Annotated in this window: 100 protein-coding genes and 1 tRNA gene; 37 read left to right on the top strand and 64 right to left on the bottom strand. The window is 67.4% G+C overall.

Annotated features, from left to right (window positions below; all coding sequences use genetic code 11):
- Window positions 1–350 precede the first annotated feature (350 nt).
- From murB to IM760_RS12340, 8 genes are read right to left on the bottom strand one after another with little or no spacing between them, the layout of a single operon-like run.
- Complete coding sequence (gene murB, locus IM760_RS12375; protein ID WP_204429703.1) at window positions 351–1358, bottom strand: UDP-N-acetylmuramate dehydrogenase; 1008 nt, start codon at window positions 1356–1358, stop codon at window positions 351–353.
- A complete protein-coding gene (locus IM760_RS12370) occupies window positions 1355–1837 on the bottom strand; it encodes a low molecular weight protein-tyrosine-phosphatase (protein WP_204429695.1) in 483 nt (160 codons plus the stop codon). The genes murB and IM760_RS12370 overlap by 4 nt, the downstream gene beginning before the upstream one ends.
- On the bottom strand, window positions 1834–2613 hold the full coding sequence (kdsB, locus tag IM760_RS12365; protein ID WP_204429693.1) for a 3-deoxy-manno-octulosonate cytidylyltransferase: 780 nt from the start codon (window positions 2611–2613) through the stop codon (window positions 1834–1836). The genes IM760_RS12370 and kdsB overlap by 4 nt, the downstream gene beginning before the upstream one ends.
- Window positions 2614–2626: 13 nt before the next feature.
- Window positions 2627–3610, bottom strand: a complete 984-nt coding sequence (lpxK, locus tag IM760_RS12360) for a tetraacyldisaccharide 4'-kinase (protein WP_204429691.1) — start codon at window positions 3608–3610, stop codon at window positions 2627–2629.
- Window positions 3603–5354, bottom strand: coding sequence for a lipid A export permease/ATP-binding protein MsbA (msbA, locus tag IM760_RS12355; protein ID WP_204429689.1), 1752 nt, complete (start codon window positions 5352–5354; stop codon window positions 3603–3605). Before msbA ends, lpxK begins: the two co-directional genes overlap by 8 nt.
- A complete protein-coding gene (locus tag IM760_RS12350; RefSeq protein ID WP_204429687.1) occupies window positions 5351–5776 on the bottom strand; it encodes an ExbD/TolR family protein in 426 nt (141 codons plus the stop codon). The genes msbA and IM760_RS12350 overlap by 4 nt, the downstream gene beginning before the upstream one ends.
- The gene (locus IM760_RS12345; protein WP_204429685.1) at window positions 5773–6408 is read right to left on the bottom strand and encodes a MotA/TolQ/ExbB proton channel family protein; all 636 of its coding nucleotides are present in this window, start codon (window positions 6406–6408) and stop codon (window positions 5773–5775) included. The genes IM760_RS12350 and IM760_RS12345 overlap by 4 nt, the downstream gene beginning before the upstream one ends.
- A 23-nt stretch (window positions 6409–6431) precedes the next feature.
- Window positions 6432–8702, bottom strand: coding sequence for a ComEC/Rec2 family competence protein (locus tag IM760_RS12340; RefSeq protein WP_204429683.1), 2271 nt, complete (start codon window positions 8700–8702; stop codon window positions 6432–6434).
- Between the two features lie 151 nt (window positions 8703–8853).
- Here IM760_RS12340 and IM760_RS12335 point away from each other — a divergent pair, with 151 nt between their 5' ends.
- Window positions 8854–9348 carry a DUF2062 domain-containing protein gene (locus IM760_RS12335; protein WP_316252408.1) on the top strand — a complete coding sequence of 165 codons (495 nt, stop codon included), beginning with the start codon at window positions 8854–8856 and terminating at the stop codon, window positions 9346–9348.
- A gap of 98 nt (window positions 9349–9446) precedes the next feature.
- Here the strand turns inward: IM760_RS12335 and IM760_RS12330 are convergent, their stop codons facing one another.
- Window positions 9447–10139 (bottom strand): ABC transporter ATP-binding protein, encoded by a 693-nt coding sequence (locus tag IM760_RS12330; protein ID WP_204429679.1) that lies wholly within the window; start codon window positions 10137–10139, stop codon window positions 9447–9449.
- Window positions 10132–11367 (bottom strand): lipoprotein-releasing ABC transporter permease subunit, encoded by a 1236-nt coding sequence (locus tag IM760_RS12325; protein ID WP_204429677.1) that lies wholly within the window; start codon window positions 11365–11367, stop codon window positions 10132–10134. Before IM760_RS12325 ends, IM760_RS12330 begins: the two co-directional genes overlap by 8 nt.
- Before the next feature lie 195 nt (window positions 11368–11562).
- Between IM760_RS12325 and IM760_RS12320 the strand changes: the two genes are divergently transcribed.
- From IM760_RS12320 to IM760_RS12305, 4 genes are all read left to right on the top strand, one after another.
- Window positions 11563–12246 carry a hypothetical protein gene (locus IM760_RS12320; RefSeq protein WP_204429669.1) on the top strand — a complete coding sequence of 228 codons (684 nt, stop codon included), beginning with the start codon at window positions 11563–11565 and terminating at the stop codon, window positions 12244–12246.
- Window positions 12247–12347: 101 nt separating this feature from the next.
- A complete protein-coding gene (locus IM760_RS12315) occupies window positions 12348–13349 on the top strand; it encodes an agmatine deiminase family protein (RefSeq protein ID WP_204429667.1) in 1002 nt (333 codons plus the stop codon).
- A 32-nt stretch (window positions 13350–13381) separates the two neighbouring features.
- Window positions 13382–14275, top strand: coding sequence for a carbon-nitrogen hydrolase (locus IM760_RS12310; RefSeq protein WP_204429665.1), 894 nt, complete (start codon window positions 13382–13384; stop codon window positions 14273–14275).
- 13 nt (window positions 14276–14288) lie between these two features.
- The gene (locus tag IM760_RS12305; protein WP_338021397.1) at window positions 14289–15827 is read left to right on the top strand and encodes a BCCT family transporter; all 1539 of its coding nucleotides are present in this window, start codon (window positions 14289–14291) and stop codon (window positions 15825–15827) included.
- On the opposite strand, the gene IM760_RS12300 is transcribed toward IM760_RS12305, so the two are convergent.
- The 6 genes from IM760_RS12300 to IM760_RS12275 all read right to left on the bottom strand — a co-directional run bounded on the left by IM760_RS12300 (window position 15815) and on the right by IM760_RS12275 (window position 21350).
- Window positions 15815–16774, bottom strand: a complete 960-nt coding sequence (locus tag IM760_RS12300; protein WP_204429663.1) for a DegV family protein — start codon at window positions 16772–16774, stop codon at window positions 15815–15817. The genes IM760_RS12305 and IM760_RS12300 overlap by 13 nt on opposite strands.
- Before the next feature lie 160 nt (window positions 16775–16934).
- On the bottom strand, window positions 16935–17177 hold the full coding sequence (tusA, locus tag IM760_RS12295) for a sulfurtransferase TusA (protein WP_204429661.1): 243 nt from the start codon (window positions 17175–17177) through the stop codon (window positions 16935–16937).
- Entirely contained in the window at window positions 17170–18405 is a 1236-nt protein-coding gene (locus IM760_RS12290; protein ID WP_262731388.1) for an MFS transporter, read from the bottom strand. The genes tusA and IM760_RS12290 overlap by 8 nt, the downstream gene beginning before the upstream one ends.
- Entirely contained in the window at window positions 18395–19435 is a 1041-nt protein-coding gene (gene rlmM, locus IM760_RS12285) for a 23S rRNA (cytidine(2498)-2'-O)-methyltransferase RlmM (RefSeq protein WP_204429659.1), read from the bottom strand. Before rlmM ends, IM760_RS12290 begins: the two co-directional genes overlap by 11 nt.
- Before the next feature lie 15 nt (window positions 19436–19450).
- Complete coding sequence (gene purU, locus IM760_RS12280; protein ID WP_204429652.1) at window positions 19451–20323, bottom strand: formyltetrahydrofolate deformylase; 873 nt, start codon at window positions 20321–20323, stop codon at window positions 19451–19453.
- Entirely contained in the window at window positions 20310–21350 is a 1041-nt protein-coding gene (locus IM760_RS12275; protein ID WP_204429646.1) for an AraC family transcriptional regulator, read from the bottom strand. Before IM760_RS12275 ends, purU begins: the two co-directional genes overlap by 14 nt.
- Window positions 21351–21499: 149 nt before the next feature.
- On the opposite strand from IM760_RS12275, the gene IM760_RS12270 reads away from it, so the two are divergent.
- Window positions 21500–23035: a cryptochrome/photolyase family protein gene (locus IM760_RS12270; RefSeq protein WP_204429645.1), complete on the top strand. Its 1536-nt coding sequence runs from the start codon at window positions 21500–21502 to the stop codon at window positions 23033–23035.
- A gap of 17 nt (window positions 23036–23052) precedes the next feature.
- On the opposite strand, the gene IM760_RS12265 is transcribed toward IM760_RS12270, so the two are convergent.
- The 3 genes from IM760_RS12265 to IM760_RS12255 form a co-directional block, all read right to left on the bottom strand.
- On the bottom strand, window positions 23053–23670 hold the full coding sequence (locus IM760_RS12265) for a hypothetical protein (protein WP_204429644.1): 618 nt from the start codon (window positions 23668–23670) through the stop codon (window positions 23053–23055).
- 58 nt (window positions 23671–23728) lie between these two features.
- Window positions 23729–25531, bottom strand: a complete 1803-nt coding sequence (locus tag IM760_RS12260) for a lipase family protein (RefSeq protein WP_204429643.1) — start codon at window positions 25529–25531, stop codon at window positions 23729–23731.
- Window positions 25532–25711: 180 nt separating this feature from the next.
- A complete protein-coding gene (locus IM760_RS12255; RefSeq protein WP_204429641.1) occupies window positions 25712–26803 on the bottom strand; it encodes an AraC family transcriptional regulator in 1092 nt (363 codons plus the stop codon).
- Window positions 26804–27006: 203 nt separating this feature from the next.
- On the opposite strand from IM760_RS12255, the gene IM760_RS12250 reads away from it, so the two are divergent.
- Together IM760_RS12250 and IM760_RS12245 are read left to right on the top strand one after the other, a co-directional pair.
- Window positions 27007–27513 carry a hypothetical protein gene (locus tag IM760_RS12250; RefSeq protein WP_204429639.1) on the top strand — a complete coding sequence of 169 codons (507 nt, stop codon included), beginning with the start codon at window positions 27007–27009 and terminating at the stop codon, window positions 27511–27513.
- A gap of 86 nt (window positions 27514–27599) precedes the next feature.
- Entirely contained in the window at window positions 27600–29315 is a 1716-nt protein-coding gene (locus IM760_RS12245; RefSeq protein WP_204429637.1) for an ABC1 kinase family protein, read from the top strand.
- Between the two features lie 12 nt (window positions 29316–29327).
- Here IM760_RS12245 and IM760_RS12240 read toward each other — a convergent pair whose 3' ends face one another.
- The 14 genes from IM760_RS12240 to IM760_RS12175 form a co-directional block, all read right to left on the bottom strand.
- On the bottom strand, window positions 29328–29918 hold the full coding sequence (locus IM760_RS12240; protein ID WP_204429635.1) for a 2-hydroxychromene-2-carboxylate isomerase: 591 nt from the start codon (window positions 29916–29918) through the stop codon (window positions 29328–29330).
- Between the two features lie 108 nt (window positions 29919–30026).
- Window positions 30027–30443: a PaaI family thioesterase gene (locus IM760_RS12235; RefSeq protein WP_204429634.1), complete on the bottom strand. Its 417-nt coding sequence runs from the start codon at window positions 30441–30443 to the stop codon at window positions 30027–30029.
- 74 nt (window positions 30444–30517) lie between these two features.
- Window positions 30518–31342 (bottom strand): heme ABC transporter ATP-binding protein, encoded by an 825-nt coding sequence (locus tag IM760_RS12230; RefSeq protein ID WP_204429632.1) that lies wholly within the window; start codon window positions 31340–31342, stop codon window positions 30518–30520.
- 3 nt (window positions 31343–31345) lie between these two features.
- Window positions 31346–32356, bottom strand: coding sequence for a FecCD family ABC transporter permease (locus IM760_RS12225; protein ID WP_338021396.1), 1011 nt, complete (start codon window positions 32354–32356; stop codon window positions 31346–31348).
- Window positions 32343–33155, bottom strand: coding sequence for a heme/hemin ABC transporter substrate-binding protein (locus IM760_RS12220; protein WP_204429629.1), 813 nt, complete (start codon window positions 33153–33155; stop codon window positions 32343–32345). Before IM760_RS12220 ends, IM760_RS12225 begins: the two co-directional genes overlap by 14 nt.
- Window positions 33143–33775: a biliverdin-producing heme oxygenase gene (locus tag IM760_RS12215; protein WP_204429628.1), complete on the bottom strand. Its 633-nt coding sequence runs from the start codon at window positions 33773–33775 to the stop codon at window positions 33143–33145. Before IM760_RS12215 ends, IM760_RS12220 begins: the two co-directional genes overlap by 13 nt.
- 91 nt (window positions 33776–33866) lie before the next feature.
- On the bottom strand, window positions 33867–40748 hold the full coding sequence (locus IM760_RS12210; RefSeq protein ID WP_204429627.1) for a choice-of-anchor Q domain-containing protein: 6882 nt from the start codon (window positions 40746–40748) through the stop codon (window positions 33867–33869).
- A gap of 103 nt (window positions 40749–40851) precedes the next feature.
- The gene (locus tag IM760_RS12205; protein WP_204429626.1) at window positions 40852–41379 is read right to left on the bottom strand and encodes a phage tail protein; all 528 of its coding nucleotides are present in this window, start codon (window positions 41377–41379) and stop codon (window positions 40852–40854) included.
- A gap of 9 nt (window positions 41380–41388) precedes the next feature.
- Window positions 41389–41901, bottom strand: coding sequence for a phage tail protein (locus IM760_RS12200; protein ID WP_204429625.1), 513 nt, complete (start codon window positions 41899–41901; stop codon window positions 41389–41391).
- 12 nt (window positions 41902–41913) lie between these two features.
- A complete protein-coding gene (locus IM760_RS12195; RefSeq protein WP_204429624.1) occupies window positions 41914–42429 on the bottom strand; it encodes a phage tail protein in 516 nt (171 codons plus the stop codon).
- 3 nt (window positions 42430–42432) lie between these two features.
- Complete coding sequence (locus IM760_RS12190) at window positions 42433–42861, bottom strand: DUF6916 family protein (RefSeq protein WP_204429622.1); 429 nt, start codon at window positions 42859–42861, stop codon at window positions 42433–42435.
- Window positions 42862–42903: 42 nt separating this feature from the next.
- Entirely contained in the window at window positions 42904–43176 is a 273-nt protein-coding gene (locus tag IM760_RS12185; RefSeq protein WP_204429620.1) for a DUF6916 family protein, read from the bottom strand.
- Complete coding sequence (locus tag IM760_RS12180) at window positions 43173–43685, bottom strand: GNAT family N-acetyltransferase (protein WP_204429619.1); 513 nt, start codon at window positions 43683–43685, stop codon at window positions 43173–43175. Before IM760_RS12180 ends, IM760_RS12185 begins: the two co-directional genes overlap by 4 nt.
- A gap of 120 nt (window positions 43686–43805) precedes the next feature.
- The gene (locus IM760_RS12175) at window positions 43806–45197 is read right to left on the bottom strand and encodes an aminotransferase-like domain-containing protein (protein ID WP_239549779.1); all 1392 of its coding nucleotides are present in this window, start codon (window positions 45195–45197) and stop codon (window positions 43806–43808) included.
- 267 nt (window positions 45198–45464) lie between these two features.
- Here IM760_RS12175 and IM760_RS12170 point away from each other — a divergent pair, with 267 nt between their 5' ends.
- Genes IM760_RS12170 through IM760_RS12140 form a run of 7 tightly spaced genes read left to right on the top strand, consistent with a single transcriptional unit; the run spans window position 45465 to window position 51192 of the window.
- Window positions 45465–45947, top strand: coding sequence for an MSMEG_0572/Sll0783 family nitrogen starvation response protein (locus tag IM760_RS12170; RefSeq protein ID WP_204429617.1), 483 nt, complete (start codon window positions 45465–45467; stop codon window positions 45945–45947).
- Between the two features lie 10 nt (window positions 45948–45957).
- The gene (locus IM760_RS12165) at window positions 45958–46992 is read left to right on the top strand and encodes a Nit6803 family nitrilase (RefSeq protein ID WP_204429616.1); all 1035 of its coding nucleotides are present in this window, start codon (window positions 45958–45960) and stop codon (window positions 46990–46992) included.
- A complete protein-coding gene (locus IM760_RS12160; protein ID WP_204429615.1) occupies window positions 46949–48073 on the top strand; it encodes an MSMEG_0568 family radical SAM protein in 1125 nt (374 codons plus the stop codon). Before IM760_RS12165 ends, IM760_RS12160 begins: the two co-directional genes overlap by 44 nt.
- Entirely contained in the window at window positions 48070–48612 is a 543-nt protein-coding gene (locus IM760_RS12155) for an MSMEG_0567/Sll0786 family nitrogen starvation N-acetyltransferase (protein WP_204429614.1), read from the top strand. Before IM760_RS12160 ends, IM760_RS12155 begins: the two co-directional genes overlap by 4 nt.
- A 9-nt stretch (window positions 48613–48621) precedes the next feature.
- Window positions 48622–49617 (top strand): sll0787 family AIR synthase-like protein, encoded by a 996-nt coding sequence (locus tag IM760_RS12150; RefSeq protein ID WP_204429613.1) that lies wholly within the window; start codon window positions 48622–48624, stop codon window positions 49615–49617.
- Window positions 49610–49921 carry an MSMEG_0570 family nitrogen starvation response protein gene (locus IM760_RS12145; protein ID WP_204429611.1) on the top strand — a complete coding sequence of 104 codons (312 nt, stop codon included), beginning with the start codon at window positions 49610–49612 and terminating at the stop codon, window positions 49919–49921. The genes IM760_RS12150 and IM760_RS12145 overlap by 8 nt, the downstream gene beginning before the upstream one ends.
- Entirely contained in the window at window positions 49918–51192 is a 1275-nt protein-coding gene (locus tag IM760_RS12140) for an MSMEG_0569 family flavin-dependent oxidoreductase (protein ID WP_204429609.1), read from the top strand. The genes IM760_RS12145 and IM760_RS12140 overlap by 4 nt, the downstream gene beginning before the upstream one ends.
- A gap of 144 nt (window positions 51193–51336) precedes the next feature.
- Here the strand turns inward: IM760_RS12140 and IM760_RS12135 are convergent, their stop codons facing one another.
- Together IM760_RS12135 and IM760_RS12130 are read right to left on the bottom strand one after the other, a co-directional pair.
- The gene (locus tag IM760_RS12135) at window positions 51337–53496 is read right to left on the bottom strand and encodes a 3-hydroxyacyl-CoA dehydrogenase NAD-binding domain-containing protein (protein ID WP_204429607.1); all 2160 of its coding nucleotides are present in this window, start codon (window positions 53494–53496) and stop codon (window positions 51337–51339) included.
- Window positions 53497–53518: 22 nt separating this feature from the next.
- Window positions 53519–54730: an acetyl-CoA C-acetyltransferase gene (locus tag IM760_RS12130; RefSeq protein ID WP_204429606.1), complete on the bottom strand. Its 1212-nt coding sequence runs from the start codon at window positions 54728–54730 to the stop codon at window positions 53519–53521.
- A gap of 302 nt (window positions 54731–55032) precedes the next feature.
- Here IM760_RS12130 and IM760_RS12125 point away from each other — a divergent pair, with 302 nt between their 5' ends.
- From IM760_RS12125 to IM760_RS12105, 5 genes are all read left to right on the top strand, one after another.
- Complete coding sequence (locus IM760_RS12125) at window positions 55033–55785, top strand: glutathione S-transferase N-terminal domain-containing protein (protein ID WP_204429604.1); 753 nt, start codon at window positions 55033–55035, stop codon at window positions 55783–55785.
- Between the two features lie 97 nt (window positions 55786–55882).
- The gene (locus tag IM760_RS12120; protein ID WP_204429603.1) at window positions 55883–56050 is read left to right on the top strand and encodes a hypothetical protein; all 168 of its coding nucleotides are present in this window, start codon (window positions 55883–55885) and stop codon (window positions 56048–56050) included.
- Between the two features lie 169 nt (window positions 56051–56219).
- Window positions 56220–56813 (top strand): DNA endonuclease SmrA, encoded by a 594-nt coding sequence (smrA, locus tag IM760_RS12115; RefSeq protein WP_204429602.1) that lies wholly within the window; start codon window positions 56220–56222, stop codon window positions 56811–56813.
- Between the two features lie 173 nt (window positions 56814–56986).
- A complete protein-coding gene (locus IM760_RS12110) occupies window positions 56987–57865 on the top strand; it encodes a hypothetical protein (RefSeq protein ID WP_204429601.1) in 879 nt (292 codons plus the stop codon).
- 30 nt (window positions 57866–57895) lie between these two features.
- Window positions 57896–59329, top strand: a complete 1434-nt coding sequence (locus IM760_RS12105; protein ID WP_204429600.1) for an esterase-like activity of phytase family protein — start codon at window positions 57896–57898, stop codon at window positions 59327–59329.
- 190 nt (window positions 59330–59519) lie between these two features.
- Here the strand turns inward: IM760_RS12105 and sthA are convergent, their stop codons facing one another.
- Genes sthA through IM760_RS12090 form a run of 3 tightly spaced genes read right to left on the bottom strand, consistent with a single transcriptional unit; the run spans window position 59520 to window position 62771 of the window.
- A complete protein-coding gene (gene sthA, locus IM760_RS12100; protein ID WP_204429599.1) occupies window positions 59520–60920 on the bottom strand; it encodes a Si-specific NAD(P)(+) transhydrogenase in 1401 nt (466 codons plus the stop codon).
- A gap of 55 nt (window positions 60921–60975) precedes the next feature.
- Complete coding sequence (gene hda / locus IM760_RS12095) at window positions 60976–61662, bottom strand: DnaA regulatory inactivator Hda (protein ID WP_204429598.1); 687 nt, start codon at window positions 61660–61662, stop codon at window positions 60976–60978.
- On the bottom strand, window positions 61659–62771 hold the full coding sequence (locus tag IM760_RS12090; protein WP_204429596.1) for a DUF2066 domain-containing protein: 1113 nt from the start codon (window positions 62769–62771) through the stop codon (window positions 61659–61661). Before IM760_RS12090 ends, hda begins: the two co-directional genes overlap by 4 nt.
- Window positions 62772–62933: 162 nt before the next feature.
- On the opposite strand from IM760_RS12090, the gene purM reads away from it, so the two are divergent.
- The 4 genes from purM to IM760_RS12070 are packed head-to-tail and all read left to right on the top strand — an operon-like array spanning window position 62934 to window position 66025.
- Complete coding sequence (purM, locus tag IM760_RS12085; protein ID WP_204429594.1) at window positions 62934–63977, top strand: phosphoribosylformylglycinamidine cyclo-ligase; 1044 nt, start codon at window positions 62934–62936, stop codon at window positions 63975–63977.
- Window positions 63974–64624 (top strand): phosphoribosylglycinamide formyltransferase, encoded by a 651-nt coding sequence (gene purN, locus IM760_RS12080; protein WP_204429593.1) that lies wholly within the window; start codon window positions 63974–63976, stop codon window positions 64622–64624. The genes purM and purN overlap by 4 nt, the downstream gene beginning before the upstream one ends.
- A complete protein-coding gene (locus IM760_RS12075) occupies window positions 64575–65318 on the top strand; it encodes a DUF3108 domain-containing protein (RefSeq protein ID WP_204429592.1) in 744 nt (247 codons plus the stop codon). Before purN ends, IM760_RS12075 begins: the two co-directional genes overlap by 50 nt.
- Complete coding sequence (locus IM760_RS12070; protein ID WP_204429591.1) at window positions 65315–66025, top strand: DUF3108 domain-containing protein; 711 nt, start codon at window positions 65315–65317, stop codon at window positions 66023–66025. Before IM760_RS12075 ends, IM760_RS12070 begins: the two co-directional genes overlap by 4 nt.
- Before the next feature lie 106 nt (window positions 66026–66131).
- On the opposite strand, the gene dcd is transcribed toward IM760_RS12070, so the two are convergent.
- Window positions 66132–66701, bottom strand: a complete 570-nt coding sequence (gene dcd, locus IM760_RS12065) for a dCTP deaminase (protein ID WP_204429590.1) — start codon at window positions 66699–66701, stop codon at window positions 66132–66134.
- Window positions 66702–66749: 48 nt separating this feature from the next.
- Complete coding sequence (apbC, locus tag IM760_RS12060; RefSeq protein WP_204429589.1) at window positions 66750–67835, bottom strand: iron-sulfur cluster carrier protein ApbC; 1086 nt, start codon at window positions 67833–67835, stop codon at window positions 66750–66752.
- 84 nt (window positions 67836–67919) lie between these two features.
- On the opposite strand from apbC, the gene IM760_RS12055 reads away from it, so the two are divergent.
- The 5 genes from IM760_RS12055 to IM760_RS12035 all read left to right on the top strand — a co-directional run bounded on the left by IM760_RS12055 (window position 67920) and on the right by IM760_RS12035 (window position 72781).
- Window positions 67920–68624 carry an SIMPL domain-containing protein gene (locus IM760_RS12055; RefSeq protein WP_204429588.1) on the top strand — a complete coding sequence of 235 codons (705 nt, stop codon included), beginning with the start codon at window positions 67920–67922 and terminating at the stop codon, window positions 68622–68624.
- A 4-nt stretch (window positions 68625–68628) separates the two neighbouring features.
- The gene (locus IM760_RS12050; protein ID WP_204429586.1) at window positions 68629–69666 is read left to right on the top strand and encodes an AraC family transcriptional regulator; all 1038 of its coding nucleotides are present in this window, start codon (window positions 68629–68631) and stop codon (window positions 69664–69666) included.
- 168 nt (window positions 69667–69834) lie between these two features.
- Window positions 69835–71301, top strand: coding sequence for a DUF3336 domain-containing protein (locus IM760_RS12045; protein WP_204429584.1), 1467 nt, complete (start codon window positions 69835–69837; stop codon window positions 71299–71301).
- 148 nt (window positions 71302–71449) lie between these two features.
- Complete coding sequence (locus tag IM760_RS12040; RefSeq protein ID WP_204429582.1) at window positions 71450–72088, top strand: peroxiredoxin; 639 nt, start codon at window positions 71450–71452, stop codon at window positions 72086–72088.
- Window positions 72089–72211: 123 nt separating this feature from the next.
- Window positions 72212–72781, top strand: coding sequence for a flavodoxin family protein (locus tag IM760_RS12035; protein WP_239549778.1), 570 nt, complete (start codon window positions 72212–72214; stop codon window positions 72779–72781).
- 42 nt (window positions 72782–72823) lie between these two features.
- Here the strand turns inward: IM760_RS12035 and IM760_RS12030 are convergent, their stop codons facing one another.
- Window positions 72824–73825, bottom strand: coding sequence for an isopenicillin N synthase family dioxygenase (locus tag IM760_RS12030; protein ID WP_204429581.1), 1002 nt, complete (start codon window positions 73823–73825; stop codon window positions 72824–72826).
- Between the two features lie 239 nt (window positions 73826–74064).
- Between IM760_RS12030 and IM760_RS12025 the strand changes: the two genes are divergently transcribed.
- The 4 genes from IM760_RS12025 (at window position 74065) to IM760_RS12010 (ending at window position 76231) form a co-directional block, all read left to right on the top strand.
- Window positions 74065–74138 (top strand) — tRNA-Gly (locus tag IM760_RS12025).
- Between the two features lie 453 nt (window positions 74139–74591).
- Entirely contained in the window at window positions 74592–74921 is a 330-nt protein-coding gene (locus tag IM760_RS12020; protein WP_204429579.1) for a type II toxin-antitoxin system RelE/ParE family toxin, read from the top strand.
- Window positions 74918–75220 (top strand): addiction module antidote protein, encoded by a 303-nt coding sequence (locus IM760_RS12015; protein ID WP_204429577.1) that lies wholly within the window; start codon window positions 74918–74920, stop codon window positions 75218–75220. The genes IM760_RS12020 and IM760_RS12015 overlap by 4 nt, the downstream gene beginning before the upstream one ends.
- Before the next feature lie 138 nt (window positions 75221–75358).
- Entirely contained in the window at window positions 75359–76231 is an 873-nt protein-coding gene (locus IM760_RS12010) for a DNA ligase (protein ID WP_228233134.1), read from the top strand.
- Here the strand turns inward: IM760_RS12010 and IM760_RS12005 are convergent.
- Window positions 76228–77196 (bottom strand): methyltransferase, encoded by a 969-nt coding sequence (locus IM760_RS12005; protein WP_204429576.1) that lies wholly within the window; start codon window positions 77194–77196, stop codon window positions 76228–76230. The genes IM760_RS12010 and IM760_RS12005 overlap by 4 nt on opposite strands.
- A gap of 156 nt (window positions 77197–77352) precedes the next feature.
- Between IM760_RS12005 and IM760_RS12000 the strand changes: the two genes are divergently transcribed.
- A complete protein-coding gene (locus IM760_RS12000) occupies window positions 77353–79284 on the top strand; it encodes a transglycosylase SLT domain-containing protein (RefSeq protein WP_204429575.1) in 1932 nt (643 codons plus the stop codon).
- Between the two features lie 52 nt (window positions 79285–79336).
- Here the strand turns inward: IM760_RS12000 and IM760_RS11995 are convergent, their stop codons facing one another.
- The 6 genes from IM760_RS11995 to IM760_RS11970 all read right to left on the bottom strand — a co-directional run bounded on the left by IM760_RS11995 (window position 79337) and on the right by IM760_RS11970 (window position 92676).
- Window positions 79337–79969 (bottom strand): hypothetical protein, encoded by a 633-nt coding sequence (locus tag IM760_RS11995; protein ID WP_204429572.1) that lies wholly within the window; start codon window positions 79967–79969, stop codon window positions 79337–79339.
- 66 nt (window positions 79970–80035) lie between these two features.
- Window positions 80036–80356 (bottom strand): hypothetical protein, encoded by a 321-nt coding sequence (locus tag IM760_RS11990; protein ID WP_204429571.1) that lies wholly within the window; start codon window positions 80354–80356, stop codon window positions 80036–80038.
- A gap of 899 nt (window positions 80357–81255) precedes the next feature.
- Window positions 81256–81633, bottom strand: a complete 378-nt coding sequence (locus tag IM760_RS11985; protein ID WP_204429570.1) for a hypothetical protein — start codon at window positions 81631–81633, stop codon at window positions 81256–81258.
- 754 nt (window positions 81634–82387) lie between these two features.
- Window positions 82388–89653: a two-partner secretion domain-containing protein gene (locus tag IM760_RS11980; protein ID WP_204429569.1), complete on the bottom strand. Its 7266-nt coding sequence runs from the start codon at window positions 89651–89653 to the stop codon at window positions 82388–82390.
- A 25-nt stretch (window positions 89654–89678) separates the two neighbouring features.
- Window positions 89679–91262 carry a ShlB/FhaC/HecB family hemolysin secretion/activation protein gene (locus IM760_RS11975; protein WP_204429568.1) on the bottom strand — a complete coding sequence of 528 codons (1584 nt, stop codon included), beginning with the start codon at window positions 91260–91262 and terminating at the stop codon, window positions 89679–89681.
- Between the two features lie 268 nt (window positions 91263–91530).
- A complete protein-coding gene (locus IM760_RS11970) occupies window positions 91531–92676 on the bottom strand; it encodes an ATP-NAD kinase family protein (RefSeq protein ID WP_204429567.1) in 1146 nt (381 codons plus the stop codon).
- A gap of 60 nt (window positions 92677–92736) precedes the next feature.
- Between IM760_RS11970 and IM760_RS11965 the strand changes: the two genes are divergently transcribed.
- A complete protein-coding gene (locus tag IM760_RS11965; RefSeq protein ID WP_204429565.1) occupies window positions 92737–92907 on the top strand; it encodes a PA1571 family protein in 171 nt (56 codons plus the stop codon).
- 81 nt (window positions 92908–92988) lie between these two features.
- Here the strand turns inward: IM760_RS11965 and IM760_RS11960 are convergent, their stop codons facing one another.
- From IM760_RS11960 to IM760_RS11950, 3 genes are all read right to left on the bottom strand, one after another.
- Window positions 92989–94104, bottom strand: coding sequence for a 4-phosphoerythronate dehydrogenase (locus IM760_RS11960; protein WP_204429563.1), 1116 nt, complete (start codon window positions 94102–94104; stop codon window positions 92989–92991).
- A gap of 14 nt (window positions 94105–94118) precedes the next feature.
- A complete protein-coding gene (locus IM760_RS11955) occupies window positions 94119–95018 on the bottom strand; it encodes a fructosamine kinase family protein (protein ID WP_204429561.1) in 900 nt (299 codons plus the stop codon).
- Between the two features lie 69 nt (window positions 95019–95087).
- Window positions 95088–96017, bottom strand: a complete 930-nt coding sequence (locus IM760_RS11950; protein WP_204429559.1) for an AraC family transcriptional regulator — start codon at window positions 96015–96017, stop codon at window positions 95088–95090.
- A gap of 176 nt (window positions 96018–96193) precedes the next feature.
- Here IM760_RS11950 and IM760_RS11945 point away from each other — a divergent pair, with 176 nt between their 5' ends.
- Together IM760_RS11945 and IM760_RS11940 are read left to right on the top strand one after the other, a co-directional pair.
- Entirely contained in the window at window positions 96194–96625 is a 432-nt protein-coding gene (locus IM760_RS11945; protein WP_204429555.1) for an SRPBCC family protein, read from the top strand.
- Between the two features lie 67 nt (window positions 96626–96692).
- Window positions 96693–99362 carry an efflux RND transporter permease subunit gene (locus IM760_RS11940; protein ID WP_204429553.1) on the top strand — a complete coding sequence of 890 codons (2670 nt, stop codon included), beginning with the start codon at window positions 96693–96695 and terminating at the stop codon, window positions 99360–99362.
- A 77-nt stretch (window positions 99363–99439) separates the two neighbouring features.
- Here IM760_RS11940 and IM760_RS11935 read toward each other — a convergent pair whose 3' ends face one another.
- The 13 genes from IM760_RS11935 to IM760_RS11875 form a co-directional block, all read right to left on the bottom strand.
- A complete protein-coding gene (locus tag IM760_RS11935; protein WP_204429552.1) occupies window positions 99440–100357 on the bottom strand; it encodes a cation diffusion facilitator family transporter in 918 nt (305 codons plus the stop codon).
- 2 nt (window positions 100358–100359) lie between these two features.
- Complete coding sequence (locus IM760_RS11930) at window positions 100360–101112, bottom strand: peptidoglycan DD-metalloendopeptidase family protein (RefSeq protein ID WP_204429551.1); 753 nt, start codon at window positions 101110–101112, stop codon at window positions 100360–100362.
- A 34-nt stretch (window positions 101113–101146) separates the two neighbouring features.
- On the bottom strand, window positions 101147–102064 hold the full coding sequence (locus IM760_RS11925; protein ID WP_204429550.1) for a DUF368 domain-containing protein: 918 nt from the start codon (window positions 102062–102064) through the stop codon (window positions 101147–101149).
- Window positions 102061–102717, bottom strand: coding sequence for a protein-L-isoaspartate(D-aspartate) O-methyltransferase (locus tag IM760_RS11920; RefSeq protein WP_204429549.1), 657 nt, complete (start codon window positions 102715–102717; stop codon window positions 102061–102063). Before IM760_RS11920 ends, IM760_RS11925 begins: the two co-directional genes overlap by 4 nt.
- Before the next feature lie 67 nt (window positions 102718–102784).
- Window positions 102785–103807 carry a tRNA pseudouridine(13) synthase TruD gene (gene truD, locus IM760_RS11915; protein ID WP_204429548.1) on the bottom strand — a complete coding sequence of 341 codons (1023 nt, stop codon included), beginning with the start codon at window positions 103805–103807 and terminating at the stop codon, window positions 102785–102787.
- Window positions 103808–103821: 14 nt separating this feature from the next.
- A complete protein-coding gene (ispF, locus tag IM760_RS11910; RefSeq protein WP_204429547.1) occupies window positions 103822–104322 on the bottom strand; it encodes a 2-C-methyl-D-erythritol 2,4-cyclodiphosphate synthase in 501 nt (166 codons plus the stop codon).
- Window positions 104304–105035, bottom strand: a complete 732-nt coding sequence (gene ispD / locus IM760_RS11905; RefSeq protein WP_204429546.1) for a 2-C-methyl-D-erythritol 4-phosphate cytidylyltransferase — start codon at window positions 105033–105035, stop codon at window positions 104304–104306. The genes ispF and ispD overlap by 19 nt, the downstream gene beginning before the upstream one ends.
- The gene (locus IM760_RS11900; protein WP_204429545.1) at window positions 105013–105336 is read right to left on the bottom strand and encodes an FtsB family cell division protein; all 324 of its coding nucleotides are present in this window, start codon (window positions 105334–105336) and stop codon (window positions 105013–105015) included. The genes ispD and IM760_RS11900 overlap by 23 nt, the downstream gene beginning before the upstream one ends.
- A gap of 39 nt (window positions 105337–105375) precedes the next feature.
- Window positions 105376–106665: a phosphopyruvate hydratase gene (eno, locus tag IM760_RS11895; RefSeq protein ID WP_204429544.1), complete on the bottom strand. Its 1290-nt coding sequence runs from the start codon at window positions 106663–106665 to the stop codon at window positions 105376–105378.
- Between the two features lie 24 nt (window positions 106666–106689).
- Window positions 106690–107538 (bottom strand): 3-deoxy-8-phosphooctulonate synthase, encoded by an 849-nt coding sequence (kdsA, locus tag IM760_RS11890; protein WP_204429543.1) that lies wholly within the window; start codon window positions 107536–107538, stop codon window positions 106690–106692.
- 18 nt (window positions 107539–107556) lie between these two features.
- The gene (locus tag IM760_RS11885) at window positions 107557–109194 is read right to left on the bottom strand and encodes a CTP synthase (protein ID WP_204429542.1); all 1638 of its coding nucleotides are present in this window, start codon (window positions 109192–109194) and stop codon (window positions 107557–107559) included.
- Between the two features lie 342 nt (window positions 109195–109536).
- Window positions 109537–110910, bottom strand: coding sequence for a tRNA lysidine(34) synthetase TilS (tilS, locus tag IM760_RS11880; protein ID WP_204429541.1), 1374 nt, complete (start codon window positions 110908–110910; stop codon window positions 109537–109539).
- 15 nt (window positions 110911–110925) lie between these two features.
- Window positions 110926–111897 (bottom strand): acetyl-CoA carboxylase carboxyltransferase subunit alpha, encoded by a 972-nt coding sequence (locus IM760_RS11875; protein WP_204429536.1) that lies wholly within the window; start codon window positions 111895–111897, stop codon window positions 110926–110928.
- Window positions 111898–112134: the final 237 nt, after the last annotated feature.

Raw genomic sequence — 112134 nt, 5'->3', positions numbered from 1 at the left:
ATTACCAACAGAGTTACCGGCCCGCCTGAGCCGGGCGCTTCAGGCCACACCAGGAGGCTGCGAGTGCTTCCATGAGCAACGGGTTAAACCGGCCTCGGCCAACGCCGACGAGTACACGGGTCCAGAACCCGTAGGGACGATAGGCAACCGAGGCGCGGTTCTCATGAGGGCCAGGGCCGTTTATCAATCGGCCCAACCAACAGGCCGGATAGACGTACGCAGTTTAATCTCCCTTGCTCACTGAGCCATCGCAGACAGACAGCACTTGCAAGAGGTGTACATAGACGTACTAGCGGCGTTCCCGGAAGGGCGTCGCGCCCTGAGTCGCGCCCCCGCTGACGGCAACCCCCTCAAGGCAACGGAATCGGTTCCTGCTCCAGGTCCACATCGAAGCGCTCGCGCACATCGGCGCGCACCGCCCCGGCCAGGGCCCGCACGTCCGCCGCCCGGGCGCCACCATGGTTGACCAGCACCAGCGCCTGATCCCGATGCATGCCCACCGGCCCCAGCCGCCGGCCCTTCCAGCCGGCCCGCTCGATCAGCCAGCCGGCGGCCAGCTTGTGGCCATCCCGATGGGGGAAGGCCACCAGCTCCGGCTCGTTCTCTTTCAGCCGCTGATAATGGGCCACGGACACCACCGGATTCTTGAAGAAGCTGCCCGCGTTGGGCAGCACCGCCGGGTCCGGCAGTTTGCTTTGCCGCAGCTCGATCACCGCCGCGCGCACCGCCGCCGGCTCCAGCGTGGCCGGGTCGGCGTCGCCGAAGCGCGCCGCCAGCCCGCCGTAATCCACCCGGCAAGGTCCGTGACGGTGCAGCCGCAGGGTGATGGCGGTGATGATGAATTCGCCCCGCCGCCGGCTTTTGAACAGGCTGTCGCGATAGTCGAACTCGCACTCGGCGGCGCGGAAGCGCACCGGCCGACCGTCGGCCACGGCCACCGCCTCCACGCTGTCCAGCACGTCCGCCAGTTCCACGCCGTAGGCGCCGATGTTCTGGAACGGCGCGGCGCCGGCGGTGCCGGGGATCAGCGACAGGTTCTCCAGCCCGCGCCAGCCGCGCGCCACCGTGTCCGCCACCAGCCGGTCCCAGACCACGCCGGCGCCGGCGGTGACCCGGGCCTGGTCGCCCTCCACCCGGTAGTCGATCCGATCCAGGGCCGGGATCACCGTCAGGCCGGGCAGATCGCCGTCCAGCACCAGGTTGCTGCCCTGCCCCAGCACGTACAGCGGCTCATCGCCGCGCCGGCCGGCCAGCAGTCCGGCCAGGGCCTCGCCGCTGTCCGGGCGCGCCAGCCGCTCGGCGCGGGCCGGCAGCGCCAGGGTGTTGGCGCCGGACAGATCCGCGTCGCGCTCGATCACAGCCGCTCCCGCAGGCGCTCCAGCCACAGGTCGCTGGCCTTTTCCACCAGGTTCAGCACGTGGTCAAAGCCGTCGTCGCCGCCGTAGTACGGGTCCGGCACCTCATGGGGACCGTCCTCGCCGAGCACGTCCAGAAAGCGCGCCAGCAGGGCGTCGTCGTCCGCCGGACGCAGTGCTTGCAGGTCGGCCAGGTTGTTGTCGTCCATGGCCAGGATCAGGTCGAAGCGGTGGAAGTCCTCCGCGCTCACCTGGCGGGCGCGCAGCCGGTCCAGCTCATAGCCGCGCTGGGCGGCGGCGGCGCTGGCGCGCCGGTCCGGCGCCTTGCCGATGTGCCAGTCGCCGGTGCCGGCGCTGTCGATGTGGATGCGTTCCTCCAGGCCGGCGTCGGTGACCCGCCGGCGGAACACCGCCTCGGCGGTGGGCGACCGGCAGATATTGCCGAGACAGACGAACAGAACGGAAACGGAAGGGGTACTCATGAGCGGTCAGCCTCCGACAGATAGCGGCGCATGCGCGCCAGATCGGCCTCGGTGTCGACGCCGCCGGGCACCGGTTCGCGGGCCGGCGCCACGTGCACCGGCGCGCCGTTGGCCAGGGCGCGCAATTGTTCCAGGGATTCCAATTGCTCCAGGGGCGCCGGCGGCCAGCTCACGAAACGGTGCAAAAAGCCCACCCGGTAGGCGTAGATGCCGATGTGCCGCCACCAGCGGCCGCCGCTCAGATCCAGGTCCCCGCCGCCGTTCACAGCGCCGGCGAAGCCGTCCCGGTGCCAGGGGATCGGCGCCCGGGAGAAGTACAACGCGCGCCCGTTCACATCGAACACCACCTTGCACACATTGGGGTTGAACAGGTCCTCGCCGTTCTCGATGGGCTCGCACAGGGTGGCCATCTGGCAGTCCGGATGCAGCGCCAGGTTCTCCGCCACCTGATCGATCACCGCCGGCGGGATCAGCGGCTCGTCGCCCTGCACGTTGACCACGATGTCGTCGTCGGCCAGGCCCAGTTGCTCCGCCACCTCCTGCAGCCGGTCGGTGCCGGACGGATGATCGGCACGGGTCATCACCACCCGGGCCGCGTCGCCCACCGCGTCGCGCACCCGTTCATCGTCGGTGGCCACCAGCGCCTCGCGGGCGCCGCTTTGCGCGCAGCGCTCCACCACCCGGGTGACCATGGGCTTGCCGGCCAGATCCGCCAGCGGCTTGCCGGGCAACCGCGACGAGGCATAACGGGCCGGTACGATGACAAGAAAACTCATGCTTGCTGCTCCATCAGGGACCGGCCAGGGTCCGGTCGAGAATCGCGTCCAGGGTGCCCGGCGGCAGCGACGCCCGCACCGGCAGGGTCCACAGGCGTGGATCGTCGAAACCCCGGCATTTTACCGCGTCTTTTTCGGTCATGATCACCGGCAGATCGTCGCCGAACGCCAGGTCCTCCGGCCGGAAGGCGTGATGATCGGCGAACGCATGGGGAATCACCGCCAGCCCCAGCGCTTCCAACGTGCGGAAGAAGCGTTGCGGGTGGCCGATGCCGGCCACGCCGTGCACGCGCGGAAAGCGGGTCAGGAAGGCGTCCGCCGGCAGGCTTTCGCCGTCGCTTAGTCGGGTCGGCGGCGCCGGTGCCAGGGTCATGGTGGTGGCGCCGGGCCAGGGGCCGCCATTGGCGATCAGGAAGTCCACCGCGGCCAGCCGCGAGGCCGGTTCGCGCAGCGGTCCGGCGGGCAGGCAGCGGCCATTGCCCAGGCCCCGGTCCGCGTCGATCACCACCACCTCGGCGGAGCGCGGCAGCGCGTAGTGCTGCAGACCGTCGTCGCTGATCACCAGATCGGCGGCGTGCTCACCCACCGCCCGTTGCAGGGCCCGGTCGCGCCTCGGGTCGAGCACCACCGGCACCTCGGCGCGGCGGGCGATCAGCAGGGGTTCGTCGCCGACCCGGGCCGGGTCGTCATCGGCGCTCACGCTGAGAGGATAGTCACCCGCGTCGGCGCCGTAGCCCCGGGAGATCACCACCACCTTCAGGCCGCGCTCGGCGGCGCGACGGGCCAGGGCGATCACCAGCGGCGTCTTGCCGGTGCCGCCCACGGTCACGTTGCCCACCACCAGCACCGGCACCGGCGGCACCGGCGCCTGCTCGCGGAAGCGCGCCAGCCGGCGGCGGGCCACCCGGCCCACCAGCCAGCCCAGCGGGCGCAGCGGGGTAAGCCAGGGACTGCCCCGGTACCAGCCCTGCTCGATGCGGCGCGCCCAATCAGCCATGGTCGGTGTCGGCGAAATCCATCTTGTAGAGTTGGGTATAAAGGCCGTTGCGCGCCAGCAGCTCCTGATGGCTGCCCTGCTCGATCAGGCGGCCCTGATCCAGCACCAGAATGCGGTCGGCCTTTTCGATGGTGGACAGGCGGTGGGCGATCACCAGGGTGGTGCGCCCGGCCATCAGCCGCTCCAGGGCCTGCTGGATATGGTGCTCGGATTCGGTGTCCAGGGCACTGGTGGCCTCGTCGAGAATCAGGATCGGCGCGTCCTTGAGCAGCGCCCGGGCAATCGCCAGACGCTGCCGCTGGCCGCCGGACAGCTGGGCGCCGTCCTGGCCCACCTCGGTGTCCAGGCCATGCTCCAGGCTCTGAATGAAGTCCCACGCATACGCGTTGCGCGCCGCCTCCTCGATGGCGGCGTCGTCGGCGTCGCGCATCTCGCCGTAGGCGATGTTGTTGCGCACCGTGTCGTTGAACAGCACCACCTTCTGGCTGACCATGGCGATCTGCCGGCGCAGGGCCGCCAGCTGGTAGTCCGGCAGCGGCACGCCGTCGAGCAGCACCTGGCCGGAATCCGGATCGAAGAACCGGGGCAGCATCGCCGAAATGGTGCTCTTGCCAGCCCCCGAGCGGCCCACCAGGGCGATGGTCTCGCCGCTTTTCACCGAGAACGTCAGGTTGTTGAGCACCGGATGGGCCGGGTCGTAGCCGAAGGTCACGTCGTGGAACTCGATGTCGCCGTTGACGCGCGGCAGATCACGGTCGCCCAGGTCCGGCTCCGGCGGGCGGTCCATCAGCTCGAACAGGGAGGAGGCCCCGGTGACGCCGCGCTGGATTTTCACGTTCACGTCGGTGAGCTGCTTGAGCGGCTTCTGCACCATGCCGGCGGCGGCGATGTAGGACAGGAACCCGCCCACGGTCAGCGCCTCGCCCATCAGCGTGATGTACAAATAGGTGACCAGGCCGATGGCCACCGCCACGAACAGCTGCACGATCACCGTGGAGGCGATCTTGCTGGCGTTGAGCTTGGTGTTCTGCCGCGAGAAACGCCGGCTCACCGCGTGGAAGCGGTCCGCCTCCAGCTTCTGCCCACCGAAGATCTTCACCGCCTGGTTGCCTTCGATGGCCTCGCCCAGGAACTGGGTGATGTTGCCCATGGACGCCTGGATGCGCCGGCTGATATGGCGAAAGCGTTTGCTGGTCAGTCTCACCACGGTGCCCACCAGCGGCGCCATGACCAGCAGGATCAGGGTCAGCTTCCAGTTCTGGTAAAGCAGGAATGCGATCAGCCCGATCACCGTCAGGCCCTCGCGCAGCAGCACGATAATGGCATCGGTGCCGGCGCTGGTGACCTGCTGGGCGTCGAAAATGATCTTCGACATGATGCGCCCGGAGGCATTGTTGTTGTACTCCGACTGGGGCAGCCGCAGCACATGGCCGAACACGTCGTTGCGCAACCGGTAGACGATTTCCTGGGCCACCCAGGTCATGGAATAACTGCCCATGAACTGACCGATGCCCTGGGCCAGGGCGATAAAGAACGGCGCGATGGAAACGATCAGCACCCGGCGCGGCTCCGGGTTGACCACGGTCTCGCCCAGATAGCCGGCCAGCTGGGCGGCGCCGGCCTGGGTGGCGGCGTAGATCGCGTAACCGATGAAACTGGCGAACAGGATCAGCCAGTGGGGTTTGACGTAGTTCAGCAGTCGTTTGTAGGTCTGCCAGGCATCATCCGGGAGAGATTGGCTCATTGCGCCTCATCGTCGGCTTCGCGAGTGGTGAGCGACAGCTTATCAAAGCCGAGCTGCCCGGCCACGTCCATGACCCGCACCACCGCCTGATAGCTGGCGTTGGCGTCGGCGGTGATGATCATCGGCCGGGTGGTCTTGTCCTGGCCCAGCCGCAGCAGCGCCGAGCGCAGGCCCGCTTCACTGTTGTCGGCGAGCTTCTCGCCGTTGATCAGATACTCACCCAGCGGCGACACCAGCACCTGCACCGCCTCCGGCTGCGCCTCGGGGGGCGTGCCTTGCGCCTCCGGCAGCGTCAGCGCCAGCTGGGTCTCGCGGGTGAAGGTGGTGGATACCATGAAGAAAATCAACAGCAGGAACACCACGTCGATCAGTGGCGTCAGGTTGACCTCCGCTTGCTCCTGACGGGGCCGGGGGAATTTCACGACGCCGCTCCGGTGGCCGGGGTCGCTTCCCGGTCGCCGTGCACCAGATCCACCAGATGCACCGCGCTCTGCTCCATGCTCACGGTAATTTCCTCCACCCGGCGCAGAAAGAAGCGGTGGAAGAAGATCGCCGGAATCGCCACCACCAGACCGGCGGCGGTGGTCAGCAGCGCCTGGGAAATGCCGCCGGCCAGCTGGGCGGCGTCGCCGGTGCCGTGAATCATGATGGCGGCGAACACGTCGATCATGCCGATCACCGTGCCCAGCAGGCCCAGCAGCGGCGCGATGGCGGCGATGGAGCCCAGGGTGGAGAGGTATTTCTCCAGGTCGTGGACCACGCCGGCGGCTTCCTCCTGGATGCTTTCCTTCATGATCTCACGGCCGTGGCGGGCATTGGCCAGGCCGGTGGCGAGAATGCGCCCCAGGGGCGACTGTTCCCGCAGGGTGGCCAGCCGCTGGGCGTTGAGCTGGCCCTTCTGCAGCCAGACCCGCACCTGGGCCAGGGTTTCCGGCGGCGCCAGCTTGCTCGGACGCAGGGTCCAGAACCGTTCCACCACGATGGCCAGGGCCACCACCGAACCGATCAGGATCGGGAGCATCATCCAGCCCCCGGACTGCACTAGATCCTGCACGTAAAGATCCCCTTTCGCGACGTTCACCAAACCTGCCCGCGCGCGGGCCGGTGCCAGGGACGCTCATGGTCCCGGCGCCACTTTGTTATAAGCGCGGCATTATCCGGGCCCCCCAGGCGAAACACAATCATACCGGCCCGGTCGGTGCGCAGAACCGTGACCCCGGCCGCTTCCAGGCGCCGCACCAGGGCCGCGTCCGGGTGCCCGAAGCGGTTGGCGTAGCCCACCGAGGCCAGCGCCCAGCGCGGTTGCAGCGACCGCACCCAGGCGTCGGCGCTGGACGAGGCGCTGCCGTGGTGGCCGAGCTGCAGCACCGTCACCGGCGCCACCGTGCCCAGCAGCCGGTACTCCACCGCCGTGGTGATGTCGCCGGTGAGCAGCACGCTGGCGCCGCCGGCGTCCACCCGCAGCACGCAGCTGGCGTCGTTGCCGGTCCAGGGCCGCCGGTCCGGCCACAGCACCCGGAAGTCGACGCCGTCGAAGCGCCAGTGCTGGCCGGCCCGGCACCGTTCGGCGCCGGGCACCCGGTCCGGCTCGCCGCTCAGCAGCCGTCCGGGATCGGGCAGGTCCGCCAGGCCGCCGGCATGGTCGCCGTCGCCGTGACTGACCAGGGTCAGGTCCGGAGTCAGCCGGTGGCGGCGCAGCCAGGGCACCAGCACCGACCCGGTGGCGGACCCGCCTTGCCAACCGGGCCCCAGGTCGTAGAGCACCAGATGGCGGGCGGTGCGCAGCGCCAGGGCCTGGCCCTGCCCCACCTCGAACATGATCAGATCCACCTGACCGGGGCCCGGGGCGGTGGCGGCCGGCCACCACCAGGACAACAGGCACAGGGGCAGCAGGCGGCGCGGCCAGGGCCAGGCCGGCGACAGTCCCAACAGCAGCGCGCCGCCCACCGCCAGGGCCGCCATCCCGGAGGCCATCGGCAGGCCCGGCGCCGGCCAGCGGGCCATGACTTCCATCAGGGCCACCGCCAGCTCCACCCCGGTGGCGGCGGCGTCCAGGGCCGGCGTCCAGTCCAGCAGCGCCCCCAGCAACGCCGCCGGCACCACCAGGGCGCTGAACAGGGGCACCAGCAGCAGGTTGGCCAGCGGGCTCCACCAGGCCCAGGTGCCGAACAGGGCGGCGCCGGCCACCGCCATGGGCAACGGCAGCGCCACCATCACCGGCAGCCGGCCGCCGCCCTCCAGCAACCCCAGGATCGCCGCCACCGCCCCGAACGACAGCCACAGGCCGGTGGACAGCGCCGCCAGCGGGTCCACCAGCAGCACCGCCAGCAGCGCCAGGGCCAGCCCCTCGAAGGGTGCCGGCCAGCGGCGTCGCAGCCGGCACAGGGCCAGCACCGCCACCATGATCAGGGCGCGCCGGGTGGGCAGGCTGAACCCCGCCAGCGCCGCGTAACCGAGCGCGCCGACCAGCGCCGGCGCCCAGGCCAGCTGGGCCAGCGTCAGCCGCCGGCTGGCCGGCCACAGCCACTGCAGCAGCGGCGCCAGCACGCCCCGGCCCAGCCACCACAGCAGGCCGGTGACCAGGGTCAGGTGCAGGCCGGAAATGGCCAGCAAATGGGCGGTACCGGTGGCCCGGAACAGATCCTTCAAGGGCCGCTCCAGCCCGCGACGGTCGCCGGTGACCAGCGCCGGCACCACCGCCGCGCCCAGCGGACTGGCGGCCAGCCGCGCCCGCAGCCGGTCCGCCAGCCGCTCGCGAAAAGCGTGCGGCCCCCCGTCGGCGTGCACCGGCCCGTCCACCGCCGCCAGCACCCCCACCGCGTCGATGCGTTCGGCCAGGTCCCGGCGGGCGGTGTCCGGTCCGGTCTGGTTGTGCCAGCCATGGGGAAAATAAAGCCGCACCCGGGCCTCGAAACGGTCCCCGGCGCCCAGCGCCGGCAACGGCCCCCAGGCGCTGACCCGCACCCGATGGCGGCCCGGCCAGCGCCCCCGCCCTTCCAACAGCCGCACTTCCAGGGTCAGCCTCTGCCAGTTCACCGGCTCGTCGTAGCGAACACGGCGCTGGCGCTCCACCAGGTCCACCACCCGGGCCCGCACCGCCAGCGTTTCGCCATTCAGCGAGGCCGGCAGCCGCGCCGCCAGGCCCTGCTCCAGTGCCAGCAGCCCCAGGCCGCCGGCCAGGGCGGTGGCCAGTATCGTGCACGCCCATCGACCGGAACGCGGCGGCTCGCGCCGCCAACCCGCACCCGCCCTGCCGGCGGCCAGGACCAGCAGCGGCAACCACAGCGGCCAGCTCGCGCCGCTCCAGACCGCCGCCACCAGGGCCGCGGCGGGTAACAGGTATCGCATCCTTGCGCTCCCTCAAGGCACCCTGTCCCTTCAAGGTGTAGGCGCCGCCGCTCAGGATCGGCATAATAGCGCCCGCAACCGGAACCCTCGTACGGATCCCCCGCCGCCGGGAAAGCAGTCGCCCATGCCGAAACGGTTATTCCGAAAATATTTGCCCTCCCCCGAGCGCCTCAAGGGTCACAAATCCCTGAGCTTTCTGGGCGAGGTGTTGTCGGACCCCAACCTCTGGCATATCAACCGCCACTCCCTGGCCGGGGCCGCCTTTATCGGCATCTTCACCGGGCTGTTGCCGATCCCCCTGCAAATGGGTCTGGCCGCCCTGCTGGCGGTGCGTTTCCACTGCAACCTGCCGCTGTCCGTGGTGCTGGTGTGGATTTCCAATCCGGTCACCTACGTGCCGATCTTCTATTTCACCTACCGGATCGGCGCCTGGCTGCTGGGCATGGAACCCAGCCCGCCCCACGGCATCAACGTGGCCTGGTTCGTGGAGCAATTGGTGCCGCTGTGGGTGGGGTCGTTGCTTTGCGCTTCCCTGGCCGGGCTGGCCGCCTATCTGGCGGTGAAGCTGTCCTGGCGGCTGGCGGTGGTGCGCAGCTGGAACCTGCGCGCCCGCCGCCGCCGGGACGACCCCAGCCACCGCTCCTGACCCTTTCCCGATCAGCGTAACCGTGGCCGTGGCGCGGCGCCGTCAGCCACGGGCCACGAATACCGTCAGCCATCGATGAAAAGCGTGTAGGTTCAGGCTTACAGGCTGCGCAGCAGCCCTTCGTGCAGCTCGTGGCGGGTCTGACAGCGACCGGCGATGCGGTGATCGTGGGTGACGATCAGCAAGGCGGTGCCGAGCCGCTGGTTGAGGTCGAGCATCAGTTCCTGGACCTGATCGGCGGTGCGCTCGTCCAGGTTGCCGGTGGGCTCATCCGCCAGCACCAGGGCCGGGTCGGTGACCAGGGCGCGGGCAATGGCCACCCGCTGACGCTCGCCGCCACTGAGCATGGCGGGCTTGTGGGTTTCCCGGGCGGCCAGCCCGACCTGATCCAGCAGCGTGGCGGCGCGTTCGCGGGCCTCCGCCGGGCGCAGCCCGCGGATCAACAGCGGCATGGCCACGTTCTCCAGGGCGGTGAACTCCGGCAACAGGTGGTGGAACTGGTAGACGAAGCCCAGGTAGCGGTTGCGAATGCTGCCCAGGGCCCGGTCGCCGAGGCCCGCCAGCGGTTGCCCGCCGATGGCCACGCGCCCTTCGGTGGGGGCATCCAGGCCACCCAGCAGGTTCAGCAGGGTGGATTTGCCCGAGCCGGAGGCGCCGACGATGGCGGCGGTGTCGCCACGCCGCACGGTCAGGTTCACGCCGCTCAGCACTTCCAGCTCGCCACGCCCTTCCGGGTAGCGTTTGATCAGGCCTTCGGCGGCCAGCACCGCGTCGCGGGCGATGTCATTCATAGCGCAGCGCCTCCGCCGGTTGCACGCGGCTGGCCCGCCAGGACGGATAGAGGGTGGCGGCGAAGGTAATCACCATGGCGATGGCGACGATGGCGCCCACATCGCTCCACTCCAGCTGCGACGGCAGGTAGTTCACGAAATAGGCATCGAACAGCCGCGTGTTGAAGGTCTTCTCGATCCAGGCCGCCAGGTCACTGACGTTGTTGGCCAGCAGCACGCCGAGCACGGTGCCCAGGAAGGTGCCGGCCAGACCGATCACCGCGCCCTGAACCATGAAGATGCGCATGATGGTGCCCGGCGACGCACCCAGGGTGCGCAACACCGCGATGTTGCCGCGCTTCTCGGTGACCAGCATCACCTGGCTGGAAATAATATTGAAGGCGGCCACCGCGACGATAAAGCTGAGCAGCAACGTCATCATGCTCTTTTCCATGCGGATCGCCTGGAACAGGTTGCCGTGGGTGCGGGTCCAGTCGGTGGTGTAGTAATCGCGGCCCAGGGCCTGCTGCAATTGCCAGCCCACCTCCGGCGCCGCGAACAGGTCGCTGAGGCGCAGATGGATGCCCTGCACGGTGCCGGGCCGGCGGTGCAGCACCGCCGCGTCCTCGCTGGACACGTAGGCGTACAGGCCGTCCACCTCGGCGCGGGCGCGGAACACGCCCACCACCTGGAAGCGTTTGAAACGGGGCATCACCCCGGCCGGGGACACGCTGGCCTCGGGCAGCACCAGGGTGATCTTGTCGCCCACCTCCGCATTCAGCTTGCGCGCCAGGCCGTAGCCCAGCACCACACCGAAGTCGCCGGGGTGAAGGGCGTTGAAATCCCCCTCCCACATCATCTCGCCGACGATCGAGACGCGCTGCTCCGCCTCCGGGTCCACCCCGTTGATCAGGGCCCCGGCCACGTTGCCTTTATGGGTGAGCATGCCTTCCAGCTGCACGAAGGGCGCCGCCGCTTCCACGCCGGGATAGCCGCGCACCTGATCGGCCAGGGCCTGCCAGTCCTCCACCGGCTCACGGCCGTGAATGGACAAATGGGTGACCATCCCCAGGATGCGCGTCTGCAATTCCCGGTCGAAGCCGTTCATCACCGACAAAACGGTGATCAGCACGGCGACACCGAGCATCAGCCCGAGCGCGGAGATCAGGGTGATCACGGAGATAAAACTGTTACGGGCGCGGGCGCCGGTATAGCGCAGGCCCACGAACAGGGCAAAGGGTCGAAACATGGCGCGCATTTAAGCACTAAACCGTCCGGCGACGCCAGACACCGACGCCCGGGAGCGAGGGTGTGACCGGCATCCGCGACGATCCGGTGCTCTCCTATTAAATTTCAGGGCTGTCCTACGACCGTAATACTTGAACAAAGGTTCAGACTGTGGATGCTTACGGTCAGGACGACCAATGACTGGGGGACAACCACCATGAAGACCGCTCTTGCCGCGTTGCTGGCCACGCTGCTCCTGTATCCGTTTCCGGCCCTGGCCAATGACCAGGACGGTCCCACCCGTGGCATGAGCAAGGCCCAGGTGCGCGAGCACTACGGCGAGCCGGAGCGCCGCCGCGATCCGGTGGGCCAGCCCCCGATCAGCCGCTGGTACTATCCCGGTTTCACGGTCTATTTCGAGAACGATACGGTGCTGCACAGCGTGCGCGAGTCCGCCGACGACGACGGGCACCCAGGCACCACCGAGCGGGAGCGCCAGGCCGGCCACCCGCTGCCGCCGGACGTGGAGGACGAGGAGGCGCAGATCGAGACCCGTTCCAGCATGCGCAATGAAGACGCGGACAGCGATGCCGGCTCCTCGTCCCGGGATGACGACGATGGGGAGGAAACCGACGAGTCCCACACCGCCCCCGGCAGTACCGCGGTGCGGGCCCGGGCCGAGGACCGGGAAGGTCGGGAAGACCGCCGGGAAGAGCCGGAACAACGAAAGGACGACGAAGGCAAGGACGGCCGCTTCCGCTTCGATCCGGTCTCCGGCCGCATCGTCATCGATGAGGACGAGGATCAGGGCGATAACGACCGCGGCACCGACCAGGGCGAGGACGAGCCCCGCGCCGAGGCACCGCCGGTGCGCCGCTCCCTGCGCGCCGACGCCGACTGACCACCCGCTCCGCCGCCATCGGGCCACCCGCCGGGCACGCTATTGACGCTGCCCGGCACCGGGCAGACAATCCCGCCGTTTATCCTCGAACGAGTGGACCCATGTTATTGCCCGAATGGCAGCCCCAGTGGGGCGTACTGCTGGCCTGGCCGGACGCCGACACCGACTGGGCCGGCCAGCTGGACGCCGCCCACGCCACCTACACCGCCCTGATCACCGCCGTGCTCGACCATGAGGCGGTGCTGCTGCTGTGCCGTAACGGGGACAGCGCCGACCAGGCCCGGCGCGCCCTGAAGAACGCCGGCGCCGACCTGACCCGGCTGCGCATCGAGCAGGTCGATTTCGACGACACCTGGGCTCGGGATTTCGGGCCGATCAGCGTGGAACGGGACGGCGTGCTGACGCTGCTGGATTTCCGCTTCACCGGCTGGGGCCACAAATTCGCCGCCCAACGGGACGACGCGGTCAACGCCGCCCTGCCCTGGCGCGCCCCCCGCGAGTCGGTGGACCTGGTGCTGGAAGGCGGCGCCATCGACACCGACGGCCGGGGCACCCTGCTCACCACCCGGGCCTGCCTGCGCAATCCCAACCGCAACCCGCTGCTCAACGAAGCGGAATTGGAAAGCCAATTGCGCGAGACGCTGGGCGTGACGCGCATCTGGTGGCTGGACCACGGCGAGCTGGAAGGCGACGACACCGACGCCCACGTGGACACCCTGGCGCGCTTCGTCGACCCCACCACCGTGGCCTACGTGGGCTGCGACGACCCGGCCGACCCGCACCACGCCGAACTGGCGGCCATGGCCGGCGAACTGGAAGCGCTGGCCTCGGCCCACGACCTGCGCCTGGTGCGCCTGCCCATGGCGGTGCCGCAATACAACGCCGAGGGCGAACGGCTGCCGGCCACCTACGCCAACTTCCTGATCACCAATGACAAGATTCTGGTGCCGGTGTACGGCTGCGCCACCGACCGGGCGGCCCTGGACGCCCTGGCGGCGGTGGCCGGCCCGCGCACCGTGCAGGGCATTCCCTGCCGACCGCTGATCGAACAAGGCGGCAGTCTGCACTGCGTGACCATGCAACTGCCGCAAGGCATTCTGTAAACCCGCCCCCGCATTAAAGGAGCCGACCGCCCATGCGCGTTGCCGTCGTTCAGCAGCAAAATGGCGCCGATCCGGCCGCCAACCTGAACCGTTCCATGGACAAAATCCGCGAGGCGGCCGCCGCCGGCGCGGAACTGGTAATGCTCCAGGAGCTGCACCGCAGCCTGTACTTCTGCCAGACCGAGGACACCTCGGTGTTCGATCTGGCCGAAACCATTCCCGGGCCCAGCACCGACGCCCTGGGCGCCCTGGCCCGGGAGCTGAACATCGTGCTGGTCGCCAGCCTGTTCGAGAAGCGCGCCACCGGCCTGTACCACAACACCGCGGTGGTGCTGGAGCGGGACGGCAATCTGGTGGGCCTGTACCGCAAGATGCACATCCCCGACGATCCGGGCTTCTACGAGAAGTTCTACTTCACCCCCGGGGACGCCACCTTCAACACCGGCCAGTCCGGCTTTACCCCGATCCGCACCAGCGTCGGCAAGCTCGGCGTGCTGGTGTGCTGGGACCAGTGGTACCCGGAAGCGGCCCGCCTGATGGCCCTGGCCGACGCCGACCTGCTGCTCTACCCCACCGCCATCGGCTGGGACCGCACCGACGATCCCGAGGAGCAGGCCCGCCAACTGGACGCCTGGATCACCGTGCAGCGCGCCCACGCGGTGGCCAACGGCCTGCCGGTGCTGGTGGCCAACCGCACCGGCTTCGAGGCGGCGCCGGACGGCGACGGCGGCATCCAGTTCTGGGGCAACAGCTTCGTGTGCGGGCCCCAGGGCGAGTTCCTGGCGCGCGCCGGCGAGGACGGCGAGCAGGTCTTGCTGGCCGACATCGACACCGGTCGCAGCGAGGCAGTGCGACGCATCTGGCCGTACCTGCGCGACCGCCGCATCGACGCCTATGGCGATCTGACCAAGCGCTTCCGGGACTGACGGCGCGCCGCCCGTGGCCCGCGCCTCCGCCGCCGCCTGGCTGGCCCGATTCCAGCTCAAGCCGATCGCCTTCTGGCCGGCGTTGCTGGCGATGGTGGCGGCGCTGGCGCTGATCGCCGTGGACCAGGCGCGCTTCGTCGCCCTCACCACCTCCCTGAACCGGCTGCTGATCGACACCCTGTCGCCGGTGTTCCTGTACGCCGCCCTGGGCCTGCTGGTGCTGTGCGTGCTGGTGTTCGTGTCGCCGCTGGGCGCCACCCGCCTGGGCGGCGCCGGCGCGCAACCGATCTATTCCCCGTTCCGCTGGTTCTCGGTGTCGCTGACCACGGTGATCGCCATGGGCATTCTGTTCTGGGCGGTGGCGGAACCGGTGGTGCACTTTCACGAACCGCCGCCCTTCACCGGCCTCGCCGCCGGCGGCGAGGCGGCCCAGCGCTTCGCCCTGTCCACGGTGTTCGTGCATTGGACCCTGGTGCCCTATGCGATCTACACGGTGGCGGCGCTGACCTTCGCCCTGGGCTTCCATAATCACGGCTACGGCTTCTCGGTGGATGCCCTGCTGCGGCCGCTGCTGGGCGAGCGCCTGCGCGGCCCGGCCTCGGACGCGGTGGACGGCCTGGTGCTGTTCTCGGTGGTGGTGGGCATGTCGGCGGTGCTCAGCGGCGGCCTGTTGCTGATCGGCGACGGCCTGCGGGCGCTGTTCGATATCGACGCCGGTTCCCGGGTCCACGCCCTCACCGCCGCCTTTATCGTCGCGGTGGCGCTGCTGTCCGCGGCCAGCGGTCTGGCCGGCGGTATCCAGCTGCTGGCCCGTCTCAATACGGTGCTGTTCCTGGCGCTGATGGTCTACCTGCTGGTGGCCGGGCCGGCCGGGTTCGTGGCGCGCCTGGGCGGCGAATCCCTGAGCCTCTATCTCCATGAATTTCTGAGCCGCCATCTGATGCTCGACGAGCCAACGGGCAGCCAATGGTCCGGCTGGTGGACCACCGCCTTCCTGGCCAGCTGGTTTGCCTGGGCGCCCCTGTCCTGCCTGTTTCTGGGCAAGATCGCCCGGGGTTACACGGTGCGCCAGTTCATTCTGGTCAACCTGCTGCTGCCGTCCGCCTTCGGCGTGCTGTGGTTCTCCACCTTCGGCGCCTCGGCGCTGTACTTCGACGCGCACCATCAGGCCGCCCTGTACCAGGTCTACCAGGACCAGGGGCTGGCGGCCATCGCCTATCAGCTGTTCGACTACCTGCCCGGCGGCTTCGTGGTCAGCCTGCTGTTCATCGTGGCCTGCGTGATCTCATTCATCACCGCCACCGACTCCAACACCGACGCCATCGGCGGGCTGTGCACCCGCTCGGTGACCGCCCGGGACATGGATACCGCCTTTACCATCAAGCTGCTGTGGGGCGCGGTGATCGGCGCGGTGGGCTGGAGCAGCGCCACCTACCTGGGCGTGGACGGCATCAAGATGCTGGCCAACCTGGCCGGGCTGCCGGGGCTGGTGATCGTGCTCGGCGCCGCCGGCAGCCTGGTGCTGATGCTGGTGAAAAGCTACTCGAACTGATCGTTCTCGCTGGCGTAGGCCACGAACAGGCAGCCGGCGCCCACGTTGATGGCGCCGGTGGGGCTCATGGTGGAGATCAGCAGACGCACGCCGCGCTCCTCCGCCGCCACCTTCAGATCCGCGTAGCCGGGCATGGCCGGCACCCGCTCGATGTCGCCGGCATAGCTCAGGCAGACGTGGCGGGAAATCAGGTGCCCGCCGCGAATGCGCGCGGCCACGTGTTCGAACAGACGGCGCACGGACTTTTCGTAGCTGCGGTTGACGGTGGCCGGGTTCTCCTCGCCACCGTGGATGCGAATGATCGGGTGCATGGACAGCGCCGAACCCACGGTCAGCGCCAGCCCGCGCATGGAATCCGAGAGCCGCTTGCGCTCACCCTTCTTGAAGCCCCGGTCGCGCACATAGCCCAGGTCCTCGGGCACCATGTAGCCGCAAATGTGCGGGATCATCTGGTCCATGTTCAGGCGGATGGCGTTGCGGTTGGCGCCGCTGCGGATCAGCTCCACCGCCTCGCAGACCAGCACCGCGGTGCCGGAGAACAGGGTCTTGCTGTCGATCACGCGCATGGAGAAGGGGCCGGGCACGCCGGCCTCGGCGCGCACCTTCTGATACTCCTTGAGGATCGAGAAGGACGCCTGGGTGGCGTTGTCGAAAATCTGGCTGCGCTTGCCGGACACCGTGATGCAGAACACCAGGTCGTAGTCGAGCACCAGTTCGTCGAGAAACACCGAGCGGATCTGGTCCACGGAATACGGAATCGATTCCGCGTCCCGGCCCTTGGCGTCCAGCTGGTCCCGGTAGAACCGGGCGGTGTCGGTGCTGTCCCGCTTGTCCACCAGCAGCTCGTCGCCGAGCCGCACGGAAATGGGCAGGATGCGAATATTGTGATCGCGGAAATAGCCTTCCGGCAGATCGCAGGTGGAATCCACGACGATACCGATACGCATGATCGTTCCCCAGTCTTGTTGTTATTGGCCGTGCCCGCCGCCGCACCCCAAACCCCGCGGACGGCGAACCTCCAACGATCAACCTAAGGGAAAACCGCGGCAACGCAATTGGCGCCCGGCCTGCCGGCCACCGGCGCGGCGGCAAGGCCGCGGGAGGGCATCAACTGAGCTTTTTCTCGATCCAGTACAGGTACAGCTCGCCGTCGCGGCCGCTGTCCAGCAGCCGGTGGCCGAGAAACTGGCAGAACTTGGGGATATCGCGCTCGGTGGAGGGGTCGGTGGCGCGCACTTCCAACACCTCGCCGGGGGCCATGTCGCGCACCTTGCCGTGCAGCATCATGACCGGCTCGGGACACAGCAGGCCGGTGGCGTCCAGGTGATGGTGGGGCTGAATATCAGTCATGGCGGGTATCGGCTTCCCCGGGGGCGGTCCAGAAAAGGGCGGCCATTATAACCAGCCCGCCAAGGGCGGCGGCAAGCAGGAAGTGCCCGTCGTAACCGAACCGGGCGGCGCTGAAACCGCTGACCAGGGTAAACAGGCCGGTGGCCACCAGGTACAGGGACGCCTGCAAGGTGTAATCGGTGCCCTCCCGGTCGCGGCGGCAATAATCCATCATCACCACGAACAGGGCCACCGTGGAGAGGCCGTCGGCGAACTGCTCGAACAGGGCCACCGGCCAGATCCAGGCCGGCGCGTCCACGGCCGCCCACCACCCCAGGAACGCCAGCGCCTGCAGGGCGCCAAAGCCGATCAGGGCGGCCCGCCGCCCAAGACGCAACAGCCACAGGCCGCCCAGGGCGGCGCCGGCCAGCCCCACCAGGGACGCCACCAGATCGAGCCGGCCGATAGCCGCCTGGGACCAGTGCTGGTCCACCAGAAAGGGCTTGATCATGCGGCTGCCGAAGCCGTCCCCCACCTTGTAGCCGATCAGAATCACCGCCCATAGTCCCAGCCCCGGGCGCGCCCAGAACGCGCGGAACGGGCGCCACCAGGCCCGATCACCGGGCGCGGGCGGCGCCGGACCGCGTTCCACCGGCTCCGGGAAAAGAGCCACCGGCACCAGCAGCAGCCCGGTCAGTAGCGCCAGGCCGATCAGGCTGGCGCGCCAGCCGATCCAGTCGGTGGCGATCAACAGCAGGCCGCCGCTGAGCATCAGGCCCGCCTTGTAGCCCAGCACCTGGAGGCTGTTGCCCGGCCCGCGCAGGTCCGGTCTCAACAACCGCACGGCCAGCCCGTCGGCGGCCACGTCCTGGGTGGCGCTGGCCAGATTGAGCAACAGCAGAAGCAGCAACAGCAGCGGGAAGCCGGCGCCGAACCAGAGCGCCCGGTCGGGCACCGCGAGCAGCAGCAGAATCAGTATCACCAGCCCCTGGCAGGCCAGCACCCAGCGTGTGCGATGGCCGGGCCGGCCCCGGCCCAGGCGGTCCACCCAGGGGGCCCACAGGAATTTCAGCGCCCAGGGCAAGGCGGCCAGGGCCAGCAAACCGATCCACTCCCGGGACAGGCCGGCCTCCCGGGCCAGCGAAGGCACCGCCTTGGCCAGCAGCCCGGCGGGCAGCCCCTGCAGGAAATACAGCACCGCCAGGGTGCCCAGCAGCACCGGCACCGACGGGCGCCGTTCAGGGGGCACGGGTGTCCACCCAGACGGTGATCTCCTCCCGGTCGTGGTAGAGGTGGGCGGCCTGGATCAGGGCGCCGGGGTGCTGCCGCTCCAGGCCGCCGGCCAGGCGCTCCAGCAGGGTCTGGCTCTCCCGGTAGCGGCGCGCCATGGGCAGCTTGAGATTGAACAGGGCCACCCGGGCCCAGCCCTGCTCCAGCCATTTCTGCATCAGGGCGGCGGTGCGCGCCGGCTTGTCCACCACGTCGCAGACCACCAGATCCACCGGTCGCTCCGGGCGCCAGGTGAAGGCATCCCCGGACACATGGCGCACCGGGTATTCGTCCAGCAACGCCGGCGCCAGTTTGCCGTGGTCGACGCCGGTGACCTTGAGGCCCAGGCGCGCCAGTTGCCAGCTCCAACCGCCCGGGGCGGCGCCCAGGTCCACGGCGGTGTGCAGGCCCGGCGGCTTGCCCCGGCCGACGAAACGCAGCAGCGCCTCCTCCAGCTTCAGCGCCGAGCGGCTGGGCGCCTCCGGCGACAACCGCAGGCGGGTCAGGCCGCCCTCCGGCAGCGGGATGCCCGCCGGGCTGACGCCGATATGGCCGTGGCGGGAATCGTCGAAAAACAGATGCAAACGGCGGTCGGCGTTGCCGCGCAGCAGGCCAGCCTTGCGCAGCTTGGGCTCCAGGGCCTTGCGGAAACCGCGCAGAAAGCCGGCCAGTTCGCGGCCGGCATTGGTATCGGCGTGCTCCAGAAACAGCTCGGAGAACGGCCCCTGCAGCTGCAGCTCCGGCCACAGGGCCCCGATGCGGTCCTGCTCCGGCAGATCCTCGAAGGACGCCGTCAGCGGGTAGAACGAGCGCCCGAACACCAGCCCGGTTTGCAGCAACGCGTCCGGGTCCCCCTGCAGGTTGTTCCACAGCACATAACCGCTGCCGTCACTGGTGCGCGGGTAACCGGACGCCCCCAGCTCCGCGCAACGATCGCTAAGCTCCGCCGCCAGATCCGACTCGAACCCGGGCCGGCACAGGGCCAGGAACATTTCCTCATGGGATGACATCACGACTCCTGCCGGCTACTTAACAAACACCACGGTCTTGTTGCCGTCGACGATGATGCGGTCCTCCAGGTGCCAGCGCACCGCGCGCAGCATGACCTGACGTTCCACGTCCTGGCCCAGGCCACGCAGTTCCGTGGGGGAATGGCGGTGGGAGACACGCTGCACGTTCTGCTCGATGATCGGGCCCTGGTCCAGGTCCTCGGTGACGTAGTGGCTGGTGGCGCCGATCAGTTTGACGCCCCGGTCCCAGGCCTGCTGGTAGGGATTGGCGCCGACGAAAGCGGGCAGGAACGAGTGGTGGATATTGATGATGCGGTGCGGATGCCGGGACACGAACTCCGGGCTCAGGATCTGCATGTAGCGGGCCAGCACGATCAGGTCCACCTGCCCGTCCAGCAGCTCCAGGGCGCGGGCTTCCGCCTCCGCCTTGTTGTCCTTGTTCACCGGAATGTGGTGATAGGGAATGCCGAAGCGTTCCACTTCGTCACGCAGGTCGTCGTGGTTGCTGATCACCATGGGAATGGTGGCCGGCATGTCGCCCCGGGACACCCGCCACAGCAGGTCCATCAGCACGTGGTCGTGGCGCGATACCAGAATCGCCATGCGCTTCTTGGCGCCGGGCGGGCTGATGTGCCAGTGCATGCCGTAGCGCGACGCCACCCGGTTGCGGAAGTTGTTGGCCAGGGCCTCGTGGCTGCAGTCCAGGTCCGGGGTCTGGAATTCCAGGCGCAGGAAGAAGGTGCCGTCCTGCTGATCGCTGGAATGCTGATCGAAATCGGTGATGTTGGCGCCGTGGTTGTACAGGAACGTGGAAACGGCACTGATGATGCCCGGCTGGTCCGGGCAGGTTACGAGCAGGCGCGCGGTGGCGTCGTCAGCGGCGGTCATTGAGGTCTCCGTGTGCATCGCCGAAATAAAGCCGCCGGTAGGCGGACGGGGTCTGGTGGGTCCATTTCTTGAACGCCCGGTGGAACGAGCTGGCCTCGCTGAAGCCCATCAACAGGGCGATTTCGTCGATGCTCAGTTCCGGTTTGGACAGGTAATACACCGAGGCGTCCTTGCGGATCGAATCCTTGATCTCCTGGTAACTGGTGTTGCCCTCCTTGAGCCGGCGGCGCAGGGTCTGCGGGGTCATGTCCAGCTTCTCGCAGATTTCCCCGAAATCGGGAAAGTGGTTGCCGTACTCCTCGGAGATGATGGCGCGGATGCGCGCCGGCAGGCCCACGTTGTGGACCTTGCCGTCGAACAGCCGGGCCAGGGAATCGCGCAGGAACTTGGACAGCGACAGCTCGTTCTGCACCAGGGGCAGGTCCAGGTAATGGGCCGGGAACACCACCTGGTTCACCTCGCTGTCGTGGTAGGTGGGGCAATCGAACATAAAGCGGTACTCGTCGTCCTCGCGCACCGGCTCGTAGTCCAGATAGACGGCGTCCGGCTCCACCGGCTTGCCCACCAGCCAGCTCATGAAGCGCAGGGACAGAAACAGCATCGCCTCGATGATCACGTCGCGGAAATCGAGCCGCGGGTCCACCCGGGTGATCAGCCGGGCCTGGTCGCCGTCGCGCACCAGGGCGCTGTTCATGCTCAGGTCGAACAGCGCGTAGAAATCGATGCCCCGCGCCACCGCCGCTTCCAGATTGGGACAGTTGATCACCGCGTGGGCCATCATCGAAAAGGTGCCGGGCTTGGACTTGCGGCCCTGGCCGAAGCCCAGGAACTCGTCCTGGGTCTGCTCCATGACCCGCAGCATCAGCCGGATAAAGGTGTCGCGCTCGATGCGCGCCTCCGGATCCTCCAGCAGCTGGCGCTCGATGCCACACTGGTCGAGCAGATCGGGAATGCTGACGCCGCCGCGGGCGGCGCCCTGCAGCACCTTCACCACGCGCCGCACATTAATGGTTCGTCGCTGAATCATGGACCGTCCTGATACCCTCGGAAACCCGCCCTGGCCGGGCGAGCGCCCCATGATAATGAAACTGGGGCCGATTGGCATGGCCGTTGGCTTGACCCGACGTTGATGGCGGGACGCTATGCTGGGCGCTCCGACCCGGCCAAGGAGGCCCCATGCCCCGCTCCCGCCTGATTCTGGTGCTTGGCGACCAGCTCACCCCGGACCTGACCAGCCTCGCCGAAGGCGACCCGGACCGTGACCGGGTGGTGATGGCCGAAGTCCGCGAGGAAGCGGAGTACGTGCCCCACCACCGCAAGAAGATGGTGTTTCTGTTCGCCGCCATGCGCCATTTCGCCGCCCGTCTGCGGCGGCGCGGCTGGACCGTGGACTACTATGAGCTGGACCGGGGCCTGGGCGATCTGTGCGAAGCCCTGCGCCGGAGCGCCGAAGGCCGCGAGATCGCCGAGGTGCTGATCACCGAGCCCGGCGAGTACCGCCTGCGCGAGGCCATGAAACGGCGCTGGCCGCAAAGTCTGGGCCTGTCGGTGCGGCTGCTGGAGGACCGCCGCTTCCTCTGTTCCCTGGACGCCTTCCGCGACTGGGCCGCCGGCCGCAAGCAGCTGCGCATGGAATTCTTCTACCGGGACATGCGCCGCCGCACCGGCCTGCTGATGGAGCCGGACGGCGAACCGGTGGGCGGCCGCTGGAACTTCGACGCGGACAACCGCAAGCGCTTCGACGGCAAGCACCGCCTGCCCGGGCCGCCCCGCTTCGAACCGGACGCCACCACCCGCCAGGTGCTGGAGCAGGTGGCCGAGCACTATCCGGACCGCTTCGGCGACCTGGAGCCGTTCTGGTTCGCGGTCACCGCCAGCCAGGCCGAGGAGGCGCTGGCCCACTTTCTGGACCAGGCCCTGCCCCACTTCGGCGACTACCAGGACGCCATGACCGAGGGCGACGACTTCCTGTTCCACAGCCTGCTGAGCCTGTACATCAACGCCGGCCTGCTCGACCCGCTCAAGGTGTGCGAGGCCGCCGAGCGCTGTTACCAGCAGGGCCGGGCGCCACTCAACGCGGTGGAGGGTTTTATCCGCCAGATTCTTGGCTGGCGCGAATACGTGCGCGGCATCTACTGGCTGATGATGCCCGACTACAAGGAGGAAAACCGGCTCGACAGCCACGCCGACCTGCCCTGGTTCTACTGGAGCGGCGAGACCGACATGCGCTGCGTGGCCGAAGCCGTGCGCGCCACCCGGGAACACGCCTACGCCCACCATATCCAGCGCCTGATGGTCACCGGCAACCTGGCGCTGCTGCTGGGCGTGGACGTGAAGCAGATCCACGAGTGGTATCTGGCGGTCTACGCGGACGCCTACGAATGGGTGGAACTGCCCAACACCCTGGGCATGGTGATGCACGCCGACGGCGGCTACCTGGGCTCCAAGCCCTATGCCGCCAGCGGCAAGTACATCCAGCGCATGTCCGACTACTGCGCCGGCTGCGCCTACAAGGTGAGCAGCGCCGAGGAAGACAACAGCTGCCCCTTCAACAGCCTCTACTGGCACTTTATCCAGCGCCACCGGCGCCGCTTCGAGAAGCACCCGCGCATGAGCCGGGTCTACAAGAACTGGGACCGCATGGACGGCGATAAACGCCGCGCCATCCTGGCCCGCGCCGATGCCCTGCTGGAACACCCGGAAGACCTGTAGGAGCGGCTTGTGATGAGTCAGCTTCGTGAGGCTTGCATCTCAAAGGTGATGCCGATGCGTCTGGCTTCTTCCGCCGCCCGTTGGCGGCGTCGTTCCGGATCGCTGATCAAGTCCGCCAGCAGTTGTTGCTGCAGCTGCTGGGCCTGGGACACATCCATTTCCCGTTGATCCACGCGATTCGGAATATCTTCAAGCAGTTGTCGGGCAATAGCGTGGCGTTGATCCGTCTGGCCACTGCCCCGCAGCTCGTCCCAGTGTTCCCGCAGCTTGGCGAAACGTATGCGGTTGACCAATCGGGTCAGCTCCCGGTCACTGTCGGCTTTGCCGGCGGCCACACTTTTCAGCACCCGCCATTCGATCGGCGAAACAAAATCCGGGCGCTCACTGACCGGACCTTCGAATTCCGGCTCTCCCAACTGGCCCTCCACCGCCCGGGCAGCCTGTTCCTGTTGCTCGGCCAGCTGACGATATTGTTCGCTGTCCTGTTGGGTTTGCGCAGTGTCCCCGTCGGTGACGGCAACCTCATCGGTGGGGCTGCCTTTCACCTCCGGGCTGCCCGGCGACAACCACCAGAACGAGGCGGCACCGGCCACCAGAGCAACGAGCAGCAGTCCCGACCACTTCAATCCACTCATGATGCCTCCTTGATTGGGGGGCGCCGCGAACCTCGCGGCGCCCGGGGTGTTGCCGCCATTACCAGGTGGTGGGCGCCGGCGGGCTCACGTTGAAGGAGTATGCCTGACCCGGCCCTGACATCAGGGTGGTGAACAGGCTGTTGAACATGCCGCAGCTCTTCATGGGCGGGAAAGTGGTGGTGCCGGTGAAAGTCAGATTGCCCGCGCCGAGATCGGAGACCGGACCATCGAAATTCACCGGGAAGGCCACCGGGCTTTCCGTCTGGCAACCGAAGGGAATCTGCAGAGCGCCAAAGCCTGCGGACTTCACGGTGATATTGGCGAACGCCTGACCGTCCACATGCAGCTGACCTTGATTGTCCAGGGACGCGCTGCCGCTAGTGCTGCCGCTAGGTACCACGGACAGTTCCACATCCAGGGGAAGCAGGATGTTGAGCTTGGTGGAGAAATCCGGGACCGACAGATCACCGTCCAGGGTGCCCGCGGTCATGTTGGTGTCGGCGGTAAAGCTGGATTCCTCCGGCAGCGTCACGTCCTGATCCAGGGTGGCAAGATGAATATTGGCGTCCAGCGGCCACTGATCCAGGGTGACCACGAAATCGCCGCCGCCCGGGTTGGCGTTGGCGGTGGGTCTGGGTTTCAGGGTGAGACAGGTGCCCAGGGTGAACTCGCCGGCCATGCGGTCGTCCAGCCATGCCAGCACCGTGGGCGCGGCCTGAAACTGGGTGACGATGTGTTCACTGGGGTACACGCCAAAGGTCACATTGCTGAACTTCCGACAGTATTTTTTCTTCAGATCAAGATGCTGCTCAAGCGGAATGAACTCATCCGCGGTGCCGTGGTACTGGTAAATTGGCACCGGCATTTTCTCGCCGCCCAGGGCCTGCTCTTCCAGGGTGTCATGGACGGAGGGAAGGCTGATCAGTTGCTCCAGGGACTGGTTGCCGACGGTGTACTCGGCGATGTCCTTGTTCATGTAGTCGAACAGGGTGTCGAAGACGCACTGGTCCGCTTTGACCTTCTCGATTTCCGCTTTCCCGTAGGGGCTGGCCAGGCTGTCCAGCGGAATGCCCTGCGGGTATTGCTCGGCCAGGCCGATCACCGCCTGCAGCAGAAAGGAAGAGCCGGTGCTGGCGTTCAGGTAACCGGCGGTGTCGAAGAAATCCGCCGGGGTGCCGCCGGAGGCCACCGCCACCAGGTCCACATCCGGGGCGTAATCCGGCTGCAATTCGCCGGCCCGGGCGGAGGTCTGCCCCCCCTGGGAGTACCCCCACACGGCCACGCGGGCATCGTCGCCGACGCCACTGCCGGGCAACTGGCGGGCGGCCCGTACGATGTCCAGCACCGCGTGCCCCTGGGCGGTACCCGACATGTAAGTGGGCGTATCACCGGTGGTGTAGCCCGGGTTGTCGGACACCAGAACGGTATAGCCGGCCTGCAGGGCGGCGGCGATATTGGCGTTTTCATAATCGGTGCCGTTGGCCATCTGCAGGGACGGCGCACAGCGCTGGGCGAGCCCGTGGGTGCCCACCGCATAACTGATCACCGGCCGTTCCCCGGCGCCCTGCCAGGGGCTGTCCGGAACCAGGACGGTGCCGGTCACCCGGTTGTCGTTGCCCTTGGCATCGGTGGAACGGTAGACCACGTTCCAGGCCTGGTGGGCCACCGCGCCGGTGCCCAGGTCCACGGTGGTTTGCCGGTACCAGGTCAGGTCGCCGGGGGCGCCGGTGGTGACCTGGGGCGGGTCGTAGAAGCTCATATCGTCCGGGCCGACCATGGCCGCCTGAACGGTGAGAGGGATAATACCCAGTGAAACGACCAGCCCCAGCAAGGGGGCGGCCCGTTTTTTAGTCATCCGCATGAGAGTCTCCTTATAGGTGTTGTTGTATCCAACCGGCGGCGCTTATGGGAAAGCGCGCCGGAAAACTGAAATTAATCAGCCGGGCCACCCGGTGCAGGATGATTCAGGACATTTATCGGTTAAATATGGCCAGCGATTAACGGCGGTGCCGGGCGGGCGCGAGGGGAGACGGCCGGGCGGTCAGCGAGCCGTGGGGTCTTTCTCCATGAATTCGCTGGGAGAGAGCCCGGTCCAGCGACGAAAAGCCTTGGCGAAAGCGGAGGAGTCGGTGAATCCGAGCATCATGGAAAGCTCGGTAATGGACCGCCCGCCACGGGCGAAATACTCCCGGGACAGTCGCTGGCGCACCCGGTCCAGTTCCTTCTGGTAGCTGGTGCCCTCCTCCGCCAGTTTGCGTCGCAGGGTACGCCCGCTCATGCCCATCTCCGAGGCGGCATTTTCCAGCGATGGGAAAGCGCCATAGCAGCGCAACAGCATGCGGCGCAGGCGCAGGGGCAGAAAGCGCCAGGCCCGGGTGGGAATATTCTCGAACAGGATTTTTTCCGCGGACATGGCCATCAGCCGGTTGGCCAGTGGCAGTTCCGCCTCGGCCAGACTGGCGGGGCCGACGATGCGGGTTTCCGGCTGGCCAAAATTCACCGGGCACTTGAAGTAGCGACGATAGATATTCCCCCAGGCCGGCTCCGGATAATGAAAATCCACGCGGAAGTCATGGCGATCCTTATCGATAAGGTGCCACATGATGTTGTAGAAACTCACCATGTTCAGCTCGAAGAAAAAATGGCTGTAAGGCGCCAGGGAAATCTCTTCCGTGATGGCGAAAATGCCCGTGTCGCCCTCGACGCGCGGGATCATGGAGAGGGGCGGAAACAGTTCATCGCAGAAGCGGGAAATCACCTGCAGACACTCGAGCAAGGTGGTTTGGGTGACCGCGGCCACCCCGGCCATGCCGTGGTGGGAAATGGTCATCAGGTTACCCATGGCCAGCCCCAGATAGGGCATTTTCAGGGCCTTCACCGCCTGGTCCACCAGCGCCACCACCTGCCGGGCGCTGACAAAGCGGTTTTGTTCGTCGGGGCGGTAATCAATACCGGCATTCCGGTAAAACACCTGCTGATCGATGCCAACGATCACCTCAAGAAGCTCGTGCGGTTCATCGATGGTCAGGTGCGATTTTTTTAATAGCCAGTCCGGCTCCAGCCTCAGGCTTTTTCGTAAATCAAAATAGGTCTGTATGTGTCCCAGGGGAATGCAGGGAGTGTCTCTTTCCATGATACACCTTCGCCTTATTATTCTTGCCGGGCACCCGTCGTCCGGCAGGCTGAAAATATCCCGACAAAGAGCGGGATTTCAAGGCAGCGGAGACAGGGGTAACCGTTCGCAAAAGGCACCGCCTCGAATGCACGAGGCCGCTTTTATGTAGTACATTGTCGGCCACACCGGATACCGACCCTCACCACCAGGGCGCCACCATCATGAAAGACACGCCACGCCCCCGCCGCCGGGGTCGCCGCCCGTCGGCGGACGGCGAACGCAAGGACCGGGTGATCCAGACCCGCGTGCCCCAGGACCTGGAAGACAGCCTGCGCGACGCCGCCGAGCGGGAAAGGGTCACCGTCTCCCATCTGATCCGCAACGTGCTGGAAGACAGCTTCCGGCTGGTGGACGGCATCGTCGCCGACTCCTCGCAACTGGTGGACAACGTGGCCCGCGACGCCCGCCGCCTGGCCTCCGCCGCCAAGGGCCAGCCGCGCACGCCGCCGGCGTTCGTGCCCGCCGACCAGGGCGGCACCGTGGCCCGGGCGCTGCTGGAGAGCGTCGACGCCTGGCAGGAAGTGATCGTCAACCGGCCCACCCAATGCACCCGCTGCGGTACCGCCCTGCCCCGCGGCCAAAAGGCGCTGCGCGGGCTGACCACGGAACCGGCGGCGCCGGTGGTGTGGCTGTGCCACGACTGCCTGGAGCGGGACGCCGACGGCTGATTTTTGTAACAAGTGTTCACATCGCCATTGCCAGACGCCGGACCCTGTCCTATTTTGTACTACATTAAATAACGAAGGGGCATTCCATGAGCGTTACCGAGCACACCGCACCGGCGCCGCCCGCTGTACGCGAGTCCGCCCGCCGCAAGCCCGCCGGCCATGAGCCCGCGGACGCCGCTACCAGCGGGCAGGACTGGCCGGCCCTGAAAGCCTTCTCCGGCCATCAGCGCGACGGCGGCCTGCGCGCCTGGCTGGCGGTCATGGAAGGCACCCTCAAGGCCATCGAGCGCACCGCCTGGCAGGGCCGCCAGCTGGCCGACCAGGCCCTGGCCGCCTGGCGCGCCTTCGAGAGCGGCGCCGGCGACGTGGCCGGTGAGTGCCAGGAACTGGCCCGCGAAGCGAAGCGCTGGCCGGCCCGCCTCAAACGGCTGTCGATCACCGGCTGGATGCTGACCCGGGTACTGGCCAGTTACCGCCTGTGGGGCACCCGCTCCGCCTTTCTGCCCTCCAGCATGCGACAGGCGGCGCTGGACGCCCTGCATCGCAAGAACGCGCGCCGCTTCCGGAAAACCTCCCTGGAACAGGGCGGCGCCTTTCTGAAAATCGGCCAGATCCTGTCCAGCCGCCCGGACCTGCTGCCCGCCGCCTGGGTGGAAGAACTGGCGCCACTGCAGGACCAGGCCCGCCCGGAAACCTTCGAGGCGGTGCGCGCGGTGATCGAGGCGCAGTTCGACGCCCCGCTGGAGCAGCTGTTCGACTTTTTTGATCCGCAACCGCTGGCCGCCGCCAGCATCGGCCAGGTGCACCGGGCGCGGCTGCCGGACGGCCGCCAGGTGGCGGTCAAGGTGCAACGCCCGGGTCTGGATGAGGTGATCGAGCTGGATCTGTCGCTGCTGAAAATCTTTATCGACAGCGTGCGCGGCGCCCTGCCGCCGATGGATTTCGACACCATCATCGGCGAGATCCAGCGCACCGTGCGTGACGAGTTGGATTACCGGGGCGAGGCCCGCGCCATGGGCCGGGTCCGCGCGCTCCTGGCGGACAAGCCGTCGATCACCGTGCCCGCCACCGTGGACAGCCTGTGCGGCCGGCGGGTGCTGACCAGTGAATTCGTCCAGGGTCGCAAGCTGACCACGGTGCTCGACGAATACCGGCAACAGGGGCGCGACCAGGCCGTCGCGGATTCCCTGCACACTCTGCTGGATGCCTGGTTTCATCAGTTGCTGGTGGGCGGTGTGTTCCAGGCCGATCCGCACCCGGGCAACCTGCTGGTGGACGACCAGGACCGTCTGGTGGTGCTGGACTTCGGCTGCACCATCGAGCTGCCGGAACCCTTCCGGCGCGGCTATCTGCGGGTACTGCAGGCGGCCATCGTCGGCGAGCGCCAGGTGGTCGCCGAGACCCTGGCCGAGCTCGGGTTCGCCACCCGCAGCGGCCGCCCGGACACTCTGCTGGCCTTCACCGACGCCTTGCTCGACCAGCTGCGCGAGGCCCTGCTCACGGCGGGCAATGACGGCACCGAATGGCCCGGCGCCAAGCAGGTGATGGCCCGCGTGCGGGAGCTGCTGATTCGCATGGGCGACGACCCGGTGGAAACCCTCCCCGCGGAGTTCATCATGCTGGCGCGGGTGTTCGGCACCCTGGGCGGGCTGTTCCTGCACTACCAGCCCCGGGTGGACGTGGCCCGGCTGGTGCTGGCCTACCTGAGCAACCCGGCCACCCTGGGCGACACCGGGCCGGCGCCACGGCCGGACCCGGCGCCCTGGTGGCGCCGCTGGCGCCCGCTGGCCACCGGCGCCTAGGGTGAACAGGCCCTAATCCACCCAGGCCCGCTCGAGCGCCGCCGCCAGCCGTTCGTTGCCCCAGTACAGTTCTCCCTTCACCACGAAGGATGGGGCGCCAAAGATGTCCAGCTCCCGGGCCCGGTTGATGTCGGCCCGCAAGCGCTGGCCGCCGTCTTCCGCCAGCGCCCGCTCCAGGGGCCCGTCATCCAGACCGGCGGCGCGCAGGCAGGCGGACACCACCGTCGGCGTGGCCGGATCGCGACGCTCGGCGAAGCCGGCGCGGAACAGGGCCTGGCAGTACGCCGGCAGGCGCTCGTCGGGCTCGATCCAGGTGGCGGTCTTGGTGGCCAGGACGCTGTTGAAGGGAAACCGCGCCGGCCTTTGCCAGGGCACCCCCAGCCGCCGTGTCTCCCGTTGCAGATCCCGCCAGAAATAGCGTCCCTTGGCGGGGAACAGATTGAACGGCGAATCGCGCCACCCCTGTTCCTGAAAGATCGGCCCCAACAGAAACGGCTTCCAACGCACCGCCACCCCCGCCTCCAAGGCGGCGGGCCCGATGGTTTCCGCCGCCAGATAGGCGTACGGACTGGCGAAATCGAACCAGAACTCCAGTTCGGCCATGGCTTCTCCCCGCTGGCTCCCCATGAACCCGCAGTTTAGGCGTAAAGCCCGCGCCGCTTCACTCTCCCGTTGCTCATTTCGCACGGCGCCATCGCTGCGCGGGTCCGGTCAGCGCACAGGCACGATGGACAAGGTCACGGTGGCCTTGGCCACCAGCTTGCGGCCGCCCTGTTCGTCCTCGGCGAACACCTCCGATTCCGCCACGGTGATCGCCCGCCCGGCCTTCAGCACGGTGGCCTCGCACACCAGCGCCGCGCCGGTGGCCGGGCGCAGCAGGTTCACCTTGTACTCGGCGGTCAGCGGCATGTGGTGCTCATCCAGCAGGGTGCCGGCGGCGGCGCCGGCGGTGTGGTCGGCGACGCTGCCGATCACACCGGCATGCACATAGCCGTTCTGCTGATGCAGTTGCTCGCGGATCGGCACCCGGGAGACCACCCGCCCCTCTTCAATGGATACCGCTTCCACGCCCAGCAAGCGCAGGAACGGCGGCCCCATCAGCTCGGCCACCCGCTCGAAATTGGTCATCGCGTTTTCCTCCACGGCGAAAACCCAAAGCATTGCCGATCGGACCCCGCCTGACCAGCGCGGGAACCCGTGGGTCACGGCAACGCTCGATGGGGAACCTCGCCGTCGGGGCTTCGCGCGAGCGCCCCTTCCACATGCAGCACCGGCCCATCCGGATGATCCAGCCAGCGGCTGCGCAAGCCATAGACCGCCGCCAGCCGCTCCGGGGTCAGCACCCGGGCCGGCGTGTCGTCGGCCAGCAGGCGACCCTGATCCAGCATCAGCACCCGCGACGCGAAGGCGTGGGCGAGCGGCAGGTCGTGGCACACCAGCACGATCAGATAATCGCCCTGCTCGGCCAGCGCCGCCAGGGTGGCCAGCACCCGGTACTGCTGGGCCGGGTCCAGCGCCGAGGTGCTTTCGTCCAGCAGCAGAAGGCGCGGCCGCGGCGTCTCCCACACCTGGGCGAGCACCCGGGCCAGATGCACCCGCTGTTGTTCGCCGCCGGAGAGGGACGGGTAGGCCCGCCCGCGCAGATGGGCGACGCCGAACCGGTCCAGCAGCTGACCCACCAGCGCATCGCCGGCGTTGCCCCGGCGACGCCCGGGCAACCCCAGGGCCACCACTTCATCGACGCGCACCGGAAACCCCATCGGGGTGTGTTGCAGCATCACCGAACGACGCCGCGCCAGTTCCGCCAGCGGCCAGTCCGGCAGGGGCCTGCCCTGCAGGGTCACGGTGCCGGCGTCCGGGGTCAGGTCGCCGGCCAGGGCACGCATCAGGGTGGACTTGCCGGCGCCATTGGGGCCCAGCAGCGCCAGCCGCTCGCCGGCGCGGGCCTGGAAGCTCACCTCCGACAGCAGGGCGCGGTCGCCGGCGCGCACGGTTACGCCGGCCACGTTCAGCAGCGCGTCATTCATTGGTCAGACTCCATGGCGGCGCAGCAACAACACCAGGAAAAATGGCCCGCCCAGCAGCGCCATCACCAGACCGATGGGCAGTTCCGCCGGCGCCACCAGGGTGCGCGCCAGGGTGTCGGCGAGCACGGTGAGCACCGCGCCCAGGGCGGCGGCGCCGGGAATCAGCCAGCGGTGATCGACGCCGATCAGCAGCCGCACCAGGTGCGGGGCCACCAGGCCCACGAAACTGATCTGGCCGGCGGCGGCCACCGCCGCGCCCACCGACACCGCCCCCAGCACCATCACCGCGCGCTTGGCCCGGGGCACCGCGTGGCCCAGGTGCAGGGCCGCCTGCTCGCCCAGCATCAAGCCGTTGAGCGGCCGTGCCAGCAGCGGCATCAGCACGATGCCCGCCAGCAGCCAGGGCGCCACCAGAGCGACGTCGGACCAGCGGCTGTGGGCCAGGCTGCCCATTGCCCAGAACGTGAGGGTGCGCAGTTCGTTGTCGTCGGCCAGGAAGGTGAGCACGCCGGTGAGCGCCATGGCGATGGCGCCGATGGCGATGCCCGCCAGCAGCAGCAAGGCGACCCGGGTTTCCCCGCCCCGGGAAGCGATGCGCCACATCAGTAAGGTGGTGATCAGGGCGCCGGCGAAAGCGGCCACCGGCAGCGCCTGATCGCCCAGGGCACCACCGCCGAGCACGATCACCGACACCGCCCCCAGGGCGGCGCCGGCGGAGATGCCGATCAGCCCCGGGTCCGCCAGGGGGTTGCGGAACAGCCCCTGCAGGGCGGCGCCGGTGGACGCCAGCGCCGCGCCCACCAGGGCCGCCATCAGGATGCGCGGCAGCCGCAGGTCCCGCACCACCAGATAACCGGGCTGCTCGCCGCCTTCCCAGACACCCCGCCACAGCGTCGCCGGGGCCACCGAAAAGGGGCCGGCCAGAGCGGCGATCACCATGCCCAGGGCCAGCAGACCCGCCAAGGCGGCCAGCGTCGGTGCCACCGGCCAGCGCCGGGGCTCAGCGGCCCTCACCGGTGGCCACCTCCAGCACCGCTTCCATGGCGTCCGGCAGGCGCGGGCCGAAGCCCAGCAGCCGCATGCCGTCGGCCACCAGCACCCGGCCATGGGCGCCGGCGTCGGTATGGTCCAGCAGCGGCAGCTGTTCCGGCTGGAAACTGCCCGGGCGGGTCTCGGCGATAATGATCAGTTGCGGATCGGCGGCCAGCACCGCCTCGGCATTGAGCGGCTTGTAGCCCTCCCCGTTGGTCACGTTGGGCAGCCCCAGCGCATCCAGAAAGGCCTGACCCTGGGTGCCCTTGCCCGCCACCTGCACGCCGTGGCGGCCGGCGGACAGCACCAGCAGAGTGCGCGGCGGGTCCGCCAGCGGCAGCCTTTTATCCAGGGTCGCGAAGCGCTCGCGCAGCTCGGCGTTCAGTTGCTCGCCCCGCTCTTGCAGATCCAGTGCCTGCGCCACCTGCTCGACCCGGGCCAACAGCCCGGCCGGGCTCCACTCCGGGTCGATCACACGCACCGAGGTGGCCTGTTTCAGCTGCGCCACCGCCGGCGGCGGGCCCGCCTCCCCGGACAGCAGCACCAGGTCCGGCTTCAGGGCCAGGGTGCCCTCCACCGGCAGCGCCCGCACATAACCGAGCTTGGGCAGTTGCCGCGCCGCCGCCGGATAGTTGCTGGTGGAATCCACCGCCACCAGCCGATCGCCGGCGTCCAGGGCATAAACGATTTCGGTCAGTTCGCCACCGGCCACCACCAGACGCTGCTGGGCCTGACCAGCCATGGAAAGACACAGGGCCAGCAGCCCGATCACCACTCGCATGCCAGCCCTCCGGCCATGACCGCTTCCACGGATTCCCGCACGAACGCGAACGCGGCCCGGGCGCCGCCCACCGCCTGGTCCTGCTGCGCATCGTTCAGGCCGAGTTCGTCCAGCTGGGCCTTGAAGCGCTTCCAATGCAGGCCGCGTCCGTCCGGATGGCCGGCCAGATGGCGGGCACCGAAGTCGGCGCTCAGGTCCAGTTCCTTCCGGGCGCGCTTGAACAGAAAGGCGGCGCCCAGATTGGAGCCCTCGTTGGTGTACAGCCAACCGATCACGGCGTCGCCGTCTTCGATGGCCACTGCCCGGCCGGCGGTGCGGTCCGCCTCGATGTCGGCCTCGGCGATGCCCAGATCGCGGCAATCCGCCTCGATCAGATCCACCCGGCTGCGCTCCAGCAGCCCCGGGAACCGTTGCTGCAGATCGTCGCGCTCATAGAGCGGCGCGGTGGCGGTCTGGAAACGCAGCTGCACGCGCAGGAAGCGCGCGTAGTGCGCGCGGTCCAGAAACGGCGACAGGGCGCTGATGCGGTTGTCCAGCGCGTCGTGGATGGCGTGGGTTTCCTGCTTGAGGCGGGCGGACAGAGTGCGGTCGGCTTGGGCGGGGTCGGCAAGCGTGGTCATCAGCGTTCCTCGTGATCGTTAAACGGGGGCGGGCCATTCAGGCCCCTTCCCCCCTACAACGAACGAGAACGGTCTTTTTACCAGAAAAGTCTCAGAACGCGGCGAACCGGTAACGCACTCCCAGGGCCGGCAGATCGGTGTCTTCCCCGGCCAGCCGGTAACGGGTCCAGGACAAGGAGGCGTCCCAGTGGTCGGTCAACCGTCGCTCGACGGCGGCGCCAAGGACCAGGCCGGTGCCCCAGCGGGTGCGTTCGTCGCCGGCCACGTCCAGCTCGGCGCGCCAGTGGATCAACCCCAGGCGGGCGGCCAGGGACCAGGCGTCGTTCAGGGCCCAGCGGTGGCCGGCGCTGGCTTCCAGACCCTGGCCGGCCACCGGGGTGGCGGCGGCCAGGGCGGCGGCGGACACCGGACCGGTGTTGTCGTAGGCCACCGCCAATTCGCCCAGGTCCGTGTAGCCCAGCTGCGCTTCCCAACGCCCGCCCCACTGGTAACCGACGTACAACCGGCCGGCGACGCGGCGGCGGTCGTCGACCCGCGCCTCCCCGGCCTGCCCGCGCAGGGCCAGCCTTTCATTGATGTCGCCGGTGTCCGCCCGGCTGTGGGCCTGACCCAGTTCCGCGCCCAGGAACAGGCCCTCGGCGTGGGCCAGGGGCGGCGCCAGCATCAGCACCGCCAGGGCCAGCGGGGCGGCGCGGCGGCCGCCGGCGGCCCGCCACAGCAGCAGCGGCGCCAGCAACCACCAGGCCAGACCGCCGGCACCGCCGCCGCTGTCCACGGTCACGGCGGTGATGGTGTAGCGAGCACTGGCCACCTCGGACACGTTCAGCCCGGCCTGGTAGCCGATCACCTTCACGGTGGTGTCGGTTTCCACGGTCAGGCGGGTGCCGTTGGCCACCTCGATGCCATGACTCAGGCTGGGTGTGGTGCCGTCCAGGGTGTAACGCAGGGTGGCCCCGGGGGACGAGCTTTCCAGGGTCACGGTGACCCCGCCCGGGTAGGCGCCGGCCGGCGGCGTGAAGCGCGGCGTGGCCACGTCCTCGGCGGCGGTGAGCGTCAACATGCAGGGCGACACGGCGCAGTCCGCGGCTTCCCGGCGGGTGGCCACGTAGTAGGGCGCCGTGGCTTCCAGCCAGTGGACGGCGCCGGCGTTCAGCGGCGGGGCGTAGAGCACGAAGTCGCCGTTGATGTCGGTAGTGGCCAGGTAGCGCTCGCCGTTCTCGTCGTCCAGGGGCGGCAACAAGGCACGGGCGCGGGTCTCCTGGAGCAGCACCACCTCGGCGTCGGGCAGGGGCGCGCCCAGCGAGTCCAGGATCACGCCCTGGTACACGGTGGCCGGTTCGGCGCGCATGGCCAGGGTGCCGTCCGCCAGCCCCGGCGAGGCGGCGGTCAGGGTCACCGGCAAGGCCGTGGCGAGCCCGTCCGGCGCGGTCACCGTGAAGCCGGCCGGGTTACCGTTGTCGGCCTCATCGCCGGCGCTGGCCGGACCGTCGGTCTGGATGCCGGCGCCCTGGGCGGCGGCGTCAGGGGCCAGGGTGACGGTGGCGCCGGGGGCGGCGCCGGTGACCGTGACGGCGGCGGAATGGCGTTGCGGGTCCAGGCTCAGCAGGGTGGCCCGGTCGGCGCTCAGCGACAGTGGCACGACGATCTCCACCACCCGTTGCCAGCCGGTTTCGCGGTCGATCACGGTGACCTGATAGGTACCGGCGAAAGCGCCGGTGTCCGGCGCCTGGAAGCGCACCGTGCAGGTGCCGGCGCCACAGGCGGGCGTCAGGCTGGACAGACCGCCGCCGGGGGCACGCACGTCCACCAGGTAGTCACCGCCCTCGCCGCCCTGGATGGTCAGGGTGCGGTCGCCGCCCGCGGGCAGCGGCGCGCCGCCGCCATCGTCCACCGCCAGAGGCGGATAGACGGCGCCGGAGGCTTCCGCCCAGTCGCTGGCTTCGTGGGTGGCGTTGCCCGGGAAGCGGGCCCGGAACCGGTACTCACCGGCGGCCAGGCCGCCGCTGAGGGTGTAGACGGCGGTGTCGGCGGCCAGGGCACGGCTGCCCAGGTCGGTCCAGGTGCCGTTGTCCTCGATCTGGAAATCCACCGCGCCGCTGGGCAGGGCCGCGTCGGCGCTCAGGGTGGCGGTGAGGTCGAAGTCCGTGTTCACGGTGGCCGGGGTGGCCGCCGCCAGGGTCAGCGCGGTGCCGATGGGTCGGTTCGCCAGATTGAAGGTCACCGGCGCGTCGGCGCCGGCCGCGTCGGCGCTGGCCAGGTACTCGCCCACCACGCCGTTGGCGGTGACCGCCACGGACGCCAGGCCGTCGGCGTCGATGGCCGCGGTCAGCGGGGCGCCGTCCAGGCCGGCGCCGGTGGCCGGCGCGGTGAAGGTGATTTCACCGCCGGCCACCGGTTCGTTCTGGCCACTGGTCACGGTCACCGCCAGGGGCACGTCGAAGTCCGCGTCCACCAGGGTTTCCTGATCGTCGCCGCCGGCCAGCGTCAGGGTGAAGCCGCGCGACTGCCAGGCCCCGGCGTCACAGCGACCGGTGCGCGCCACGCCACGTTGATCGGTGGCCAGACACTGGCCCGGCGGGACGGCGCCGATGGCCGGGCTGCCCGGCAGCAACGCGTACCGGGCGCCCTGGCGGGTCCACAGCGGCGCGGCGTCGATGATGCCCTGGCCGGCGGGATAGCCGCCCTCCACCACCGAGTCGGTGAAGGTGAGGGTCGGCGTCAGGCCCGGGTTGGCGGGCAGCGGCGCCGTGCTGAAGGTGGCGTCGCCGGCCACCACGCTGTTGCGCAGCTCCAGGGTCACCGGTCCCACCAGATCGGCGAGGGCGCCGTTCGGCGCGCGGTTGCCGGCAAGACTGAGGTGGCTGGCGGTGACTGTGACCGCGCTGTCCGCCTCCAGGGCGAGCGCCCCGCCCTGTCCGCCGGCCTCGTTGCCGGCCAGGGTCAGGTTGCCGAGCCCGGCGCTGGCCGCCGGGCCGGTCAGCCCGATTGCCAGGGCGCCGCCCCGGTCGGTGGCCCGGTTGTCGATCAGACTGAGGGCCTCCAGGGTCAGGGCAGCGGAGAAATTCTCCACGTTCAGACCGCCCCCGAAGGCGGCGTTGCCCTCGCGCAGGGTCAGGCCCGCCACCCGCACCGGACCGGTGGTGGCGGCCACGCTCAGAACACCGACCCGGCCTTCACCGCTGATCTCGATGTCCGCGCCCTGGCCGTCAATGTCCAGAGCCTGGTCGATCACCAGGGTGCCGCCATCGGCGATGCGGATGGCGTTGGCGCCGGTGCAGTCCAGGCCGGACCGGAAGCCCACCGTATTGCCGTCCACGGCGTTATCCAGAATCACCCGCAGGCTGTCCGGCTCGCCGCCGTCGGCGCAGGTGCCCACCGTCCAGCTGGCGTCATCGGCGGCGCGGGACTGGAAACTGCGCGTCGTGCTGGCTTCGGCCACTTCGTCGTTGCCGGCCTGCTCCGCCACCACGGTGATGGTGCCGGTGCCGTTCACGGTGAGGGTGTCTCCGGCCACGCTGGCCGGGCCGCTGTCCACCCGGAAGGTGATCGGCAGGCTCCGGTCGCTGCGGGCGCTGAGCGGCACCTGGATCGGCGAACCCGGGTAATCCTGGTCGGCGATGGCGTCAAAGGTCAGCGTCTGACCCTGCTTGGCCACGGTCAGGGTGCGGCTGACGCTGGCGGCCAGGTAGTCGTCATTGCCGGCCTGGGACACGGTCAGTTCAGTGCTGCCGGCGCCCACCGGCGTCACGTTGCCGGCGCTGTCCACGGTGGCCACCGCCGGGGTGGCGCTGGCATAGCTCAGGGTCAGGCCGGAGTCCACGCTGGCGCCCAGGTTGAAACCCGGATCTCCCACGGTGAGCGGGGCCGGCGCCGGGAAAGTGATGGTCTGGGCGGCTTTTTCCACCACCAGGGTGCGCGCCACGTCGCCGGCCGGCAGGTAGTTGTCACTGCCCGCCTGACTGGCGGTGATCGTGGCGCTGCCGGCGCCAATGATGGTAGCGGCGCCGCCGCTGACGGTGACCACGCCCGGGTTGTCGCTGGCGTAGCTCACCGGCAGCCCGGAGGAGGCGCTGCCGCCCAGAGCGAAGGCGGCGTCCCCCACGGTGTACGTGGCCAGCGCCGGGAAGGTAACGGTCTGGCCGGCCTTGGCGATGGTCAGGGTGACGTCGGTGTCGCCGGCGTAGTTGCCGTCGTCGGTCTCCACGTGAACCGCGTAGTCGCCGGCGTCGGTGGGCGCGGTGGCGACGCCGTCATAGGTTACCGTCACCGGCACGCCGGCGGGGGTGGTGGTCACGGTCACCGCCTTGGGGCTGCCGTCATAGGTGCGGTCGGTGCCGGTGACGGTGAGCGTCACCGTACGCGGGTCCACGGTCACCGTGCGGTTCACCGGGGTGGCCGCGTTGTAATTGCCGTTGCCCGCCTGGCTGGCGGTGAGCGTCACGCTGCCGGCGCCGACGATGGTGGCGGTGGTGCCGCTCACCGCGATCACGTCGCTGTCGGAACTGGCGAAGCTGGGCGTCAGGCCGGCGTCGCTGCTGGCGCTGAGGGTGAAAGCGCTGTCGCCGAAGGTGACCGTGGACGGCGGCGAGAAGGTGAGGGTCTGGTCCGCCTTGGTGACCGTGTGGCCGGTGCTGGTGGGGCCGCTCTGGTAGTGATCGTCGTCCCCGGGATAACTGGCGCGGAACGTATAAGCGCCGACACCGTAACCGTCCGGGATGCTGAAGACAGCGGTGCCGCCGTTGAGGGTGGCGGTGCCCAGGCTATCCCAGCCGGTGCCGTTGGCGCGTTCGAAGCTGACGTTACCGGTGGCGCTGCCCGGGCTCACGGTGGCGACCAGGTTGATGGTCTGCCCGTAGGCGCTGGCGCCGCCGGTGGCCAGGGCGGTGGTGGTGGCCACCAGGACCTTGGTGGGATCCGTGGCGGTGGCGCCGTCCACGTCGCCGCCGCCGGTCACCATGGCCTGGTTGGTGAGGCTGGCGGCGGCGTCGCCGGCCACGTCCACGGTCAGGGTCACCGGGGGGTAGCCGGCGCCCGGGGCGAGGACGTCGTCACGGGTGCAGCTGACCGTGGCCACATTGCAGTTCCAGCCGGTGCCGCTCAGGGCGGTGGCGGACAGGCCGGCGGGCAAGGTGTCGGTCAGGGTGACGGGGCTGTCCAGGGTGTCCCCCGGGCCCTGGTTGCCCACGGTCAGGGTGTAGGTGGCGCCGGTCTGGCCCTGGTGAAAATCGCCGCCGTGCGTCTTGGTCAGGGTCAGCTCCGGTGGCGGGATCACCCGGAACTGGAAAGTCTCCTGACTCTGGTGGCTTTCCTGGACGCCACCATTATTGGTATAGCCGGTGGCGGTCAGGGTCACGGTGGTGGTGCCGTACTCCCCCGCCGCCGGGGTCAGAGACAGGGTGCGGGCGTTGCCGGTGCCACTCAGCCGCAGGCCGGATGCGGGCAACAGGGTGGTGTCGTCGGCGCTCACGCTGAGTGTCAGCAACGGGGTCTGGTCGGCATCACCCACATAGAAATCCAGGTCCCGGGTGGGCGCGCCCTCGAGCAGGCCGAGGATTTCATTATCGGCGATCAGGCTGAGGGTGGGATGGGCCTCGTAGGCGCCGATGTCCGGGGTCGCCAGGGGGGTGGCCGAGGCCGCGGCGACGGCCCGCCGCCAGCCGCGCTGGTCGGTGGCGAGATTGGCGCCGGGCAGGCCGGCATCGCCGGCGTCCAGCGCCGGGCTGCCGTTGGCCAGGGCCACGGTGCGGGTGAAGCCGTTGTTGTCGGCCAGCTCAGTCAGGCCCGGTTCGGCCACGCCCACCTGGTTGCCCTGGACACCGTCCGCCAGGCCGCCGGCGCCACCGGTGCCGACCAGGTTGTGGGCGCTGTTGCCATCCAGATCGCCGCCCACGTCGCTGGCCTCGTCGTTCCCCAGGCGGTTGACCGCCACCAGGGTGTTGTAGAGGGTCACCGGGGCGTTGTCGTTGGCCACGTTCAGGCCGCCGCCCCGGCCGTTGCCGGTGCCGCCGCTGTCGGCGGTGTTGCCGGTGGCGGTGACGTGCACCAGCCGCAGCTCGGAGGCACCGGCCGCCGGCGCCAGATTCAGGCCGCCGCCGTTGGTGGCGGCGCGGTTGCCGGAGAAGGTGCTGTTGGTGAGGTGTGCTTCGCCGTCCAGGTCGGCGATCACCAAACCGCCGCCGGGGCCGCTGGCGGCTTCGTTGTCGGCCAGGGTGCTGTCGATGACCTCCGCCCGGGCGCCGATCTGATAAAGGCCGACGCCGCCGGCGCTGCCGGCCCGGTTGCCGTTAATGGCGACCCGGTCCAGGGTCACGGTGCCGGTGTGGCTTACGGACAGGGCGCCGCTATCACCCGCCGGGGTGCCGTTGTGCTCCACCCGGTTGTCGCGGAAAACGGATCGCTCCACCCGGACCTCGGCGCCGTAGAAGGCGGCCACGGCACCGCCGGTGCCGGCCGGGCTGTCGACCACGTTGTCGGTGAACAGGGTGTTGTAGAGGGTCAGGGTGCCGGCGCCGTTGCCGGTGGCGTCCTCGCTGCCGTCCCAATCCAGGGCGCCGCCGTAGCCGTTGCCGTTGTTGTAGCCATGGCGCAGCCACAGGGCGGCAAAGCGGGTGTCGAAGGCGTTGCTGTAAGAGGGATTGATGCGGAACAGCTGGCCATTGGCCGCCTCCCCGGCGGTGGTGCCCGCCTGCAGGATGGTGGCGGTGGGGTCCGCGTCCTGATCACCGCCGCCACCGACCAATGTCATGGCACGCTCGATCACCAGGGTGGCGCCGAGGGTGTAGGTCCCCACCGGCAGGTTGATGGTCACCAGCGCTTCGCTGCTCTCGGGAATGGCGTTGGCCTCGGTGACCGCCTGGCGCAGCGTGCAGACGCCGCCGCCCTGGCAATCACCGCCGGCGGCATCTCCATTGCTGTTCACCGTCAGGGTGAGCGCCTGGGACAGGGAGGCCAGCCCCAGCAGCCCCAGAGTCACCAGCGCACGTCCCAGTAGCCCGGCCGGGCCACGGGGCCGGGCGGTTCCTTTATTGGTTCTCACATTGTCCCCCAAAAATAGCAAAGGCGCGGCGCGCCGCGCGTCACGACCTGGACGGGAAAAGCCCCACCAAGGCAATGATGAAATTGAGTCCCAGGCCGGGTTGTCGATTGTTGTGCGGGTGGGAGCCACCGGCGGTTTCCAGAGCCTGCGGCGACATGTGCACGTCGGCGGCGCCGTCGCTGTAGACCCGGGCCCGGCTGCGCCGGTCGCCGGCCCAGATGGCGCCGTCCGGCGAGGCACTGTCCGGCCCGCCACTGCTGGCGCGGATGTCACCGTGGCCATGGACCGGCATCTGCGCTTCGGTGAGCGTCACGGTGGCGGCGCCGCCCTTTTCGCCCAGGCGGCGGTCGGTGAGACCCGGCCCCTGGCCCGCGTGCAAGGGCGCGCGGCCCTGCAGGTCCGGCAGCCCGAAGGTGGTGCGCCCGTCGCCGCCGTAGGTGGTGCCCGTCAGGGAAAAGAGCGCCGTATTCTGAGCGATCGGCAGCAACTGGCCGTTGCAGAAGGCCCAGCCACGGGGCGAGAAACTGCCGGCGAAGATACGGATTTCCGCGATGAAGGGTTCGGACATGGTCGCCTCTCAGTTCCGGGACGGAAACAGCCCCTGCAGGGCAATGCAGAAGTTCAGCGCCAGCGACGGCTGGCAGTTCTGGTGGGCCTGGGCGGCACCGCTGTGGTTGGCGTCCACCGCCCCGGACGCCATGGCCAGCCCCGCCGCCGGGCCATAAAACGCCTGGCTGGTCACCCCCCAGGTGTGACCACCCGGCGTGGTGGCGTCGGCGGGCGCACTGCTGGCGCGAACACCATGGCTGTGCGCGGGCATTTCCGCCTGGCTCAGGATGTGCGTTTCGGTGCCGAACTTCTGCCCCTGGGTGATCGGGTCGTCGGCCCCGCCGAGGTGGGTCGGGGCGCGGCCGCGCAGATCCGGCAGCGCGAAGGAGACCCGGCCGTCGCCGCCATAGGCGGTCCCCAGCAGGGAGTACATGGCCTGGTTCTGGTTGATGGGCAGAATCTGGCCATCGCAGAACGCCCAGCCCCGGGGCGCGAAGTTGAACCCGACAATGCGGATCTCGGCGAGAAAGGGTTCGGACATGGCGGGGCCCTCCTAGTTTCGGCTCGGATAGATGCCGAACAGGGCGATGATGAAGTGCACCCCCAGGAACGGCATCATGTTGTCGTGCGGCTGGTTCCCGCCGGCCGGCTCCACCAGGCCGGCGGCCATGGTCTGGTCCGGGGTGTCCCGCCGATAAATGGCATTGGGGGCACCGGCCCAGACGTTGCCCTCGGGGAAACGGCTGCTCGCCGCCGCCGAGGTCCCCCGGGGCCGGTGCTCATGGCCGGGAATCTGGTTGCCGTTCAGCGTTACCTTCTCCTCCCCCCAGGCACTTCCCAGAGGCCGCTCGGTGAGCCCCGGGCCCTGGCCGGCGTGTACCGGAACGCGACCGCGCAAATCCGGCAAGCCGAAGGTGGTCTGGCCATCGCCGCCGTAGACGGTTCCGAGCAGGGAAAACAGGGCGTCGTTCTGGCTCACCGCCAGCACCTGGCCGTCGCAGAACGCCCAGCCACGGGGCGCGAAATTGCCGGCGAACAGGCGAATTTCGCCCACGAAAGGTTCGGACATGGCTTATTCCTCCTCGCCGGTGCCGTTGAGCTGGCTGAACACCGCCTGGTAGCGGTCCCGGTCCGGGTCGCCGTCGGCGGGCTGGATGTACAGGGTCACGCGACCGGCGGTGGGGTGTTCCAGGGGCCAGCGGCCTTCAGGCAGATCCACCCCGGGGGCGGTGGAGAAATCCAGCATGAACTGCTCCACCGTGTCGTCCACGGTATGGTCCACCACCCGCTCCAGCACGGCGTCCACCACGCCGTAGGTGGGATGACCCAGATAAAACGTCTGCCCCTCCAGGGAACGGAACAGGCGGGCCCGCAGGGAGCGCGCCTCCTCCAGCGACGGCGTGACGGGCTCGGCGGCGGCATCGCCACCGCCACCACCGCCACAGCCGGCCATCAACATGGGCAGGGTCGCCACCCCGACCAGAAAGGCGCGTCGGTCCATCTTTTCCCCCACAATCAACATGCCGGCTTGCGCCGGTCGGATTCAGTTATTGAACAGCGCCTCGTAGACGGCGCCTTCGCCCCCTTCGGAAAGCGGCACCAGGAACAGCCACTGCTCGCCCAGCGTCTCGTGACGCAGGCGGTAGGTTTGCTGCGACAGGGCCGGCTCCGCCGGGGCATGGAAAATCATTGAAAAGGCCTCACCCGGGCCGGTGACCGGATTCACCTCCCGCAACCACAGGGTCAACGGCGGCGTCAGATCGAGCACGAAGCCACTATCCAGAGCCGCCCGGGCCTGGGTCAGGGTCAGACTCATGCCCGGGCCTCCACGGTCGGCGGCCACCACACCAGGGCTTCATGGAAGTCGCCACGGGCGCCTTCGGAGCGGAAACCGAGCCGGGCGTAGAGCTCACGGGCACCGGCGTTTCCGCGGTCCACCGCCAGCATCACCGGCGCGGCCACCCGCTCGGCGGTACGCTGCATGGCCCGCAGCAGCGAGGCACCGTGCCCCTGACCACGGGCGGCGGGAATCAACGACAGATCCACCACGTGCACGCGGCCGGCGCTGAAATCCAGGATCAACCGGCCGATACGGTCCTGGTGCAGGCCGATGATGAAATGCATGGCTTCCGGGAAATCACGGCCATAGCCTTCGGTCTGGGCGTTGAATTGCAGATCGATGAGGGAGGCGGCGAGCTCGGCATCCGGCAACAGACTCAGGTCCGACCGGGTGGCCGCGTACAGCTCACGCAGAAAGGCGGCGTCGGACGTCCGCGCAGGACGCAGCGTCAACCCGCCGGGCAGGTCAAAGGTTCCGGTCAGCATTTATCCCCCACAATCCGGGTCGGTGCCTGTTATTCAGTCACCCGGCTCCGTACCCACCATGATCGAAGGCGGGACATTAGCACGACCCATGGCACCGTGCCACTGCCCTGCTCAGGGGGCTCAGAAGAAGCCGGCGCTGGCGGCGCCGGGCTGTTCCAGGGCGTCGGCGATCTGGTGCAGGGCATGGGCCAGGTCCTGGCGGCTGGCCGGGCCGCCCAGGCACAGGCGCACCGCCTCCGGCGGCTTGCCATTGACGGCGAAGGCATCGCTGACCACCACGTTGATGTTCTGGGCGCGCAGCCGGGCGGCGAATGCCACCCGGCTCCAGGCCTCGGGCATCTTCAGCCACACATGGAACGCCTCCGGGTGGGAGCGGTAATCGGCGCCGGCGAGAATCTCGGTGACCAGCGCCTGGCGGGCCTGGGATTCCTGGCGGGTCAGCGACAGCGCCAGATCGGCGGTGCCGTCCTGCACCCAGCAGGAGGCCAGCGCGGCGGTGATCGGCGAGGCCATCACGGTGGTGGCGCGCAGGGTCACGGTGAGCCGTGAACGGACCCGGGCCGACGGCAGCGCCAGGTAGGCCACGCGCAACCCGGCCCCCAGGGACTTGCTGAACCCGCACAGATAGTAGGTGAGCTCCGGCACCAGGTTGGCCAGCGCCGGCGGCCGGTGACTGGGCAGCAAACCATAGGCGTCGTCCTCGATGATCGGCAGGTTGTGCTTGCGGGCGATCTGCGCCACCCGGTGGCGGCGCTCCTCATTGAGCGTCACCACCGCCGGGTTGAGCAACACCGGATTGCAGTACAGCGCCTTGGGATGGTGTTCGGCGCACAGCCGCGCCAGGGCGTCCGGGTCAAAGCCGTCCTCATCCAGCGGCAACCCCACCAGGCGAATGCCGAGCTGGCCGGCGATGGCGCGCAGGCCCGGATAGGTCAGCGACTCGCAAAGCACCACGTCACCGGGCCGCGCCAGGCTGCCGAGCACCGCCAGCAGCGCGCTCTGCACCCCCGGGCACACCAGCACCCGGTCCTCGCTGACGCGCAGAGGGCGACGCTGCAGCCAGGCCACCGCCGCTTCCCTGTCTTCCGCCGACCCGCCGAATTCCTGGTAACGCATCAGCGGCTGCAGGTCCGGCCCCAGTGAGCGCAACCCCGCCTCCATGCGCTCGCGCAGCAGCGGATCGCGGGGTTCCGGCGGCAGGTTCATGGTCATGTCCACGGCGCGGGCGGCGCTGGCGCTGCGCCGGCTGGGCCGGCCCGGCTGACAGACGAAGGAGCCCTGCCCCACCCGCGAATAGATCAGCCCGCGCCGCTGGGCCTCGTTGTAGGCCCGGGACACGGTGGCGTAGTTGAGCTTGAGGGCACCCGCCAGGTCGCGCAGTGGCGGCAGGCGTTCGCCCACGGTCAAGCGCCCGGCCAGGATGTCATCGCCGATGGCGTCGGCGATACGAAGATAGACCGGCTTGTTGCTCGTTTTGAGTTCGGGTTTCCAGCCGTCGCCGGCGCTGCCCATGGTCGCCCTCTCCGTCTTTTTCGCACTATCGATGGTCATTTTCTGCACCAGGGTTGTTCACCCGCCCCGGCCACCGGCGCCGGCCGGGCTCGCTTTGATTGGTCGCCGCTTCCCCCGCCGCCGACGCACCCCGGCCAAACGCCGCCCATTGGGCCACAGAGGCCACAACCAATCAATCAATTTGCGAGTTGATTGGCATCTTGATTGCAGTTGGTTGCCAGTGCCCGACCCCGGGCGACACAACGACATACGCAGAGGGAGGCGGCTATGCCCACCGTAGAAAAAGCAGCGCACCAGAAAGGTGACTTCTTCGTCGACTACGAAGAGAAGGTGTTCGAGGACGTCAAGGCGGAACCCGGCGAGAGGGCCCTGGTGACCTTCCATACCGTGGCATTCGAAGGCTCCATCGGCCTGGTCAACCTGTTGCAGGCCACGCGCCTGCTGCGCAAAGGGTTCGATACCTCGGTGCTGCTGTATGGTCCCGGGGTCACCCTGGGCCTGCAGCGGGGTTTCCCGACCCTGGGCGACGAGGCCTTCCCGGGCCATTTGGCGATGAACAACCAGCTCACCAAGTTCATGGGTGAAGGCGGCAAGGTGTTTGCCTGCCGGTTCGCGCTGCAGGCGCTTTACGGCCACGGCGAGCCGTCATTGATTGAGGGAATTACACCAATCAATCCGCTGGACGTGCTGGACCTGGTGCTGCTCCATCGCCGGGACAACGCCTTCATCCTCGACACCTGGACCCTGTAAGGAGGGCGCCATGAACGAGGCAAGGACGGTACGGGCGGCGGCGGCGCAGATCGCGCCGGACCTGGACAGCGCCGGCGGCACCCTGAACAAGGTGTGTGCCTGGATCGACGACGCCGCCGAGCGCGGCGTGCAACTGCTGGTTTTCCCGGAAACCCTGGTGCCCTACTACCCCTACTTCTCGTTCGTGCGCGCCCCGGCGTTCTCCGGCCCCGACCACCTCGCCCTGTACCAGCGGGCGGTGACGTTGCCGGGCCCGGAGATCGACCGGGTCGCCGAGCGCGCTCGCCGCCACGGCATGGTGGTGGTGCTCGGCGTCAACGAACGGGACCGGGGCACGCTCTACAACACCCAGGTGGTCCTGGACGGTGACGGCCGGCTGTTGCTCAAGCGCCGCAAGATCACGCCCACCTACCATGAGCGCATGATCTGGGGCCAGGGCGACGCCAGTGGCCTGCAAGTGGTGGACAGCGCCGTGGGCCGGATCGGCGCCCTGGCCTGCTGGGAGCACTACAACCCGCTGGCCCGCTACGCGCTGATGACCCAGCACGAGGAAATTCATTGCGCCCAGTTTCCCGGCTCCATGGTCGGCCAGGTGTTCGCCGACCAGATCGAGGCGGCCATGCGCCATCACGCCGCCGAGTCCGGCTGCTTCGTGGTCAACGCCACCGGCTGGCTGGAGGAGCACCAGATCCAGGCCATCACCGACGACCCGGCGCAGCAAAAGGCGCTGCGCGGCGGCTGCATGACGATGATCGTGTCGCCGGAAGGCAAGGTGCTGGGCGAGCCGGTCACCAAGGGCGAAGGGCTGTGCGTGGCGGACCTGGACATGGCGCTGATCCTCAAACGCAAGCGGATGATGGATTCCGTGGGGCATTACGCGCGCCCGGAATTGCTGAGTCTGCTGATCGACCGCCGCCCGGCGGCCACCGTTCACGACCTGCACCCTATTCACGGCCCCGAGGGCGGAGACACCGCCGGGGCCCCCATCGGGAGCGATGAGCATGAGCAGCAAGAGTACCCGCTTCAATCAGCGGCTCATCAATGAGCTGCAGACCCGGGGCGTGCGGCTGAGCGACCCGGCCGCCGGCGCCCCCAGCCGCCGTGGCGGCGCCGGCCCCTCCGACCACAAGGCGGTGGAGATCGGCGGCAAGGTGGTGATGATCCCGGTGCACACCGCCGGCGCCGGCGATTCCCCCTATGAACTGGACGGCAGCCGGGTCACCCGGGGTGGCGAGGAGATCGCGCGCATGGCGTTCACCGACCGGCCACGCTTCTACGATCTGAGCACCGCCGACGGCGTGCCCTACTCCCACATCGCCACCCTGCACGGCCGGGACGTGCTCGCCACCACCGTTCTGCAGACCTGCATCCGCTACAACAATCGCAAGGTGTCCTGCCAGTTCTGCGCCATCGGCCAGTCCCTGGACGAGGGCCGCACCATTGCCCACAAAACGCCGGCGCAGCTGGCCGAGGTGGCGAAGGCGGCGGTGGCGCTGGACGGCGTCAAACACATGGTGATGACCACCGGCACCCCCAATCTGCAGGATCGCGGTGCCCGGGTGCTGTGCGACAGCGCCAGCGCCGTGCGCGCCGCCGTGGACCTGCCGATCCAGGGCCAGTGCGAGCCCCCGGACGACCGCGTCTGGTTCCGGCGGCTGCACGACAGCGGCATCGAGAGCCTGGGCATGCACCTGGAAATCGCCACCCCGGCCCTGCGCGAAACGATCATGCCCAGCAAGGCGTCGATCAGCGTGGACCAGTATCTGGAAGCGTTCGCCGACGCCGTGGACGTGTTCGGGCGCGGCCAGGTGAGCACCTATCTGCTGGCCGGCCTGGGCGATACGGTGGAAGACACCCTGGCCCTGTGCCGGCAACTGGTGGCACTGGGCGTGTACCCGTTCGTGGTGCCGTTCGTGCCGATTTCCGGCACCCCGCTGGAACATCACCCCTCGCCCTCGGCGGCGCACATGCGCCGTATCCTGGAGCCGCTAAGCGCGCTGCTGCGCGGCGGCGGTCTGCGCTCGGCGGACATCAAGGCCGGCTGCGGCCGGTGCGGCGCCTGCTCGGCGCTGTCCGCGTTCGAGGACGATGCCCGCGAGATCGATCCCCTGGAGCATGCCTCATGATCCTGGAGCCGGTGACGCCGTTCCGCAGCCGCGAGTACGCGGTGAAGCTGACCTCCGAGGCCTGGGAATACCAGGCCGCCCGTGAGCTCCGCCGCCGGGTGTTCTGCGCTGAACAGGGTCTGTTCGACGGCGACGACGGCGATGCCCTGGACCGCCGCGCCCTGACCATCGTGGCGGTGGCCTACGTGGCCGGCGGCCCGGACGAAGTGGTGGGCACGGTGCGCATCCACAGCGACCGCCCGGGCATCTGGTACGGCTCGCGGCTGGCGGTGGCACGCGGCTACCGGCGCGACGCCCACCTGGGCAGCGCCCTGATCCGCCTGGCGGTGGGCAGCGCCCGGGCGCGCGGCTGCCAGGCGTTCTTCGCCCAGGTGCAGGCCGTCAACGAACCGCTGTTCCGCGCCCTCCATTGGGACAGTCTGCGCGCCCTGACGCTGCACGGTCTTGATCATGTATTGATGCGCGCCCGCCTGTCCCACTACCCGCCGCTGCCGGAGGGGCGCCTGCCGCTGCTGGCCACCGGCCGGCGCGCGTCCTAGGGAGGCCCCGTGGATCTGGAGACGCTGATCACCACTCTGCGCGCCGCCCCGGCGTTCGCCCACAAGGCCGACATCCGCCCGGTGATGGCGGGTCTGGCCGGCCTCGACAGCGGCCACCTGCCCCTGGGCGACGACGCCGCCGCCCTGGCCGACGGCGACGGCTTTCTGCTGATGGCCATGGAAGGCTTCGTCAACGAGTTCGTGGCCGCCGAGCCGTTCTTCGCCGGCTACTGCGGCGTGATGGTGAACGTCAGCGACATCGCCGCCATGGGCGGCCGTGCTCTGGCGGTCACCGACGCGCTGTGGAGCCAGGGCGACGATCAGAGCGCGGCGATCCTGGCCGGGCTGCGCGAGGCGGCGGGCAAATACGGCGTGCCACTGGTGGGCGGACACAGCAACGCCCACTGCGACCGGCCGCAACTGTCGGTGGCGATTCTGGGCCGCGCCCAGGCCCTGCTGACCAGCTTCGACGCCCGCCCCGGGGACACCCTGCTGGTGGCCTGCGATCTGCGCGGTCGCTACCGGGCCGTGGGCGACAACTGGGACGCCAGCAGCGACGCTCCCGGAGCGCGCCTGCGCGGCGACCTGGCGATCCTGCCGGGGCTGGCGGAGGACGGCCTTTGCCGGGCCGGCAAGGACATCTCCATGGCCGGGCCGGTGGGCACCGCCCTGATGCTGCTGGAAGCCTCCGGGGTGGGCGCGGAACTGAGCCTGGACGCGCTGCCCCGCCCGCCACACGCCCCCCTGGAGCGCTGGCTGCGCACCTTCCCCAGCTATGGCTTCGTGCTGGCGGTGGCGCCGGACCGGGTGGCCGAGGTAAGCCGGCGCTTTCAGGCCCGGGACCTGGCCGTGGCCGAGGTCGGCCGGGTCACCGACGGCGACCAACTGACCCTGAGCCTGGGCAATCAGCGTCACCCGTTCTGGAACCATCAGCAAACCCCGTACCTGGGCCGCCCCTTCGTCCCTCGTTCTCCCCTTTCCCGTCAAGGAGGTCACCATGCCTGAAGTGCACTTCAACGTGCGCTGGCCGGACCACAGCGAACAGCGCTGCTACTCCCCGTCCACCGTGATCCACGATTTTCTGCGCGCCGGCGAGAGTTATCCGCTGGCGGAATTCCTGGCCCTGAGCCGGGACGCCCTGACCCTGGCCGGCGATCGCGTGGAGCAAAAGTACGGCTTCCGCTGCACCAGCGCCGACAGCCAGCTGCTGGCCCTGGAAACCCGCGGCCGGCAATTCGCCGGACAAGCGGATGCCCGCGTCACCGTCACCCGGGTGGGTGCCGTCACCACCGAGGAGGAAACCCCATGACCTTCGCCAAACGCCATTACCCGGTGATCGTGGTGGGCGGCGGCCAGGCCGGCCTGTCCACCAGCTATCTGCTCCGGCAAAGGGACATCGACCATCTGGTGCTGGAGAAGGAGCAGGCTTTTCACGCCTGGAAGGAGCAACGCTGGGACAGCTTCTGCCTGGTCACGCCGAACTGGCAATGCCGGCTGCCGGACCACCCCTACGACGGCGACGATCCCCACGGCTTCATGGTCAAGGAGGACATCGTCGCCTGGATGGAACGGTTCCGCGCCGCCTTCGATCCGCCCCTGATCGAGGGCATTACCGTTCGGGCGGTACGCGCCCTGCCGGTGGGCGGCTACCGTCTGGACACCGACCGGGGCCCGCTCACCGCCGACCAGGTGGTGATGGCGGTGAGCAGCTATCACCGGCCCAAGGTACCGGGTTACGCGCGCCGGCTGCCGGCGCGCATCAAACAGGTGGACGCCTCCGCCTATCGTAACCCCGAGGCGCTGCCGGAGGGCGCGGTGCTGGTGGTCGGCACCGGCCAGTCCGGCTGCCAGATCGCCGAGGACCTGCACCTGGCCGGCCGCCGGGTGCATCTGGCGGTGGGCCCGGCGCCCCGGGTTTCACGCTTTTACCGGGGCCGCGATGTGGTGGACTGGCTCGACGACATGGGCCATTACCGGATTCCGGTCCAGGATCACCTCACCGAGGAACAGGTGCGCGCCAAGGCCAACCACTACGTCACCGGCCGCGACGGTGGCCGCGACATCGACCTGCGCCGTTTCGCCCTGGAGGGCATGCGCCTGCACGGCCGGCTTGAAACCGTGGAAGCCGGCCAGGCCCGCTTCGGCGATGACCTGGGCAAAAACCTGGACCAGGCCGATGCCACCAACGCGCGCATCAAGAACAGCATCGACGACTACATCGCCCGCGAGGGCATCGACGCGCCCACCGAGCCGCCCTATGAACCGGTGTGGGAACCGCCCCGGGACCTGGACAGGGAACTGGACCTGGAAGCGGAAGGCATCGCCGCCGTGATCTGGTGCATCGGCTATGCACCGGACTTTTCCTGGATCGACGCCCCGGCCTTCGACGCCACTGGCTACCCCAAACACCGGCGCGGCGTCACCGCCAGCCCGGGTCTCTATTTCCTGGGCCTGCCCTGGCTGCACACCTGGGGCTCCGGGCGTATCTATGCCATCGCCGAGGACGCCGAATACCTGGTCAACCGTATCGAAGCGGCGCGGCTGCCGTTGCGCGAGCAATACCTGGCCGGTATCGCCTGAGCATAAAAAAGATTTATCGCGTATTAGCGGGAAAGTTTCGCTCCAGCCGGGGCGCGACTCAGGGCGCGACGGCAGCTTCAGATGAACAACAAAAAAGCCCCGCCTTGCGGCGGGGCTCCGGGGTCGCGGAAAGCGGCTTTGTTGTTATTTGAACATCTCGCCCTTTTCCGCTTTTTCCACCAGCAGTTTCGGCGGCGTGAAGCGCTCGCCGTAGGTGCTGGCCAGTTCCTGGGCGCGCGCCACGAAGCCGCGCAGGCCACCCTCGTACTGGTTCATGTACTGCACCACGCCGCCGGTCCAGGCCGGGAAGCCGATGCCGAAGATGGAGCCGATGTTGGTGTCGCCCACCGAATCGATCACCCCTTCTTCGAAGCACTTCACGGTTTCGATGGCCTCGGCGAACATCATGCGCTCCTGCATGTCCTGGAACGGGATCGGGTCCCGGGCCGGGAATTGCTCTTTCAGACCCGGCCACAGGTGCGCCTTGCCCCCTTCCGGATAGTCGTAGAAGCCCTTGCCGTCCAGCTTGCCCGGGCGGTCCAGGTCGTTGACCATTTTTTCCATCACCGCCAGGGCCGGGTGCCGCTGGGCTTCGCCCCCGGCCTTCTCGGCGGCCTGCTTGTACTCGCCGGCGATCTTCAGGGACAACTTCATGTTGATCTCGTCGATCAGCTTGAGCGCGCCCACCGGGTAACCGGCCTGGGTGGCCGCCTGTTCGATGGAGTTGGCGTTCTGCCCTTCACCGACCATGGCGATGGCCTCGTTGATGAAGGTGCCGATCACACGGCTGGTGAAGAAGCCCCGGGAATCGTGCACCACGATGGGGGTCTTCTTGATCTGCAAGGTGTAGTCGAACACCTTGGCCAGCACTTCGTCGCTGGTGTTCTTGCCGCGGATGATTTCCACCAGCGGCATCTTGTCCACCGGGCTGAAGAAGTGGATGCCGATAAAGTTATCCTGCTTCTTCACGCCTTCGGCCAGGCCGGTGATCGGCAGCGTGGAGGTGTTGGAGCCGAGCACCGCGTCCGGATTGACCACGTCCTCGATTTCCTGGAACACCTTGTGCTTGAGTTCGGTGTTCTCGAACACCGCCTCGATCACGAAGTCCACGCCTTCCAGATCCTTGGCGTCGGCGGCCGGGGTGATGCGCGCGAGGATTTCTTCTTTCTTCTCCTGGCTCATCTTGCCCTTGGACACTTCCTTGTCGAGCAGCTTCTCGGAGTAGGCCTTGCCTTTCTCCGCGTTCTCGATGGACACATCCTTGAGCACCACCTGCGCGCCGGAGCGGGCGGTGACGTAGGCGATGCCCGCGCCCATCATGCCGGCGCCCAGCACCGCCACCTTTTCCGCCTTGTACTTGGGCACGTCCTTGGGACGGCTGGCGCCGGCGTTGATCGCCTGCAGGTTGAAGAAGAACGCGTTGATCATGTTCTTCGCCACCTGACCGCGCGCCAGTTCCACGAAGTAGCGGCCTTCGATGGTCAGGGCGTCGTCGAAGCCCACCTGGGCGCCTTCCACGGCGGCGGCCATGATGTTGCGCGGCGCCGGGTAGTTGGCGCCCTTGAGCTGCTTGCGCAGGTTGGCCGGAAACGCCGGCAGGTTCTGCGCGAACGCCGGGGTGCTGGGGGTGCCGCCGGGGATCTTGTAGCCCTTCTCGTCCCAGGGTTGTTTGGCTTTCGGGTTGGCTTTGATCCACGCCCGGGCCTTGGCCAGCATGTCGTCTTCGCTGTCGGCGATGTCGTCGATGAGGCCCACGGATTTGGCTTTTTCCACCTTCAGCCGCTGGCCCTGCATCAGCACCTGCATCAGAGCGTTCTGGATGCCCAGCATGCGCACCGTGCGCACCACGCCGCCGGCGCCGGGCAGCAGGCCCAGGGTCACTTCGGGAAAGCCGAACTGGGCCTTCGGATTGTTCAGCGCCACCCGGTGATGGCAGGCCAGGGCAATTTCCAGGCCACCGCCCAGAGCGGTGCCGTTGAGCGCCGCCACCACCGGCTTGCCCAGGGTTTCCAGGCGGCGCAGCTGGGCCTTGCCGGCTTCCACGCCCTTGGCGAATTCCGGGGCGTTTTCCTTGGTCACCTTGGCCAGATCGCGCAGGTCGCCGCCGGCGAAGAAGGTGCTCTTGGCGGAGGTGATGATCACCCCGGCAATGTCGTCCTTCTCTTTTTCCAGGCGGCTCACGGTCTCTTCCATGGAGCGCATGTAGCGCTCGTTCATGGTGTTGGCGGATTGCTGGGGATCGTCCAGGATCAGGGTGACGATGTGGTCCGCGTCCTGTTCCCAGCGGATAGTCGATTCAGTCATGGTGTTCTCTCCGTTGGGTCCGTTACAGACGCTCGATGATGGTGGCGATGCCCATGCCGCCGCCCACGCACAGGGTGCACAGGGCGAATTTCTTGTCGCGGCGTTCCAGCTCGTCGAGCGCCGTGCCCAGGATCATGGCGCCGGTGGCGCCCAGCGGATGGCCCATGGCGATGGCGCCGCCGTTGACGTTGACCTTGTCATGGCTGAGGCCCATGTCCTTCATGAAGCGCATGGCCACGGAGGCGAAGGCTTCGTTGATTTCCACCAGGTCCATCTGATCCACGGTCATGCCGGCTTTCTTCAGTACCTTGCGGCAGGCCGGGGCCGGGCCGGTGAGCATGATGGTGGAATCGGCGCCGCTGATGGCGGTGGCCACGATGCGGCCGCGCGGCGTCATGCCGTAGTCCTTGCCCACCTGCTCGTTGCCCAGCACCACCAGGGCGGCGCCGTCGACGATGCCGGAGGAATTGCCGCCGGTGTGCACGTGGTTGATTTTCTCCACCTGGTGGTACTTCTGCAGAGCCACGGCGTCGAAGCCGCCCATCTCGCCCATCACCGCGAAGGAGGGGTTCAGCTCGCCGAGCTTGTCGGCGCTGGTGCCGGGACGAATGTGCTCGTCCTTTTCCAGCACCATCATGCCGTTGCGGTCCTTGACCGGCACCACGGAGCGCTGGAAGTAGCCTTTCTCCCAGGCGTTGGCGGCGCGCGCCTGGGATTCGGCGGCGAACTCGTCCACGTCACGGCGGGAGAAGCCTTCCAGGGTGGCGATCAGGTCCGCGCCGATGCCCTGGGGCACGAAGCCGGTGTCGTAGTTGGTGATCGGGTCCATGGCCCAGGCGCCGCCGTCGGCGCCCATGGGCACCCGGCTCATGGCTTCCACGCCACCGGCCAGGATCAGATCGTCCCAGCCGGACGCCACTTTCTGGGCGCCGGTGTTCACCGCTTCCAGGCCGGAGGCGCAGAACCGGTTGAGCTGGTAGCCGGCCACGGTGTCCGGCAGACCGGCGGCCAGGGCGGCGGTCTTGGCGATGCAGGCCCCCTGGTCACCGATCGGCGTGACCACGCCGAGCAGCACGTCGTCGATGCGGTTTACGTCCATATCGGGGAAGCGCGCGCGCACTTCGTCGATCAGACCCACCACCAGGTCCAGCGGCTTGACGGTGTGCAGGGAACCGTCGCTTTTGCCGCGACCCCGCGGGGTACGGATAGCGTCATAAATATAGGCTTCGGTCATGTAACCTTTCCTCTCGCCTTGGGCAGTAACCGGCGCGGCGCGGGCGGGGCCCGGCGGCACCGGCGTCGATGAAAAGCAGACGGCCAGGGTGCCCCAGCCCCGCCGGCGCGGCAATGACAGGAGCGCTCAGCCGCCCTGAGCGGAACGGCCAGCGCATCGCGGATCGCGGCTGAAGCCGCTCCTGCACGGACTCGGTAAGCGCCGCGGGAGCGACTTCAGTCGCGATCCGCCGGGCGCGGCGGCCATTGCATGCCGCCCGGCGCGGCCCCAGGGTAACCACCAAACCGACAAAGGAGATCGTCATGCTTTCCCTGGATGAGGCCCGTTCCCTGGCCGCCAGCCTGGCCCAGCAGGGCCGCGGTATCGCCACCCGACCGGCGGCCCGCCAGCCGGCGGAGCCGCTGGAGCTGTACGAAATGGAAGGCTGCCCGTTCTGCCGGCTGGTGCGCGAGGCGCTCACCGAGCTGGACCTGGACGTGCTGATCCACCCCTGCCCCAAGGGCGGCGATCGCTACCGGCCCCTGGTGGAGAAGCTGGGCGGACGCCAGGCCTTTCCCTATCTGATGGACCCCAATACTGGCGTGGCGCTGTACGAATCCGCCGACATCATCGACTACCTGTATCGCGAGTACGGCGGCCGTCCGGCGCCCGGCGGCTGGCGCCTGCGGGCCCGCACCGCCGCCTCCATGGCCGCGTCGCTGACCCGCGCCGGTCACGGGCTGCGCGCCCGCGAGGCGGCGGTGCCCGAGCAGCCGCTGATCCTTTATTCCTTCGAGGGCAGCCCGTTCGCCCGGCTGGTGCGCGAGCGGCTCTGCGAGCTGCAGCTGCCGTACCTGCTGCGTCAATGCGGGCGCGATCAATGGCAGGACTGGGTGCTGCCGCCCATGCGCAAGGCCCTGGAAATGGAGTACCTGCCCACCCAGCGACACCGCCAGGAATTGCTGGCCCGGGCGGGCCGCGTGGCGGTGCCCTACCTGATCGACCCCAACACCGGCGAGGAGCTGTTCGAGTCGCGGCGTATTCTCGATTATTTACAGACCCGTTACGCCCGCTAAAAAAGGTGCGCGGGGACCTTCTCCACATGCGTTTTCGGTGCTATATAGGGGTTGGGAGCCCTCTCCCATCCACAACACAGCTTAAAGAGTAGCGAACATGAGTCGTCGCCAATTTGATGACTACGACGCCCGCGAGTGGGAAGAAGAACACCAGCGCGTCAGCAAGGAACGCCGTAAACGGGAAGCCAAACAACAGCGGCACCACCTCGACGACGAGGAAGCCGCCCCTCAGGGCCGTTCCCGCCCGCAACGCCAGCCACACTGACCCGCGTTCCGCCGGCCCCATCGCCCGGAGCAGCCCGCCGCTGCTCCGCGCTTTCGCTTTGCCGGCGCGCCGGGGTGCCAGCGATCCGCGAGGTTGCTACTATCTTCGGTAAGGGCATTCGCCGGATGACGAATCCCCGACCCGTGACCGCGTTTCGAGGAGAGGAGCCATGGGCGACTACGACGACGACCTGTTCCGCCGTGAAATGGCCGGCGTGGCCCCCCTCAAGGACGATGACCGGGTGCGGGAGCACCGCCGCCGGGAACCCACCCTGAGCCAGCGGCTGCGGCGCGCCTCCGCCACCGCCCGCCCCAACCGCGACCCCAACCCCCTGACCGTGCCCGAACGGGTGCCCGAGGCGGGCCCCTACGACATCGTCGGCGTCAAGAAGAACGGTGTGCAGGAAGGGGTCTACCGCAAGCTGAGGCTGGGCAAGTACGACCCGCAGGCGCGCCTGGATCTGCACCGGGTGCGCCTGATGGAGGCCCGCGATCAGGTCTACCTGTTTATCCGCGAAGCCCAGCAGAATGGCCAGCGCACGGTGCTCATCAACCACGGCAAGGGCCAGCACAGCGAGCGCCCGGGTCTGCTGAAAAGCTACGTGATGCATTGGCTCAGCGAGTTTGATCAGGTGCTCGCCTTCCACAGCGCCCCGCCCCAGCAGGGCGGCGCCGGCGTGACCCTGGCGCTGCTGCGCAAGACCGATACCGCCAGCCAGAAGAATCGGGAATTCTTCTACGAGCGCAGCCGCGCCCAGCGGTGAGTGATCCCGGGCCTCGCGACTGAAGTCGCTCCTACGGGGCGTTTGTAGGAGCGACTTCAGTCGCGAGGCCCGCGGCCTGTTCTTCGACACCCATTCATCAAAGCGTCATCCCCCGTTTCTAAAGTGCCCTACCACCGGCATTGCCGGATTCGTGAAACCTGGGGGCGATAGCAGTGAAAATCCTTCTTGCCGGGGGTCTGGCGGTGCTGGGCGTGCTGGCCACCACGTCGGCGCAAGCCAATCCGGATGTGATTTCCCGCGAGTACAAGCTGATCCTCGATGCCAGCCGGTTCCATTACCAGAACGAACAGAGTGATGTGCTGAGCCTGATGCAGGAGGCCGAGCCCGCCATCGAAGACGCCATCAATCGTAACGTCACCGGCACCGCCACCCTGGACCATGACAGGCAGGTGCGTTTCTTCGACACCCCGGGCTCCTGCGTGCTGGAGCAGCTGGGTTACAGCTTCCGCGAGCGGGTGGAAAATGGTGCTTCGGAAGTAACCCTGAAATTTCGTAGCCCGGATCGTTACATCGCCGACTTCGAGGATCTTTCCTCCAGCACCAATGGCGCGGAAAGCAAACTGGAAGCGGATGTGGGCGCCACCGGCGGGGTGCCGTTCAAGGTGCTGTACAGCCACTCCACCAAGGCACCCAACAGCCGCAAGCTCAATCGAATGGATGATGTCCATGCGCATTTCCCCGGCTTCCAGAATGACTATGGCCTGGATGACGATCTGACCCTGGCCGTGGTCGGTGATCTGACGGTGACCGAGCGCGTGTACCGCAACGTGGATATCGATCTGGGCCAGCATGACGCGGAGATCAGCATCACGCTCTGGTATGCCGGCCCCCCTTCCGGCAACCCGTCACCGGCGGTGGCCGAGATCTCCTTCAAGTATGAAGACCCCTCCGCGGACTACACCCGCAAGGTGGTGAACCGTGCCCGGCGGGCCTTTGATGCCCTGCGTGGCCTGAGCGATTGGGTGGAGCCCGATGGCCAGACCAAGACACGGTTTTTCTATCAGTACGACAGCCAGTTCTGTCAGCCCTGAAATCCCAAACAAAAAACAAGGAACATGCCCATGTTCAAGAAAACCCTGCTTGCCTCCCTGGTCTCCGCCGCTCTGCTTTCCGGTTGTGGTGGTGATTCGTCCAGTAACAACGATGACACTTCGCCCACCTCACTGGCCGACAACTTCCCGGCGGAAGGCGTGGCGCTGCCTTACACCGTGCTGCGCTCCGATCTGATCGATGCCAATACCCAGCAGCCCTTCGAGGTGCGCAACGGCGGCTACGGTTCCGCCATGACCGGCGACCCGGCCAGCAAGCGCCGCTTTTACGCGCTGACCGACCGGGGCCCCAATGCCAACTTTACCGGCAACTATGGCAAGGGTAAGAAATTCCCCACCCCGGAGTACACGCCCCGCATCGGGCACTATGAAGTCACCAGTGAGGGCAAGGTGGTGCTGCTCGACACCATCCTGCTGAAGCGCCCGGATGGCAGCCTGATCACCGGCCTGCCCAACAACAGCGCCCTGGGTGGCACCGGCGAAACGCCCTACAACGCCGATGGCTCCCCGGTACTGGAAGACCCGACCCAGCCCTATGACGCCGAGACCAACCCCCTGCGCCTGGATGACTATGGGCTGGATGGCGAAGGCATGGTGGCACTCAGTGACGGCACCTTCTGGGTGTCCGACGAGTATGGCCCGCACATCGTGCATTTCGATGCCGAGGGCAAGGAAATCGGCCGTATCAATCCGTTCGCCGGCGACCAGCGTAACGATTACACCCTGCCGGCGGAGTTCGCCAACCGCCGCGCCAACCGTGGCATGGAAGGCCTGGCCATCACCCCGGACGAGAAAACCCTGGTGGGCATCATGCAATCGACCATGGACAACCCGACCAAGGACGTGCGCAACCTGGACATGACCCGCATCGTCACCATCAATCTGGACGACGGCAGCGTGGGCCAGTACCTGTACAAGCAGGAAAAAAACCAGAACTCAAACTCCGAACTGGCCGCCCTGAGCGCCACCCAGTTTCTGGTGCTCGAACGCGACGGCAGCTTCCTGTACGGCGGTCCGGACGGCGCCGGCGCGGCCAACCCTTCCGCCCAGAAAACCGTTTACCGCATCGACCTCAGCACCGGCACCAACCTGGAAACCCTGGCCACCGGCGGCGACCTGAGCCAGGACCCGGACCTGGGCCTGACCATCGCCGGCAGTACCCTGGAAGAAGTGGTTCAGACGGACGGCTGGAGCGGCCTGGCCGCCCACAATATCGTGCCGGTGGAGAAGCATCTGGTGGTGGATATGGTGGCCCAGCTGAGCTACCCCCATGACAAAATGGAAGGCCTCTGGGTGATCGACAGCAAAACCCTCGGCGTACTCAACGACGACGACTTCGCCACCTGGTCCACCAGCAGCGGCGAACTGGAACAAAAGATGCTCGACAGCAACACCATCGACCGTAACCGCCTGTACATCGTCCCAGCGGATTTGGCTGTCAAATAAAGGCGAAGCTGCAAGTTCCGGGCTGGCCGTGGGGGCGGGTTGTCCGTGCCAGTAGCGGGCCAATTGAAAGTAAAAAAGGGTGGGGCCGCGGATTTTCTTCCGCGGCCTTCGGCCGGTATCGCGGCTGAAGCGGAACGCCGCCCGGCCGCTCCTACGGGGATGATTGTCGTAGGAGCGGCTTCAGTCGCGATCAGCGCTTGACCCGATTCACCCCGTTGATCGCCGCCACCCGATACGCCTCGGCCATGGTCGGGTAGTTGAAGGTGGTGTCGATGAAATAATTGATGGTGTTGTTGGGCGACGGCTGGCGCATCACCGCCTGGCCCACGTGCACGATTTCCATGGCCTGGTAGCCGAAACAATGAATGCCCAGCACTTCCAGGGTGTCGCGGTGAAACAGCAGCTTGAGCATGCCCACCCGTTCCCCGGTGATCTGCGCCCGGGCCAGATTCTTGAAGAACGCCTGCCCCACTTCGTAGGGCACCCGCGCCTCGGTCAGTTCCTGCTCGGTGCGCCCCACGGAACTGATGCCGGGAATGGTATAGATGCCGGTGGGCACATCGGTGACCTGCTTCACCGGCCCGCCGTCGACGATGCCGGCGGCGCAGAAGCGGCCCTGGTCGTAGGAGGCGCTGGCCAGGGAAGGCCAGCCGACCACGTCGCCCACCGCGTAGACGCCTTCCACGGCGGTCTGGTAGCGCTCGTCCACCGCCAGCTGGCCCCGGCTGTTCGCCTCCAGCCCGATGTTCTCCAGGCCGATGTTCTGGGTATTGCCGGAACGGCCGTTGCTCCATAGCAGCGCGTCGGCGCGCAGCCGTTTACCGGATTGCAGTTCCAGGGTGACGCCGTCGTCGTCCGCCACCAGTTTGGAATATTGCTCACTGTGACGAATGGTGGCGCCCTGCTCGCGCAGGTGATAGCTGAGCGCGTCGGAAATTTCCGTGTCCAGGAAATCGAGCAGGTGCTGACGGCTGTTGATCAGGTCCACGCGCATCCCCAGCCCGGTGAAAATGCTGGTGTATTCACAGCCGATCACGCCGGCGCCGTACACCAGAATATGGCGCGGCGTGTGGTTCATGCGCAGCAGGGTGTCGGAGTCGTAGATACGCGGATGATCGAAGTCCACGTCCTCGGGGTGGTAGGGCCGCGAGCCGGTGGCGATCAGAATATGGCGGGTGCGCAGCAGCCACTGGCGGCCGGCGTCGTCGTCCACCCGCACTTCGCCCGGGGACTGGATCTCGCCGCGGCCGGCGAACACCCGCACGCGGTTGCGAATATAGAAATCACCGCGCACCTGAACCTGGCTGTCCACCACTTCGCCGGAGCGCTGGATCAGGTCCTGCCAGCGCACCTGGCGTGGATTGATCAGCCCGCGCAACAGCGGGTTGCGCTGCGAACGGATCACCTGACGCACCTGATGACGCAGCGCCTTGGAAGGAATCGTGCCCCAATGGGTGCAGTTGCCGCCCAGCTGCTCGCGGCGGTCGATCACCGCCACCCGCAGGCCGCCCTTGGCCGCCTGCATGGCGGCGGCTTCCCCGGCCGGGCCACTGCCCAGCACCACCAGATCCCATCCCGAACTGATATCCATAGACCCCTCGTTGATTGGTCGATTCAGGCGTTTGATCGTTACCGGAACCGGCGCGCTACCAGCCGAACACATCCTTGATAAAGGGGATGGTCGGGGCCCGCTGCCGGGCCAGGGCGGTGCGATCGAGCACCGCCAGCCGCTCCAGCAGCAGCGCCGGTGACCGCTCGCTGCGCATCACCATGAAGCGCGCCACCTCGGCGCCCAGTTTCAGGCCGCGCTCGCGGGCCCGCTCCGTCAGCAGCGCCGCCAGCTCCTCCTCGCTGAGCGGCTGCAGCCGGAACACCGGCCCCGCCGCCAGCCGCGTGGCCAGGTCCGGCAGCAGCCAGCGCGGCGCGCCGGGGGCGGCGGCGGCGCTGAACAGCAGCACGCCGCCGCCGGCCATCACCCGGTTGTAAAGATGAAACAGGGCTTCCTCCCACTGGGCGTGGCCGGCGAAGCGGTCCACGTCGTCCAGTGCCAGCAGGTCGAACTGCTCCATGGATTCCAGCACCTCCGGCACCAGCGGCAGCAGCTCGCCGGCGGGCAGCAGGCAGGCGTCACGGCCCTGCTCCTGGGCACGCCGCACGGCGCCTTCCAGAAGATGGCTGCGGCCCTGGCCGGCGCCGCCCCACACGAACACCTGGCGCTCCTCACCGTCGGCGGCGGCGCGCACCGTGGCCAGCGCCGCGCCGTTGGGACCGGCCAGGAAGTTGTCCAGGGTATGGCCCTCTCGCAGTTCCAGGGCCAGCGGCAGCTGACTCATCGCAGGCAATAGGTCAGTGGCGGGGCGGCGGCGTCGCCGCAGGCGGTCAGGCCGGCGACGCCGGCCATCAGCCGTTCCAGTTGCGCGCGACCGCCGGAGAAGTCCAGTTCAAACTGCACCCGGTCGTCGCTGACCACCCGCAGGGCCACGCCGCGCAGCGGGCCGGAATCGGCCAGCGCCCGGTACAGATCGTGCCATTGTTTGAGGGTGCGCACGCCGCGCACGGTCACCACCCGGTCGTCGCGGATCAGCACATCGCCGGTGGGGGCGTCGCCGGTGAACACCGGCGGCGGCGTCACCCCGCCGTCGGACGCGCCGGAGGCGGCGTCGCCATTACCCTGGTCGCCGCCGCGCTCGCCGCCCAGGGAGTAGCGTTCCGCGATCTGATCGGCCAGGGCGCCCACGAAGGCGTCCAGGGCGGCGTCGGTGTCGGCGGCGCTGGCGCGCTGCCCGGCCACCTGATCGCCGTGGTCCAGCAGCCGCCAGTTGAGCGTGGTGGAAGCACCGCCGTAGAGCACGCCGGTGGCCACCCAGTCGGTGTCATAGCGGCGCGAGGCCTGCAGCACCGGCCCGTCGAAGCGGCCGCGCACATCGGCCACCGCCACCACATCCCGGTCGCGCTGATCCCACTCCGGCAACACCAGCGAGACGCCCCGGCGGCCGGCGGCGGCGCGCAGGCGCTCCGCCAGCGGGTCGCCGGCGGTCACCAGATCGCCGCGCCCGGTGCCTTCGGTGACCAGCCACACCAGCACCGGCGGGCGCTCGCCGCCCCATACCGGTGTGCCCTGGTCCGCCAGATAACGGGTCAGGGCGCGCTCGTCGAACACCGCCCGCAGCCGAGGCGGCTCGCCGTCCTCGTAGGAATAGCGCAACACCCAGCGCTGCGGCTGCGCCAGTGCCTGGGCCACGCCGGGCAGCTCGGCCACCCGGTCGCGACCGGTCAGCCGCGTGATGACCGTTTCCAGGCCCCGCTGCAGGGCGTCGCGGCGGGCTTCGTCACCCTGCGGCGCATCGCCGCGCAGCGGCACCGAAACCTGGCCGGCCTCCGCCGCCCAGGCCGGCGCGGCCCAGATCAGGGCCGCCACCAGAATCAACAAAAAGCGATACATCGACAGTTCCAAAGCCGGTTTTGTGAACGCGCGCCATTATCCCTGATCCGACCCTTTCTGGCGAACCGGATTCCCCACCGGTAACAATATTGCCGGCGCGGTTCTCCCCGGGGTCCGGCATTGCTAGAATACGCGGCCTTCACGACCCCCAGGAGCCTCCAAATGAGCGAACAGAAACGGCCGTTGACCTACCGCGACGCCGGCGTGGACATTGATGCCGGCAACGAGCTGGTGAAACGCATCGGCCCGGTGGCCAAGCGCACCCAGCGTCCGGAAGTGCTGGGCGGCCTGGGCGGCTTCGGCGCGCTGTGCGCCCTGCCGGAAGGCTACAAGGACCCGGTGCTGGTGGCCGGCACCGACGGCGTCGGCACCAAGCTGCGCCTGGCCATGGAGCACGACCGCCACGACAGCGTCGGCATCGACCTGGTGGCCATGTGCGTCAACGACCTGGTGGTGGGCGGCGCCGAGCCCCTGTTCTTCCTGGATTACTACGCCACCGGCAAGCTGGACGTGGACACCGCCGCCCGGGTGGTGGGCGGCATCGGTGAAGGCTGCGAGCAGGCCGGCTGCGCGCTGATCGGCGGCGAAACCGCCGAAATGCCCGGCATGTACCAGGGCGAGGACTACGACCTGGCCGGCTTCTGCGTGGGCGTGGTGGAACGGGACGGCGTGCTGGACGGCTCCGCGGTGGCGGCCGGCGACAAGGTGATCGGCCTGGCCTCTTCCGGCCCCCATTCCAACGGCTATTCCCTGGTGCGCCGCATTCTCGAACAGGCCGACAGCACCGAAATCGACGGCCAGCCGGTGATCGACCTGCTGCTGGCGCCCACCCGCATCTACGTGAAACCGCTGCTGGCGCTGATCAAGCAGGTGCCGGTGCACGCCCTGGCCCACATCACCGGCGGCGGCCTTACCGAGAACCTGCCCCGGGTACTGCCCAAGGGCACCCGCGCGGTGATCGACACCGGCGCCTGGGAATGGCCGCCGGTGTTCCGCTGGCTGCAGGAACAGGGCCAGGTGCCGGCGGCGGAAATGTACCGCACCTTCAACTGTGGCGTGGGCATGACCGTGGTGGTGCCCGAGGACGCGGTGGATCAGACCCTGGCGCTGCTGCAGGCGGCCGGCGAGACGCCGTTCCTGATCGGCGAGATCCGCGCCAGCGACAATGACGAACCGGAAGTGTCCCTGCAGGGCCTGGGTTCGTGACCCACCGGCTCGCGGTGCTGATCAGCGGCGCCGGTACCAACCTTCAGGCCATTCTTGATCACATCGCGGCGGGCGATCTACCCGCCACGGTGTCCCTGGTGCTCAGCAACCGCCCCGCCGCCAACGGCCTCGCCGTGGCCCGGGACGCCGGCGTGCCGGTGGTGGTGATCGACCACCGGGATTACCCCGACCGGGACACCTTCGACCGCGCCATGATCGAACGGATCGACGCCCACGGCGCCGACACCGTGGTGCTGGCCGGCTTTATGCGCATTCTGTCAGCGCCCTTCGTGGCCCACTACCGGGGCCGCCTGATCAACATCCACCCTTCCCTGCTGCCCCGCTATCCCGGCCTGGACACCCACGCCCGGGCGCTGGCCGCCGGCGACGCCGAACACGGCTGCTCGCTGCATTTCGTCACCGAACAACTGGACGGCGGCCCGCTGATCGCCCGGGCCGCGGTGCCGGTGCACGAGAACGATAGTGTGGAAACCCTGTCCAAACGGGTTCAGCAGCAGGAACACAGGCTGTACCCTCTTGTACTGCGCTGGCGCGCCGAAGGCCGCCTGCAATTGACCGACCAGGGAGTGGAATTGGATGGTGAACCCTTGCCCGCCGAAGGCCTGCGCGTCGACGCAACCCCGTGACCGCCGTGGCTGGCGCCTGCTGCTGGCCGCCGCGCTGCTGCTGAGCACCCCCGCTTTCGCCGCCGACCCGCCGGTGGCCGCTTTTAAAGCAGAGTATCGTCTCAAAGCCGCCGGCTTCCCGTTCACGGTGGGCGCCACCCGCTCGCTGACCCCCGCCGGCGACGGCACCTGGAAGATGGAAGTGCTGGCCAGCAACTTTCTCGGCGAAATCCGCGAGACCTCGGTGTTCGCCTGGGACGGTTGCGTGCCGGTGACCCGCTATTACGGATATCGGCGCGCCGGCCTGGGCCGGGTGAAAACCGCCGAGCTGCGCATCGACCCGGGCAACGGCAAAGCGATCAGCGAACGCAGCAAGCACGAACCCTACCATTACGACACCGAGGGCAACGCCACCGACGACATCGCCCTGCCGCTGGCACTGCAATGCATGCTGCTCAAGGGCGAGCGGGCCATGACCCTGGCGGTGGCCGACGAACGGGGCGTGGAAAATCAGCGCTACCAGGTGGAAGGCAAGGAGAGCGTGGAGATCGACGGCGACAGCGTGGCCGCCATCAAGGTGCGCCGGGTGCGCGACGACGACAGCGGCCGCCAGACCTGGCTGTGGTTCGCGCCGGACCATGACTTCACCCTGGTGCAACTGGTGCAGCGCAACGACGACGGCCGCCACGTGCTGACGCTGGAAAACCTGCCATGAGAGCGCGGCTCGCCGTCCTGGCGTTGCTGTCGCTGTGCGCGCCGCTGGCGATGGCGGCGCCGCTGCAGCCGTTTTCCGCCGAATACCGCATCTTCGTCAACAAGATCCCCACACCGATCAAGGCCACCCTGCTGCTGGAACCGGTGGCCGGCAAGGACCGCTACCACATGCTGTTCGAGGCGCATTCCTGGATGCTGAACAACCGGGAAGAAAGCTGGTTCCACTGGAATCAGTGCGCCCCGCGCACCGAGCGCTACGAACACGAGTTCAACGGCTTCGGCAAGCACCGCTACTACCACACCGATTTCGACTGGGACAAACCGGGCGTGATCAGTGAATCCGAGGACGGCGTGGAAGCCTTCCCGATCCCCGACGATGCCCTGGACGAACTCAGCATGCTGCTGCGCGCGCGCTGCGTGTTCGCCAGCGGCGACAAGGAATACGACGCCACCAGCGTGTACGGTGACCACCTGCGGCACCATCATTTCGTGGTGGTGGACCGGGAAACCATCGACACGCCCATGGGCGAGCTGGACACCCTGGTGGTGGAGAAGAAGCGCGACAAGGACAAGGACGAAAAACGCCGCACCCTGTTCTGGGTGGCGCCCAAGGTGGGCTATATGGTGGTCAAGGCCCGCCACATCGAGAGCGCCCTGCTGCACGGGGAGCTGATCATGCGCGAGTACAACGGGCCCTTGCCGGAATAAGACGGGTGCAGGATGCGGACGCGGAGCGGTTGCTCCGGCCCTGGTTATCGCGGCTGAAGCCGCTCCTACACGGGCTCCGTAGGAGCGGCTTCAGCCGCGATGGGTTTCAGGCGCGCGGCAGGGTGACGCCCTGCTGCCCCTGGTACTTGCCGCCGCGGTCCTTGTAGGACGTCTCACAAATCTCGTCGGATTCCAGGAACAGCATTTGCGCCACGCCCTCGTTGGCGTAGATGCGCGCCGGCAGATTGGTGGTGTTGGAGAATTCCAGGGTCACGTGCCCTTCCCACTCCGGTTCCAGCGGCGTCACGTTGACGATGATGCCGCAACGCGCGTAGGTGGACTTGCCCAGGCAGATGGTCAGCACATTACGGGGAATGCGGAAGTATTCCACGGTGCGCGCCAGGGCGAAGGAGTTGGGCGGGATGGTGCAATAGTCGCCCTTGATGTCCACGAAGCTTTTCTCGTCGAAGTGCTTGGGGTCCACGGTGGCCGAGTGGATGTTGGTGAACACCTTGAACTCGTCCGCGCAGCGCACGTCGTAGCCGTAGCTGGACACCCCGTAGGAGATCAGTTTGTCGCCGTTGGCATCGGCGCGCACCTGTCCGTCCTGGAACGGCTCGATCATGCCGTGTTCCAGGGCCATGCGTTTGATCCAGCGGTCGGCTTTGATGCTCATGGGAGTCCTTTATGTCGATGTCGACGGAATCGGGCAATGGTACCCTGCTCAATGCTGCGTCACCACCTTGGGAAACGGGCGCCGCCCTTCCCGGGTCAGCGACAGGCGCGCCGCCAGGCGCCGGGCGGTGTCGCGGTAAAGACGCGCCTCGGCGCTGTCCGGTTCCGCCACCACCGTGGGCGTGCCGCCGTCGGCCTGCTCACGAATGCGCAACGACAGCGGCAGCGAGCCGAGCACCGGTGCCTCGTACTCGCGGCTCATGCGCAGGGCGCCACCCTGGCCGAAGATGTGCTCCTCATGGCCGCAGTTGGAGCAGATGTGCACCGCCATGTTTTCCACCACGCCGAGCACGTTCACGTCCACCTTGCGGAACATCTCCACGCCCTTGATGGCATCCAGCAGGGCGATGTCCTGGGGCGTGGTCACCACCACCGCGCCGGCCACCGGCATTTTCTGCGCCAGGGTCAGCTGGATATCGCCGGTGCCCGGCGGCAGATCCACGATCAGGTAGTCCAGGTCCTTCCACAGCGTTTGCTGCATCATCTGGGTGAGCGCGCCGCTGGCCTTGGGGCCACGCCACACCACCGGCGTCTGCTCGGTGATCAGGTAGCCCATGGACATGCTCTGCAGGCCGTGGGCCATGACCGGCACGAAGCTGTTGCCATCGCGCACCTCCGGGCGGGTGCCCTTGGGCAGGCCCAGCATCACCGGCTGGCTGGGGCCGAAGATGTCCGCGTCCAGCAGCCCCACCCGGGCGCCTTCCGCCTGCAACCCCAGCGCCAGATTGACGGCGGTGGTGGATTTGCCCACCCCGCCCTTGCCGGAGGCCACCGCGATCACGTTGGCCACCTGCAGCATGGACGGCATGTCGTGCTGGGCCCGATGGGGCCGGATGCGCACCGCCAGGTCCAGATCCAGGGCGCGGCCTTCCAGCACCGGCGTCAGCGCCGACCGGATTTGCTCGCGCAGGGCCTCCAGGCGGGATTCGCAGGGATAGCCCAGGCGCACCGTCACCCGCGCGCGCTCGTCATCAACCTGGATATCGCCCACCGCGCCGGCGCTGATCAGGTCCACGCCGAGATCGTCGGGGATCAAATTCGTCAGGGACTGTCTAATCGCCTGTTCGATTCGCATGTTCGGCACCTCCTGCATCCGGGAGGGGAATGATAAAGTTGCAGGCGAAGGCGAACCAGCATTCAACGAAACGGAGATCACACCATGGCAAAACCCGCTCATTTGTTCGCCGGCCTGCTGGCCGTATTGACGCTTACCGCCTGCGGCGCGCAGACCACCACCGCCCCGGCGGCGGACCGCGACACCGTCAGCGTGTCCGGCGAAGGCAGCGTCAAGGCGCGCCCGGACGTCTTCTCGCTGGTGGCGGTGGCCCGGGAACGGGGCGATGACATCGCCGCCATGAAAAACACGGTGGACCAGCAGGTGCAAGCGATGCTGGATCTGGCGGACGAGCTGGACATCGAGGAAAAGAACGTCACCGCCAGCGATATCCAGATCAGCCCGGAATGGGAATACCAGCCGGAGCGCAAGCTGATCGGCCATCAGGTGAGCCGTGAAGTGACCTTCAAGGTGGCCGGCATGGACCGCTACGCGCGGCTGGCGGACGGCCTGGCCGACCAGGGCCTCAAGGAAGTGCGCCCGGCCGGCAGCGAGATCAGCAATGCCGACGCGCTGGCCAAACAGGCGCTGAAAAAAGCGGTGAAGGACGCCCGCGAAAAGGCCGGCATCCTGGCCCGCGCCGCCGGCCGCGAGCTTGGCGAGGCGGTGGTCATCAACGCCCAGGGCTACACCATGCCGCAGCCGATGATGATGCGTGCCGCCATGGCCAAGGAAGACAGCATGGAAAGCTACCGCCCCGGCGAGCAGGACGTCAGCGCCAACGTGCAAATCACCTTCGAACTGAAATAGCCCCATGGACCCGCTGGGTTTCATCTCGGTGGCGGCGCTGCGCCAGTATCTGGCCAGCGCCCGGGCGCGCGAGGTGGACGTGGACCAGGCCCTGGCGACGGCGGGCCTGGCCGAGGAGGAACTCACCGACCCGGAAGCGCGCATCCGCGGTGCGCGCTTCGAACGGCTGCTCAACGAGCTGATCCGGCGCAGCGACGACCCGCTGTTCGGGCTGCACACCTGCGAACTGGTGCAGCCGGGCTCCTACAATGTGATGGGCTACATCGCCATGAGCGCCGCCACCATCGGCGAGGCCCTGTCCAAGGTGTCCCGCTACGAAAAGCTGGTGGGCGACATGGGCACCACGGAAACCCGCCTGCACGCGGACCGCTCGGAAATTCTCTGGCACTGCCGCTATCCCCGCCAGCCGGCGCGCCGGCACCTGATCGACAACGTGCTCGGCTCCTGGCTGCACTACACCCGCTGGCTCACCGGCGACCTGCATCTGGCGCCGGATGAGGTGTGGTTCGAGCACCCCGAGCCCCGTTACCTGTACGAGGTGCACGAGTACGAGCGCGTGTTCGGCTGCCCGGTGCGGTTCCGGCGACCGTACTCGGCGCTGATCGGCCATCCGCGCATGCTCGATTACCCGTTGCGCCAGCCGGACGCCACCCTGCTGTCCACCCTGGAAGCCCACGCCGTCCGTCAACTGCGCGCGCTGGGTATCGCCACCAGCCTGGGGGAACGGGTGCGGCAGTACCTGCAGGCCGCCCTGGGCGGCCCACTGCCGGACCGGGACCAGGTGGCCCGGGCCATGCGCCTGAACACGCGCACCCTGCACCGCCGTCTGGCCGCCGAAGGCACCGGCTGGCAGCGCATTCTCGACGAGGTGCGCCTGGAACGGGCCCGCCAGCAACTGCGCGACAGCGACCTTTCCCAGAGCGAGATCGCCCTGGACCTGGGCTACGCCGACATCCGCTGCTTCCAGCGCAGCTTCAAGCGCCACACCGGCCTGACCCCGGGCCAGTGGCGGCGGCAGGCGCAAGCGGAAGCCGCACTTTAAGAAGAGCGGACGTGCCCCTCGACGCCTCTTTAACATTGCCTGATGTAAACATTACGTTTTTGTCGGACAATCCCTGTATTGCCGCCGGGAGGCGGGCCGCTACACTCCGGGAACACGATAAGGCTGAACGACGATAAGCCCGACAATACGATAAAACGGGAGCACCGCATGAAACGCTCGCTCAAACAGCTTGAGCGCGCCATCGAGCACGCCAGCAATTACCAGGAATGGTTGGAAGCCAGCCGCGAACACGATCGCCTTTCCGGGGCCGACGACTGGAAGGAGATCGACCGCTCCCCCCATTACGACTACGAATTGATCCGCAACCGGCTCTGGCAGATCCGCCAGGCCCGTGAGCGCGGCGACGTCAATAAACTGGTCTTTCACCTGCACGAAGGCCTGCACGGCAATCTCGGCAACATTTCCAACCCGGCCCTGTATGGCCACGCCCGGGTGGGCACCAAACGGCTGATCGAACGTTATCTGGACGAGGTGTGCACGGCGCTGGAGTATCTGTGTGACGGCGAGTTCGAGAACTTCGGTCTGAAACGCAAGCTGGATTTCTTCGAGACCACCGGCGCCGCCTTCGGCCAGAGCTGCCTGATGCTGTCCGGCGGCGCCGCCCTGGGGCTGTTTCATGTGGGCGTGGTCAAGACCCTGTGGGAGCAGGGCCTGCTGCCCTCGGTGATCTCCGGCTCCAGCGCCGGCAGCATTGTCGCCTCGGTGGTGGGCAGCCACAGCGACACCGAGCTGGCCGCCAAGCTGGAGCCGGAAAACCTCTACCTGGAAGCGTTCCGGGCCATCGGCTGGAAGGGGCTGCTGCGCGGCACCCCGGTACTGGACGGCGACCACCTGGAGGCCTGCCTGGAAGAGAACATCCAGGATCTGACCTTCGAGGAGGCGTACCGCAAGACCGGCCGCGAGATCAACATCACCGTCAGCCCCTACGACCGCAACCAGCAAAGCCGGCTGCTCAACTGGCGCACCTCGCCGAACGTACTGATCCGCAAGGCCGCCCTGGCCAGTTGCGCGATCCCCGGCATCTACCCGCCGGTGACCCTGTGGGCGAAGAACATCGAAGGCGAGCGGGTGCCGTACATTCCCGGCCGCAAGTTCGTGGACGGGTCGATCCAGGACGACCTGCCGATCCGCCGGCTGTCGCGTCTGTTCGGCGTCAACCACTCCATCGTCAGCCAGACCAACCCCCATGTGGTGCCGTTCCTGCCGCGCAGCGAACGCACCGATTCCAGCTTCAGCACGCTCAGTGACTGGGCCATCCGCAATGTGTCCATGAACCTGCACTACGGGCTGGAACTGGTGCGCCGGCGGGTGCAATCCAACGACCTGGGGCTGATCGTGGACAAGGCCCAGACCGTGGTCCGGCAGCGCTATATCGGCGACATCAACCTGATTCCGCCGCGCCAGCCGCTGAATGCCCTGCGGGTGCTCAGCAATCCCTCGGTGAAGGACGTGCGCGCCTTTATCCGCGCCGGCGAGCGCACCACCTGGCCGAAGATCTGGATGATCGGCAACACCACGCGCATCAGCCGCACCTTCCGGGCCTGCCGGGAACGGCTGGACCGTCTGGAGGCGCGCACCCTCAACCGGTTGCAGCAGCGTATCGCCGTGGTCTGAGGGCGGCGCGCTTAATGCTATTTGCTTAGCGCGTTTCCTTCTTTCGCCGCCCTTTAAAGCAGCCGCACAAGTCTCTATGTTTGATGGACCAGCGACGGGCCCGCCCTGGGCGGGCCCGCCTGATCCACCAGAACCAGGAGACCACACCATGGCACTGCAGCTCGGCGATATCGCCCCGGATTTCAAACAGGATTCCACCGACGGCCCCATTTCCTTCCACGACTGGGCCGGCGACAGCTGGGTGGTGCTGTTTTCGCACCCGAAGGATTTCACCCCGGTGTGCACCACAGAACTGGGTGAAGTGGCGCGCCTCAAGCCGGAATTCGACAAACGCAACGTGAAGGCCATCGGCCTGTCCGTGGATCCGCTGGAAGACCACAAGGCCTGGTGCGGCGACATCGAGGAAACCCAGGGCAGCGCCCTGAACTTCCCGCTGCTGGCCGACGCCGACCGCAGCGTCGCCAATCTGTACGGCATGATCCACCCCAACGCCAACGACACCCTCACGGTGCGCAGCGTGTTCGTGATCGACCCGAACAAAAAGATCCGTCTGACCATCACCTACCCGGCCAGCACCGGCCGTAACTTCGACGAGATCCTGCGGGTGATCGACAGCCTGCAGCTCACCGACGGCTACAAGGTGGCCACCCCGGTGAACTGGACCGACGGCGACGACGTGATCATCGTGCCCTCCCTCAACAACGAGGAAGCCGGCAAGCTGTTCCCGGAAGGCTGGGACGAGAAGAAACCCTACCTGCGCATGGTCAAGCAGCCCAAGCGCGGCTGATCCTTCCCCCGGCACGGCGCCGCCCGGCGCCGTGCCACCGCTCCGCCTCGCTTGTAGATGCGCCCGCCCCGCGCCAGACTGACCCGGTAATCCATTCAAGCATACCGACACGGAGGTCTGGTCATGGCTCTGAAAGCGCTTGCCATCAATTGCACACTGAAACCCTCGCCGGCACCGTCATCCTGCGAGCGACTCCTTCAGGAAACCCTCGACACCCTGAAAGGCCACGGCGTGGAAGGTGAACTTATCCGCGCCGCGGACTGGCGCATCCCGCCCGGCGTCAGCTCCGACGAAGGCGACGGGGACGAATGGCCGGAAATCCGGCGCCGGGTGCTGGAGGCCGACATCCTCATCCTCGGCACGCCGGTGTGGCTTGGCCATCCCTCCAGCCTCTGTCAGCGCGTGCTGGAACGGCTCAACGCCTTTCTCGACGAAACCGACGACCAGGGACGCATGGTCTCCTACGGTCGCGTGGCCGGCGTCGCGGCGGTGGGCAACGAAGACGGGGCGCACCATATCGTCGCCGAGCTCTTTCAGGGCCTGAACGATGTGGGCTTCACCGTGCCCGCCAATGCCTGCACCTACTGGGTCGGCGAAGCCATGCAGCCGGGCACCTGGAGCGCCCTCCCGAAGGCGTGGAAATCGCCACCGCCGGCCTGGCGCGCAGCTGCGTGCACCTGGTCAACCTGCTGAAACAGGCGCCCTACCCGGCGCAGAACTAGGCCGCCCGAGCCTTTATCCGGCGGTATTCTGCGTGGTCACGAACATGGATCGCAGATGGTCGCCGGACGTCGTCACCGGGTAGCGGGGCGCCTCGCCCTCACGGGTGCAATTGGGCAGGCACTCGATGCGCGCGTCGTAGTTCGGATTGTGGAAGAACACGATGGACTGCCGCCGCGCCGCCCCGCCCGCCCCGGCCGGCGGATTGACCACCCGATGCAGGGTGGACACCCAGCGGTCGTTGCTCCACCGTTCCATCAGATCGCCGATGTTGATGATGAAGGTGCCCGGCACGATGGGCACATCCACCCACTCCCCTTCCGCGTTGCAGACCTGCAGGCCGCCGGGCTTGTCCTCGGTGCACAGGATGGTCAGGCTGCCGTAATCGGAATGGGCCCCGGCACGAATCTGCCCGGGCTTGGGCGCTTGCGCCTGGGCCGGGTAGTTGCGCAGGCGCAGGCGGCTGATGTGTTTGTCGATCTTGTCGTCGAAGTAATCCTCGTCCAGATCCAGCGCCAGCGCGAAAATCCGCATGATGGTGGCCGCCAGGTCGCCCATGGCCCGGTAGTACTCGGTCCAAACCGGCCGTAGCGCCGCCGGCCGCTCGGGCCAGATATTGGGCGCGAAATGCTGGCCGGCGGCCGGCGCCGTGGCGTAGGCCTCGTCCGGCCGATCCACCGGGCCGATCATCAGGCTCTCGTTCAAATCGCCCTGGGTGGCGGTGGCGTCCCGGGAACGGGCCACCGACTCGTCCTCCAGGCCGGTGTAGCCCCGGGACACGTCGACCCCGGGCCGCGCCACCCGCCGCTTTTCCGCCTCCGGCAAATCAAAGAATTCCCGCGACACCGCCCGGGTCCGCTCAATCAGACGCGGGTCGACACCGTGGCCGTCGATGATCAGAAAACCGATGTCGGTGCAGGCCCGATCCACCTCCCGGGCCACCGCCCGCCGATCCTCCGCGTCACCGAACCGGAAACGGGCGATGTCGATCACCGGCACTTCAAGCAGCTTACTCATGGCGTCCTCCGATGTGCCGGGCACGGGGCGCCCGGCTTTCCATCAAGAAAGTGCAAGCAACGTGCCATTTTTTGTCGGCAAAAAACCGGCGGATCGGCGGCAATAAAGAGAGGACGCTGCGCCAAGGCAGCGCAAGGCGGGTCGCGGGAAAGGAACGGATGCACCGGAAACGGACAACAAGCAAGGAACCCGCCGGTGCTGGACAGAGCAGCAAATTCCCGGTGTAATACCGGCCCTTCGCGGGTGTAGTTCAATGGTAGAACGGCAGCTTCCCAAGCTGCATACGAGGGTTCGATTCCCTTCACCCGCTCCAAACCAAAAAGGGTCGCCTCGGCGGCCCTTTTTGGTTTGGCGTGGGTGGAGGCCATGGAGCGAACCCTCCGGTTCGACGCCTCGCCGTATACGGCGAGCGGACGTTGCCTAAGCAACGGTCCCGCGCTAGCGCGGGATGCCGAAGGCACCTTCCCTTCACCCGCTCCAAACCAAAAAGGGTCGCTTCGGCGGCCCTTTTTGGTTTGGCGTGGACCTTCTCGGTCGGTAGTCCACCGGTCGGCGCTCGACCTTGTGCGCGTTTTCCTAATCCCCGAAGCGACGATTTCCTACACGAAGACCTTCCTTCCAGCGATACCCGGCAAGCCCTCGCCGGGCCAGACTCGAAAAAGCGCGCGGTGGTCGCCGAATACCAGGCATCAGGCCTGGTCCCGCCCGGCTTACTCCTTCTGGACAATCTTTTTCTGGATAGTTTGTCGCTTTCAGGCTACTTTACATGTTCCACCTGACTCATTATCTGACGGTCGATGGCCATGATCCTTTCCAGCACTGGCTGGAGGCGTTGAAACGCAGGGATCGTCGGGCCGCCATGCGGGTGCTGACCCGGCTCAACCGGCTGGCGCTCGGCAACGCCGGCGACAGCAAAGCCGTGGGCGGCGAGGTCATGGAGCTGAGGGTGGACCATGGCCCCGGCTATCGGGTGTATTACGCCCGGGTAGGTGAAGCGCTGGTGCTGTTGCTGACCGGTGGTGATAAAAAACGGCAGCAGTCGGATATCGAACAGGCCAGGGCAAGGTTGACGGACTACCGGAAGAGGCACCGATGAAACGACACGACGATGCGGTGGTGGCCATGCTTCGCGATGACCCGGCCATGGCGCTGGATTATCTGCGCACCGCCTTCGATGAACTGGATAAGCCGGACGGCGAAGCGGCCTTTCTGGTGGCGCTGCGTCACGTGGTGGAAGCCCAGGGCGGCATGGCGGTGGTCGCGGGCCGGGCCCGACTGTCCCGCGAGAGTCTCTATCGGGCACTGTCACCGAAAGGAAACCCCACCCTGAAAACCATGACCGCCGTGGTCAAAGCCACCGGGCTGCGTTTTCAGGACCTGACCCGGGCCGGTTAAACGCCGGCCCGTCCTCTGTACGCTTTTTCCTAACCCGCAAAGCAGCGATTTCCTACAGCCTCTTCATCCTTCCGGCGATACCCGACGGCCCTGCGCCGGACAAGACTGTCTGTTCACGTTCTGAACAGGGAGACAAGGATGATATCCCGACCGATTCTCTTCTTCGTGGTCACCATGGTGGTGGTGTTCTTCGCGGTGGCGGCCACGGTGGGCCATGGCCGCAGCCAGCCGGCGCTGATGCTCGCCAATGTCTATCAGGACCACACCGACCCGTCCGAGTACTGGGTCAGCGAGAAGCTGGACGGCGTGCGCGCCTACTGGGACGGCCGGCGGCTGATCAGCCGCCAGGGCCATGTGATCGCCACGCCGCCGGGCTTCACGGACGGCTTTCCGGACGTCCCCATGGACGGTGAGCTGTGGCAGGGGCGCGGCACCTTCAGCCGGTTGATGGGCGCCCTGCAGCGCGCCCGGCCCCAACCCGACCAGTGGCAACACATCTACTACATGGTGTTCGATCTGCCCAATGCCGGTGGACCGTTCGACCAGCGGCTGGCGGCTCTCCGCGAACTGCTCGACGGGCGCGATGCGCCCCACCTGAAGCGGGTGCCCCAGCGGCGCGTGGCGAACCGGGAACAGTTAATGGACTATCTGGACCAGGTGGTGGCCATCGGCGGCGAGGGCCTGATGCTGCATCGGGGTTCGGCGCCTTACCGCGGCTACCGTTCCGATGATCTGCTCAAGCTCAAGCCTTACCAGGACGAGGACGGCCGGGTGGTGGCGCATCTGCCCGGCGAGGGGCGACTGGAGGGCCTGATGGGTGCCCTGTTGGTGGAAACCCCCACCGGGCGCCATTTTCGTCTGGGCACCGGCTTCAGCGACGCGCAACGCGCCCACCCGCCGCCCATCGGCAGCATCGTCACCTACCAGTTCCACGGCCACACCAAGAACGGCCTGCCCCGCTTCGCCAGTTATCTGCGCACCCGCAGCCGGGGGCCCGGCTATGTGCGCTAGGTGCGCACCGCCCGGTAGACCCGGAAGCGGCTGGTCTCGCTGACCACCTGAACGTGCTTGAAGGCTTCGTCCAGCCATTGCACGTAAGGCAGCTCCCGGTTGGCCACCATCCACAGGGTGCCGTTGTCGCCGAGATGCTCCGGGGCCTCGCGGATCAGCCGCCGGGTAATGCTCATGGTGCGGTCGCGACCGTCGTGGAACGGCGGGTTGGTGACGATGGTCTCGAAGCGGGCGCCGATGCTTTCGTACAGATCGCCGCCCACCACCTTGCCCTGCAGACGGTTGCGCTCCAGGGTGGCGGTGGCGGCGGCCACGGCGGTGGCGCTCACGTCGGTGGCGGTCACCTGGCAGCCACTGTGTGCCAGCCGCGCACTCAGGGCGCCGCCGCCGCAGCCCATGTCCAGCACCTTGCCGCGGGGCAGGCCCTCCGCCAGGGCGTCCAGCAGCAGCGCGCTGCCCTCGTCCAGCCGGCCATGGCTGAACACACCGGGATAACTGACCACCTCCAGATCGTCCAGGGTGATCAGCGACGCCACCTGCTCCAGGCTCAGCGCGTCCCCGGGCCGCAGACGGGCGCTGTACAGCTTGCAGTGACGGGCGCTGTCCAGCAGCGTGACGTCGTCGGCGAACCGGGACAGGCGGGTCACCCCGCCCCGGATGCCGCCCTTGGCCGGGCCCACCAGCCACAGCTCCAGGGGCTCGCTGATCTGGCCCGCCAGGGCGCGCAGCAACAGCTCGAGACGCTCGGCGGCCTTGGGCAGCGGCAGGATCACCAGATCCACGTCGTCCGGCAGGGTCGGCAGCGGCGCCCATTGGTGCGCGCCCACCGTGTAATCGTCGGCGTGCAGATAGAGCTGCCCGGCGGGCAGGTCGGCCAGCGCCGGGTCGTTGGCTTCCATCACCAGGACCCGGCGATGAGCCAGAGCGTCTTGCTGGCGCCAAAGCAGTTGCGTGCTGTTTTCCATAAAAGTCTCTAACGCGATCAAGCCGGGCAGTATAGAGGAACCCATCGACGATACCCATTTCCAGGCCGCGGCGGCGAAGTTTTACATAAACACGACGCGGAACCCCCCGCCCCCTGGCTAGAATGGGGCGGTTAGATGCAGTCGTGGAGGCAAAGGATGGTCCGTTCCGCAGTTCTGGCACTGGTGATGCTCGCCAGCGTCTGTTCGTTTCCGGCGCTGGCCGCCGATACCCCTTTTCAAGAGGCGCTGCACGCCGCCCGCAACGACGACTGGGAAGGCCTGAGCCGGGCCCAGGCGCGTCTGGGTGACGATCACCCGCTGCAGGCCTACCTGGACTTTCACCGGCTGCGCGCCGCCCTGCCCGATCTCAACCCGGACCGGGTCGCTGACTACGCGCGGCGCTACCCGGATTCCCCGCTGCCCAACGACATCCGCCAGCTGGCACTGGTGGCCTACGCCCGCGATAACCGCTGGGACGCGGCCCGCGCCGTTTACGACGAACCGCCCCGCTCCCTGGAACTGAACTGCCTGTACTGGCGGGCCCAGTGGCAGGCCGGCAACGAACAGGCCCTGAGCCGGGCCCGGGAGCTGTGGCTGTCCGGCAACTCCCGCCCTTCCGCCTGCGACGCCATCTTCAATGCCGCCCGCGACCGGGGCGTGATCGGTCAGGCGGAGATCTGGCAACGCATGGAGCTGGCGTTCTACGAACGCGGCCCCGGCCTGATGCGCTACCTGCGCCCGATGCTCGACGACCAGCCCTACGGCACCGCCGCCGACTGGCTGCTGGACCTGTACGGCGACCCGGAACAGCTCACCGGGATTCCGAAAAGTCTCCCCGACGACCAGCGGCAGGTGCTGCTGGCCGCCGGCTTCCGTCGTCTCGCCTACACCGACACCGTCAAAGCCCGGGAATGGTTCGAGGACGACCTGGGCGACCTGGGCTTCACCGACGCCGCGCTGATCGAGCGGTCCGGCCAACGCATCGCCTGGTACTCCACCATCCGCGGCATCGAGGACAACCGCGACTGGCTCGACGACTGGCTGCGCGACCACGGCGGCGACAGCCTGGTGGACCAGCGCGCCCGGCGCGCGGTGATCGAGCAGGAGTGGGACGAGCTGCCGGACTGGATCGCCCTGCTGCCCGAGGCGGAACGCAAGGACAGCCGCTGGCTTTACTGGGCCGGGCGCGCCGCCGAGGAGAACGGCGACCAGCAGCGCGCCCGCAGCCTGTGGCAGCAGGCCGCCGCGCAACGCAACTTCTATGGCTTTCTGGCCGCCGACCGCATCGGCGAGCCCTATCGCTTCAGCAACGCCGTGCCCACCGGCGATCAGACCCTGCCTGAGCTGCCCGCCCTGGCCCGCATCCAGCTGCTGCGCGAGCAGGACGAACCGGGCCTGGCCTGGAGCGAATGGAACTGGCTGATGTGGCACAGCAACGAAACCCGCCAGCGCCAGCTCGCCCAATACGCCCTGGACGCCGGCTGGTACGACCTGACCGTGCAGGCGTCCATCCGGGCCCGCGCCTGGGACGTGCTCGCCTGGCGCTTCCCGGCGGCCCACCAACAGCGCTTCCAGGAAGCTGGCCGCCGCCACCGGCTTGACCCCTGGCTGGCCATGGCCATCGCCCGCCGGGAAAGCGCCTTCTACCCCAACGCCCGCTCCCCGGTGGGCGCCCTGGGCCTGATGCAGCTGATGCCCGGCACCGCCGCCAAGGTGGCCCGCGAAGCCGGCCAGGGCGTGCCCGCCGAACGGCAGGTCCTCGACCCGGCCACCAACATCGAGCTGGGCACCCGCTACCTGGGCGACCTGCTCGACCGCTTCAACGGCAACCGCCTGCTCGCCCTGGCCGCCTACAACGCCGGCCCCGGCCGCATCGCCCAATGGCTGGCCGAGGAAGACGAGGCCGTGCCGGTGGACGTCTGGATCGAATCCATCCCGTTCCGCGAAACCCGCGACTACGTCCAGGCGGTGCTCACCTACCGGGTGCTCTTCGAGGGCCTCCACGGCAACCCGGAAAACCGCACCGCCATGCTGCTCCTCCCGGCGGAAAGCGGCACGCCCTACTCCCTGGCCATGATCGAGGACTAGAACGGAAAAGGCCCCGCCATGCGGGGCCTTTCGATGGGAGGTACGAGGGCCTTTACCCGTCAGTTGTCGCGACGGCGGCAAGCTGACCGCCAATTTGTGCCGCGCACTGCCGTGCCACGAAAGCCAGAGTACGGGTCAGGATGGCGTCCCGATTCTCCGCGAAATCTTCATAGCTCGCGGTCCACTCGGAATCTTTTTCCGGCCGCACGCTGCAACTGCCCGTCCCCAAAACGGTCTCCGTGTCCGCGTCGATAAACTGTGCTTTGGCGCGATAGGTGATCGAGTAGGTTCCCCAGGCCGACTTGTAATAAATCAACTGCCAAACGCGGGTCTGCACGTCCACCAGCACATCGGGCTCAAGCATCCCGGCATCTTGCGATATCGTCTCGGCGCCAAGCGCCTTCGCCAGCTGATCCGCCAACTCGCTGGATACGCGGACGGCGGGATCGTCAACGTCATTCTCCTCAACGATTCTCTTACCTGCCGAGGCCATCGCCATCCCTCCCAGAAAGCCGAACTGCGCCTTGGTGGGAGTGATGGCCGACAAAGCGGGCATCGGCCGTTCGGTGGTAGCCACCGCGCGAACGCCACTCTCCGACAAATCAGACAGATCCAAATTCACCGGCTTAACCGATGCGCAACCGGACACCCCCAATGCCACGGCAAACAAAAAAGCAATACGCATAACACTTCCCTTCCTTTCAGTTTAAAATTAAATCTCCATTTAAAAACACCCTGGCAGAGCAGAGCCCTACCCCCCGTCTTTATCGAGCTTTTTTCTCAGCGATCTTTCCGACAAAACGGCTATCCAATAAGGAACAAGAGACACCAAAATCAAAAAACCAAAAAGTTCTAAAGAGCTTGTCTTTTCTCCATCCCTATAGGAAACCAACCCCCCCTCCATAAACAGGGGGAAAAAATTGTATACGTGAATAGCAATAGCGATACTGACATAAATACAGGCACGGTCAGAGACGAAAACCCTGTATTTCCTTAGAAAGTAAAATATCAAAAGGCCCACGACAAAGAAAATCGCAAGAAGGATCTTAAAGGCCAGCACTTGATCAATCATTGCCCACCTTCTTTGTATAAAAATAGAAAGCACCTTTCACGGTCGCACCAACCTCCTGACCAGCTTTAATGGGAGCAAAAAAGGACTAACTGGAATTCCATCCAGAGCCTTCACATCCAATGCCACCAGCTTCACCGTGCCACCAAGAACCAACATCGCGGCAAGTGGAAATATTCTTTTCATTAAGAATCTCGGAATCCCCCAAAAAACCATAAAGCATAAAACTTATTTCTTATATCATCATAAATCAAAATTAAAATCATGCTAAAAGAAAAAGAAAGCCCAACACAACCCAAAACCTCATTCCAACGACCGAACGAAACATACATTCTAAAATTTTCGTTATAATAACCACCATCAATGATGGACAAAGAAATAAAAACAATGCAAACAAAAATAGCGTACGAAAATATTTTATCCATATCATTGCCCATCAATTGGTCGACCCTCAATAGCTTGGTTAAAAAAGAAACCAAACAAGCCAGCCCTGGAAGAAGGCGGCACACCAGGTACAAATAAACCTTCGGAAAAATCGACTACTCGCTGTTGATATAAGGGTTTGACTATCAGAGGGAAATATATAGGCGCAATCGCCCGAGACATCCCTGAACCATATAAGAAATCCGCCCCACCCAGAACAACTCGACCAGTAGCCGAAGAGACGGCATCTGAAGCAATCTGAATACGGATGAGTCCGCGAGCGCCAGCTACTCGGTGCTAGCCACCGCGCGAACGCCACTCTCCGACAAATCAGACAGGTCCAAATTCACCGGCTTAACCGATGCACAACCGAACATCCCAATGTCACGGCAAACAAAAAAGCAATACGCATAACCCTTCCCTTCCTTTCAGTTTAAAAATCCATTTATAAAAACACCCCCCCCCGGCAGAGCAGAGCCTTACTCCCTGTTTTCATCGAGTTTCTTCCTCAGCGATCTTTCCGCAAAAACGGCCATCCACATTAGGACTACAGAGATCACTATGGAAAACTTCATGACACTACCAGTGTCCAAATTACTTCCCGAGCGAGTTTTTATTCCGCCTTCCACTATAAGTGGAGCCAAATTCAGAACCCAAACGGCAACGGCAAAACTTAAATGTATTGCTGCCAAATCAGACTTTATACGGCCAGAATTCTTAAAAAATAGATAAACCGCAGCCTTCATTATGAAAAAGAGCACCGCAACAACAACCAGACCCTCGAACTGACCAATCAATTCCCCATCCTCTTTTGGTATATAAAGCAACTCTCCCGGATAGGAAATGCCTGACACCATGATACGTTCCTTTACTCACCGGACGAGCTCCCCTCTGTATTTCTGATTTGACGACCTCGCTGACCAAACTTTCCACACTTTTGCCCCAAAGTCCCTTGGTTGAGGGCGACAACTGTTTGCCTACCCTCTTTAAAAATGGGCCATTCGCGGTCGGGTTACGTTAACTTTTTGATTTTACTTTCAACCCCCCCCAATACAGCATTTAATTTGGCGTTTGAAGTTTGCTTTTCTACCGTCTCAAGGGGCCGCTAACGAGCCCGCGCTCCTCACCTGGGTTAGACTTTTCTTTCCAGCCAAAAAACAGGCTCATAACCATCTGTACTGGCTTGCCGGCCCGTCCTGAGAAGCTTAGATCAATCGGCTGGCTTGGCCCGACCCCGGTTTCCCGTACGCATAATCCCCTTCTATTAAAATAATGAATGCACCACCCTAAAGACGCCCCTGATCTTTTTGCTTACTCAATGTTTTCTTTAACGATCGTTCCGACAAAACAGCTATCCAATAAAGAAACAATGACAAAAAAAGTGAAACGCCAAAAAGATCCATAGGATCTATAACCTCGCCACTTCTGTAGGATATTAGTCGCCCCTTCGTGATAACTGGCAATAAATTCACCAGATGAATTGCCAAAGCCATGCTTATGTACATGCATGCACGATCTGAAACAAAAACTCGGCGCCTCCTTAGAACAAGAAAAACAGGAACACCAACAATAAAGAACAAGAAAAAAATCAAACTAAACGCAGAGTACTGATCAATCATTATTAACCCTTTCCCTATAAAAATAGAATGAATCTCTCAACAAAGAGCCTGCCGCCTGGCCTTCTTTATAAGGAATCATCACTGGGTGATTTGGCAATCCGTCAGGCACATAACCAGGAGGTCCAGGAGTGCCACTTAAGAATCCATCAACAACCCCAAGCACATTAGAACCCACGACATAATACTCAGCAGCGACGCCAGAACCATATATAGCATCCATTATTATAATATTTGCTCGCAGCCCGCCAATTGCAGCTGCTTCTTCCATCGCCATTTTATTGACAATCAGCCTGGTACCTAGCGCACGAGAACCCGTTGCAGCGGTTTGAGCCCCAACCCCACTCCAAAAAGGGACTTGCACAGTAGCAGCACTGCCGATGCTGGCGGCGGCGGGTGTCAACAGAGTTCCGCCAAAGACCGTCGCTCCTTGCGAGAACATCGCATCAGCAGCGTTTAGCCGCGCTTGGCTGAGAACATTAAGGTACTCCCCTGCCCCAATATCGGTTCCCATGTTCGTCAGAATCGGCGCTGGATAGCCAAACAATTCCTCTCCATAGGCGCCGTCCTCGATATCGTGAAGATGCGTCGCGTTAACGTAGCTATTGTTATATTGCCCCGCTGTCGCCTCAAAAGGCGCCGTTACCTCACCATCGTCATGGGATATGACTCCGGAATGCCCTGCCAGGCCCGAAAGAAAATCACCGGCGGCCTGTTGATCGTAGCCACTCAGAATGGCCAGGTCGCGCTGCCCGCCATCTTCCGCAAAGGCGCTATCAACCTGGCTCTGAGCTTGATAAAGCAGCTCCTTCAAAGCCTGCTCGTCCGATATCCCTCTTTCTACTGCATATTCCTTGTAATGATCCGCAATGAGCTTAAGTTCCGCCTTGTGCAGTTGCCGATTGTAGGTGTCCGCCTGCTTGGCGACCCAGGCGCCGGCCTCCACGTCACCGCCCGCCAGCGCGGCACCACCCAGGCCCGCCAGTTGCGCCGCCGCGGTGCGCGCCGCGTTTCCGTTGGAGAGAGTATCCAGGGAACCGGAAAGGAGCTGGTTGGCGCCGGCGCCTGCGGCGCCGCTGGCGAAGTCGCCCTGAGTGAGCCCGGTAACGGCGCCTCCAGTCAGGGCATGGAGTCCGGTCCGGCCCAGACCTCCCTCCACAAACAGGTCAAAGCCAAGGGCGTCTCCACCCGTCCCGGCACCTTCCGCGAGACGGTCAGCCAGGGACCCCACCTGATTGAAGGCCAGCGCGGAAAGCACGTTATTGCCCTGGCTTTCCAGATTGCCGATCAGGTGATCCTGGAAGCTGCCGCCCTGGATGGCGGCGGTGGCGCCGGCGTTGATCAGGCCTTGCCCGGCGCTGTGCGCCGCGAAGCCGAGGGCGCCTTGGGCGGTGCCCAGGTCGAAGCCACGGGTGATGGAGTTGATCGGGTCGCTTTGGATTCCAGCGGCTTTGCCGAAGTCCATATTGTCGAAGGCCGGGTCCAGCAGGCCGCTGGTGAGCCCGGCGGTGAGGCCGCCGACGGCCAGGCCGCGCAGGGTGTCGCCGCTGCCCAGGGTGTCCAGGGTGGCGCCCAGGTCACCGCCGTTGTTGATGGTGCTGGTCGTGGCGGTACTGGCGGCGCCGACCAGCATGGCGGTGGCGGCGGCGTTGCCCCAACCGGCGGCCACTCCGGTACTGGCGGCCGCCATGGCGGTGCCGGACCCGGCGGTGGCACCAGCCATGCCGCCTACCGCCGCGCTGGCCGCGCCAGCGGTCGCGGCCGCGACCACGATGGTCACCGCCAGGGCGGCGGCGGGGCCCATGCCCTGGCTGCTGTATTCCCAGCTGTCGTGGAGTTCGCGGACCTGGCGCCAGTCCACGTCACCGCGTTCGTAGGCGTCCTTCATCCAGGCCAGGTCCGGGTTTTCGGCGGCCATGCCGTCGATCATCCGTTCGACGGTTTGCTGGTCCACCTTTTTGACGTCGATGTGCAGGCCTTCGGCGGCGTCGATGGCGAGATTGCCGGCGGCGGCGATTTCGGTCTGGCGCAGGGTTTCGTCGGTGAAGCCCTGGCCCTCCATTTTCTGCCAGGCCAGGTCGCCCTGGCTCTTCTCGTGACTTTCCTGCACCAGATCCTTCACCGCCTCGAAGGTGATGTGTCCGCCGCTTTTCAGGGTGGTGTCGCCGCCGCTTTCCAGGCGGGCGGCCTGGTAGAGCTGGTCGCCGCCGCTGGTCAGAGTGAGGTCGCCGCCGGCGGTGGCGGTGCTGGTGACATGGTCGATGCGGGTCACTTCGTCCCGGCGCATGCTGTGGGCGCCGTAGTCGCCGTCCTTTTCGCTTTTGGCCAGGTGGTATTCGCTGTCGCGGGTAGCGAGGAAGGCGATGCCGCCGCCCGCCGCCAGGTACATATCGTCGCCGCTGGCCAGGTCGCTGCCGGCCACCAGCAGGTCGCCCCCGGCATCGACGGTGAGCGAGCCTCCGGCGCCGACGGCGGCTTTGCGCTGGCGGACGGTGTCGTGGGTGTATTGCTTTTCTTCCTGGCGGGTTTGCCGGTGGTAGTTTTCGTAGTCCCGGTCGGCGGCGGACTGGACGATGACGTCGCCACCGGCGGCGAGGGCGGCGTTGCCGCCGGCGCTGACGTCGGACGCGGTGATGCCGATGTTGCGACCGGCGGTGATCAGCAGGTCGCCGGTGGCGTCCACCTGGCTGGCGACTTGTTTAATGGTCCGGGTCTGATAGCGGCCGCCGTTGGCTTGCCCGTCGAAGCCTCGTTCCAGCGTCTGGCTTTCGATGCGTACATCACCGCCCGCGTTGAGCCCCACGGTATCGCCCCGCACGCGGCTGCCGATGACGGCGATGTCGCCGCCCGCGTCCAGCGACACGATGCCGGCGCCCTGGATCAGACCGGCGTCGCCGTGCCGGGTACGGCGGTGGGTGCCGTGGTCCCATTCGGCGACCACTTGCTCGGTCCAGGACTCATTGATGATGTCGCCCTGGCTGCGAATCGACACCAGGCCGGCGCGGACGGTGCCGCTTTGGTTCTTGACATCGCCGCGGGAATCGATGGCGAGGCCGGTGCCTGCTTGCAGGGTGCCTTCCAGGTTAACCACGCCCTTGTTGCCCGCCTGGATGTTCAGGCCATTGGCGGCGGCGATGATGCCGCTGTTGCCGAGGCCGCCGGCGCGCACATTGACGGTGTCGCCGGCGATCACCGCGCCTTCGCGGGTTAGCTGGCTGCTGCCCGGGGCCAGATAAAGCACCGGCACCAGCACCGCGTGACCGTCCACCTGCCGCTCCTCCATCCACACCATGTCCTGGCGAAGACCATCGATCTGCTCCGGGGTGAGGGCCACGCCCACGGCCAGTTCCAACCGCTCCGCTTCAAGCAGCGCATTGTCCATCAACCGTTGAAACTGTTGTTGGTCGGAATCCACATCGCCGTCCAGAAAACGGCGGCCGGTGGCGGCCAGCACGGCGTCGCGAATCAGCTGTGTCTCGTAGTAGCTGTCGCCAAGGCGTCGTGACGTCCGGTCCGGATCCAGTTCCAGGCGATCAAGGAGATAGCCGGAGCCCAGAAAGCCATCCAGAGTGGCGAACAACGGGTTGGTTTCGATCAGGTACGGATGATCCTCGGCCTCGACCACGGTATACAGGCTGCTGCGGTGGTCGAGAATGTCGCGCAGCCCCGCGCTGATGGTATCGATGACACGGCTGTCGTCACTCAGGTCCCAGGCCACCGGCGCCGGACCGTCGCCACCGGCACCGCCGTCACCGGGCTCGCCCGACCCGCCGTCGCCATAGTCACCCTCGTCCAACACCACCTCCTGATCGTAGCGCTCCTCGGTGTAGTTGCCGGCTTCGTCCTGGAAATCCAGTGTCAGGTCGCCGCCGGCGCTGATCACGCTGGCCACCTGCTCGCCCAAACCAACGCTGATGTCGCGCACGTCGGTGGTGACCATGCCGGCACCGGGCGCCGGCGCGTCCTTGGCGTTGTGCCATTCGCGACGGCCGGTGTAGAGGCTGCCGTGGCGCTTCAGTTCCAGCGCCTTATTGACCAGGCGATCCCCTTCCAGGTGAATATTGCCCGCCGCGGCGAGCGTGCTGTAGGCATTGTTCAGGGTGTCCGCGACCACCGTCAGGTCGCCGCCGGAGGAGAGCACCGATTGCACCGTCTCGGAGCCGGGATCGATGACGTCGTCGTAGAGTTCATCGCCAAAGCGGAAGTAAGAGATGCTGCCGTTGTCACAGGAGACGCCGTCACCCCAGTCGGCGCGCCGGGTGCCGCAGGTGAAATTACGCAGATACAGGCCACCGCCCTCCTCGCTCTCCAGCTTGGCACGGGTATGCGCCAGAAAGCGCTGATATTTCAGGGGCGCGCGCTCCTTGAGCAGTTGGGTGACACGGGCCACCACGTAGAAGCTCTCCGCCAGCGGGTTATCGGTGGCGTCGTCCGCTTCGCTGGGGCCGTAATAGAAGGTCTGCGGCTGGGTACCGATCATGGTGTCCTCGCGCGTGCCGCGCAGGGTCTCCTGGATAAACAGCACATCCGCCTCGCTCAGCAGGCCGCCGATCTGATCGTTGATGTAGTCGGTGTATTGTTCGACCCAGTAATCCACCCAGGCCTGGCGGGCGCCGCCGTTGCTGGCGAAGCGCACCAGCGCCGTGGAAAGGTCCGGATCGTGGATAAAGATCCGGTCTTCCTCGCTGAGCGCCACGTCGTCCTTGGACAGGCCCACCAGCATTATTTCCAGTGCCGCCAGGCCGCTGAGCGGTTCGCTCTTGCCCAGGATCACCTCGCGGCTGTTGTCCAGATACCGGGTAAAAATCGACAGATTTCCGCCATGGGTGGTGATCGTGCCGGAGTGGTTATTGACCCGCCCGGTCTTCGCCAGCGCCTCGTCCGCCGCGATCAACAGATCGCCGTTGGCGACGATATCGGCGTGGTCGTTGTCGAGGGTATCGACCACTCGCAGCGTCATGGCGCCACCACTGCCGATCAGGGCGCCGCCACGGTTGCGAAGGCGCTCGCCTTCAAACAGTACATCACCGGCAGCGCCCAGGGTGCCCTGCCCGGCGCCGGCGTTGTCGGTCCGCTCGTTGAGCAGCTCCCGAACCCGCAACGCCAGATCGCCACGCGCCATGATCAGGCCGCGATTGTTCAGCCGCTCGACGTCCTCAATAACCAGATGCCCGGCGGCGGTCATCGTACCGCCATCCTCGTTGTCCACGGCGGCGGCGGCGATCCGCATGGCACCGTCCGTTCGTAGCAGACCGGTGTTATTCAGATGCTCAACCTGCCCGGAAACCGACAGCCGTTCACCGGCTTCCAGCGTCCCCGCATTGGTAATCCCGGCGTGTTCGAGCAGCAGCTGATCGACCACGCTGATCAGCCCTTCGTTGATCAGAACCGCGCCGTCCAGCCGGGCGCCCGCGCCGGCCACCAGGCGGCCCCGCTGCCGTAGCAGGCCACCGCTTCGCACATTAAGCTCGCTGTTGGTGAGCATGTCGCCGTCGTTGATCAGAACGTCGCCCGCGTCCACGCTCAACGCGCCTTCCGCCTGCACAGAGCCCTGATTCTCCAGGCGGCCTCCGGTGCTCACATGGAGGGCGCCGACGGCCAGCAGGTCACCTTGATTGTCGAGAGTACCGGCGGTGACGGAAACGTCCTCCAGCCCCTGCAGATCGCCCCGGTTGCTGAAGTCTTCCTCCACGGCCACCGTCAGTGCCTGCTCGGCCACGATGGTTCCACGGTTATCCAGGGTGGCGGTTTCCAGCGTCACCGCGCCCGCACCGCTGACCAGGGCTCGGTTTTCCAGGGCGTCCGCCTTCAAGTGCACCTCGCCGGAGGATTGCAGCCGGCCTTCCCGGTGAATCACCGTGGCGGCCTCGATATCCAGCCGGTCGCCGCCATGCATCAATCCACGATTGTCGACCTCGGCGGCGCCGACACTCAGCACGCCGTCGGCGACGGTTTCCGCGCCGGCGGTATTCTCCAGCCGCTCCGCATCGATCCGCATCCGGCCACCGGCGGTGGCGGCGCCGTCCTGACGCACGCTGGTCGCCGTCAGGTTCAGATCACCATTGGCGGCCAGTGTCCCCTGATTGTTCAGATCGCCGGCCTCAAGGCGCGCATTAGCGCCCGCAACCACCGTTCCCTGATTATCCAGCCGTTCGCCGGCGCGCAGGATGACCTCACCGCCGGCCAGATCACCGGCGTTGTCCAGGCTGTTGGTGTTCACCGTCAGCCGGTCCACGCCCAGCCACTCCGCGTCCGCCTCCAGCCGCGCGGTGTTCAGGGTCATCTCCACCACGTCGGCGGAGGTGGTGCCGGTTACGGCCCGCCAGGCATCGGCCTGCACGTCGATCCGGTCTCCCGCCACCAGATGGCCGTTGGCGGTCACATCGGCGGCGGCCAGCTGCACGGACTCCGAGGCGCTCAAGTGGCTGAAACTGAGGCGACCATTGGCGCTCAACGTCAGATCGCCGTTTTGCGCCGCCACCGGGGCGTCCAGGCGTACACCCACGCCACTCTCGTTGCCGATCAGCCGGATACGATTGGCGTACATGCCGCCCAGGGCGGCGGCATCAATGGCGAAGGCGGGTGTCTCGCCGTCCAGGCTCTCCGCCGACAGCCCTTCCGTGGCCAGCGTTCGCGGGTCCACCCGCTGCCGGCCGGCGATCACATTGAGCTGATCGGCATTGATGGCACCGGCCAGGGACACCGACCGGGCGATCAGATCGAAGCGATCCACATTACCGGTATTGGCGCCGTCCGCGCCGATGTGAATACGCCCCCCTTGCACGTCAAAGGTCTGCAGGGCGCCGTCCGCGTTCATCAAGGCACGGCCGGTGGTCAGAGTGGCGTGGTCGGTATTGATAAAGCCGCAGCCGTTGCAGGTGATGCCGTTGGGATTGGCGATTACCACGTCGGCGCGGGCGCCGCCCACTTCCAGATAGCCGTTCAGCGCGGATGGGTTGGCGCCAATCACCTCATTGAGAATCAGGCGGGCCGATCCGTTCTTCAGGTTGGGATTGGCTTCGATGTAACCGGCCAGTTCGGTCTGGCTGAGCCCCCGCCCGTTATTCAGGATCAGGCCCTGTCGGTCGACGTTAAGGTCCTGGTAGAAGTTGTGCGAAACGCCGGCGCCATTGGGGTTGCGAATGTTGACCACCGGTACCCCGTTGGCGGCACGATCCACGCCGCCGGCAGTGGGCGTCACGCCGTCGGCGGCGGCCAGCAGCGGCTGCCAGATCAGCAGTAGCGAGAGCGCGTACGCCAATGCCGGCCGTGCCCTTCCGTGGGCCTCAGAACTGAACGTACAGACTTGCCAGGGCTGTGTATTCATGGTCCGTCATCTCCGTTGAATGTTGCTGCAAAGGCCAGCTCACCTGCGTGGTCAGCTGCAGGTCGCGATAGCCCACCGCCAGACCGGCGGTGGTCGAGGACAGCCGCGCGAACTCCATCTCGGGCGGGTCGCCGGGCACCACGCCCAGATCCCAGGCGACAAAAGGCTTCAGGCTCACCGGTCCGGTGAGCGGCGGATACAGGTCGAACTGCACGGTGCCGGCGGCGGCGGAATTGCCGCTCACCGACAGGCTGTCGTAACCGCGCACCGCGGCGGCGGAAGCCAGGGAAAGGCGCTCGGAGGGGAACAGCGCATCGCGGCTGTACTGTCCATTGAGGCGGACCTGCAAGGCTCCGTACCAATCCGGGAAAAAGCGGCTGGCGGATAGGAACAGCTGGTAGCGGCTGTGAATCGGGTCGGCCACCTCCGCATCCACGGGCAGGTCGGTGGCCGGGCCGGCGGCCCAGGTCCGCTCCGCGGTGAGGCTGCCGGCCAGCTGCACCTGGCCCACCCGGGACTTGCCGCTCAGGCGCAGTCCACCGGTGCGCAGCCGATAGCTGCTCACCTGGATGGTGGTGTCCTCAATGCGGTTGCCAACCCGGGTGTAGGCGCCCAGCAGCGTCAGCGACAGCCGCGCGCGCTGCGAGCGATGCAGCACCCGGGTCAGTTCCAGGCGGGAAATCTCGGTGATGCCGGAAGAATCGAAGCGCTGGAAGATGCCGGCCACGTCGCTTTGATAGGCCTGCCGGCTGTAGCCGCCGGCCAGATTCCAGTAGCCCAGACTGACGTCGTAATCGAGACTGGCGCCCCAGGCCCGGTCGGAGAACTCCCGGTCCAGGTCGCTGTTCAGCCCCAGGGACAGCCGGTCGGCAAGACCGAAGGGGCTGCCCCAGTCCAGGGACAGCTGGCCGGTACCGTGGGTAACGTCGCCGTAGTGCTTCTCGTTGACCACCAGGCTGCCCTGCCAGGCACGGGGCCAGTCGGCGCGGCCGAGCACCACGGTATCGCCCTGCTCCGTACCGGGCGCCAGATCCATTTCCGCGTCCAGGTGAGGCAGCCGGGCCAGATTCTCCACGCCCTGTTCCAGGGCGCGCAGGTTGAGCAAATCCCCCGGCGACAAAGGCACGGCTCGCCGCAGCAGGGCGTCATCGAGCCCCTCCCCGCGCAGGGCTTCAACGCGGCCGGGCACCACCAGCAGAGTGAGCCCGCCATCGTCGATCTCCTGCTCCGGCAGCAATACCCGGCTGGTAATGAACCCGCGCTCGATCAGGCGGTTGGTCAGCAGCGATTGCAGCCCGCGAATGTCCGTGAGGCTGAGACAGCGGCCTCGCCATTCCCGCAGAGCGGCGGACAGCCAGTCGCCAAACGGCGGTGCCTGCCCGTCTGGCGTGGTCAGGGTGAAACGATCGATCGGGAAGCAGCGATCCGATGCGGCGCCCTCGGGACGCGGCGCAGGCACCGCGGGCCGCTGGCCGGGCACGCGCATTTCCTCGAGGCGCTGTTCCTGGCGCAACTGCTCCTGCTGTTGCAGACGGTCGTACATGCGTTGCTGTGGGTCGGGCTGCGCCGCAGCGGTCCCGGCGGCCAGAGCGGCCGCGCACAGCACGGAAATGAAGAGCTTGATGGTTCCTTCCCCCGAGCCTGATTCCTTGGCAATGTCCGCCCTCCGGCCCCCACCGGTTTATACAGGGTCAGACTTTATTCCGAAGCTCAGTATAGGAAGCACGCCCCATCGATCCAGAGAGAAGGCAAGAAAATGCATCTTGAACGATTTTTCTTTGAACTCACTCACACAGGCGCAGCGAGCCGGGTCACTCCGCCGCGTCCGTGGCCACCCGATAGAGCAAGGCATCCTCGTAGCCGCTGGTGATCGGCCACAGTCCGCACAGCTGGCGGTCCAGGTCCGGGTCGCCGGTGTCCACCACCAGGGGGCGGCCGTCCAGGGTGGCGAGTTTGGTACGGCTGGCCAGGATCTGAATATGGGCCTTGCCGAGGCGGCGGATCACCGCCGGGCTGAACTGCTGGTTGCCGCGGCCGAACAGGTGGCCCTGGCCGCCGATCACGGTGAGCAGGGCGCGGGCCGGGGCGTCATCGCCGATGATCTCGAGGATTTGTTCGGCGCCCACGTCGGCGGCCACCACCTGTTCGTTGCGCACGATGTCCACGCCCAGCAGGGTGTTGGGCAGGCCGAGTTGTTCCATCACCGTGGCCACGGTGGAGCCCGACCCCACCAGGTAATACGTGTCCGCTTCCAGGTGGTCGATCACCGAGGCGGCGATTTCGGTGACCACCAGATCCTCCACCTCGCGGCCGCCGCATTTGACCTGCTGCAGGTAGCGGCCTTCGGCGGGCACCTGGAGTTCACCGTAGTGGCGGGCGCGGACTTCGCCACGGCGGAAAGCGTCCTCGTCGATGTCGCGGACTTCCGCCTGGTGCAACGCCACCAGACCGCCCCGGACCAGATCCGCCAGCAGTCCGCCGGCGGCCTCCGGGTTGATGGCGTAGACCGCCGAGTGCATTTTGCAGCCGGCGGGCACGCCCAGCACCGGAACCGCTTCGCCCACCGCGTCCACCAGATCCCGGGCGGTGCCGTCGCCGCCGGCGAACAGCAGCAGCTGGGCGCCGGCGTCGAGCAGGGCGCGGGCCGCCTGGCGGCTGTGTTCGGCGTCGCTGGGCGACGGCGAGGTGCCGATCACCTCCGCCGGCAAGCCGGCGGCCCGGCAACTTTGCTCGCCCATGTCGCCGCCCCAGGTGAGCACACGCAGGTGGCCGGCCTGGCCGGCCACCGCCTTCAGGGCGCGGGTCATACGCGCCACCGCCATGGGTTCGGCGCCCCGGCGCAGGGCTTCTTCCCGGGTGTCGGCGCCGTCGCTGCCCTTGAGGCCGACGGCGCCGCCGAGGCCGGCGAACGGGTTGACCAGCACACCGAGAATCAGCGGTTCGCGCGGGTTTGTCATAAAACGATCACACCTTTTCCGAACAATGGCCGCGTCAGGGAACACAGCGGAGAAATGACAATGCACCGTCTCAACTATTCACAGGGTTCCAGCCGCCGGGAGTTCAACGGCGCCGCCGTGGTCGACGAGCAGGGCCGCGAAATCCCGATCACCGAAGCGATGATCCTCAGAGCCTGCCGGGAGCTGGAAAAGCAGTGGCAATTCCCCTCCCCGGCCCGCAAGGCGGGTTGAGCAGGCGGCGTGCCCGCCGCCATCGCGGCTGAAGCCGCTCCTACCAGGACGGTGCCACCGTAGGAGCGACGTCGACCGCGATCACTCCGACGCGAAAAGCCGGCCGACCAGCGGCTTGAACGGCGCCGCCACCTCGCCCTGGTGGCGCCAGTAGAGCAGTTCGTGACGGGGCGGATAATGCTTGCGCAGGGCGTCGAAGGCGACGCCCGGGTCGTCGCCGGCCAGGGCCTCGCGCAGGCGCCGGTCGTCCTCGTGCAGGCGGTAGGCCCGCCGCAGCAGGGCCAGCAGGTCCGCTTCATCATGGACCGGCGCGTCCAGGGTCTTGCCGCTCACCGGCGGCGTCGCGCCGGGGGCCGCCTCGCCGGCCCAACGGCACCAGGCATCGTGGAGCATGGCGGTGCCACGCCATTTCCCCTCCACGCTGTAGCCCGCCACATGGGGCGAGCCCAGCCATACCCGCTCGAGCAGTGCCGGGTCCGGGCGCGGTTCGTTCTCCCACACATCCAGCAGGGTCAGCGGCCCCTGGCCGGCGGCCAGCCGCCGGGCCAGGGCCCGGTTGTCGATGACCGCGCCACGGCAGGTACTGATCAACGTCTGCTCCGGCCCGAGCAGGGCCAGGCGCTCCGCGTCGAGCAGATGCCGGGTAGCGTCCTCGCCGTCCAGCGTAAGCGGTACATGCAGTGTAATCAGGTCCGCGTCCAGCACCGCGTCCAGGCCGGTCAGTGGCACCGGCGCGCGGGCGCCGCTCCGGGCCAGCGGCGGATCGCAGCCGATCACGGTGGCGCCCAAAGCGTTCAGCCAGGCGGCCACCCGGCCGCCCACGTTGCCCAGGCCGACCACGCCGACGCGGCTCTCGTGCAGGGCCCGGCCCTGGCGCTGGCAGGCCAGAAGCAGCGCCTGCAGCACGTACTCGGCCACGGCCCGGGCGTTGCAGCCGGGGGCGTGGGCGAAGGCAATGCCAAGCGCGTCCAGCGCCGCCCGGTCCACGTGATCGGTGCCGATGGTGGCGGAGCCGACAAAGCGCACCGGGGTGCCCTCCAGCAGCGCCCGGTCGACGCGGGTCACCGAGCGCACCAGCAGCACCTCGGCGTCGGCGAGCGCGTCGCGGGTCAGGGTCCGGCCGTTGACGCGGGTGACGGTGCCCCGGCGCTCGAAGCATTCCAGGGCGGGCATGTTTTCGTCGGCGACGATGTGCATTCGGGTTTTTCTCCTCAAGACCGCAACCGGTTTCGCAACAGCGCCTCGGCGGTGTCCTGGACCGCCCGGGTGTAGGGCGCGCCGAAGAGGTTGTGGTGATTGAGCAGATGATACAGGTTGTAAAGCCGGGCGCGGTGCTGGAATTCCGGTTCCCGGGGATTCTGTCCGTAGGCGCGGTAGAACACTTCCGGCACGCTGCCGAACAGGGCCAGCATGGCCAGGTCGGTCTCGGCGTGGCCGTGGTACACCGCCGGGTCGTAGACCACCGGGGTGCCGTCGGCCAGGGCCGCCAGATTGCCCTGCCAGAGATCGCCGTGCAGCAATGCGGGGCGGATCTCCAGGCCGTCCAGCCAGGCCGGCACCCGGTCCATGACCGCCGCCACGGCGTCGGCGGTGTCCGCCGGCAGCCCCCGCCCCAGGGCCAGCCGCCGCTGCGGGGCCAGGCGTCGGCGCACGAAGAAGGTGGCCCAGTCGTCTTCCTGTCGGTTGCATTGCGGGGTGGCGCCGATCCAGTTGTCCCGGTGGTGGCCGAAGCGCTTCCCGGTGACCCGGTGCATCGCTCTCAAGGCCTCACCGAAGCGCGCCCACTCCCGGTCGCCTAATGGCCGCGTGTCGAGCCACTCCAGGATCAGGGCGTGGCCGCCGGCCAGGGGACCCTGGTGGATCACCCTCGGCACCCGGATCGCCGGCGCCAGCGCGCACAGGCCGTCGGCCTCCGCCGCCAGGGCGTCGCCGTCGGGCAGCCATTTGAAAAAGAAGCGTTGTCCGTCCCGGTGCAGAGCGCCGGTCTGGCCGGTGGCGCTGCCGGCGGACAGGCCGAGGCGGCAGGTGCCCGGCGGGCACCGCCACAGGGCGTCCAGTTCCCGCCGTGCCCGCTCGCGGTCCAGAGTCGTTGGTCGGCCGTGCTCATTCATGGCCGCCATCATAGGCGCCGGCCCGGGCACCGGGCCAGCCCGCTCAGCCGGCTCTTTCCCTCGGCCCGCTTAGCCGCTCAGGGCGCGGCGCCGGTATTCGCCGGGGGCGCAGCCTTTCCAGCGTTTGAAGGCGTGGTAGAAATTGGCGGTGTCGGAAAAACCCAGGTAGACGGCCAGGGCCTGCATGTCGCAGCCGCTCTCCAGCAACCGCTGGCAGGCGCAGCGCATGCGCACCTGGTCACGCAGACGGGCGAACTGGACGCCCTCCTCGCGCAGCCGCCGTTGCAGGGTGCGCGGGGTCATGCCCAGATCAGCGGCCACCCGCTCCACGGTCAGCGCGCCCTGGCTCAGGCCCAGCCCGGCGCGCAGCCGGTCCCGCACCCGCGCCACGATGCCCCCTTCCCGCCGCCGCAGCGCCAGCAACCGCGCGGCGCGGTACTCCAGACGGCGCCGGTAGGCCGGCCGCGCCCCGGGCAAGGGCTGGCCGAGCAGCGCCGGAGAAAACTCGATGCCGTTGCGGGCGGCGCCGAAGCGCAGCGGGCAATCGAAGAACCGCTCGTAGTCGCTCAGGCCGCCGGGCACCGGCCGTCGCAGCATGGCCCGGTGGATCGGCAGCTTGCCACCCAGCAACGACCGGCCCACCGCCACCAGGGTGGTGACCAGCAGATCGTCCCGCGCCGGGTCGTCGTCGGCCGGCGGCCCGTCGCCGTCCTCCACGGTCAGCGCGCAATGGTGTTCGCCCCGGGTGAGGCGGAAATCCAGGTGCGGTACCAGCAGGTCCTTGTAATCGAACCAGGCGTCCAGAGCCTGCTCCAGGGTGGCCGATGCCGCCATCAAATGGCCGGGCAGGCGCAACCGGGTATAGTGTTGCCCGCGGCCAAGCCGCAGGCCCCGGGTCGGGTCCCGCTCCGTGCCGACGCCACTCTCCAGCAACCGCTCAAGCGGTTCCCCACGGGAAAACGGGTCGACTCCGGACGCGGGCGGGTGCTTTCCCACCATGACGTTCCCTCTTTTCATTATTATTCGATGCCCCCTATGGGACGATGATGGCACCACGCCTGCATTGACCCCGAGATTCGCCGCGACCGTCGCACCGGTCAAGCGCCCCGGTACAAGCCGCTGGTGACCGGCAAACAGGATCGGTACTCTTGGAAGCCACGAAGGACGAGGACGTTATGCTTAAACGCTACTTCATCGACGAAGTGACCGGCACCCGCGCTTCCCCCCGCCAGGCGTTTTCCCTGTTCAGCCAGGTTCAGGACTGGTCCGACTGGTGTTCGGTGGTGCGCCATGCACGGCTGTTCGGCGGCCAGTGGCGCCCGGGCGCCGCCCTGCTGTTCGTCGCCGATCTGCCCCGGCTGCCGCCGGCGCCGGTGGTGGTCCGGGTGCACGAGTACCGCGAAAACGAATGCATCGCCTGGGGCCTGGATCTGCCCATGGCCCGGCTGATCCACCGCTTCACCTTTCTCGACGACGGCGCCGGCGGTTGCCGGGTGCACCAGGAAGAGTGGTCCGAGGGCCTGCTGACCTTGCTGACGCTGCCCGCCGGTCGCCTGATTCACCGCTTCGACCAGCGCTTCGCCGCCGAATTCGCGGCCATGTTCTAGCCTCTTCCACGGCACCCATTCAAGCACTCACTTTAAGCACTCACTTCAAGCACCAGGGGGAATCCCAATGATGTCCAGACTGTTCCGCGCCTATTGCGCCCTGGTGCTGCGCCACCCCGTTTTCTGGCTGCTGGTGGTGGCACTGGTGTGCGGCACCGCCGCCTGGCAGGCCCGTCACTTCAAGCTGGACGCGTCCGCGGAATCCCTGACCCTGGAAAACGATCAGGCGCTGGAATACTACCGGGGCATCGCCAAGCAGTACGGCGGCAGCGATTTCCTGGTGGTCACCTACACGCCCAAGGACGCGCCCCTGTTCCAGTGCGACACTCTGAACCGTCTGGAGCAATTGCAGAACGAACTGAAGGGCGTGGATCAGGTGGCCTCGGTGTACAGCCTGCTGGACGTGCCGCTGCTGTTCAGCCCCAAGGTGGAATTCACCGATCTGTCCGAGGGCTACCGCACCCTGCTGGACGGCGATGTGGACCTGAGCCTGGCGGAGCGGGAGTTCACCGACGAGAACCCGCTGTACGAGGATTTGCTGGTCAGCGACGACGGCCGCACCACCGCCATGCTGATCACCTTCCAGCGCGACGAGCGGTTCTTCGAGCTGCTCAACCGCCGCAACGCCCTGCGCGAGAAAGAGCGCCAGGGCGAGCTGAGCGACGCCGAGGCGGAGGAACTGGAGCGGGTGGCGGCCACCTTCAGCGACTACAACAGCCAGGTGCAGACGCGCACCAGCCAGCGCATCGAAACCATCCGCGGCATCATGGACGGCTACCGGGACCGGGCCCAGCTGTTCCTGGGCGGCGTACCGATGATCGCCTCGGACATGATCGGCTTTATCCAGTCCGACCTGGAAATCTTCGGGCTGGGCGTCCTGCTGTTTCTGATTCTCACCCTGTTCCTGATTTTCCGGCGGCCGCGCTGGGTGGTGGTGCCGCTGGCCTGCTGCGCGGTCACCGCCCTGGTGGTCACCGGCTGGCTCGGTTTCATGGATTGGAAGGTCACCGTGATCAGCAGCAACTATCTGTCGCTGCTTCTGATCATCACCATGTCGATCACCATCCACCTGACCGTGCGCTACCGGGAGCTGCACGAGGAAAACCCGGGCGCCACCCAGGCCTGGCTGCTGCGCGAAACCGCCGCCCACATGATGCGCCCCAGCGTCTACATGATCCTCACCACCATGGTGGGCTTCTCCTCCCTGGTGATCAGCGATATCCGCCCGGTGATCGATTTCGGCTGGATGATGACCCTGGGCCTGGGCGTGGCCCTGGTGACCTGCTTTCTGGTGTTTCCCGCCCTGCTCGCCCGGCTCTCGCCGGGCCAGCCCCGCCAGGGCCGTGACCTGACCCGGCAGGTGACGCTGGGGTTCGCCGGCTTCACCGAGCGCCACCGCGCCGCCCTGTTGCTGCTCACCGTGGTCGGGCTGGCCGCCGCCCTGTGGGGCATGACCCGGCTCACCGTGGAAAACCGCTTTATCGACTATTTCCAGAAAGACACGGAAATCTACCAGGGCATGCTGCAGATCGACCGCAAACTGGGCGGCACCACGCCCCTGGACATCGTCATCGACGCACCGCCGCGCGACACCCGGGCCAAGCCCTCCGCCGCCGGCTCCGGTGCCGGTGAGTCCGACGGCTTCGCCCGGGTGGAAGCGGACCCCTTCGACGCCCCCGCCGGCAATAGCGGCGGCGACGGCTTCGGCGCCGTGGAGCAGGACCCGTTCGCCGAGGCCGCCGGCTCCGGAGACGATTTCGGCGGCGGCGAGGACCCGTTCGCCAGCAGCGCCCCGGGCGACGACACGGACGCCGGGGATCGCGGCCCGGACCTGCAGGGGGCCTATTGGTACACGCCGCAGCGCCTGGACCGCATCAGCGAGATCGAGAGCTATCTGAAGTCCCTGCCGGAAACCGGCAAGGTGCTGTCCATCGCCACCACCTACGAGGTGGCCAAGAAGATCAACGAGGGTCCGCTCAGCTATGTGCAGCTGATGCTGCTGGCCAGTTTCATTCCCGACGATCTGCGCAGCCAGCTGGTGCGCCCCTACCTGTCCGACGACGGCCGGCAGATCCGCATCAGCGTGCGGGTGGTGGATTCCTACCCGGGCCTGAACCGCAACGACCTGCTGGACAAGATCAACGACGATCTGGTGGCGAAGTTCGATCTGCAACCGGAGCAGGTGCATCTGACCGGCGCCATGGTGCTCTACAACAACATGCTGCAGAGCCTGTTCGACTCCCAGATCAAGACGCTGGGTTACGTATTCGTGGCTATCCTGGTGATGCTGCTGTTGCTGTTCCGGTCGCTGCCGGTGGCGCTGATCAGCATGGTGCCGAGCCTGGTGAGCGCGGCCACGGTGCTGGGGCTGATGGGCTGGATCGGTCTGCCGCTGGATCTGATGACCATCACCATCACCGCCATCACCATCGGCATCGCCGTGGACGACACCATCCACTATGTGCACCGTTTTCATGAGGAGTGGCCCCGGGACCGGGACTACGCCGCCACCATGCGCCGCTGCCATGCTTCCATCGGCAAGGCCATGTACTACACCTCGCTGGTGATCATCGCCGGGTTCTCGATCCTGGCGTTCTCCAACTTCAATCCGACGGTCTACTTCGGGTTGCTGACGGGGCTGGCGATGCTGGTGGCGCTGCTCAGCAACCTGACGCTGCTGCCGGCGTTGCTGATCACCGTGAAGCCGAAACTGCGCGCCGCCCGGGAGGCGGCTTGATGCGCGGTTGATCGCGACTGAAGCGGTACGCCGCCCGGCCGCTCCTACAACGGCTCCAGGATGCGGTAGGAGCGGCTTCAGCCGCGATCAGGATCAACGGAAACGTGCGGCGGGTTCGGCACCGGGTCGTGGTGGATGATCACCTCCGCCGCCGGATAATGGGCGACGATGCCGGCGCGGATGCGCTCACCCAGATCGTGAGCCTCGCGCAGCGACAGCCGCTCGTCCATGTCCACGTGCAGCTGAATGAACTGGGTGCGCCCGGACTGGCGCGTGCGCAGATCATGGAAACCCAACGCCTGGGGATGCTCCGCCACCACCGCGCCAATCACGTCGCGCACCTCGCCGGGCAGCTCCCGGTCGAGCAGCAGCTGCACCGCGTCCCAGCCGATCTTCCAGGCGGAATAGAAAATGTAGAGGGCGATCACCAGCCCCACCAGACCGTCCGCCTCGATAAAGCCGAAACCGCTCAGCACCAGCGCCACGATAATGCCGGCGTTGACCGCCAGATCCGACAGATAGTGCAATGAGTCCGCGTCGATGGCGGTGGAGCCGGTGCGGCGCACCACGTATTTCTGCACCACCAGCAGCAGCGCGGTGAGCACGATGGAGAACACCATCACGCCGATACCCAGGCCGGTGGCCTCCAGGGGCCGCGGGTCGAGCAGCTTGAGCACCGCCTCGCGCAGCAGGTACAGCGCCGAGCCGGCGATCAGCAGGGACTGCCCCAGCCCGGCCAGGGCCTCGGCCTTGCCGTGGCCGAAGCGGTGCTCGTCGTCCGGCGGCACCAGGGAATAGCGGATCGCCGCGAAGTTCACCAGCGAGGCCAGGGAATCCATGATCGAATCGATCAGCGAGGCCAGCAGGCTCACCGAACCGGTGAGCACCCAGGCCACGCTTTTCACCGCGATCAGTATCAGCGCGGTGGCCACCGAGGCACTGGCGGCCAGGGTCAGCAGACGGCGGGCCTGATGTTCGTCCAGCGGTTCTTGCATGGTCAGGATTTCCTCGGCAGCAGGGCCAGCGGGTCCACCGGCTGACCGTCCTTGCGAATCTCGAAATGCAGCTGGGTGTGCAGGGTGCCGCTGGCGCCCATGGTGGCGATCTCCTGGCCGGCGTCCACCCGGTCGCCTTCCTTCACCAGCAGCTTTTTATTGTGCGCGTAGGCGCTCAGCCAGCGGTCGTTGTGCTTGATGATCAGCAGGTTGCCGTAGCCGGTCAGGCCGCTGCCCCGGTACACCACCCGGCCACCGGCGGCGGCCACCACCGGGCTGCCCTCGCGGCCACCGATGGCGATGCCACGGCGGCCGCCGGCGGCGCTGGAATAGCGCTCCAGCAGTTCGCCGTTGGCCGGCCACTGCCAGTTCACCGGGCCGGTGGCCGACGGGCTGCTGGATTTCGGTGGCGGCGGCGGCGCCGGCGTGGGGGTGGAGGCGGTGGACGAGGACGACCCGGCGGACGAGGCGGTGCGGGACGGGGTGGAGGCGGCGGGCCGTTCCGGGGTGGTCTCCCGGGGACTGCCGCCGGCGAACGAAATCACCTGACCGGGGTAGATGGTGTACGGCGCGCCGATGTTGTTGGCCCGGGCCAGGGAGCGGTAGTCCCAGCCGTAGCGCCAGGCGATGGAATAAAGGGTCTCGCCGCGCTGCACCCGGTGGCTGCCGGAGGTCACCTTGCCGGCGCGCTGGTCCTGCTGGTAGATGTCCACCACCGGCGGCGGGCTGCTCACCGCGCAACCGGTCAGGGTCATCAACAAGAATGTGACAAGACAAACACGCAAAAGACTACTCGTCCGTTGGGGTCGCCTCATTATGCACGGGCGCGGCAAAGGAAAGTAGCCACACCAGAGCCAGCCCCACCGCCATCATGGTCAGCGCCAGCCCCAGATGGCTGGCGCCGTCGGTGGCGCGGGCATAGTCCGCCGGCCACAGCCAGCGCTCCGCCACGCCCTGGTCCAGGGGCAACCGCCAGGGCCACAGCTTCACCAGCGAACCGGCCATGAAGCCGCCGAGCAGCGCCATCATGGTGTCGTGGTAATGGTGCAGCAGCCACTTCAAAAGCCGCACGAACGCCAGCAGGCCGAGGGCGCAGCCGGCCATGAAACTGAGCAGCAGCGGTGCGTCACCGGCGTCCACGGCGGCCAGCACCGACGGGTATAAACCCAGCAATAACAGGATAAAACTGCCGGAGATGCCGGGCAGGATCATGGCGCAGATGGCCACCGCGCCGCCCAGGAAAAAGATCAGCGGCGACACGCCGAAGGCGGTGAGCCCCGGCGCCAGACTGATCGCCACCGCCGCGCCGGTGCCGGCGGCGAAGGCCAGCCATTGTGGCGGGCCACGTTTTTTCAGCGGCGCCAGCACCAGGAAAATGCTGGCCAGGATCAGCCCGCAGAAGAACGCCCACACCGGCACCGGATGGTGTTCCAGCAGCCAGGTCATCAGCCGCGCCAGCAGCGCGATGCTGGTGAGAATCCCCGCCAGCAGAGTGAAAAGGAAGGTAAAATTGCCGGCCCGCCAGAAGGCGGCGAAGCCCTGGCGGCGCCACACGCCCAGCAAGCCGGGGCCGATGCCGCCCAGGGTATCGATCAGTTCTTCGTAGATGCCGGTGATCAGGGCGAGGGTACCGCCGGACACGCCGGGCACCACATCGGCGGCGCCCATGGCCAGGCCGCGCAGGAACACCCCGGGCCGAAAACTCATTGCACGCCCCGCTGGAACGGCACGAAGCGCACCGCGTCCAGCTGCCGGGTACGAATCTCGTCACCCTGGCGGTCCACCACGGTGAGATGCTGGGTGCGGTCCCCCACCGGCATCACCAGACGGCCGCCGTCGGCCAGCTGGTCGAGCAACTCGCGGGGAATCTCCGGGCGGGCGCAGGCCACCAGAATGCCGTCGAAGGGCGCCGCCGCCTTCCAGCCGAAGCCGCCGTCCGCGTGCTTCAACTGCACCCGCGCCAGGCCCAGGCTGATCAGCCGCTGACGCGCCTGATCCTGCAGCGGCCGAATGCGCTCCACCGAGTACACCTGCGGGCACAGCGCCGCCAGCACCGCGGTCTGGTAGCCGCAGCCGGTGCCGATTTCCAGCACCTTGTCCGGTACCCGCTCGGCGATCAGCAGTTCGGTCATGCGCGCCACCACCCAGGGCTGGGAGATGGTCTGGCCATGGCCGATGGGCAGGGCGGTGTCGTCGTAGGCCTGATGGGCCAGCGCCTCGTCGATAAAGTAATGGCGCGGCGTGGTGCGGATCACCTCCAGCACCCGCTCGTCCGCGATGCCCACGTCCCGCAGGCGGTTGATAAGCCGCTCCCGGGTTCTCGCCGATGTCATGCCGATGCCGCGCAATTCCGTGTCCATGTCCGTTGCTGGATCCCCCATCCGGTTCCCGTCCGCTCTCCGGCCCCCGCCGAATTGATTGTTTGATTCAAGGTGTGGTCGTGGTCAACAACTCCGCCAGTACCGAGGTGGCGAAGGCGCCGGTGGGCAACCGCAGAGCCAGCTCCAGCGTATCACCGGCCCAGTCCCATTCCAGCCCGGTCACCGCCAGGCGCGTGACGCGCCGCTCCGCGTCCAGGCCCAGCTCCGCCAGGGCCGCGATCAGCGCCTCGTGGGACGCCAGCACCCGCTGTTCCAAACGCTGACAAGCCGCCGATGATGCCATGCCCGACCGTCCCGGCAAAGGGGCGGTGGGGTGGACCTCGCCGGCGGCCACCCGGGCCGCCGCGGTGTCGTCCTCGCCGGCGGCGAACAGGCCACGGCTGCCGTCCGGGCGCAGCAGGTCGCCTTCCAGCAGCCGGTTCCAGACGCCGTCGCGGACGCGCTCGGCCAGCACCGCGTTGAACAGGCCGGAGCGCACCGCCGACAGCCAGAAGTTGCGCAGCGTGCGCTTGCGCGGCGCCTCGCCGCCCAGCAGCCAGGCCCGGCCCCGGGTCCAGTTGGCGCCGTCGCGACCGAAGCGCTGCTCGCCGAAATAGTTGGGCACGCCCTGCCCGGCCACCGCCGCCAGTGTCGCCGCCAGCCGGTCCCGGTCCGCCTCCACCCGGTGCAGGCGCAGCTGGAAGGCGTTGCCCCGGTGGGTGCCCCGGTTGAGCTTGCGGCGGTGGCGCACGGCCTGGTGGATCACCAGCCCCTCGGCGGCCTCGAAGTCCGGGTCCGGCTTGCCCGGCAGGTGCAGGCTGAACCATTGCCGGGTCACGGCGCGGCGGTCCTTGAGGCCACTGTAGCCCACCGCCAGCCGGTGCACGCCGGCCTGTTTGGCCAGCCACAGGGCCACGTCCTCGGTGTTCCAGTGGGTCTTCTCGATGTCCACCCAGAGGTGCTCGCCCTCGCCGTCGGGCACCACCGTCATGATCTCGTCGACGCGGAAGTCCGCCGCCTCCACCCGCAGCAGGGCGCTGCCGGCGGGGCCGCCGTGGGCGGCCGGCGTGGCCGGCGGCGTGTCGGTCATCGTGCCTTCCCCACCTATTCTTTCCATAACAGCGCCGACGCCTGCACGGCGATGCCCTCGCCCCGACCGGTGAAGCCCAGCTTCTCGGTGGTGGTGGCCTTCACCGACACCCGGTCCCGGTGGCAACCCAAGAGACCGGCGATGCGGTCGCGCATGGCGTCCAGGTGTGGCGCCAGCTTGGGCGCCTGGCAGATCACCGTCAGGTCCACGTTGCCCACCCGCCAGCCGGCGCCGTGGATGTCCTGCATCACCCGGGCCAGCAGTTTGCCGGAATCCGCGCCCCGCCACTGCGGGTCGGTGTCGGGAAAGTAATGGCCGATGTCGCCCAGGGCCAGGGCGCCGAGCAGCGCGTCGGTGAGCGCGTGCAGCGCCACGTCGCCGTCGGAATGGGCCTTGAGCCCACGCGAATGGGGGATGCGCACGCCGCCCAGCATCACATGGTCGCCCTGGTCGTCGAAGGCGTGCACGTCGAAGCCGTTGCCGATGCGCAGGGAATCTAGGCCAGGGGTCGCCATGCCAGCCCCTCCTCTTCCTGGGCCGCGAGGTAGAAGCGCGCCAGCGCCAGGTCCTCCGGCAGGGTGATCTTGATGTTGTCGGCGCGGCCTTCCACCAGCGCCGGATGCCGGCCGGCGGCCTCCAGGGCGGAGGCCTCGTCGGTGATCGCGGACAGGTCGCCGGCCAGGGCGTCGTACAACGCCCGGGCGGGGAACAGCTGCGGGGTCAGCGCCCGCCAGATGTGGCGCCGGTCCAGGGTGGCGTCGATGCGGTTGCCAGCGTCGGCGCGCTTGATGGTGTCGGTGACCGGCCGCGCCAGGATGGCGCCGTCGTCGCTTTCCGCGCCCCGGGACACCAGCGACTGCACATCGGACAGCCGCACCAGCGGCCGCGCCATGTCGTGCACCAGTACCCAGGCGTCGGCGTCCTCGTCCAACACCGCCCGCACCCCGGCGCGCACCGAGTCGGCGCGGCTGGCGCCACCGGCCACCGAGCGCACCCGCCGATGGCGTGCCACGCTCAACTGCGGCCACCAGGGGTCGCCCTCGGCCACCGCCACCACCACCCGGCGGATCGGCGCGAACGCCAGCAGCCGGGTGACGGTGTGCTCGGCCACGGTCCGGCCGTCCAGGCTCAGGTACTGCTTGGGCAGGCCGGCGCCCATGCGCGCGCCGACGCCGGCGGCGGGCACCACCGCGTAGAGCGGTCTGTTAAGGGTCTTGCTGGGCGTCACTGGCACGGTCCCCGGGTTCCACGATCAGGAAAAAGGTTTCGCCGTCGCGGATCATGCCGAGATCCTTGCGGGCGATTTCCTCCACCGCTTCGGTGCCTTCCTTCAGGTCGCGCACGTCGGCGGCCATCAGCCGGTTGCGCTCGGCCAGTTCCGCGTTCTCGCCGGTCAGGGTCTCGACCTGCTTTTTCAGGCTCGCCACGTGCCGCAGGCTGCCTTCGCCGAACCATAGCCGCGCCTGCAGCCCCAGCAGCAGCAGGGCCAGCACGGCGAGCACCACCTGGCGGGCCGGGGAAAGCTTCACGCGCCCTCCCCGACCGTCGGCAGACCGGCCTTCAAGGGATTACAGGAACCGGAATTCTTTGCGGCCGTTGTAAGCGGCACGTCCCAGTTCCTCCTCGATGCGGATCAGGCGGTTGTACTTGGCGACCCGGTCGGAGCGGCACAGGGAGCCGGTTTTGATCTGGCCGGCGGCGGTGGCCACCGCCAGATCGGCGATGGTGGTGTCGGCGGTTTCGCCGCTGCGGTGGGAGATCACCGCCGTGTAGCCAGCGTCCTTGGCCATCTTGATGGCGTCCAGGGTTTCCGACAGGGAACCGATCTGGTTGAACTTGATCAGGATCGAGTTGGCCACTTTCTCGTCGATGCCGCGCTTGAGGATCTTGGTGTTGGTCACGAACAGGTCGTCGCCCACCAGCTGCACCTTGTCGCCGAGCTTCTCGGTGAGGATCTTCCAGCCGTCCCAGTCGGACTCGTCCATGCCGTCCTCGATGGAGATGATCGGGTAGCGGTCGCACAGCTCGGCCAGGTAATCGGCGAAGCCGGCGGAGTCCATGCTGCGGTTCTCGCCGGCCAGCACGTACTGGCCGTCCTTGTAGAACTCGCTGGAGGCGCAGTCCAGGGCCAGGGTGATGTCGTCACCGGCCTTGTAGCCCGCCTTGTCGATGGCTTCCATGATCGCTTCCAGGGCCGCCTCGTTGCTGGGCAGGTCCGGGGCGAAGCCGCCCTCGTCGCCCACCGCGGTGTTCAGGCCACGGGCCTTGAGCACACTCTTGAGCGCGTGGAACACCTCGGCGCCGTAGCGGATCGCCTCGGCCACGGTGGGCGCGCCCACCGGCTGGATCATGAACTCCTGGATGTCCACGTTGTTGTCGGCGTGCTCACCGCCGTTGATGATGTTCATCATCGGCACCGGCAGGGAGTATTCGTTGTCGTCGTCCTGCAGGTCGGAGATGTATTCGTAGAGCGGCTTGCCCTGGGCCAGGGCTTCCGCCTTGGCGGCGGCCAGGGACACCGCCAGGATCGCGTTGGCGCCCAGGTTGCCTTTGTTCTCGGTGCCGTCGGCGTCGATCATGGCCTGGTCCAGGCCGCGCTGATCGGCGGCGTCCACGCCCACCAGCAGTTCACGAATCTCGGAATTGACGTTGCCCACCGCGCGGGTCACGCCCTTGCCCAGGTAACGGCTTTTGTCGCCATCGCGCAGTTCCAGCGCTTCCCGGGAACCGGTGGAGGCGCCGCTGGGGGCGCAGGCGCTGGCGCTGTGGCCGGACTCCAGGATCACATCGGCTTCGATGGTGGGGTTGCCGCGGGAATCGAGAATCTCGCGGGCCTTGACGTCGACGATTTTGGACATGGGTCGGTCTCTCTAGATACGAACTCAGTGATTGTCGAAGGCGGGCAACGCCTTGACGGCATTATCCAGGGTTTGCATTTGTTCAAGGAATGGCTGCAGCCGGTCCAGACGCAGGGCGCAGGGGCCATCGCACTTGGCGTTGTCCGGGTCCGGGTGGGCTTCCAGAAACAGACCGGCGATGCCCTGGCTGATGCCGGCGCGGGCCAGCTCGGCGACCTGCTGGCGGCGGCCACCGGCGGAGTCGGACCGGCCGCCGGGCATCTGCAGCGCGTGGGTCACATCGAAAAACAGCGGGTAGCGGAACTGCTTCATGATGCCGAAGCCGAGCATGTCCACCACCAGGTTGTTGTAGCCGAAACAGGAGCCGCGCTCGCACAGGATCAGCCGGTCGTTCCCGGCCTCCTCGCACTTGTGCAGGATGTGCTTCATCTCGTGGGGCGCGATGAACTGGGGCTTCTTGATATTGATGATGGCGCCGGTCTTCGCCATCGCCACCACCAGATCGGTCTGCCGCGCCAGAAAGGCGGGTAGCTGGATGATGTCGGCCACCTCGGCCACCGGCGCCGCCTGGTAAGGCTCGTGCACGTCCGTGATGATCGGGCAGTCGTAGGTGTCCTTGATCTCCTCGAAGATCTTCAGGCCCTCGTCCAGGCCCGGCCCGCGGAACGAGTGCAGCGAGGAGCGGTTGGCCTTGTCGAAGCTGGCCTTGAACACCCAGGGCATGTCCAGGGCGGTGGTGGCCTCGGCGTACGCCTCGGCCACCCGCATGGCCATGTCCCGGGATTCCAGAACGTTCATGCCGCCGAACAGGGCCAGCGGCTGGTCGTTGCCGAACGCCCGGTCGCCCAGGCGCAGGGTGATGGAATCCGTCATCGGCGGGGTCCTTTACCGTTAGTCGTTGCCGGCGGCCAGATGGGACGCCAGCGCCGCTTCCACATAGCCGCGGAACAGGCCGTGGCCGTCCCGGGGCGTGGAGGTGAATTCCGGGTGGAACTGGCAGGCCACGAACCACGGATGGTCCGGCACCTCGATCACTTCCACCAGCTCGCCGTCGTGGGAACGACCGGCGATGCGCAGGCCCGCCGCTTCCAGTTGCGGCAGGTAATTGTTGTTCACTTCATAGCGGTGACGATGCCGCTCGATGATGTGGGTCTGGCCGTAGCAGCGCGCCGCCAGGGTGTTTTCCTCAAGCACGCATTCCTGGCCGCCCAGGCGCATGGTACCACCCAGGTCGGAGGCTTCCGAGCGCAGCTCCTTGGCGCCGTCCTCACGGGTCCACTCGGTGATCAGCGCCACCACCGGGTCGCGGGTGTCGGGCTTCAGTTCGGTGGAATGGGCATCGCTGATGCCGGCCACGTCGCGGGCGTATTCGATCACCGCCAGCTGCATGCCCAGGCAGATGCCCAGGTACGGCACGCGGTTCTCGCGGGCGAAGCGGATCGAGGCGATCTTGCCTTCGGTGCCCCGGTCGCCGAAACCGCCGGGCACCAGAATGGCGTCCACCTTGCTCAGTTCACCGGTGCCGTGGCGTTCGATGTCCTCGGCGTCGATGTAGCGGATATTGACCTTGGCCCGGGTGGCGATGCCGGCGTGCATCAGCGCCTCGTTCAGGGACTTGTAGGCGTCCGCCAGATCGATGTACTTGCCCACCATGCCAATGGTGATTTCGTGCTCGGGGTTGAGCTGGGCTTCCACCACCCGGTCCCATTCGGTGAGGTCCGGAGCGGGCAGATCCAGGCCGAATTTCTCGACGATGATGTCGTCCATGCCCTGCTCGTGGAGCACGCGGGGCACCGCGTAGATGGTTTTCGAGTCCGGACAGGACACCACCGCGCGGGCTTCCACATTGGTGAACAGCGCGATCTTCTCGCGGGCGCCCTGGGGAATCGGGTGATCCGCCCGGCAAACCAGCATGTCCGGCTGCAGGCCGATGGAGCGCAGCTCCTTCACCGAGTGCTGGGTGGGCTTGGTCTTGATCTCGCCGGCGGAGGCGATGTACGGCACCAGGGTCAGGTGCACCAGCAGGGAGCGGCTGGAGCCCAGCTCCACGCGCATCTGCCGCACCGCTTCCAGGAACGGCAGCGATTCGATGTCGCCGGCGGTGCCGCCGATTTCCACGATCGCCACGTCGGCGTCGCCGGCGCCTTGCTGGATCTTCAGCTTGATCTCGTCGGTGATGTGCGGAATCACCTGCACGGTGGCGCCCAGGTATTCGCCGCGCCGCTCCTTGTCCAGCACGTCCTGATAGACGCGGCCGGTGGTGAAGCTGTTGCGGCGGCTCAGCCGGGTGCGGATAAAGCGCTCGTAGTGGCCCAGGTCCAGGTCGGTTTCTGCGCCGTCCTCGGTGACGAACACCTCACCGTGCTGGTACGGGCTCATGGTGCCCGGGTCCACGTTGATGTAGGGATCCATTTTGATCAGTGTGACCTTGAGGCCACGGGCTTCCAGCAAGGAAGCGAGGGACGCCGAGGTAATGCCCTTGCCCAGAGAGGACACCACCCCGCCGGTGACGAAAATAAAACGTGCCATGCACCCACCAGTCGCTCATGGATTGAACGCGCGCGTCTCCGAGCAGCCCGCGACCACACTCCAAAAAAATACCCTTGCCCGGGAGGCTGGGCAAAGGTTGTTTGTTCTGGATGCGTTGGATCGGGCCGTCGATGGCCGGAACCCCTCTGATATCAGGGGTTTGCGCGACGTCAGGATGGGAAGAAATGGTAACAGAACGGGTTCGCCCAGGGAACCGGAATGATGGCCTGGCGGTGTAAAAGGTACGGCGGAGCGATGGCGACCAAGGTGGTTCGCCGGCCCGACCACCGGATCGCGACTGAAGTCGCTCCTACCGGGGAGATGGCACCGGTAGGAGCGACTTCAGTCGCGACCCGACGCGGGACCCTGTAGGAGCGACTTCAGTCGCGATCCGGTGGTCGCCACCAACGCCCAGGTCTCCAAGGCCCGCCCCCGCCAGGCATCGTCCACGCCCACCCCGGGCACGCACCGCAGGGTGTCGCCCTCGTAGACCAGCGGCCACTGGGCCCGCCGCCAGGGCGGCACGCCGGCGGCGCGCCACAGTTCCGACACCCGCTGGTGGCAGCCATTGCGGTACAGCCGCTCGCCGCCCGCCGCCGGCACCAGCCGCAGCGGGCCGGCGTCCCGGGGCCGCCAGACCGTGGGGCGGGCGCCGGTTTCGCCGACGCTCCCCGCCCCGTCCGGCGCCGGCACCAGCCGCCAGCCCCCCAGCGTCGGGGCCCCCGCGCCGGGCGGCCAGACCCGCTCGCGGTCCAGCGGCGTCAGATCGGCCCGCGACAACAGGTACAGCTGGCCGGCGAAGCGGCGCAGTTGCCAGCCGCCCCATTCCACCCGGGCGGCCCGGTCCGCCGGCGCCGCCAGCAGCGCCTCGATCTCCGCCAGCCGCGCCTGGCCGGGGGCGCCGGCCCCGGCCTCCACCAGCCACCAGCGCAACAGATTACGGCGGCGGGCCGCGCTCAGCGCGGTCACCGTCAGCGGCAGCCGGTCCGGCGCGGCGCCCAGGGCGGCGGCGTCCTCGGCGGCGCGCTCCGCCAGCAGGTCCGCGGCCTCCGCCTGGCGGGCGGCGGCCCGGGCCAGCTGCGCCGGGGCGGCCGGCCAGCGGGCCGCCAGCGCCGGCATCACGGTGGCGCGCAGATAATTGCGGTCCAGCGTCGGGTCCCGGTTGCTGGGGTCCTCCAGCCAGGGCCAACCGCCCTGCTCCGCCAGCGCCCTCAGGGCCTCCCGGGGCACCGCCAACAGCGGCCGCCACAGCGGCAGGCCCCGCCAGTCGCCGTGCTCGCGGATGGCCGCCAGGCCGGCCACGCCGGCGCCGCGCAGCAGCCGCAGCAGCAGGGTCTCGGCCTGGTCGTCCCGATGGTGGGCGGTGATCAGGGTGGCGCCGCCGGCGCGGGCGGCCAGGGCCTGGTAGCGGGCGGTGCGGGCGCCGGCTTCCAGGCCGCCGGCGCGCGCCACCACCACCCGCTCACCGTGGAACGCCAGCCCCAGGGCGGTGGCCTGGCGGCGGCAATGGTCGGCCCAGGTGGCGCTGTCCGGGTGCAGGCCGTGATCCACATGGGCCACGGTGAGCCGCGCGCCCAGGCCGGCGCGCGCCAGCAGATGCAACAGAACGGTGGAATCCAGGCCGCCGCTGAAGGCCAGCCACAGCGGCCCGGGCGGGGCGCGCCGGGCCAGATCGTGGGTCAATGTATCGAGGGAGAAGTCGGGGCGGGGGGCCATGGGCGCACGTCGGCGCTAGTCGTCGACCGGTTCGCTGGTCACGTTGCCGTAGCTCATCAGACGCTGATAGCGGCGCGCCACCAGTTCGTCCACCGGCAGCTCGCCCAGTTGATTGAGCTGCTCGGTCAGCGCCCGGCGCACGGAATCGGCGGCCTGGTCGTAGTCCCGGTGGGCGCCGCCCAGGGGTTCCTTGATGACCTGATCGACGATGCCCAGCTCGTGCAGACGGCCGGCGTCCACGCCCATCGCCTCCGCGGCTTCCGGCGCCTTGTCGGCGCTGCGCCACAGGATCGAGGCACAGCCTTCCGGGGAGATCACCGAATAGGTGGCGTATTCCAGCATCTGCAGATGGTCGCACACGCCGATGGCCAGGGCGCCGCCGGAGCCGCCCTCGCCGATCACCGTGGCCACGATCGGCACTTTCAGCTGGGACATCACGCGCAGGTTGCGGGCGATGGCCTCGGACTGGCCGCGCTCCTCGGCGTCGATACCGGGGAAGGCCCCGGGGGTATCGATAAAGGTGAGCACCGGCATTTTGAAGCGCTCGGCCATTTCCATCAGGCGCAGGGCCTTGCGGTAGCCCTCCGGCTTGGGCATGCCGAAGTTGCGGCGCACTTTCTCTTTCACCTCGCGGCCCTTCTGGTGACCGATCACCATCACCGGGCGATCGTCCAGGCGGGCAATGCCGCCGACGATGGCCGGGTCGTCCGCGAAGCTGCGATCCCCGTGCAGTTCGTCGAAGCCGCCGAACAGGCGCTGCACGTAATCCAGGGTGTAGGGCCGTTTCGGATGCCGCGACAACTGGGAGATCTGCCAGGCGCTGAGATTACCGAAGATGTTTTCGGTGAGCGTGATGCTCTTCTCCTGGAGTTTGCTGATCTCCTCGGAGATGTTGACCTCGCTGCCGCTGCCCACCAGCCGCAGTTCCTCGATTTTCGCTTCCAGATCGGCGATGGGTTGTTCAAATTCGAGGAAGTTCGGATTCATGTGCTACCCCTTTCCATAGTGCGGACAAGTGTAGCCGCAAGCGCCGGACAGCGTCGAGGGACGCTTCCGCTTCTTAGGTTGCAAGTTGTTACCGGCGTATCGCGACCAGCCGCCTGGTCGCGATTCGACGTGTCGTTGGGCAATCGCGACTGAAGTCGCTCCTACGGTTTGCTCGTGGCGCCGTAGATACCGTCTCTCCTATCCGGACTCAACCCCCAATGGGTTGGGTCTGGAAGG

It is taken from the genome of Alloalcanivorax marinus (assembly GCF_016906305.1).
Classification (GTDB): Bacteria; Pseudomonadota; Gammaproteobacteria; order Pseudomonadales; family Alcanivoracaceae; genus Alloalcanivorax; species Alloalcanivorax marinus.
This window is presented reverse-complemented; position numbering and strand designations above follow the sequence as displayed.

Bases quoted from the DNA above. Each gene is read 5' to 3' on its own strand.
- IM760_RS12245 (WP_204429637.1), top strand. From the start codon at position 27,600: ATGAGCGTTACCGAGCACACCGCACCGGCGCCGCCCGCTGTACGCGAG.
- IM760_RS11970 (WP_204429567.1), bottom strand. From the start codon at position 92,676: ATGACAAACCCGCGCGAACCGCTGATTCTCGGTGTGCTGGTCAACCCG.
- IM760_RS11990 (WP_204429571.1), bottom strand. From the start codon at position 80,356: ATGATTGATCAAGTGCTGGCCTTTAAGATCCTTCTTGCGATTTTCTTT.
- IM760_RS12320 (WP_204429669.1), top strand. From the start codon at position 11,563: ATGAAGACCGCTCTTGCCGCGTTGCTGGCCACGCTGCTCCTGTATCCG.
- IM760_RS12035 (WP_239549778.1), top strand. From the start codon at position 72,212: ATGGCTCTGAAAGCGCTTGCCATCAATTGCACACTGAAACCCTCGCCG.
- IM760_RS12045 (WP_204429584.1), top strand. From the start codon at position 69,835: ATGAAACGCTCGCTCAAACAGCTTGAGCGCGCCATCGAGCACGCCAGC.
- IM760_RS11930 (WP_204429551.1), bottom strand. From the start codon at position 101,112: ATGACCCTGACCGGTTGCGCGGTGAGCAGCCCGCCGCCGGTGGTGGAC.
- dcd (WP_204429590.1), bottom strand. From the start codon at position 66,701: ATGAGCATCAAAGCCGACCGCTGGATCAAACGCATGGCCCTGGAACAC.
- IM760_RS12260 (WP_204429643.1), bottom strand. From the start codon at position 25,531: ATGCGGATGACTAAAAAACGGGCCGCCCCCTTGCTGGGGCTGGTCGTT.
- IM760_RS11965 (WP_204429565.1), top strand. From the start codon at position 92,737: ATGCACCGTCTCAACTATTCACAGGGTTCCAGCCGCCGGGAGTTCAAC.
- IM760_RS12270 (WP_204429645.1), top strand. From the start codon at position 21,500: ATGCCCCGCTCCCGCCTGATTCTGGTGCTTGGCGACCAGCTCACCCCG.
- IM760_RS12250 (WP_204429639.1), top strand. From the start codon at position 27,007: ATGAAAGACACGCCACGCCCCCGCCGCCGGGGTCGCCGCCCGTCGGCG.
- IM760_RS12255 (WP_204429641.1), bottom strand. From the start codon at position 26,803: ATGGAAAGAGACACTCCCTGCATTCCCCTGGGACACATACAGACCTAT.
- IM760_RS12125 (WP_204429604.1), top strand. From the start codon at position 55,033: ATGCTTTCCCTGGATGAGGCCCGTTCCCTGGCCGCCAGCCTGGCCCAG.
- IM760_RS12215 (WP_204429628.1), bottom strand. From the start codon at position 33,775: ATGACCACGCTTGCCGACCCCGCCCAAGCCGACCGCACTCTGTCCGCC.
- kdsA (WP_204429543.1), bottom strand. From the start codon at position 107,538: ATGACGGATTCCATCACCCTGCGCCTGGGCGACCGGGCGTTCGGCAAC.
- IM760_RS11925 (WP_204429550.1), bottom strand. From the start codon at position 102,064: ATGAGTTTTCGGCCCGGGGTGTTCCTGCGCGGCCTGGCCATGGGCGCC.
- IM760_RS11935 (WP_204429552.1), bottom strand. From the start codon at position 100,357: ATGCAAGAACCGCTGGACGAACATCAGGCCCGCCGTCTGCTGACCCTG.
- IM760_RS12005 (WP_204429576.1), bottom strand. From the start codon at position 77,196: ATGGAAAACAGCACGCAACTGCTTTGGCGCCAGCAAGACGCTCTGGCT.
- IM760_RS12165 (WP_204429616.1), top strand. From the start codon at position 45,958: ATGAACGAGGCAAGGACGGTACGGGCGGCGGCGGCGCAGATCGCGCCG.
- IM760_RS12180 (WP_204429619.1), bottom strand. From the start codon at position 43,685: ATGCTGACCGGAACCTTTGACCTGCCCGGCGGGTTGACGCTGCGTCCT.
- IM760_RS12220 (WP_204429629.1), bottom strand. From the start codon at position 33,155: ATGCGAGTGGTGATCGGGCTGCTGGCCCTGTGTCTTTCCATGGCTGGT.
- IM760_RS12200 (WP_204429625.1), bottom strand. From the start codon at position 41,901: ATGTCCGAACCCTTTCTCGCCGAGATCCGCATTGTCGGGTTCAACTTC.
- lpxK (WP_204429691.1), bottom strand. From the start codon at position 3,610: ATGGCTGATTGGGCGCGCCGCATCGAGCAGGGCTGGTACCGGGGCAGT.
- IM760_RS12240 (WP_204429635.1), bottom strand. From the start codon at position 29,918: ATGGCCGAACTGGAGTTCTGGTTCGATTTCGCCAGTCCGTACGCCTAT.
- IM760_RS11920 (WP_204429549.1), bottom strand. From the start codon at position 102,717: ATGGACACGGAATTGCGCGGCATCGGCATGACATCGGCGAGAACCCGG.
- IM760_RS12000 (WP_204429575.1), top strand. From the start codon at position 77,353: ATGGTCCGTTCCGCAGTTCTGGCACTGGTGATGCTCGCCAGCGTCTGT.
- msbA (WP_204429689.1), bottom strand. From the start codon at position 5,354: ATGAGCCAATCTCTCCCGGATGATGCCTGGCAGACCTACAAACGACTG.
- IM760_RS12195 (WP_204429624.1), bottom strand. From the start codon at position 42,429: ATGTCCGAACCTTTCGTGGGCGAAATTCGCCTGTTCGCCGGCAATTTC.
- IM760_RS12010 (WP_228233134.1), top strand. From the start codon at position 75,359: ATGATATCCCGACCGATTCTCTTCTTCGTGGTCACCATGGTGGTGGTG.
- IM760_RS11885 (WP_204429542.1), bottom strand. From the start codon at position 109,194: ATGGCACGTTTTATTTTCGTCACCGGCGGGGTGGTGTCCTCTCTGGGC.
- smrA (WP_204429602.1), top strand. From the start codon at position 56,220: ATGGGCGACTACGACGACGACCTGTTCCGCCGTGAAATGGCCGGCGTG.
- IM760_RS12140 (WP_204429609.1), top strand. From the start codon at position 49,918: ATGACCTTCGCCAAACGCCATTACCCGGTGATCGTGGTGGGCGGCGGC.
- IM760_RS12015 (WP_204429577.1), top strand. From the start codon at position 74,918: ATGAAACGACACGACGATGCGGTGGTGGCCATGCTTCGCGATGACCCG.
- IM760_RS12090 (WP_204429596.1), bottom strand. From the start codon at position 62,771: ATGTATCGCTTTTTGTTGATTCTGGTGGCGGCCCTGATCTGGGCCGCG.
- hda (WP_204429598.1), bottom strand. From the start codon at position 61,662: ATGAGTCAGCTGCCGCTGGCCCTGGAACTGCGAGAGGGCCATACCCTG.
- purM (WP_204429594.1), top strand. From the start codon at position 62,934: ATGAGCGAACAGAAACGGCCGTTGACCTACCGCGACGCCGGCGTGGAC.
- IM760_RS11985 (WP_204429570.1), bottom strand. From the start codon at position 81,633: ATGGTGTCAGGCATTTCCTATCCGGGAGAGTTGCTTTATATACCAAAA.
- IM760_RS12235 (WP_204429634.1), bottom strand. From the start codon at position 30,443: ATGACCAATTTCGAGCGGGTGGCCGAGCTGATGGGGCCGCCGTTCCTG.
- IM760_RS12120 (WP_204429603.1), top strand. From the start codon at position 55,883: ATGAGTCGTCGCCAATTTGATGACTACGACGCCCGCGAGTGGGAAGAA.
- IM760_RS11950 (WP_204429559.1), bottom strand. From the start codon at position 96,017: ATGGTGGGAAAGCACCCGCCCGCGTCCGGAGTCGACCCGTTTTCCCGT.
- IM760_RS11955 (WP_204429561.1), bottom strand. From the start codon at position 95,018: ATGAATGAGCACGGCCGACCAACGACTCTGGACCGCGAGCGGGCACGG.
- IM760_RS11995 (WP_204429572.1), bottom strand. From the start codon at position 79,969: ATGCGTATTGCTTTTTTGTTTGCCGTGGCATTGGGGGTGTCCGGTTGC.
- IM760_RS12030 (WP_204429581.1), bottom strand. From the start codon at position 73,825: ATGAGTAAGCTGCTTGAAGTGCCGGTGATCGACATCGCCCGTTTCCGG.
- IM760_RS12155 (WP_204429614.1), top strand. From the start codon at position 48,070: ATGATCCTGGAGCCGGTGACGCCGTTCCGCAGCCGCGAGTACGCGGTG.
- IM760_RS12075 (WP_204429592.1), top strand. From the start codon at position 64,575: ATGGTGAACCCTTGCCCGCCGAAGGCCTGCGCGTCGACGCAACCCCGT.
- IM760_RS12105 (WP_204429600.1), top strand. From the start codon at position 57,896: ATGTTCAAGAAAACCCTGCTTGCCTCCCTGGTCTCCGCCGCTCTGCTT.
- IM760_RS12370 (WP_204429695.1), bottom strand. From the start codon at position 1,837: ATGAGTACCCCTTCCGTTTCCGTTCTGTTCGTCTGTCTCGGCAATATC.
- ispF (WP_204429547.1), bottom strand. From the start codon at position 104,322: ATGGCGACCCCTGGCCTAGATTCCCTGCGCATCGGCAACGGCTTCGAC.
- IM760_RS12020 (WP_204429579.1), top strand. From the start codon at position 74,592: ATGTTCCACCTGACTCATTATCTGACGGTCGATGGCCATGATCCTTTC.
- IM760_RS12205 (WP_204429626.1), bottom strand. From the start codon at position 41,379: ATGTCCGAACCCTTCATCGCGGAAATCCGTATCTTCGCCGGCAGTTTC.
- IM760_RS11960 (WP_204429563.1), bottom strand. From the start codon at position 94,104: ATGCACATCGTCGCCGACGAAAACATGCCCGCCCTGGAATGCTTCGAG.
- IM760_RS11975 (WP_204429568.1), bottom strand. From the start codon at position 91,262: ATGTACGACCGTCTGCAACAGCAGGAGCAGTTGCGCCAGGAACAGCGC.
- IM760_RS12190 (WP_204429622.1), bottom strand. From the start codon at position 42,861: ATGGACCGACGCGCCTTTCTGGTCGGGGTGGCGACCCTGCCCATGTTG.
- sthA (WP_204429599.1), bottom strand. From the start codon at position 60,920: ATGGATATCAGTTCGGGATGGGATCTGGTGGTGCTGGGCAGTGGCCCG.
- IM760_RS12070 (WP_204429591.1), top strand. From the start codon at position 65,315: ATGAGAGCGCGGCTCGCCGTCCTGGCGTTGCTGTCGCTGTGCGCGCCG.
- kdsB (WP_204429693.1), bottom strand. From the start codon at position 2,613: ATGAGTTTTCTTGTCATCGTACCGGCCCGTTATGCCTCGTCGCGGTTG.
- IM760_RS12130 (WP_204429606.1), bottom strand. From the start codon at position 54,730: ATGACCGAAGCCTATATTTATGACGCTATCCGTACCCCGCGGGGTCGC.
- IM760_RS11945 (WP_204429555.1), top strand. From the start codon at position 96,194: ATGCTTAAACGCTACTTCATCGACGAAGTGACCGGCACCCGCGCTTCC.
- IM760_RS12135 (WP_204429607.1), bottom strand. From the start codon at position 53,496: ATGACTGAATCGACTATCCGCTGGGAACAGGACGCGGACCACATCGTC.
- IM760_RS12050 (WP_204429586.1), top strand. From the start codon at position 68,629: ATGGACCCGCTGGGTTTCATCTCGGTGGCGGCGCTGCGCCAGTATCTG.
- IM760_RS12170 (WP_204429617.1), top strand. From the start codon at position 45,465: ATGCCCACCGTAGAAAAAGCAGCGCACCAGAAAGGTGACTTCTTCGTC.
- apbC (WP_204429589.1), bottom strand. From the start codon at position 67,835: ATGCGAATCGAACAGGCGATTAGACAGTCCCTGACGAATTTGATCCCC.
- IM760_RS12330 (WP_204429679.1), bottom strand. From the start codon at position 10,139: ATGAATGACATCGCCCGCGACGCGGTGCTGGCCGCCGAAGGCCTGATC.
- tilS (WP_204429541.1), bottom strand. From the start codon at position 110,910: ATGGCCCCCCGCCCCGACTTCTCCCTCGATACATTGACCCACGATCTG.
- eno (WP_204429544.1), bottom strand. From the start codon at position 106,665: ATGTCCAAAATCGTCGACGTCAAGGCCCGCGAGATTCTCGATTCCCGC.
- IM760_RS11940 (WP_204429553.1), top strand. From the start codon at position 96,693: ATGATGTCCAGACTGTTCCGCGCCTATTGCGCCCTGGTGCTGCGCCAC.
- IM760_RS11875 (WP_204429536.1), bottom strand. From the start codon at position 111,897: ATGAATCCGAACTTCCTCGAATTTGAACAACCCATCGCCGATCTGGAA.
- IM760_RS12275 (WP_204429646.1), bottom strand. From the start codon at position 21,350: ATGATTCAGCGACGAACCATTAATGTGCGGCGCGTGGTGAAGGTGCTG.
- IM760_RS12325 (WP_204429677.1), bottom strand. From the start codon at position 11,367: ATGTTTCGACCCTTTGCCCTGTTCGTGGGCCTGCGCTATACCGGCGCC.
- purU (WP_204429652.1), bottom strand. From the start codon at position 20,323: ATGACCGCCGCTGACGACGCCACCGCGCGCCTGCTCGTAACCTGCCCG.
- IM760_RS12300 (WP_204429663.1), bottom strand. From the start codon at position 16,774: ATGCGTATCGGTATCGTCGTGGATTCCACCTGCGATCTGCCGGAAGGC.
- tusA (WP_204429661.1), bottom strand. From the start codon at position 17,177: ATGACTGATATTCAGCCCCACCATCACCTGGACGCCACCGGCCTGCTG.
- truD (WP_204429548.1), bottom strand. From the start codon at position 103,807: ATGACCGACACGCCGCCGGCCACGCCGGCCGCCCACGGCGGCCCCGCC.
- IM760_RS12040 (WP_204429582.1), top strand. From the start codon at position 71,450: ATGGCACTGCAGCTCGGCGATATCGCCCCGGATTTCAAACAGGATTCC.
- IM760_RS12230 (WP_204429632.1), bottom strand. From the start codon at position 31,342: ATGAATGACGCGCTGCTGAACGTGGCCGGCGTAACCGTGCGCGCCGGC.
- IM760_RS12310 (WP_204429665.1), top strand. From the start codon at position 13,382: ATGCGCGTTGCCGTCGTTCAGCAGCAAAATGGCGCCGATCCGGCCGCC.
- rlmM (WP_204429659.1), bottom strand. From the start codon at position 19,435: ATGTCATCCCATGAGGAAATGTTCCTGGCCCTGTGCCGGCCCGGGTTC.
- IM760_RS12265 (WP_204429644.1), bottom strand. From the start codon at position 23,670: ATGAGTGGATTGAAGTGGTCGGGACTGCTGCTCGTTGCTCTGGTGGCC.
- IM760_RS12160 (WP_204429615.1), top strand. From the start codon at position 46,949: ATGAGCAGCAAGAGTACCCGCTTCAATCAGCGGCTCATCAATGAGCTG.
- IM760_RS12055 (WP_204429588.1), top strand. From the start codon at position 67,920: ATGGCAAAACCCGCTCATTTGTTCGCCGGCCTGCTGGCCGTATTGACG.
- IM760_RS12315 (WP_204429667.1), top strand. From the start codon at position 12,348: ATGTTATTGCCCGAATGGCAGCCCCAGTGGGGCGTACTGCTGGCCTGG.
- IM760_RS12145 (WP_204429611.1), top strand. From the start codon at position 49,610: ATGCCTGAAGTGCACTTCAACGTGCGCTGGCCGGACCACAGCGAACAG.
- IM760_RS12175 (WP_239549779.1), bottom strand. From the start codon at position 45,197: ATGGGCAGCGCCGGCGACGGCTGGAAACCCGAACTCAAAACGAGCAAC.
- IM760_RS12340 (WP_204429683.1), bottom strand. From the start codon at position 8,702: ATGCGATACCTGTTACCCGCCGCGGCCCTGGTGGCGGCGGTCTGGAGC.
- IM760_RS12185 (WP_204429620.1), bottom strand. From the start codon at position 43,176: ATGAGTCTGACCCTGACCCAGGCCCGGGCGGCTCTGGATAGTGGCTTC.